Here is a 111440-nt window from a genome sequence, read left to right as displayed (position 1 = left end):
GGGGCCGTGGCACAGCCAGAGCGGGACCGCGCGGGCGCTGGCCGCCAGCTGTCCGGTTTCGGGCAGATCGAGCCCGGCCGCGCAGACCACCCGGACCGGCTGATGGGCGATCCCGAGCCCGCGCACGGTCAGCGCCGGGTCGTCGGCCCGGGCGGTGCCGCCGCCCACCATCACCGCGTCATGGCCCGCGCGCAGCGCATGGACATGGCGGCGTGCCTCGGGGCCGGTGATCCAGCGGCTTTCGCCCGAGCCGGTGGCGATCCGTCCGTCAAAGGAGGTGGCAAGCTTCAGCGTGAGCATCGGCCGCCCCTCGCGGCGGCTCAGCAGGAAACCGCGATGGGCCCGCGCCGCGGCCTCGGCCAGCACGCCCGTCTCGACCGCGATCCCGGCCGCGCGCAGCATCGCATGGCCGCGCCCCGCGACCCGAGGGTCGGGGTCCTCGAGCGCGGTCACGACCCGCCCCAGCCCGGCCCGGATCAGGGCCTCGGCACAGGGCGGGGTCCTGCCGTAATGCGAACAGGGTTCGAGCGAGACATAGGCGGTCGCCCCCCTGGCCAGCGTCCCGGCCTGGGCCAGCGCCTGCGGTTCGGCATGGGGCCGCCCGCCCGGCGCCGTCCAGCCGCGCCCGACGATCCGGCCCTCGCGCACGATCACGCAGCCCACCGCCGGGTTCGGCCAGGTCCGCCCCTTGCCGCGCGCGCCAAGGCCCAGTGCCAGCGCCATGAACCGCGCGTCCTGTCCGACGGTCACTCTTCGGCCGGGGCGGAGGGCCTCAGCTCGCTCACGAACTTGTCGAAATCGCCCGCTTCCTGGAAGTTCTTGTAGACGCTCGCGAAACGCACATAGGCCACGGTGTCGATCCGGGCCAGCGCCTCCATCACGATCTCGCCGATCACCTTCGACTGGATGTCGGTCTCGCCCATGCTTTCCAGCCGCCGCACGATCCCCGAGATCATCTGGTCGATGCGTTCCGGATCGACCGAACGTTTCTGCAGCGCGATGCGGATCGAGCGTTCCAGCTTGTCGCGGTCGAAATCCTCGCGCCGGCCGCTGGACTTGATCACCACCAGATCGCGGAGCTGCACTCGTTCATAGGTCGTAAAGCGCCCGCCGCAGGCCGGACAGAAGCGCCGCCGACGGATCGCGACATGATCCTCGGCGGGCCGGGAATCCTTCACCTGTGTGTCGATGTTTCCGCAGAACGGGCAGCGCATGGGCTCTCTCTCGGGCACGGCGTGAACTTATCCACAGGCACTATAGGGGAGCCTCTAGGATTTGGGTAGGGGCCAAATCGCGCGCTATATGTTGGGGAAGGCATGAGGGCCTGACAGGGCCACACGCGCGCCCGGGCATTCGGGCGCGGGGCCGGTCCGTAGCGCGACTGTAGCGCGACACTGAAATCCGGAGTGTGTGACAGTCAATGTCGGAGCGGACGTGTTTAATCGATGCGCTCACGACCGGCCTTTGAACGCCGCTTGAACGACCGTCCAAAAGCGTTTCGAGCGCGGATCACCCCCACGTCCGCCGGTAAGCATACCCGGCGAGCGCCGCACAGAACGGGGCGAGCGCCCGCGCCCAGCTCGAACCCGTCATCCCAGCGACGAACCCGATCATCGTCGTGCCGAAGTCGACATTCACATCGCGGCCGGATGACCCGTTCCGCACATTCAGCACCTGGACCAGGACAAAGATCGCCCAGCCGATCAGGCCAGCGCGGACATCGGCCGCACAGGCGGCCCAGATCAGATCTCCAACTGCGCCGTGCGCCACGTCGACCAAGGCGCGCCGATAGAGCGGAGACTTAATGGTTTCGGCTTTGTCCGACCCGCGGCCGATCTCGGCCGCGATCTCGCGGACGTCATCCCAGAGGCTGCTCATGACAGCACCATGGTCTGGACGCCGCCAGAAGCGGCCGGGAAGGATGCAGAGAGCCCGGAAGGCACGTTGATCGCGGTCAGGGTAGCGCCGGTCGTTGTGAGGCTGTCCACGCTGAGGAGCGTGTAGGTCCCGGCAACCATGATCGACCGGCAATCGACCTCAAGCGTCGAACCCGAGGCAAGAGTGACGGACGACACCACGTCGGGCCCGGCGGTGCCATTCGCGCCTGACCGAAACTCTCTTAGAGTGGCCACGCGACCGTCGCCGCCGGCCGTAAACCGCAGCGTCCCGCCATCTTCGACGACAAGCCCTGCGGCTGCGCCACCAAGCCCGTCGAACCCGACGCGCGGGCCGCCGCCGACGATTTCGAAGACATGACCCGCCTTGATCGTCATGACCGCCGCACCGTGGCCGCAGAGGAATTCGCAAGTCTCCTTCGGCTCGTTCCTGCCTTTCCGGTCATTCGCGCTGTTCACGACGATGTCCGCCGGGCCCGCGAAAGCATCGGTATTCGCGAACCGGCCACCCAGCACACGGACGGACAGCGGGGCGCTGCCGTTGTACCCTGCCAGCCAGACCTGACCCGTTTCGTCGACGGTGATCGCACCGCTTCCGGTGCAGGTCGGCGCGGCCGCGACGTCGAGGCGGCCGTTCACCGCATGCAGATGCCCACCCGCGCCCAGATCGAGCCCGGCCACGGTTAAGGTGTGGTCCTGGAAGAACACCTCGTGTCCGTTGATCGCCAGGGTATCGCCAGCGAAGCTGCCGGGGATCAGATCGCGGCCCCAGTTGTTGGGATTGTCCCACCGACAACCGTCCTCGGCCAGATCAGGCACGAAGGAACAGGCGGCCGCCGCTGTCCGCCACCGTCTGGCAATGCCGAACGGCGCCTGCATGAATGCCATGAAACTATCGACCGTCGACTTGATCTCATCCGGGGGCAGATCGCGGAGCCACCAGTATATGTCCAGGATGTCAGTCGTGGTGTCGGGAGCGTTCCCCCGCTGCGCGTCGTACCAGCGGAAAATCGTGGCATCGTTGACATTGCTCAGGTCGAGGGCTCCCGGGTTGTAGACTTGGTCACCCCAATAGGAGAGCAGATCCCGCTCGCGGCCTTTGAAGCCCGCGAGATAAGCCCCCGGCGCAAATTGCTCGTCCGTATAGCCGAACCCGTCGCGGCGAGCGTGGACCTCTCCATCCCAATCGCTGACAAGCCGAGCTGCCCCATTCGGATCGTTAGGGTTGAGATCGTGCAGCACCAGGACCCGGTCAAATGACACCAGAGGCGAGGATACGCGCACCCCTTGGCTCATCGAGTTGCCAGCGTTCGGACCGTCCATATAGCCAGCATGGGTAGCGACTACGTCTTGGCACAGAGACCTGTGCCCATCCGTAGTCTGCGCCTCGAACATGGCATCGTTGTAGTTATTGAAGTCGCCTTTACCGACGTTCCACATCTGGTTTCCAAACGCGAATGCGCAGTTGCGCATCACCGCGCCGCCTCGCAACTGGATCAGCGACCCGCCCGACCCGAAGACGAAGTTGTCGCGCATCAGGATATGGCGGTTGAAACTGTCGAAATAGATCGGGTGTGTCAGCAGGTTTGGGCCGGGCGGGGCGTAGCCGTTCAAACCCAGCCGGGGATCGCTGTTGTTGGGAAGATAGCCATAGGCGTCGTCTTTGCTCGGTATTCCGTCGGGACCGTAGGTGTTCAGCCACCCAGGCCCCATGCCACCCCAGGCAATGATGTTTTCCTGGATGATCGTGCCGCTCGATCCCCCGCCCGGCTTGATGCAGCTCGGGCGATGATCGCCCCGCCAAAAATCCGGATTGGCCGAGTCCAACCCGCCGTTTGTATCGAATGCCTGGACGAGCTTGCTTTTGCGAATAGTGACGCGCGCACCGCGGCCCTTCGTGTCCATCTTTCGGAAGTAGATCGCCCCCCGCACATTGCAGCGTTCGATGATGACGTTGGAAAGTCCGTCGCCGGAAATTCCTGTCGAGATCGGAAATTCGAGATCCCGGAAGGCGACCCCGTGTTTCTTGGCACCGCCCTCCATGTTGAAATTCATGTTGTGCATGATCGGGTCTGCGCCCGTGCCCCAGGCGCCAATCAGGTTCGGATGCAGGATGCTCTGCCGACAGGGGTAGACCGCCAACACCTCGCTTAGACCATCATTGTAGTTATACCCCCTCTCGTAGAAGAGGTGGACAGATCCGAAGCCGTGTGAGCTCAGCAAGGTGCTGACGATCCCTCGGACCCATTCCGGATGGATCGGCTTCGAAGGAGACCCGTAATATGTGACGTGATCGGGAGGAACCGTGTCGCCGTAGATCACTCCACCGTCGCGGACCTGCATGGCGATGAAGTCGTCGACCTTTCCGCTATGAATGTCCTCCACCACGGCCGAAGCCTCGGCGACGATGTCAGCCATGTGTAGGCAGCCTCGGAGAGAGACACATAGAGGTCGATATGTTCTTCGGCCGGCTCGAAGACGGTATCGCCGTTCGCGTCGACCGCCAGTTTCATGCCGCGTCCAACAGACCACCCGGAAAGTGCCTTGCCCGCCTTCGGCACGACAGTGATCTCGCAGAGCACCGGGTCGCCATCGGTGACACCGACCAGCACCTGGAACGCAAAAGCGTGCCCCGGTGCCCGCTGGACACGGTAATTGCACATTGTTGTCAACGCGTCCCAGCCGTCGTCGTCGAACTCCGGTCCAGCATAAAGCACGAACTCGCCACCATCCGGAGCGTCTTCGTCATCGTCTGTCGACCGCACGGCATCGCGTCGGATCTCCGGGCGGTCGACCGTGCTGACGTAGACCTCGTCTCCGCCAGGCGCGAGCGAGACATGCGCCGTATCCGGGTCCGGCCGGGTCACTACCGAAAGAATGCCGGTGGCATTGTCGCCGAACATCGCAATCGGAATACGCCCGATGACCCCGTAGTCGATGTCGACAGCCAGAGTGGCACCGACCTCGGTCGGCGGGTCGGCTTCAGTGACGCCCCAGGCGCCGCGCGCCATTTCCACGAGGACATTGCCCGTATCGGGGTGCCGGATACGGGCGTTGACGGTGGCGCCGGCGACCGGTCCCCTGATTTCGAACCGGCTCATGCCGCAAGCCCCCATTTGGTTGCGACGAAGTCGTGAGCGGCGACCTGCTCAGCGGGATCCGCGCTGATGATGCTTTCGCAGAACTGGCCGCCCAGATACTGCGATCCATACCGGAACAGCGACCAGGTCACCGCGTTGACCGCGGCTTCGTAGCTGATGGTGGTGACCTCGACATTGTCGACAAAAACCTTCGCCGTTCCGGGGTCCGGCGCGGCGCCGGTCAGATCGGCCGCGATCTGAACGACGTGCAATCCGGCATAGGGCGGGTTTGCAAACGCCCCAGCCACCCCGCCGATGTTGAATTTTCCATTGAACTGCGAAGCGTGGTTCGCGGTGATGTACAGCCCCACGTCGCCGCCGGTCCCATAGACGAGCCCGCTGTTGATATGACCCACCGCGCCGATCCCGACGACCAGCGTCCAAAGCCAGTTTCCGGCCGCCGGTAGCAGGGCACCCGATGTCTCCAAGGAGTTTGACTGGGCCCTGTCCATGACGATGGTATTCAGCCCGTTCACATTGCTGGCACCCACCCCCGTGGTCCCGCTGCCGGTGAGGGCGAGACCTCCGGAGATCTTGTTGGCAATCGCGCTTACCGCACCGCCGACGTGGGAAATCGTCGGCACGTCCGAGGCGTCGTGCCACTGCAGCGCCGCCGCAGGGTCGAACCCGGCCGTGCGGCTGACGCCATCGGCGATCCGGCGCATGGCGAACAGGTCGTGCAGCCCGGCCGGTGGCGCGATGGACGGCAGTTCGCCGGGGGTCACCCGACGCAGATACATGTCTGTCCCGGGGATCTGCACGAGCGCCCCATCGTTCGGGACGTCGGGGATTGCGCCTGCGGGCGCCGAAAGAACATAGACTTCGCCAACCATTCTCAGGCTCCTGTGAATCTAATGTGGCCGCCGCCGATGGCGCCTATGATCCAGTCGGCGGGATCAAAGATCGGTCCGGCGATAATGACCGACCCGCCAGTGGCGGTCGGCGGCGGAAAGCTGGTCACTCCGGACAGGACATTCGAGGGATCGTCGCTGATCGAGATCTGGGCCACCGCGACCTCGATAATCTCGGGGCCCTCGCTGAACGCGCTGACGGCGACGGCCACGACACCAGGCGCGGTGATCGGGGTGGATCCAACCCGAAATGCAGGCTCGCCTTCGCCTGTCAGACCCTGAGAGATTTGCCGTGCATTCGGCGACAGCAGATCGCCCGCGACGACATGCAGGGCACCGTCCCCCACATTCGTCACGTCGGCGGATATCCGAAGCTCGCTGTACCCGGTGCGGACGATAGCCAAGTCGGAAATGACCGGCTGCACCGATCCGGATGCAATTTGCCGTGTCGGCCCCCGCACAATCACAGGGCCGGACGCCCCCGCCTGGGTTCCGGTCTCGGTGCGGCCGGTGGCCAGCCCTGCCTCCGCCTCGCCTACCAAATGGGTCAGTCCGGAAGCATCGGCGATCACCTCGCCGCCTGTCTCCCATCCGTCCTCGACGACCAGATCGCCGAGGTCGGGGTTATAGACCCAGTAGAATGCGACCGATGTAAGCAGTTCGCCCACGGTCGCCGTGCCGGTCAGAGCCGGCGTTGCGATGCAGACCGGAAGGGTCTGCAGCACACCCAGGTCCAGGTCATATGTGCCCTGACAGGGGCCGTCCGGGATTTCGTAAAAGACCCGCGATTCCGCGCCCTCGGTAAACGTAATCGCGGCGGTGCCGTTGTCGTTGTCTAGGATCGAAAAAACCAGCGGCACAACGGTCCCGGACGGGGCACTGTCGCGCGTGACCGGGCTACCTGATCCAAGCGGGATCTCAACCTGTTGGGCGAAGATGGTTCCGCCTACAGACGTCGCTGTGATGGTATAGGCAGCGCTCGGCCCCTCTTGCAGCAGGGTCGCGCCGGAGTACCAGCGCCATGTGCGCGTCGACTCGCCGCCGCTGACCGTGCCCGGCGTCGCCGCGATGGTGTTCCCTTCGACCGGCGCAACGCTGGAAAGCGTCGGCGCGGTGTCGATCGAAAGGGTCGCCGCGGCAGAGACAGTGACGGGGCTCGACGACGCGCTGAACGCCCCGGTGGGGTGGCTCGCGTCGCTGGCGGTCAGCACGATATCGGTACCCGCGACGGCCGTGATCGGCAGCGACGCGGGGGAGCCGTCCACTGTGGCGCTCCATGTCAGGGCGGCCGCTGGAACGCCAGCGCCCCCTGAGAGCGTCGGTTGGACGTTCGCGCCGCTCCCCGGAGCGCCGACCGTCTGGCCCTCGACGATCGCCCCAAGGGAGACGGTATAGGTCGGCGCGGCGTAGGGAGAGATGATTGCGACTTGGAACCCCGTGTCGGCCGTGTCGATCACGTTCGTTGCGCGGAACACCAGTGTCGCCGAAGTCGCATCGCTGACCTCGCCAGGATCGAGCGTCACGTTGGGCGATGACCATGAAGCCCACGCGGGAAGCGTCCCGACCGGCGCGAGGCTGGCCGTTGGGTTCCCGAGATCGAAATCCGAACTAACGTCGATCACGACAGGATCGCCGCCGATATAGAGCGTGAGGTCAGGGAGACCATTTCCGGCGATGGGGGCCGACCACGCCGGTTCCAGGGCCACCACCGCCGACACGCCGGACAGGAATGTGCGGCTGAGCGTCAATCCGGACAAGCTGACGGTCTCCCGGATCTGCCAATCCTCGCCGGCCGACACCTCGACATCGCCGTCATAGCTGGCCCAATCGCCCGCGCCGAGCCGCATTTCCCGCGCGGTCGCGAGCGTGCCGCCGATGGTCGACAAGTAGGTTCCCCAGGTCACGGCCAGCCCGAGCGTGTCGCCGTCGGCCAGCGCGCCCAGCACAGGTCCGGTACCGACGATCAGGCGCCGACCACCGCCGGGCCCCGCCCACCGCCCGCCGCCGATGCGTGGCATCTCAGTGCTCCACGCCGGCGGGTGCTCCGGCCGTGCCGGCCAGGTGCAAGGTCTCGCCCGCGTAAAGCGTCATCGGCATTCCCGAACTCGGCAGGAGCGGGTTGGCCTAGTCGACGCCGACGGCCGGCGCGTCGGTCGAGGTCGTGACCGTCCAGACCAGGCGGAAATACGGCGACGGGTTGGACAGCAGGACGTCGGTGTCTTCCGCGACACTGAACTGGGCTGCGGGCGACCATGCGGCCGCGAGGGTGAGGGGCGTCAGCATGGGGCCTCCGAATGCGCGCTTGACCGGTCATAAACGTCGCTTCAAAGTGCCGTTACGTCGTGGGCCAGACCGCCCGCAGGCCCCTGCGGGTGTCTACCCAAGCCCCCCAATCGCCGCCCGGAATGTCGCGAGCGCCGTGGCGATCTCGCCCTCGGTCGCGGCAGTTTCGACGGTGTAGACGGCCGTCAGCCGGATCGGCTCGATCTGTGCGGCCGCGGCGAGCCAAATCGCCTGCATGTTCACCCAGAGCTGGGCCAACTCGTAAGGCGTGGACGCCGTAATACCGACCTCGGCCGCGAGAAGCGGGAAAAGCGTGAGCGTGGCCGGTTCCGGATCGAGCGCGAGATAGGCCACGGCTTCATCGCGCTTCGCCTGGTACAGCATGTCCTGTCCATCTGCGGCCGTGATGTAGCGCCGCCGCAAAGCCGAGGTCACATCGGTAATCTCGGCGATGGCTCGGCGCCGGGCCGACGCCAGTGCCGCGCCCGCCGGTTCCGGTCCCGGCGAAGGGTCTGGCGGGAAATCCTCAGGCGGCCGCGCAAGCCAGGCGTCGCCGCTCTTCCGAAAGAGATGTGCCGTGCGCGGCGCCACCTCCGGCGGCAGCGCCACCGCGCCCTCCGGCACCGCAGCTGCCTGAGGCGCGGAGCCCGCCGACAGGACGTATCCCGACGCGTCGACCAATGCCCACCGATAGGTCATGGAACTGCCACCGCCTGTGCCGAGAGGATTATGTTCCGCACATAGATGCGCGCGCGGGCGGCGTCCTCCTGCTTGGCCCACCGAAGCTGCAGCCGGACCCCCCTACAGTAGACCGGCACGAAGCCCGCGACCCCGATTGAGCGGTAGTTCAGGTTGACGCCAACGTCGTCTTCAAGGTTCCAGGACTTGACCGTTTCCCAGCGCGAACTGTTGGCCCAGCTGGACAACTGGTACCGCACATAGATGTAGTTCTGTGCGTAGTCTGTGCCGTTTGGCACGCCACCATAACTGGCTTCTAGCACAACACTGAATGCGAAGAGCTGCCCGGGCACGGCCGCAATCGCCGCCTCGGGAATGAACATCTCGGTCAGGAGGAAATCGCCGTCGTAAGACGTCGACTGGACCGCCATCGCCACGACCTCGAAACTGTCGGTGATCGCGCCGTCCTTCAGCGCATCCCTCTCGATCAGGCTCTGGATCTCGAGCGTGCCATCCTGGCCCAGGCGATACCCCGACACGCCTGGCACGTCGTTCCCGGACTGGACCGTCATGGTATCGAGCACGAAGACCGATACCGGTGGACCTTCGGTGCCGCTCGCGACGCTGACCAGCTGGGCGACGTTCGCGCCATTGAGCGTGAACACGAACCCCGCCGCGATTCCCTCGGCCGTCGCGGTGGCATAAGACGTGGCCGAGGCCAGCGCCTCGAGATCCGCGAACTGCGCCGAGATCTCGCTGGTCACCACGGCCCGCGCCCCGTCCGCATCGACCTTGGTCAGCGCCAGGGTGTCCACGCTGGCCTGCACTTCCTTGACTGCGGTCACGTCGATCAGCACGAGAGTTGGCCCAGTCGACCAGGTGGTCGACAGTGCCTTGCGGCCCGTTCGAAGCCCGGCCCCTCCACCGCAGCTTTCGACCCGCGATCGCAGGGTCGGACCGCATCGGGCCGTCGAATGTGCTGCGGTCGGTCAGCCGCAACAGCTTGGAAATCCCGATGCTCCGGGCATAGGCGCCCGCGTCCAGCACCGTGGCAGGGGCGGTCCACCGACCGATTCCGTAGACGAAGTTCCCGACGGACAACAGGCTGGGCGTCGTTTCCAGCCGTGCCTGCAGCGCGGTGGTCGCGGCCGCGAAGTTGGCATCGGTCACGTAGACCGTGTCGATATCGGCGCCGAGATTGGACATGTCGGCCAGGGTCAGGGCGTCCGCGTATTCGCCCAGCGTCCCGCTCCAGCCGTCCCTGAGCGCGGCGATGTCCGCAAGCGCGTCGGTCCCCGCCGCAATGACCAGCTGCGCCTCGTCGTCCAGATCCTCGACCGACAGGCGAACGTCCGGGGTCGTGATGCTGAGCCAGCTCGAGGCCTGGGTCGGCCGGTCAACGACGATTTCGGCCTGCACCTCGTATGCGGTCGCGCCGACGATCCCTTCCGACACGACGATGCGGCCCGCAGGCGCATCATAGCTTTCGCCCTGGGCCGGGATTGCGCCGCCGGGCGCCAGGCGCACCCGCCACCGGATGCCGTCGCCATCGGCCAGATCCGCGGGGTCCCAGGTGATTGCGATCGCCGCCCACCGGTCCCTCCCCAGCGCATCCTTCAGGGCAATGCCCGCAACCTGCAGCCCCGGGACCGTCTGGGGCGCGGGCGGCGTCGCGGATGGCGACACCGGGGTCGACGGCAGGATGGCTTCCGGCGGAACGATCCAGTCGTCCGGGTCCCGTTCAAGCAGCGACACGGCCGCGCGGCATCCGCGCAGGTCCTCGGTCAGCCCGGCGATTTCGAACACCTTGGCGGTGTAGCCGTATTCGGCCGAGGTCCAGGCGATGCAATCCATCGGGTCCAGCAGCGCGGCCGCCCCCTGCAGCGTGCCGCCGTGGCGGATGAACCGGCGATTGTCCTCGACCAGGGCGTACATCAGGCGCTGCACCTGGTCGACATAGGGCACGGCCGGGTATTGCAGATCGGCCAGCTGGCGCTGCCCGCCATCCTCGGCCTCGTATTCCGGAACGATCCGCGCGGGCGCGTCCTCGGGGCTGTAGAGGCTCGCGGGCTCCGGATACTTGGCCCGCGCGCCATTGAACGTCTCGGTCACGGACGGGAACGGCGTCTCGGTCCGCTCCCGGCTGATAAGCCAGTCGTCATCGGTGACGAACAACACCGGCAGCGCGGGTCCGCCCACCCGCACCAGCAGCTGGCCGGCCGTTTCGGTCACATCGGCGGCCGCGCCCTTGAACAGCTCCTCCATCACGTCTTTCGGCTTGCCGTCGACTGTCGCGCTGTACCCGCCGCGGTACATCGCGACGCCCGTTCCGTCATCGGCATCGCCGGCGTTCATCGCCGCAAACCAGTGGGTGAGCGGCAACGCCCAGGCGGGATAGTCGCCGCCCCAGATATCGCCTGTGCAAAGCGCGATTCCGCGCGCGATGTTGTAGGCCTGCGTGATCAGGTTATCGCTGGGTTCCCAGGTCGATCGCGGATCCCAGCGATGGGCGCCAGCGCCGCCGACCGATGCGTCCTTCCGCGGGTCGTAAAGCGGGATCCCGGACAGCTCGAACAGCATCCGGGGTTCCGGGCTCGGAAACAGCTGGCGGTCGTATTGCAGGGTGACAATCGCATAGCAGATACCTTCGCCCACCATGTCGGCCGACCAGGGATAGTCCGGATGGCCGCCGTACTTTTCCAACAGGTACGCATCCGCCGTGGCCTGGGTACCGTCGTAATACTTGACCCATGCTTTCCCCTGGTGCCTGCCCTGGACCGGATAGCCCACCAGCGGGTGCGGATGGTCGAAATCCAGGTCGACCCATTCGCCATCCAGTGCGAACCGGCGCAGCTGGCACCCGGGCACCGCCGACAGCGCGATCACGAAGGTCGCGTACTGGTTCGATCCGCCCCAGGTCATGGGCGGTGCGATGCGCGTGCCGTCCGGAACATAGGTGCCAAGCGGGATGTTCAGCGGGTTGTCCGCGCCGGCTTGCGTGACCTTCGCGGATATGCCCGGGTCCTTCAACTTCGGCTTCTGCATGGTCGCGCGCATCAGCGCGCTGACGGCGACACTGACAAGCAGGCGACCGAGGAACGTGGTCGTCAGGAACGAACCGGCGGCCGTCGCGGTGAACGCCGACCAGGCTCCGGCGATGGCAAGACCCGCCTGAGGCATCAGCCTATCCTCCAGGCGCGCAGGCCGGTCGTCAGCGGCAGGGTCCCCCACTCGATCGCCATCGGCACATAGACATAGGGGCCCTGGCAGACGGACAGCGTCGGGCCCTCGTCGCCAGCGACCAGCACCAGGTCGCCCTGGCGCGCCATGCTGTGCGGGCAAGATGGCAGATGCGCATCGAGCCAGCCCGCGGCATCCGCTAACCCGGCCCGCCGTGCCACGCGCAGCCCCCCGGAATGGGTGCGATACCCGAACCGGTCCGGCGCAAGCGCCGTGCCGGTCATCGCCTCGGCCGCCCCGTGCGCGAAGGCCGCACAATCGTGGATGCCGTATTCAAAGGGCGTTGAAGCGCGCGACTCGAGATAGCCGATCAGGCGCCGTTGCCAGTCCGGATGGCGGAAAATATCGATGCCCAGCCTCCCGTCCGCACCCGGATCCCGCCAGGTGCCCCCCGGAACTGGACTTCTGCGTTTTGTTCTCCCGGACGAAGTTCGTTTCCGCCGACACCACGGCATACCGGCAGAACCCGTCGCCGTTGGCGGCCTTGATGACCTCGTAGCTCCAGCGCGCGGGCAAAGTGCGGGTCAGCCTTTGCGAAAAAGGCACCAGCTTGGCGGGCAGCTCGCCCTCCTCCCACCGCCGCCGCGCGTCCGTCGAGTTTGTCGAGGCCGCCGGTGAAGACGACATGCGGTTCCGCGATCAGCGCGCCGGTCGCCGGGTCGCAAAGGGCACGGTGAATTTCGACCGGGGCGTGCCGGGCATCGCAGACCGAGATTGCCTGACGCAGCGCGGGCGAGGCCTTGATCAGGCTCAGCGTCAGCTGCGGCAGTCAGACCATCGTGCCGGCGCCGTAATAGGTGCGCGTCCGCCCGCCGATCGAGAGGGTTTCGGTCTGGGGCAGCGTGGAGATTCCACCTCGGCCGCCGCCCCGGTGGCGCGGTGGCGCGCCTGGATCCACACGAGGATCTCCGCATGACGGGAACCGGCTTGGCGAGATCGGCCGTCGTGGCCGAGTCGAAGGATCTCATCTCAATACTCCAGGACCTTCCGGTCACTCAGGTATTCAGAGTCTCATGACACGGACCGGTTCGTCCGGGCCTCAGTCCTTCAGAAGCGCGAGGGCCTCGGCCAGATCGATGGCGCCGTCGTAAAGCGCGCGCCCCGAAATCGCGCCCGCTATCGCGCCGGTGGCCCGAAGCGCCGTCAGATCGGCCAGCGACGACACGCCGCCCGAAGCGATCACCGGGATCGAGACGGCGCGGGCCAGCGCCTCGGTCGCGGCCACGTTCGGGCCCGCCATCGCGCCGTCGCGGTCGATATCGGTATAGATGATCGCCGAAACCCCGGCATCCTCGAAGGATTTCGCCAGATCGGTCGCCATCACGTCGGTTTCCTCGGCCCAGCCCTTGGTCGCGACCCGCCCCTTGCGGGCGTCGATGCCGACAGCGATCCGGCCCGGGAAGGCGCGGGCCGCCTCGCGCACCAGATCGGGGTTCTCGACCGCCACGGTTCCGAGGATCACCCGGGCCAATCCCTTGCCCAGCCACATCTCGATGGTCGCCATGTCGCGGATGCCGCCGCCCAGCTGGGCCGGCACCTCGGTCGCGGCCAGGATCGCCTCGACGGCCGCGGCATTGACCGGCGCGCCCGCGAAGGCGCCGTTCAGATCGACCAGGTGCAGCCAGTCGCACCCCGCCTTCTGGAAGGCGAGCGCCTGCGCCGCCGGGTCCTCGCCGAAGACGGTCGCCTTGTCCATGTCGCCCCTCAGCAACCGCACGCATTGGCCGTCCTTAAGGTCGATGGCGGGATAGAGGATCATGGGCGTTGTCCTTCCGGGTCCGAGTCGGGGTTCTGTCGCAGGAACGGCCCCGGAATGCAACGGGACCGAGCGCGCGCCAAAAGGGCGGGCTCGCCTCACGTCACCCTTGCCCGACGGAGGCTGCCACGCCAGACTTTGCCCGCATGCTTTGGGAGGAGCACGATGCGCATCACCGTTCTGATCGCGGCCCTGACGCTGGCCGCCACCGCCGCCCATGCCGACCCGGTCGAGGGGGTCTGGCAGACCCCGCTCGACGATAACGGCCATTTCGGGCATATCCGGATCGCGCCCTGCGGCGCCGCGCTGTGCGGCACGCTGATCCGGGCCTATGATCGCCAGGGCCGCCAGATCGAAACCGATACGATCGGGCGGCAGATCGTCTGGGACATGAAACCCCAGGGCGACGGCCGCTATGGCCAGGGCAAGGTCTGGGCGCCCGATCGCGACAAGACCTACAATTCCAAGATGGCGCTGGAGGGCGAGTTCCTGTCGGTCTCGGGCTGCGTCATCGGCATCTGCCGCGACGGCGGCCGCTGGAAGCGGGTACAATAGACACCAAGGCGCGCCGCGTCCGGCTCAGTGGCGGATCTCGACGGTCTGGCGCAGCGCGCCGGTCGCGGCGTCATAGATCAGGATGCGGTCGTCTTCGGTGACCACCGCCACCCAGTCGCGGCCGCGCGTCACCGCCGCGGCCGCGGCGCCGTCGGGCAGGGTCAGCGCCTCCGGCAGCGGCAGCGCGCCGCCCTGCCCCGGCATGCGGATGACAAAGAGCGCGACGATCAGTAGAAAGCCCGCAATCATCGTCACCATCAACAGGGTGACCAGCATCCGCAGCAGTTTCAGATCGGGGGGCAGCGCCTCCGGTTCGGGTTTGTCGTCCATGTCCTCGCCGCTCTCCTCGCCTCGCCGCCTTGCCGTCCTGATCGGACCGGCCCCGCCCGGCCGCCTTGATAAGGCGCTTGCCCGCGATGTGCCAGAGGAGGCCGGGCTGACCCGCTCGCGCCTGGCCAAGCTGATCGCGGCCGGCGCGGTATGGCGGAACGGCACGGCGCTGACCGATGCCCGGGCGAAGGTGGCCGAGGGTCAGACGATCGAGATCGAGCTGGCCGAGCCGGCCGAAATTCGCACCGCGCCCGAGGACATCCCGCTGAGCGTGGTCTACGAGGACGACGCCCTGATCGTGGTCGACAAGCCTGCGGGGCTTGTGGTGCATCCGGCGCCCGGAAGCCCGTCGGGCACGCTGGTCAACGCCCTGCTCGCCCATTGCGGCGACAGTCTTGCGGGCATCGGAGGCGAGCGGCGGCCGGGCATCGTGCACCGGATCGACAAGGACACAAGCGGGCTTCTGGTGGCGGCCAAGACCGACAAGGCCCATGCGGGGCTGGCAGCGCAATTCGCCGCCCATACGGTCGAACGCCAGTATACCGCGCTGGTGCATGGCGTTCCCGATGCCGCCGACCCGCGGCTGAACGGGCTGGCCGGGGCCAGCTTCGAGACGGGCGGCGTGCTGCGGATCGCGACCCGGATCGGGCGGCACCGCACCGACCGGCAGCGTCAGGCGGTGCTGGCGGCGGGCGGGCGGCACGCGGTGACGCGGGTGAAGGTGGTCGAACCCTTCGGCACGCCGCCCGCGGCGGCGCTGGTCGCCTGCTGGCTGGAAACCGGCCGCACCCATCAGATCCGGGTGCACATGGCCCATGTCGGCCACGCGCTGATCGGCGATCCGGTCTATGGCGGGCGGCGACGGCTTTCGGAAAAGGCGCTGGGGCCTCAGGCCGCCGCCGCGGCCGCCGCCTTTCCGCGTCAGGCGCTGCATGCCGCGACGCTGGGCTTCGTGCATCCCGAAACCGGCGAGACCCTGCGCTTTGCCGCGCCGCTGCCCGCCGACATGGAGGACCTTGTCCGCCGCCTCGGGGGGGTGACACAACAAAGCACGCCTTCGTGAGCGTTTGCCGCATTCACCCTTTTTCGAGGGAACACCGCACATGGTCCGTGCGATGAAGGGACAGGGCAGAGCTTGAACCGACCGGTTCGATCATTACCTGCCTAACAAGTGACGCAGGAGCAACAGGGACCCGCATGAGCAACTATGCCAACCTTCCCGCCCCGTCTCCGGAACAGGGGCTGAACCGGTACCTGCAGGAGATCCGCAAGTTTCCGCTGCTCGAGCCGGAAGAAGAATACATGCTGGCCAAAAGCTGGGTGGACCATCACGACACCGATGCCGCGCACCGGCTGGTGACGTCGCATCTGCGGCTCGCCGCCAAGATCGCCATGGGCTATCGCGGCTACGGGCTCCCGCAGGCCGAGGTGATTTCCGAGGCCAATGTCGGCCTGATGCAGGCGGTCAAGCGGTTCGACCCGGAAAAGGGCTTCCGGCTGGCGACCTATGCGATGTGGTGGATCCGCGCCGCGATCCAGGAATATATCCTGCGGTCCTGGAGCCTCGTGAAGCTCGGGACCACCTCGGCGCAGAAGAAACTTTTCTTCAACCTGCGCAAGGCGAAGGCCCGTATCGGCGCGCTGGAAGACGGCGACCTGCGCCCCGAGAACGTGCAGCGCATCGCCCATGACCTGAACGTGACCGAGGACGAGGTCATCGCCATGAACCGCCGCCTGTCGGGGGGCGATGCCTCGCTGAACGCGATGGTCGGCGGCGACGGCGACACCACCACCGAATGGCAGGAATGGCTGGAGGACGAGGACGCCAACCAGGCCGAGGCCTATGCCGAGAAGGACGAGATGGAAAGCCGCCGCGCGCTTCTGGCCGAGGCGATGGACGTGCTGAGCGACCGCGAGAAGGACATCCTGATGCAGCGCCGCCTGCAGGACCAGCCGGTGACGCTGGAGGATCTGTCATCGGTCTACAATGTCAGCCGCGAACGGATCCGGCAGATAGAGGTCCGGGCTTTCGAGAAGCTTCAGAAGCGGATGAAGGACCTCGCAACGCAGAAGGGACTCCTTGCTCAGGTCTGATTTTGGGACGAGTTGCCTAAAATTCGTCTCATCTCATCAGAAAAATCGCCCCATTCCACAACTATCCCGAGCACTGGGGGCAGACTCCCTTTGTTTTTTGGTGTGTGGAAATGGGTTTGGATCTTGACGAGTACCTCGAGCAGCTCTCCGAAGCCGCCGGGACGGCAGATATTGACAGTTTTGAGGCCATTGCGGACGAGTTGCGGTCCAGGGCCTTGGCCGACGGATGGCTGCGGCCGGAAATCGTCCGCGAGATTTCGGCGCAGCGCTCGCGGCTTGCCGGAAGCGCGGCTTTCCGCGAACGGAACGCGCGACTGAGGGCCGCCCATGCCGAGGCCGAGAGCCTGGGCGATACCCACCGCGCCCAGGACCTGTCCGAGGCGCTGCGGCGCCAGAGCGCGGTCCTGCTGGCCGCGATGCGCACTCCCGAGGCGCGGTTCGAGGTGCTGCCCGAGCCGGGACAGGCGCTGTTCGACGCCATCGCGACGGGCGATCTGGCCCGGTTGCAAGAGGCGCTGGTGGGCACCGACCCGAATGCCCGTTACGGCACCCGGTCCGAAACCCCGCTGGGCCGCGCGCTGTCGGTGGAACGCCGGTCGCCCGCGGTGCTGCGGATCCTGCTTGCGGCCGGGGCCGATCCGAATGCCGGGCTCGCGAAGGGCGTGACGCCGCTGCATGAACTCGGGGTCTATCCGCGCCCGTGGGAACCGGCCGAGACCACCGCGACGCTGGCCCGGCTGCTGGTCGAGGCGGGCGCCGATCTCGAGGCGGAGACCGACACCTATCGATGGACCCCCCTGCACCGTGCGGTGCTGGAAGGCACGCCGCCCGTTCTCGACGCGCTTCTGGACCTCGGGGCCGATGCCAATCGCCCCTTCGCGCACAGCTCGGAGCCCTGGTTCACGCCCGGGCGGCTGCCCCTTCAGATGGCCGGTGCCTGTCGCGCGCTGGCGGAAAGCCTGCTGTCGCACGGGGCCGACCCGCGCGCGCTGGACGACCGGGGGGAAGGCGTGCTGCCCTATCTCGAACGGCAACTGGCCCGGCACCTCGCCCTTGGCGCCGTCGGCGATCTGTACCGGACCGAACTGGAAGTCGTGATCGAAAGGGTCCGGTCCGCGCCGTCCCTGTGCTGACCGCCGCGCCTTGCGGGCGTCCCGTCCGTCAGGGCAGCAGCGCCAGCCAGACCCAGACGGTCAGGATCGAGCCCAGCGTGCCGACCAGCACCGCCGAGGCGGCGACCCGGCGGGCCGCGCCGTACATGTTGGCAAAGATGTAGGTGTTGACCCCCGGCGCCATCGCCGCGGTCAGCACGGCCGAGCGGAACTGCCCGGTCGACAGGCCCAGCACCGTGCCCATGCCCCAGACCACGGCCGGATGCAGCACCAGCGACAGGCCGCAGGCAAACAGCACCGTGCGCAGGTCGCCATCGGGACGGTAGCGCGACAGCACGCCGCCAAGCCCGAACAACGCCGCCGGAAGCGCGGCCCTGACCATCAGGTCCAGCGCGTCCTGCACGACCACCGGCACGCTCAGCCCGCCCAGATTGACTACCAGCCCCAGCGCGATGCCGATCACCAGCGCATTGCGGAACATCGAGCGCAGGATCGCCCCCGAGGTCCGCACCAGCCCCGCGCCGCGGTTCCGGACGATCTCCATCGCGGTCAGCCCGACACCATAGCAGATCGGCGAATGCACCGCGATGATGGCATAGTTCGCCTGCAGCGCATCGGCGCCGAAGGCCCGTTCGGTGATCGGAACGCCCAGCAGCAACGAGTTCGAGAAAAGCCCGATGAAACCGATGGCGACGCTGTCCTCCCAGGTGCGGCCGAACAGGAGCCGTGCCCCGAACGTTCCCACCGCAAAGCCGGTCAGGGCGCCGGAATAGAAGCTGACCAGAAGTCGCCAGTCGAAATTCTGCCCCAGATCCAGTGTCGAGACGGCGCGGAACAGCAGGCAGGGAATCGCGAAGTTCTGCGTGAACTTCATCAGCCCGTCGACGCCCGCATCCGAGAAAAGCCCGCGCCAGACCGCGACATAACCGAAACCGAGGACCAGAAAGACCGGAAGGATGACCTCGATCAGCGCTTCCATCAGTCGGCGAGGCTCAGCACCATCCCGTCATAGGCGGGGGTGACGGTCTCGGGGGTCTCGGCGTCGAGCCGGGCATAATCGAGGTCGATATGCATGTTGGTCAGCACCGCGCGGCGGGGCCGGGCGCGGTCGATATAGGCCAAGGCCTCCTCGACGTTCAGATGGGTCGGATGAGGGGTATAGCGCAGCGCGTCCAGCACGAGGATCTCGAGCCCCTCGAGCATCGGCCAGCTTTCCTCGTAAAGCTCGGCCACATCCGGCAGATAGGCCAGCCCCTGGATCCGGAAGCCAAGCGCGTCGATGGACCCGTGGCGAGCGCGGAACGGCACCAGCGTGACCGGGCCGCCCGCCCCCAACACCGTCACCGGCCCGTCGATCGGATGCAGATCGAGGATCGGCGGATAGGGCGAGCCCTCGGGCTGGATGAAGGCATAGCCGAAGCGTGCGATCAGCGCGTCCTGGGTCGGCCCGTCGGCCCAGACCGGCAGCCGCTTGCGCAGGTTGAAGACGATCTGCCGGAGATCGTCGATGCCATGCACGTGATCGGCATGGGAATGGGTGAAGACGACGGCATCAAGCTCGCCGACGCCGGCTTGCAGCAGTTGGTTGCGCAAATCCGGCGAGGTGTCGATCAGCACCCGTGTGGTGCCTTCGGGCGCGATGCGTTCGACCAGCATCGAACAGCGCTGGCGGCGGTTCTTGGGATTGTCCGGATCGCAGGCGCCCCAATGCCCCCCAATCCGCGGCACGCCGCCGGACGAGCCGCAGCCAAGGATGGTAAAGCGCAGCTCGGCGCTCACGCGGCGGCCCGCCAGCTGGCGGCCTTGGCGAAGAGCCGGTCGAAATTGGCCTGGGTCCGCGCCGCGAAATCGGCATAGTCGAGCCCGAAGACCTCGGCCCCGACCCGCGCGGTATGGGCGCTATAGGCCGGTTCGTTGCGCTTGCCGCGATGGGGCGGCGGGGCGAGATAGGGGGCGTCGGTCTCGACCAGCACCCGGTCGAGGGGGGCCGCCGCGAAGATCTCGCGGATCTCCTTCGATTTCGGGAAGGTCGCGATGCCCGACATCGACAGGTAGAAGCCCAGATCGAGCGCGGCGCGCGCCAGCTCGGGCGACGAGCTGAAACAATGCATCACGCAGCCATAGGCGCCGTTGCGGTATTCCTCGGCGAGGATGCGCGCCATGTCGTCATCGGCGGCGCGGGAATGGATGATCAGCGGCAGCCCGGTCTCGCGCGCGGCAGCGATATGGATGCGCAGGCTGTCCTGCTGCACGTCGGCCGAGTCGGCGGTGTAGTGATAATCAAGCCCGGTTTCGCCAATGCCCACGAATTTCGGATGCTTCGCCAGCGCCAGCAGTTCGTCGACCGTCGCCATCGGCTCTTCGGCCGCGCTCATCGGATGGGTGCCGGCGGCGTAGAACACCGGCGCATGGGTCTCGGCGATCTCGCGCACCTGCGGTTCCTGCCGGAGGCGGGTGCAGATCGTCACCATCCGCGTCACCCCGGCCGCCTCGGCCCGGGCCAGCACCTGGTCCAGTTCGTTCGCGAAGTCGGGGAAGTCGAGGTGACAGTGGCTGTCGGTGATTTCGGGGGTCTTGGTGTCGCTCATCTCGCCTCAGGCGGCCAGCCGGCCGGCGGTCTCGTCAAGTCTCAGAACCGTATCGAGGATGAGGGAAGCCGGGTCAAGGTTCACCGCCCGGCCCTGGCGCGCCCGCGCGGTCAGGTCCTGCGCCGCCTGGGCCCAAGCGCGGGCGGCATGGGCGTCGGGGGCCAGCCGGGTCAACAGCGCGGCCTCGCCCGGCGCCGCCTCGGGCGGGGGCGCGCCGGTGGCCCCGGTCCGGGCCAGCCGCGCCAGCATCAGTTCGATCAGCCGAAGCGTCAGGTCGAACCGCGCCTCGGCGCCACGCCCGGCCGTGCTTTCAGCAAGTTTCAGAAGCCGCGACCGATCCAGCCGCGGATGCCCGGCCAGAAGCCCGACCAGATCGGCGTAAAGCGCCAGACCGTCCAGCCGGGCCAGCCGGATCGCCTCGCCCACGGACCCGCCCGAAAGCTGGGCCAGCGCCGCGCTGTCGCCCGCCTCATGGCCCGCCTGCGCAAGCGCGCGGGCCATGTCGTCGGGCCCGAGCGGCCCCAACCGAAGCTCGCGGCAGCGCGACCGGATCGTCGGCAGAAGCCGCGCGGGCGAATGGCTGATCAGCAGCAGGGTGGCATTCGCGGGCGGTTCCTCCAGCAGTTTCAGCAGCGCATTGGCCGCGCTGACGTTCAGCTCGTCGGCGGAATCGACGATCACCACGCGCCGTCCGCCCTCGGCCGAGGACAGCCCGAAGAAGGATTTCAGCCGCCGCACATCGTCGACCCGGATCTCGGCCGACAGCGCATTGCCCTTGTCGTTGGGCCCGCGCCTGAGAACGAACAGCCCCGGCTCGGATTGCGCCGCCATCCGGCGCGCGACCGGATGATCGGCGGGCACGGCCAGGCTGTCGGGCGCGGCCTCGGCCCCGAAAAGCCCGGCATCGCCTCCCGCTGCGGGTCGGGTCAGCAGAAACCGCGCGACCGACCAGGCCAGCGTCGCCTTGCCGACCCCGCGCGGCCCGCTGAGAAGCCAGCCGTGATGCATCCGCCCGCCGGAAAAGGCATCGAGAAACGCGGCCTCGGCGGCCTCCTGCCCGATCAGGCAAAGGGTATCGCGCGGATGCGGCGCGCCCTCGACGCGGTCGGGTTCGGGAAGCTCCGCCTCGCTCATGCCAGCGCCGCCTCGGCCAGCCGCGCGATGTCGCGGGCGACCTCGTCCGGCGCGCGGTCGGCATCGACCACGCGGCAGCGGCCGGGAAATTCGGCGGCGAGATCGAGGAAGCCCTGGCGGCTTCGGGCCTGCAGCGCCTCGCCGAAATCCTCGAACCGTTCCTCGGACCCGTTGCGCCCCCGGGCGCGCGCCAGCCCGGTCGCGGGCGCCATGTCGAGGATGACCGTCAGGTCGGGCTCGCGACCGATCATCAGGTCGTGCAGCCGGTCGACCGTGGCCCGCAGATCGCCCCGGGTGATGCCCTGATAGACCCGGGTGGAATCGGCGAAGCGGTCGCAGATCACCACCGCACCGCGGTCGAGCGCGGGGCCGATGGTCCGTTCCAGATGGTCGCGCCGCGCGGCCGTGAACAGCAGCAATTCCGTCTCGGCCGACCACCGGTCGGGGTCGCCTTCCAGCACCAGCCGCCGGATCTCTTCGGCGCCGGGGCTGCCACCCGGCTCGCGCGTCAGCACGACCTCATGCCCGCCCGCGCGCAGCCGCTCGGCCAGGGCGCGCGCCTGGGTCGACTTGCCCGACCCGTCGATGCCCTCGAAGGTGATGAACCGCGCGCGCCCGGCCATGTCAGAGGTCGGCGGCCTTCTTCTCGGCCCAGCGCAGGAACACCTCGGTCGCGGTTCGCAAACGCGGCACGAACCCGCCCCGCGCCACCTCGCGCTCGGCCACCAGCGGCACCCGCAGCGGCTCCATGTCGGGGCGCTGGATCACCAGCTCGCCCAGCTCCTGCCCGGCCTCGATCGGCGCCAGCACCGGATCGTGGAAATGCACCTCGGCATCGACCGTGTCGCGCACCACCGCCGGCAGCAGCACCTCGAGATCGTCCTTGGCGACCAGCCCGACCTTCTCGATCTCGCCCATCCAGACATCGGTTTCGGCCAGACGTTCGCCCCGGCGCAGCACGCCGCGCTGCACGAACTGGCGGAACGCCCAGTTGATGATCCGCTCGCCTTCCTCGGCGCGCTGCTCGGTGCTTTCCAGCCCCGAGATCACGAAGGTCACCCGCCGCCCGTTCTGCAGGGCCGAGCCGACCAGCCCGTAGCCTGCCTCCTGGGTATGGCCGGTCTTCAGCCCGTCGGCGCCGATCCCGAGCTTCAGAAGCGGGTTGCGGTTGAACCGGTTCTGCGGGGCACGGCCGTCAAAGTCGTATTCGCGCTCGCCAAAGAAGCCGTAATATTCGGGGAACTCGTCGATCAGACGCATCGCGAGGATACCCAGATCGTGCATGCTCATCCGCTGGTTCGGATGCGGCCAGCCACTGGCATTGGCGAAGGTCGAATTGGTCATGCCCAGCGCATGGGCGCGCTCGGTCATCAGCCGCGCAAAGGCTTCTTCGGTGCCCGCCAGCCCCTCGGCCACCACCACACAGGCATCGTTGCCCGATTGCACGATGATGCCCTGGATCAGATCCTCGACGGTCGGCCGGTCGCGTTCATTCAGGAACATCGTCGAGCCGCCCATCGACATCGCCTTGGCCGAGACCGAGAACTGGGTCTCGAGCGTCACCCGCCCGTCGCGCAGCGCCTCGAACAGCATGTTCAGGGTCATCAGCTTCGACATCGAGGCGGGCGGCACCGGCTGGTCGGCATTCTTCGACAGGAGCACGGTCCCGGTGGTCTGGTCCACCACATAAGCCGCGCCCGCCCGGGTCTCGAAACTGGCCTCTGCGGGGATGGACAGCGCCATCAGCGCCAGGGCCCCGGCAAGCGCGGACAGGAAGGTCGGTCGCATGGTCACCTCTCGCATTGGGTTCGGCGTCGCACAGATGGGTCAGCGGGTCACGGCATAGGCATCCTTGAAGCCGAGCCCGCGCGCCGCCTCGATCAGCGCCGCCCGGTCGTCCTCGGTCTTAACGGGGCCGGAGACGACACGCCAGAGCGGCCGCCCGCCCGGATCCGGCGCGCGGATTTCGGCCGAAAGCCCGGCCTTGGTCAGACGCGCCGCCGTCTGCTTGGCGCCGTCCGCGCTGTCGACCGTGGCGACCTGCACGAAGCGCCGGGTCAGCGCCGTCGGCGCGCGCTCTGCGTCGTCGTCCTGCGCGGTCGCGGCGGGCTGCGGGTCGGGGGTCCGGCGCAGCGCCGTAACGCTCAGCTCGGTCGGCTGCCCGGCCAGAAGCCCGATCTGCGCTGCCGCATCGGACGACACCTGAAAGCGCGGCCCCGGGCTCTCGCGTTCGCGGCGGAAGAGCGCGCCGACGACCGACTGGCCGGTTGCGGTATTGCGAATGATCACCCGCTCGGGGTCGGTCACGTCGGGATGCGCGATCCAGATCCCGCCCAGCGAGGGGCGCCCGTCCCAGAGCCCGGCCTCTTCGGCCTGAAACACCTCGGGCGCCTCGACATCCTCGCCCGCCGCGCGTTGCACGATCTGCGGCCCGGGCGCATCGCCGGCGCCCTTGCTCCCGAAAAGCCCCACGCCCGCGCCACCCTGACAGCCGGCCAGAATGCCTGTCACCGCCAGCAGGACCGCCATCCGCGCGATCCGGTATCCCTGCATGCATCGCCCCTGTTTCGCGCACGTTTGCCGTGCGGCGTCGTCGTCCTCTGCGCCCGGCCGGCTCCGGCCAACTGCTGGCCGACCGCTGCAAGATCCGCGCGAATCATATCGTCAGAGGCGGTGCAAGGAAAGGCTTGCCCCGACGGGCGCCGCCGTTGCCCGCCCCCGCAGGCCTGCGCGGTCGCGCCCGGCGCACAAGCCTGTTGTCGCGCCCGGCAGTTCCGGCTAAGCCTGACACGGTTTGCCCGGCCCCTCGGTTTCCCTGGAAACCGTACGCTGGCAAGCACGGAAGGGTGGCAGAGTGGTCGATTGCAGTGGTCTTGAAAACCGCCGATGTGCAAGCATCCGTGGGTTCGAATCCCACCCCTTCCGCCATTAAACTCTTATTTTATTGTGAATTTCCAAGATTGGCCCCCACCCACACAAGGCCCCAGATCCGAAGAAGGCTTGATCTTGGTCTGATCGGAGTGCTTCGGGCTGCCTATTTTCGATCTGCGATAAGCTTCGACAGAAGCGAAGGCATGTTTTCCATCAGGACCAGGGCGCATTCCACCGTCTCGCCGATCATGGCTATCTGCAACTGCCCTGCGGGCACTGCCTGATCCCAGAAATAGTTCTGCGTGAGGAAGTCCAGAACGCCCCGCTTGTAGTCGGTGTCGGGGTTTTGCAGGTGGTCGCCCCTGGTTTCCAGAACCACGATCCGCCAAGCGCCTGCGTTACCGCCCGTGGCGAAGATGAAGTCAGGACAAATGCGCCCGCGCTTCCAGCCTTGCAGCGCCATCCTGTGACTGGCTTTGGCTACGTTCCGGTGCCACCACTTCACCGCGCCATCCCCATCCTGGTGCACGGCGACGTTCCGTTCCTCGCCGTTCAACTCGTTTCGGAATACAGGGAAAAACAGGCTGCGGGCCAGCGCGCCGCCATCGGCTCCGGTCAGGTGGGGCAACTTCGCCGGTCGCGTGGTCAGCATGTGGTCGGGCATCTGCCAGTTGTTGCCGTCCAGCCGGAGCCGGAATCGAATGTCACCGGCCTTCACCGCCGCGCGGAACAGGGATTCGGATCGGGCATCGCGTTCCTTGGTCAGGACCACCCGCAGCCGGTCGATGCTCACGCCGGATGCAGCGCCCAGCTTGGCCGCGTCGAAGCCGCGCGCTTCCAGACCCTTCACCAGATCCGCGACGATCCCCCGCGCCACGAAGGGGTTGGGCACCAGATCGGAAAACACCCGCACCGCGCAAGTGGGGTCAAATTGCAGGGATTCAGCCGCCGCCGCGACAACCTCGCCCGGGACATACTCATCGTCCCCTGCGTCGGTCAGGGCGATGCGCTGCAGCTGCGCCGCCACCTGTGCGGGATTGTCCGCTATGTCAGCCACCACATCCGCCACCCTTTGCGCGACGGTTCAGGGGCCCGGCCCGCAGTGCATCGACGGGGCGCCGGATTTTACGGCGGCCGCAGCCTTCGTTACCCCAACTGATCCGGCGGATCGTCCCGAAAAGCGTCGATCAGGTCGAACAGGAACTGCAACGCCAGCGTGCCGAACCCGAGCGGCAGGAGCGCATAAGGCAGGACCATCGGCGTGCCGAAGCTCGACGAGACCCGTTCGCCATAGTCCCAGGCCTGCTCTGCCATCAGCGCGCCGCGCCAGGTCAGGATGCCCGCGAAGGCGATGCCGGTCATCGCGACGACGGCGCGTGCCGCGCGGCGGAGTGCGGGCGCGGCATTTTCGACGAAGAAGGTGATGCGGATATGGCTGTCGGTGCGCTGGACATCGGCCGCGACCATGACCGCGACATAGATCAGCAGGAAGGTGTTGACCTCCAGCGACCAAGAGGTGGGCGCCGCGAAGGCGTAACGCTGGATCGCGTCATAGCAGATCGTCACCACGATGAAGACCAGCACCAGCTGCCCCACGATCCGGGTGCCCTGAACCATGCGGGTGAAGACCTGTCTCACGGCGCCCTCCCCGCTCAGCCGGCCTGGCCGGTGGCCAGCGCGATGGCGCGGTGGCCGGTCTCTTCGCCGACATCCGCGATCCAGGCCGCGCGCACCTCTTCGGCGGCGGCGTCGAGCGCGGCGAGATCCTCGCCGGTCGGATCGGTCACCTCGATCCCGGCCGCCTCGATGGCGGGCCAGTAATCGTCGCGGTAGATCACCTCGTTGGCCTCCTTCGCGCCATTGGCGTCGAACCAGTCGGCCGCGGTCTCGAAGGCCGCGCGCACCTCGTCACCCATCTTTTCCCAGCGCTGCGGCGTGACGAAAAGCCCGATGCCGAAGCCGGTGATCGGCAGGCGGTAGACATGGTGCAGCTGTTCCTGAAGCGAGCGGCCGATGATGGTCGAGATATTGGCCACGGCCGCATCGACGGTGCCGCGCTGCAGCCCCAGATACAGCTCGGACGAGGGCAGCCGCACCGCCGCGCCGCCGAAGCCCTCGATCACCTTGGTGCCCTCGAAGCTGACGACGCGGACCTTCTTGCCCTTCACGTCGGCGATGGACCGGATCGGGGCGCCCGCGCTTGACCAGAGGTATTCGGGCTCGAGCACATTGCCCATCATCGAGACCATGTAGAGGTCTTCCCTGGCGAGTTCTTCGTTGATCAGGTCGAACAGCGGGCTGCCCTTCCTCAGGCGGTCGGGGTTCTCGTACAGCGCCTCGATCACGCCTGGCAGGCCGGTGATGCCCAAGATCGGCACCGAGCGGGTGATGTAGCTTGTGGTGTGGAACATGAAGTCGATGGTGCCGGCCCTCAGCGCCGCCAGCTGTTCGTCGGCCTTCAGCAGCTTGCCGCTGTCGTAATAGTCGACATCGACCGCGTCGCTTGCGTTCAGCCGCTCGACGAAGCCGGCCGAGCCGAAGGACAGCGCGCGGTAGCTGGGCGGCAGGTAGCTGACGCCGGTCAGCCGGGTCGCGGCCAGCGCGGGTCCGCCGGTCGCGCCCAGAAAGGCACCGGCCCCCATCAGCGCCGTGCCGGTCTTCAGGAAAGTGCGTCTCGTCTGGGTCATCTCTGGGTTCCTCCCCTTTGGTATCCTGACATGAAACGGGTCACAGAAGTCCGGGCAGCCAGAGGCTCAGCCCCGGAAACAGCACGAAGATCATCAGCATCACGAACTGGACCGCCACGAAGGGCAGCACCGCGCGGACGATCTCTTCGACGCTGAGCATCGGGCAGACCCCGCGCAGCGCATAGAGGTTCAGCCCGACCGGCGGGGTCACCACCGCGATCTCGAGGTTCATCACGAGGATGATGCCGAACCAGAGCGGGTCATAGCCCAGCGCCAGGATCAGCGGCAGAAGGATCGGCGTCGTCACCACGATCAGCGACACCGCGTCGACCAGCATGCCCAGCAGCACGAGGGCCAGCATCAGCACCACGAGGATCGCCCAGTCGGGCAGGCTGGTCGCGGTCAGCCGCTCGGTCACGATCTCGGGGACGCGCACGAGGTTGAGGTAGTCGCCGAAGATCTTGGCGCAGCCGATGATCAGCAGGATCGTGCAGGAGACCTTGACAGAAGAGGCCAGGATCTGGGCGAAGCTGCGCAAGCTCAGCGTGCGGAACACCAAGGCCGCGATCAGGAAGGCGCCAGCGGCGCCGAAGGCGGCGGCTTCGGAGGGCGTGGCAATGCCCTTGTAGATCGCGCCCAGCACGATCACCACCAGCAGCAGCGCATGCCAGATACCGCCCAGCGCGCGCAGCATCTCGGCCGGGCGGGGCGGCGGGCCGTTTTCGCGGGGCGCCTGGTCGGGATGGCGGCGAACGCGGATGTAGATGTAAAGCGACAGCGCCCCGGCCAGCGCCAGTCCCGGAACGATGCCCCCGACGAAGAGCGCGCCGACCGAGACGCCCGAGACCGCGCCGTAGATGATGAAGGGCACCGAGGGCGGGATCAGCATCGCGAGCGCGCCCGACGAGACTACCGCACCCGCCGCGAGCCCGCGCGAATAGCCGCGTTCCAGCATCTGCGGCACCGCGATCGAGCCCACGGCGGCGACGCCCGCCACCGACACGCCCGAAACCGCTCCGAACAGCGCCGAAGCCCCCACCGTGGCGATGGCGAGCCCGCCCCGAAGCCAGTAAAGCCAGATCGCCGCGGCGCGGAAGAGGTTGGTGCCGACCGGCGTCGCGGACAGCAGGTTGCCCATCAGGATGAACAGCGGCAGCGCGATCAGCTCGAAGGAATTGAGCTGGCCGAAGATCGAGGTCGGCGCGAAGAAGAAGGCCAACGGCCCCCGCGCCATCCACAGGCCCAGAAGGCCGCTGGCGCCGAGCGCCAGGAAGATCGGCGCGCCCATGCCGATCAGGCCGATCAGCAGGACCACCACGAGGACGGGTTCGATCATCGGGCGGGCCCTTTCGGTTCGAAGTCGGTCGTCATGCGCGTCACAATCCGTAGGGGATCAGCAGGGCCAGCCCCGGCAGGGCGCACATCACCACCGCGATCAGCAGCATCAGCAGGACGAAGGGCGTGACGCCCCGGATCACGGTGCCGATCCCGGTCCGGGCAATCGCCTGGATGACAAAGAGGTTCAGTCCGACCGGCGGCGTGATCAGCGCGATCTCGATCAGCAAGACGAAATAGACGCCAAACCAGACCGGATCGATGCCGAAGCCCAACACCGTCGGCAACAGCACCGGCACCATGATCAGCAGCATCGACATGCTTTCAAGGAAGAGCCCGACGAACAGCAGGATGGCCGAGACGATCAGCAGGAAGACCCAGCGGCTGTCGCCCGCGACCGAGAACATCTCGGCGACTTCGGCCGGGATCTGGTAAAGCGTGATCGCGCGACCGAAGATCTTGGCGCCGACGACGATCAGGAAGATCACCGAAGTCGTCATCACCGAATCCCTCAGCGCGGCCAGGAAATCCTGCCAGCTCAGCGAGCGCTGCAGCACCGTGATCAGCAGCGCGGCCGTGGCCCCGATGCCCGAGGCCTCGGTCGGCGTGAAGGCGCCCGAATAGATCCCGCCCAGCATCAGCACCGCCAGAAGCGCGGTCGGCAGGGCGCGGCGGCTGGCGCTCAGGCGCTCGGACCAGCTGGCCTTCTCGGCCCGCGTGGCCCGGTTACCCAGCGTGGCCGCGACCACCGCATAGAGGCCGAAGACGAGGATCAGCGCCAGACCGGGGCCGATCCCGGCGAGGAAGAGCTTGCCGATGCTTTCCTCGGCGATGACGCCGTAGACGATCAGCGGCACCGAAGGCGGGATCAGGATGCCCAGCGTGCCGCCCGCGGCCAGCAGGCCCAGCGTGAACGAGGTGCCATAGCCGCGCCGGATCATCTCGGGGATGGCGACGGTGCCGACGGTCGCGGCGGTCGTGACCGAACTGCCCGAGATCGCCGCGAAGATCCCGCAGGACAGCAGCGCCGCGATGCCGAGGCCGCCGGGGAAATGACCGACCCAGCTTTGCAGCGCCACGAAGAGATCGCGCCCGACCCCGCCTCGCAGCAGGATGTTCGACATGAACAGGAACAGCGGCACCGCGATCAGCACGAAATCGTTGACGCCGCCAAAGAGGTTCGCGGGGATCAGCGCCAGCGGCAGCCCCTTCAGCACGATCAGCAGCGTCCCCAGCGAGGCCAGCCCGAACGCGACCGGCAGCCCGGTCAGCAACAGCGCGATCAGCCCGACGATGATCAGAACCGGGGTCATGCACTATCCCTTTCGCCGGGCAGGTCGCCCGCGTCGCCATGGCCGAAATCGGGCGCGGGCCGCAGCCAGAGCCGCGCCGCATCGGCGAAGGCCTGCAGCGACAGCAGCGCGAAGCCGATCACCACCGGCGCCTCGACGATCCATTGCGGCAGTTGCAGCATGCTGGCGGTGCGCCGCCCCATGGCGATGCTTTCCAGCATCTCGCCCCAGCAGAGCCAGACCGCCATCGCCGAGAACCCGCCGATGACCACCAGCGAGAACAGCTCGATCAGCCGGGCCGCGGTCGGGCTGCGGCCGCCGATCAGCGCGGTGATCCGGATCATCCGCCGCTGCCGCAGGCTTTGCGCCATGGCGACGAAGGTCAGCCACAGCAAAAGCGTGGTCGCCACATCCGAGGTCCAGCGCGTGGGAGCGTGCAGCACATAGCGTGCCAGCGCCTCATAGGTGACCATCGCGCAGATCGCGACGAGCGCCAGATCGGCGCCTCGTCCGGCGATGGCAGACAGCGAATCGACGGCCCGCAACAGGGCAGGTCCATCCAGGCGTTCCGGGACCCGCGAAGGGTCCCGGGGCGGCGGCGCGTGCGTGCCTTCGGTCATGGCGGAGCGCGATCAGTACAGCGCGCGGATGTCGTCGACGAGCTGCTGTCCGGTGGCGCCTGCATCCTTGATGAAGATGTCGATGGCGGGCGCGGAGGCCTTCTGCCATTGCGCGATCTCTTCCGGGGTCAGCTCGGTCACCGTCGCATTGCCGGTCTCGACCAGCCAGGCCGCGGCCTCCTCGTTCTGCTGCCGGGTCTTGGCGCGCAGGTCGGCCTCGGCCCGATGGGCGGCCTCGTCGACCCAGGCGCGTTCCTGATCGCTGAGCCCGTCATAGGTCGCCGGGTTGATCACCACGATGAACTCGGCCAGCGAATGGTTGGTCATGGTGACGTGGTCCATCACCTCGTAAAGCTTGCGCGACTTGACGGCGGTGGTGCCGCTCATGCCGATATCGACGGTGCCGCGCTGATAGGCCATGAACTGTTCCGATCCGCCCATGACGACGGGTGTGCCGCCGACGGCCTCGATGAAATCGCCCACGGGTTTGCCGAGCGCGCGCACGAGCTTGCCCTTCATGTCGGCGGGCGTGCGGATCGGGTGGTCCTTCGACAGGATCTGGACGGGCCCGTAATCCTGCCACCACAGCACCTTGGTCCCGGTCTCGCCGATCAGCCGGTCGAAGGTCTGGCGCACCGGACTTTCGGGCGCGGCGGCCTTGGCCAGCACCTCGTAGCTCGGAAACAGGAACGGCTCGCTGAAGATGCCCGCGGCAGGCACGGTGCCCGAATATTCGTCGGCCAGCACGACCCCCATGTCGATGGCGCCGCTCGCGACCGCCTTCGGCACCTCGCTGCCCTTGAAAAGCTGGGCGCTGTCGTAGATCTCGACCTTGATCTCGCCGCCCGAAAGCTCTTCGAGCGCCTCCTTGAAGGTCACGACATTGGCGCCGATCGGGTGATCGACGGACACCTGAACGGTCGCGCGCAGGGTCTTGTCGGCCAGTGCCTGCCCGGTCGAGCCCGCCAGCGCGCTTCCCGCCAGCAGGGCGGCCATAATATAGGGTTTCATGGTAATCCTCCCAGGATGTGCCGGCTCCTCGACCGGCAAATGGTGGACGGTCGGTGCCGCCCAATGTCTCCCGCGCGCCCCTCCTCCGGAGCGCGGGAGCCTGTCAGAACGTCAGATCACGCCCTCCGCGCGCAGCCGGTCCAGCCGGTCGGGCGACAGCCCCAGATCGTTCAGCAGGATGTCGTCGGTATGCTCGCCCAGTTCGGGACCGGCATGGCGGATCTCGCCCGGCGTGTCCGACAGGCGCGGCGCCACGTTCTGCATCTTGATCGAGCCGAAATCGCGATGCGGCAGCTCGACGATGGCCTCGCGCGCCTTGAAATGCGGGTCGTCCAGCATCTCGGCCGCGCTGTAGATCAGCCCGCAGGGCACGCCGTTCTCGTGCAGCGTCTCTTCCAGCGGCTTCAGATCCAGCGTGCGGGTCCAGTCGTTGATCAGGCTGTCGAGTTCGGTCATGTGGGTGCCGCGCGCCGAATGGGTGGCATAGCGCGGGTCCTCGGCCAGTTCGGGCCGGCCCATCGCCGCGGCGAGCCTGCGGAACACCGTGTCCTGATTGGCCGCGATCAGCAGCAGCTTGCCGTCGCGGGTCTCGAACACGTTCGAGGGCGAGACATTGGGCAGCGTCGCGCCGGTCCGCTCGCGGACATAGCCCGCGACATGATATTCGCTGACGGTGCTTTCCATCATCGCCAGCACCGCCTCGTAGATGGCGCTGTCGACGACCTGGCCCTGGCCGGTCCGCTCGCGGGCATGCAGCGCCATCAGCGCGCCCATGCAGGCATAGACCGCCGCCAGTTCGTCGCCGATCGAGATCCCCATCCGGCTGGGCGGGGTCGAGGGGTCGCCCACCACATAGCGCAGGCCCCCCATCGCCTCGCCGATGGCGCCATAGCCCGCGCGGCGCGAATAAGGGCCGGTCTGGCCAAAGCCGGTGACGCGGACCATGATCAGCCGCGGATTGATCTTCTTCAGATCCTCATAGCCGAGGTTCCAGCGCTCCATCGTGCCGGGGCGGAAATTCTCGATCAGGATATCGGTCGAGCGGATCAGGTCGCGCACGATCTCCTGGCCCTCTTCGGTGCGCAGGTTCAGCGTCAGCGATTTCTTGTTGCGTGCCACGATGGGCCACCAGAGCGACTTGCCATAGGGCTTTTCCTGCCCCCAGACCCGCAACGGATCGCCGAGGCCGGGCTGTTCGCACTTGATCACCTCGGCGCCGAAATCGGCCAGCAACTGCCCGCAGAACGGCCCCGCCAGAAGCTGCCCCATTTCCAGCACGCGGACATCGTTCAGCGGCCCGCGTCGCGCGGCCGTTTCTTCGCTTGGCATTGGTCTTCCCTCTCCCTTGTCGCGGCGCAGCATGCCATGCCTCGACTCTCCTTGTGAATAATGTATACAAATCTGAAAGAGGGTCTCAACGGATTTCTTGCCCGGGGAGGGGAAAATGAAGGATGTCGTTGAAATTGTGGATGTCACGTTGCGAGATGGCATTCAAAACGAGAAGACGTTTCTTGATCTGGATACAAAAAAGCGCATGCTGGCCGCGATCATCGACGCCGGAGCAACCCGGATCGAGATCACCAGCTTCGTCAATCCCGCGCGGGTGCCGCAGATGGCCGATGCCGAGGCCCTGTGCGCCGATCTGCCCCGCGAAGGGCTGCGCCATATCGGTCTGGTGCTGAACCATCGCGGCTTCGCGCGCGCGCTGGAGGCCGGGCTCGACGAGGTGAATTATGCCATCGTGCTCAGCGACACGTTCAGCCAGCGCAATCAGGGCATGACCACCGCCGAGGGCGTCGCGCTCTGGCACCGCCTCGCGGCCGAAACCCGGGGCCGGGTCGGCACCAATGTCACCCTGGCCGCCGCCTTCGGTTGCCCGTTCGAGGGGGAGGTTCCGGTGGCGCGGATGATCGAGGTGCTCGAGCAGGTGATGGAGGCCGCGCCCGACGAGCTGACGCTGGCCGACACCATCGGCGTGGCCACCCCCCGCGACATCGAGGACCGCGTGGGCGCGGTGCGTGCGCGGTTTCCCGACCTGCCGATCCGGCTGCATCTGCACAACACCCGCAATACCGGGCTCGCCAATGCCTGGGCCGGGTATTGCGCCGGGGTGCGGTCCTTCGATGCCTCGCTGGGCGGCGTCGGCGGCTGCCCCTTCGCGCCGCGCGCGACCGGCAACCTGCCGACCGAGGATCTGGTTTACATGTTCGAGCGCTCGGGTATTGCAACCGGATACGATCTCGACCGGGCAATAGCAGGGGCGAAGGCGCTCGAGGTGGCCCTGGGCCATCCGGTTCCGGGGATGCTGATGAAGGCGGGCGGCTTCCCGGCCCCCGCCGGGATCTGAGCGCGACGAAACGGGGGGAAGAATGGCACGGGCAGAGGATGGCGGCGAACGGCTCGGCGCGGCCGAACTGGCCTATCGGGCGATCCGCAAGCGGATCTTCTCGGGCCACTATGCCGAGAACGAGCGCGTCACCGAGGCCGAATTCGCGGAAAGCCTCGCCATGTCGCGCACCCCGGTGCGCGAGGCGGTCAAGCGGCTGATCCTCGAGGGTCTGCTGACCCGCGAGGCCGGGCCCGGGCTGCGCGTGGTGGGACTGGGCGCGGACGAGATCGAACAGATCTTCGCGATGCGCCTGCTGCTTGAATCCTACGCCGCGCGCCGCGCCGCGGGCTTTGCCAGCGCCGGGGAACGCGCGCAGCTGGCCGACCTCGCCCTGCAGATGCAGGCCCATGTGCCGCCGCGAAACGATGCCGATTACGAGGCCATCACCGAGGCCAACCGCGCCTTTCACCAGCTGATCCTGACCGCCGCGCGCTCGCCCCGGCTGGAGGCGATGCTGTCGCTCGTCGTCAATCTCGGGCTCGTCTCGCTGACCTTCAAAAGCTACGACGAAGCCGCGATCCGGCGCTCGGCCGCGCATCACAAGGAAATCGCCGAGGCGATCCTCGCGGGCGATGCCGACTGGGCGGGGGCTGCGATGCAGACCCATCTGCATGCGGCCACGGCCGCCGCGCGCCGGAATTTCGGGTCCTGAGCCTTCGGGATTTGGGCCTTCGGGACCGCCGCAGGGCCGCGTGTGACATCACGTCCGGCCCGCGGCCCGCGGGCGGCTTGCCCCAGATCAAGGACCGCGCCGTCGTCCGCACCGAGGATTGCCATACCAAAACTGCTGCGGCAATCCGCGCTTTGTACGAAAATTGCCCAAAGACTAGAAGCTGGGCAATTTTGTGCAATTCCGCGCGCGACACAGGACGACGCCAATGACACATGCCCTCCGGCAGGGTGCCGACGAGCCTCTTGGCGCGGGACAGTCCCGCCCGATGACCGGCAACGAAGCCATCGCCCGCGGCGTCTGGGAGGCCGGCGCCAGGGTCGCCGCAGCCTATCCCGGCACGCCCTCGACCGAGATCCTGGAAAGCCTCGCGGCCTATCCCGCCGCCGACATCCACGCCCAGTGGTCGACCAACGAGAAGACCGCGATGGACGTGGCCATCGGCGCCTCCTTCGCGGGCGCGCGCGCCTTCACCGCGATGAAGCATGTCGGCATGAACGTCGCGGCCGATGCGCTGATGTCGTTTTCCTATATCGGGGTCAATGGCGGGCTGGTGGTCGCGGTCTGCGACGATCCGGGCATCCATTCCTCGCAGAACGAGCAGGACAGCCGGATCTATGCCCGCTTCGCCCAGGTGCCGGTGCTGGAGCCCTCGGACGGGCAGGAGGCGCTCGAGTTCACCCGGACGGCCTTCGACCTGTCCGAAGAATACGACTGTCCGGTCTTCGTGCGCTCGACCACGCGGCTGTCGCATACCCGAAGCGCGGTGACCCTGGGCGCGCGCCAGACACCCGCCGCCCGCGTCTTCGAGGACAATCCCCGCAAGAACGTGATGATCCCGGCCCATGCCCGGATGCGCCACGGCCATGTGCTGGCGCGCGAGGCGCGGCTGCGCGAGGCCCTGTCGGACAGCCCCCTGAACCGGGTCGAGCCGGGCAATGCGCGGGTCGGCATCATCACCTCGGGCATCCCCTATACCTATGTGAAGGAATGCCTGCCCGACGTCTCGGTGCTGAAGCTCGGCGTCACCTGGCCCCTGCCCGACCGGCTGATCCGCGAGTTCTGCGAAGGCGTCGAGCGGGTGATCGTGGTCGAGGAACTGGAACCCCTGATCGAGGACGCGTTGAAGGCAATGGGGATCGCCTGCGACGGCAAGGCCTTCTTCCCGCGCGAGGGCGAATTCTCGCCCGAGATCGTCCATGACGGGCTGGCGAAGGCCGGGCTGATGCCCGCGCGGGTCCATGCGGCGCCTTTCGAATTCGCGCCGATGGTGCGCCCGCCGGTCCTCTGCGCGGGTTGCCCGCATGTGGCCTGCTTCATGGCGCTGGGCGCGCTCGATGCGCGGGTCGCGGGCGATATCGGCTGCTATACGCTGGCCGTGGTCGAGCCGCTGAAGTCGATGGATACCTGCGTCTCGATGGGGTCGAGCATCGCCAATGCGATCGGCATGGCCAAGGCCGGAACGGAAACCCGGCCGATCGTCGCCACCATCGGCGACTCGACCTTCCTGCATTCGGGCATCCCGCCCCTGATTGACGCGATCTACAACGATGCCGACATCACCGTCTTCATCCTCGACAACCACATCACCGCGATGACCGGCGGGCAGGACCATCCCGGCACCGGCCGCACCCTGCGCGGCGATCCCGCGCCGCGCGTCGATTTCTTCGCGCTGGTCAAGGCGCTGGGCGTGCGCTGGGTGCAGAAGGTCGACAGCTACGACACCGCCTCGATGCAGCGGCAGTTGCGCGAGGCGGTCGCGCACAAGGGCGTGTCGGTGGTGATTTCCGACCGGCCCTGCGTGCTGGACCCGGTGCGGATCAAGGGTCCGGCAATGGCGGTCGATCAGGACAGCTGCATCGCCTGCCAGGCCTGCATGAACCTCGGCTGCCCGGCCATCACCTGGGCCGAGGGCTGGCACGAGGGCCGCCACAAGGTGCGGATCGACCCCGAGGCCTGCATCGGCTGCAGCCTGTGCGCGCAGCTTTGCGCCTCGCATTCGATCAAGCCCGCCGACATCGCCGAACAGGTCTGAGCCATGGACAAGCGCAACCGGACGACAAACGTTCTGATCGTCGGCGTCGGCGGACAGGGCGTCATCATGGTCTCGAAGGTGCTGGCCCAGCTGTGCCAGGAGGCCGGCCATGACGTGAAGCAAAGCGAGGTCCACGGCATGGCCAAGCGCGGCGGCGGCGTCTTCAGCCATGTCCGCTTCGGGGCCAAGGTCTGGTCGCCGACCATCCCCGAGGGCGAGGTCGACATCCTTGTCGCGCTGGAATGGGCCGAGGGCCTGCGCTGGATCCGGCATCTCAAGCCCGAGACCGGCACCTTCATCGCCGATTGCCAGAGGATCGTGCCGCCCTTCGCCTGCCGCAGCCGCAAGCGCGGGGCCGAGCCCGCCTATGCGCCCCAGACCCCCGAAGAGATCATCGACCAGGTCCATGCGGGCTATGTGATGGACGCGACCGGCCTTGCAGCCAATCTGGGCAATGCGCGGGCCGCCAATACCGTGCTGCTGGGCGCGCTGTCGACCGCGCTCGATTTCCCCGAAGAGGCCTGGGCGCAGGTCATCGCCGCCACCGTCCCGCCCAAATCGGTTCAGATCAACGCCCGGGCCTTCGCCGAGGGCCGGGTCTGGGCGCTGGGCGGGACCAAGCGGATCGACGTCACCGCCAGCGGGCTGCAGAAATCCCGCGCCGAGGTGCATCACCCGCAGGTCGAGACCGTGGTCGAGATCACCGCCGACTGGTGCAAGGGCTGCGACATCTGCGTGAAAAGCTGCCCCGAACGCTGCCTGCGGCTGAACGACCAGCTCAAGGCCGAACTGGCGCTGCCCGATCTGTGCACCGGCTGCCAGCTGTGTTCCTGGCTGTGCCCCGACATGGCGATTTCCGTCACCAATACGCCCGTTCAGGAGGCCGCGTCATGACCGCCCCGTCCCTCGCTGCTGCGCCGCCCGCCCTGACCGGCCGCCGCAACCTGGAAGGCAACGAAGCCTGTGCCCTGGGCGCGATCCGGGCCGGATGCCGGTTCTTCGCGGGCTATCCGATCACGCCCTCGTCCGAGGTGGCCGAGACCATGGCCCGCGAGCTGCCGAAAGTCGGCGGCACCTTCATCCAGATGGAGGACGAGATCGCCTCGATGGGCGCGGTGATCGGCGCCTCGATGGGGGGCGTGACGGCGATGACCGCGACCTCGGGTCCGGGGTTTTCGCTGAAACAGGAAAACCTCGGCTATGCCTGCGGCGCCGAGATCCCCTGCGTGATCGTCAATGTGATGCGGGGCGGGCCCTCGACCGGGATGCCCACGCGCCCGGCGCAGGGCGACATCCTGCAGGCACGCTGGGGCACCCATGGCGACCATGCGGTGATCGTGCTGGCCCCGGCCTCGGTCGGCGAGGCCTATTCCGAGACGATCCGCGCGGTCGAGCTGTCGGAAACTCTGCGGGTGCCGGTCGTGGTGCTGCTGGACGAGGTGATCGGCCATCTAACCGAAACCGTCGATCTGGGTGCCGTGCCCGAGACGCCCGGGATCGCCCGGCCCTTCGCCACCGGCCCGCGCGAAGGCTTCCTGCCCTATGCCGAAACCGCCGATCTGGTGCCGCCGATGCCGCGCCCGGGCGACGGCTATCGCAGCCATTGCACCGGCCTGACCCACGGCCCGGACGGCTTTCCGACCCAGACCCCCGCCATCGCCGCCGCCGCGCTGACCCGAACGACCGACAAGCTGGTCCTGCACCGCGCCCGGATCGAAAGCTGGCGCGAGCAGGCGACCGAGGATGCCGATCTGCTGATCGTCGCCATCGGCATTTCCGCCCGCGCCGCGCGGCAGGCGGTGAAGGATTTGCGCGCCGAGGGGCTGAAGGTGGGGCTGTTCCGGCCGGTCACGCTCTGGCCCTTCCCCGAAACGCCGCTGCGCGAGGCGGTGGCGGCGGCGGGCACGCGCAAGGTTCTGGTGCCCGAGATGAACCAGGGCCAGCTGGTGCTGGAGGTCGAGAGGGTGCTGGCGGGCCGGGCCGAGGTCGCCGGGCTGTCCCGCATCGATGGCGAGACCCTGACCCCGGACGAGATCGCCGGGGCGGCGCGGGAGGCGCTGAAATGAAGGACACCAAGACCGAAAGCGCCGCGAGCTTCGATGTCAACGACTACCTGCGGCAGGACCGGATGCCGCATTTCCTCTGTCCCGGCTGCGGTCATGGCATCGCACTGCGGGCGCTGCTCTGGGCGGTGCATGAGCAAGGCATCCCGAAGGACCGACTGGCGGTCGTCTCGGGCATCGGCTGTTCGGGGCGCTTGTCCGCCTATATCGACGCCAATACCTTCCACACCACCCACGGTCGGCCGCTGACCTTCGCCACCGGGCTCAAGCTTGCGCGGCCCGACCTGCATGTCATCGTCATCACCGGCGACGGCGACTGTCTGGCCATCGGCGGCAACCATCTGATCCATGCCTGCCGCCGCAATCTCGACATCACCTGCGTGATGCTGAACAACGAGATCTACGGCATGACCGGCGGACAGGTCTCGCCGATGACGGCCGAGGGGCGGTTCACCACCACGACGCCCGAGGGCAATACCGAGCCCAATTTCGATGCCTGCGCGCTGGCCGCCGCGGCCGGGGCCAGCTTTGTCGGGCGCGAGGTGACGGCGCAGGTGCTGGCCCTGAAGACGCTGCTGGGACAGGCCATCGCGCATGAGGGCTTTTCCTTCGTCGAGGTGCTGTCGGACTGCACCGAGATCTATGGCCGCAAGAACGATCTTGGCGCCTCGCCCGAGATGATGCTGGCCAAGAAAAGCGCGATGCGACCCTATGCCTATCGCAACACGGTCGATGTGCCGTTCCGGCCGAACGCGCTGCGGACCGGCGTCCTGACCCGGACCGACCGGCCCGAATACGGCGCCGCCTGGCGCGCCATGGCCGCCCGTATCCGCGAGGAGGAGTAAGCGATGGAGATCCGTTTCAGCGGCAGCGGCGGGCAGGGGCTTTTGCTGTCGGCGCGTATCCTTGCCGCGGCGCTGACCGAGGCCGGGCTGACCGTCGCGCAGTCGAACGCCTACGAGCCCGTCTCGCGCGGGGGGCTGTCGCGGTCCGATCTGGTGATCGGCGAGGGCGAGGCGGATTATCCGCTGGCCCGGCGGCTCGACGTGCTGCTGATCCTCGACGAGGCGGCGGCCACGGTCTCGACCGGGCTTCTGACCCCGGCCTCGCTGGTCCTGTGCGACGCCGAACGGGTGACGACGCCCCCGCAGGGGCCGTTCCGCACGCTCTGCCTGCCCTTCACCGAGACCGCGCGCACCCTCGGCAACCCCCGCGTGACGAATATCGTCGCGCTCGGCGCGCTGACCGCGCAGGCGTCCATCTGCCCGCCCGAGCAACTGCTGGCCGCAATCGTCGCCCAGACCCCTGCCCGGTTCGAGCGGCTGAATCGCGAGGCCTTCGCGGCGGGGCTGGCGATGGGCGCGACCGAACCGGCCTGAGGCCGCTCAGCCCCGGCCGGTCCAGTGCATCGGCCCGCCCTTGCCGCGCGGGAACCCATAGCCGTGGATCTCGACCAGATCGATCTCGGCCGCGCTGTCGGCGATCCCTTCCCCAAGGATCGTCGCACCCTCGTCGGCCATGGCGCCGACCAGCCTCTCGGCAATCGCTTCGGGCGCGGGCACCTCGCCCCCGGCGATCCGGTCTGCCAGAAGCCGCGCAACCGCGTCCGAGGCGACCGGCCTGCGGCTGCCCTCGGGATAGTCGTACCAGCCGCCCCCGGTCTTCTGGCCCTTGCGCCCGGCGCGGACGAGGAGGTCGGCCAGCGTTTCGGGCACATCCCGGCCCTCGGCACGGGCCGCCTCGCGTTGCAGGAAGGCGATGTCGAGCCCGCCCAGATCCTGCGCCTCGAACGGCCCCATCCGGAAACCGAAGTCGCGCATCGCGGCATCGACCCCCGCCACCGGCACGCCCTCGGCCAGCAGATCCTCGGCCGCCGCGCGATAGCGTTTCAGGATGCGGTTGCCGATGAAGCCCTCGCAGATCCCGGCCCGGACCGGCATCTTGCCAAGCCGCCGCGCCAGATCGAAGGCCGTCGCCAGAACCTCGGGCGCGGTGCCGGGCAGCGGCACAATCTCCAGCAGCTTCATCACATGGGCCGGGCTGAAGAAATGCAGTCCGATCAGGCGCTCGGGCGCGGGCATCCCCTCGGCGAGACAGCGCGGGTCGAGATAGGAGGTATTGGTGGCCAGGATCGCGTCGGGGCGGCAGACCCGGGCCAGGTCGTCAAAGACCGCCCGCTTGACCGCCAGATCCTCGAAAACCGCCTCGATAGCCAGATCGACATGGCCCAGCGCCGCATAGTCGTCGGTGCAGACCAGCCCGTCCGACAACGCCCCGGCCTCGGCCCCGGTCAGCTTGCCGCGCGCGGCCGCGCCCACGAAGATACGCGAAACGGCGGCATGGGCGCGGGCGGCGGCACCGGCGTCGCGCTCGATCAGCGTCACCGGCATCCCCGCCATGCGGAAGGCCGCGGCGATGCCCGCCCCCATGGTCCCGCCACCGACCACCCCGACCGAGCCGATACCGCGCGGCGCGACACCCTTCAGCGCGGCGGGACGAAGCGCCGCGCGTTCGGCAAAGAAGACATGGCGCAGCGCCGCCGCCTCGGGACTGTCGCGCAGCGCGAGGAACGTGGCGCGCTCGAAAGCCATCGCCTCGTCGAAGGGCAGTTCGGTCGCCTTGCGCACCGCCTCGAGCGCCCGAAGCGGTGCCGTCTCGCCCGATTTTTCCAGCCGCGCGCGGCTTTCGGCCCAGTAGCCGTCGGGCCGGGTCTCGACAGGGCGGGCCGAGACCGGCTCGGGCAACGGCCCGCCGATCATCGAGGCGGTGTAAGAAACCGCCGCACCGCGCAGATCGCCCGTGACCATCGCATCGACCAGCCCCAGCCGCAGAGCCTCGGACGCGGGCACGGGCTTGCCCGAGGTGACCATCTCGACCGCAGCCTCGACGCCCGCGAGGCGGGGCGTGCGCACCGTGCCCGAGGCGCCCGGAATGACGCCCAGACCAACCTCGGGGAAACCCACCCGCGCCTCGGCATCGATCAACCGGAACCGGCAGCCAAGGGCGATTTCCAGCCCGCCCCCCAGCGCCGCGCCGTGAATGGCGGCGGTCCAGGGCTTGGCGGCGGCCTCGATCCGGGCGACCAGATCGGGCAGGTGCGGCGCGACCGGCGGCAGGCCGAATTCCTTGACATCGGCCCCGGCGATGAAGCTGCGCCCGGCGCAGACCAGCACCACGGCGCGAATCTCGGGGTCGGCATCGAGCGTCTCGACCGCCTCCCAAAGCGCGCGGCGCACCTCGGCCGAGATCGCGTTGACGGGCGGGTTGTCGAGGGTCGCGACGGCAATTTCGCCCTCGCGGTCGATGGTCAGTACGGACATGTCGGATCAGATCCCCAGATAGGCTTCGCGAATGCGCGGATCGGCGATCAGCGCCTCGGCCGGCCCCTCCATCGCGATCCGCCCGGTTTCCATCACATAGCCCCGGTCGGCGACCTTCAACGCCCCGAAGGCATTCTGTTCGACCAGCAGCACGGTCACCCCCAGCGCCTTGAGCCCGGTGACCACGTCAAAGATCTGCTGCACCAGCAGCGGCGCCAGACCCATCGAGGGCTCGTCAAGCAGCAGGCAGGCGGGGCGCCCCATCAGCGCGCGGGCGATGGCCAGCATCTGCTGTTGCCCGCCCGACAGCCCACCGGCGGCCAGGTTGCGTTTCTCGCGCAGCACCGGGAACAGGGCGAAGGCCTCGTCCATGTCGCGGGCCACGCGGTCGTCGTCGTAAAGAAAGGCGCCAAGCCGCAGGTTTTCCTCGACCGAGAGATTGGTGAAGATCTGCCGCCCCTCGGGCGAATGCGCCAGCCCGTGGCGCAGCCGCTTGTGCGGGGGCGTGGTCACATAGGTCTCGCCGCGAAAGACGACGCGGCCATCGGTGATCGGCTGGATGCCCGACAGACAGCGCAGAAGCGTGGTCTTGCCCGCGCCGTTCGCGCCGACGACGGTGACGATCTCGCCCGAATTCACGGTCAGGTCGATGCCATGCAGCACCTCGATCCGGCCATAGCGCGCGCGCAGGTTCTCAACCGTCAGCATGGGCGGCCCCCTCGACTGCGACGGGCGCGCCCAGATAGGCGGCGATCACATCGGGGTGACGGCTGACCGTAGCCGGGTCGCCCTCGGCGATCTTCTCGCCATGGTCGAGCACCACGATATGGGTCGATATCCGCATCACCAGCTTCATGTCATGCTCGACCAGCAGGATGGCGATGCCCGATTGTGCCATCCCGGCGATCAGGCGGTCGATTTCCTCGGTCTCGACCGCGTTGCAGCCCGCGGCCGGTTCGTCCAGCAGCAAAAGCCGCGGTGCGGTCGCCAGCGCCCGGGCGATTTCCAGCCGCTTGAGCGCGCCGTAGGACAGCTCGCCCGCCTCGCGGTCGGCCGCGCGGTCAAGCCCGACCCGGGCCAGCAGATCGCGCGCGCCGTCAAGCGCCCCGGCCGACCGGCGGCGCGCGCCCGGCAGCGCCAGCAGGTCGGCCAGCAAGGCCCCGCGTTCGCGCAGATGAAACCCGGTCGCGGCGTTTTCCAGCACGCTCATCGCCGGAAAGATCTGCAGGTTCTGGAAGGTGCGCGAAAGACCACGGCGTGCCAGAAGATGCGGCGCCATGCCGGTCACGTCCTCGCCGTCAAGCCGCACCCTTCCCGCGCCGGGCAGATAGACGCCCGAGATCATGTTGAACAGCGTGGTCTTGCCCGCCCCGTTCGGCCCGATGATCGACACGATCTCGCCCGGCGCGACAGTCAGGCCCACATCATGGACGGCGCGCACGCCGCCGAACGCGATGCCCAGCCCCTCGACCGACAGAAGGCTCATTCGCCCCTCCCCCTCAGCTTGCGCGCCAGCGACGGGATCAGCCCCTCGGGCAGGAAGATCATGACAAGGATCATCACCGCGCCCAGCACCATCTGTTCGTAGTCGGCAAAGACCGTCAGCACCTGCGGCAGCAGCGTCAGGATCACCGCGCCGAAGATCGCGCCGATGACCGAGCCGACGCCGCCCAGCACCGCCATGGTGACCATCTCGATCGAATGCATGAAGCCCGCCACATCGGGCGTGATGAACCGGTTCTGCATCGCCAGCAGAGAGCCCGCGACCGAGGCATAGACCGCCGAAATGGTGAAGGCCTGCAGCTTCAGTCGCGCGACGTCGATGCCGACGGTCCGCGCCGCCACCTCGGACCCGTGCAGCGCGCGGAGCGCCCGGCCGGTCGGGCTGGCCTGCAGGTTCAGCGCGGCCCAGGCGCCGATCAACAGGCAGAGCCCGCAGCACCAGTACCAGAATTCGCCCCCGGTCAGCTTGAGACCCAGATCCTTCAGGAGATCGCGCAGCCCCGGATCGGGCACCGGCATGCCGTCGGGCCCGCCCGTCAAGGCGCGTTCGTTGCTGAGCACCATGGCGACGAGGATGCCGAAGCCGAGGCTTGCCACGGCCAGGTAATAGCCCTTGAGCCTGAGGATCGGGCGGCCGACGAGCCAGGCCACCGCGGCCGAGACGAGGGCGCCGAGGACCACCGCCAGCAGCGGATGCAGCCCCAGATGCCCGGGCGCCAGTGCCGAGGCATAGGCGCCGATCCCGGCGAACCCGGCATGGCCGAGGCTGATCTGCCCGGCATAGCCCGTCAGGATCACGATGCCGATCACCGCCAGCCCGTTGACGAAGATCAGCGCGCCCACCCGGAAGTAGTAGCCCGAAGGAAAGAACAGCGGCAAAAGCGCGATCAGCAGGAAGAGGATCAGAAGCTGGGTCCATTTCGCGGAAAGGCGCATGCCGGTCACACCCTCTCGGTCCCGGCGCGGCCGAAAAGGCCCTGCGGCATGGCGAACAGGACGCCGAGGATGACCACGAAAGCCACCGCCTCCTTGTATTGCGAACTGACATAGCCCGCCGTCAGCGCCTCGAAGAGCCCCAGCAGCAGCCCGCCCGCCAGCGCCCCCTTGGGATTGCCCATGCCGCCCAGCATCGCAGCGGCGAAGCCCTTCAGCGCAAGGCCGACGCCCACATCGTAGCTGACCAGCGTGATCGGGGTGACCAGCACGCCCGCCAGCGCGCCGATCGCGGCCGACAACCCGAAGGCCAGCGTCATCACCCAGCCGGTATTGATGCCCACAAGCTGCGCCGCCGTCCGGTTGTTCGAGGTCGCCAGCACCGCCTTGCCGGTCAGAGTGCGGGTGAAGAAGGCCCAGAGCCCGACGAAGACCGCCAGCGCCCCGCCGATCACCCAGAGGCTTTGCGGCAGGATTGTCGCGCCCATGACCCGGATCGGATCGTCGCCCGAAAAGGCCGGCAGCCCGTGCAACTGCTTGTCGAAGATCAGCTGGGCCGCGCCCCGGATCAGGATCGAGGCGCCGATGGTGATGATGATGACCGACACCACCGGCGCGCCGCGCGCGGGCTCGATGGCCAGCCGGTTCAGCGCGACCCCCAGCGCCGCGGTTGCCAGGATCGCCCCCAGCGCCGCCAGCGGCAGCGGCAGGCCGGCCAGATGCGCGAAGACGGTGATCATGCCCCCCAGCATGACGAATTCGCCCTGGGCGAAGTTCACCACGTCGGAGGCGTTGTAGATGATGGTGAAGCCGAGAGCGACCAGCGCATAGACCGCGCCGACCGTCACCCCGGAAAAGACAAACTGCATCAGCGCGTCCATGGACGTCTCCGTGCCTCGGGCGTTCGGGGAAGGGGGCGGCGCGATCCCGGCGCCGCCCGGGGGGGCCTCGGTCGAAAGGATCTCGACCGACCGGATCTCAGTCGACGGGATCTCAGTCCACGGGCACCCAGCCGCCGTCCCGAATCTCGAGCAGGCGGAAGGCCGACAGGTCCAGCCCCAGATGGTCGTCGGCGCTGAAGCTGTAGGTGCCGGTGGTGCCAACCAGCCCCGAGGTCGCCTCGAGCGCGTCTCGGATCGCGGCCGGATCGGTGCCGCCCGCCCGCGAGATGGCATCGATTACCAGCGCGAAGGCGTCATGGGCATAGCCGCCGAAGGTCGAGACCTCCATGCCATGGGCGGCCTCGAACTCGGCCTTGTAGGCCTGCACCACGGCGCGCTGCGGATCGTCCTCGGCCAGCTGGCCCGCGATCAGCAGCGCGGTGCCCGGCAGCCGCAGCCCCTCGGCCGCGTCGGCGCCCGCAAGCTCGATGAAGGCGTCCGAGGCCACCCCGTGCGACTGGTAGAAGGGCAGGTCGATGCCAAGCTGATGGTAGTTGCGGGTGACGATGGCCGGGCCCTGGCCGAAGCCCGGGTTCAGCACCGCCTGCACGCCCTCGGTGCCCCGGATCTTGGTCAGCTGGGGCGTCATGTCGGCGTCTTTCGGCCCGTAGGTCTCGTCGGCGACGATCTCGAGGCCGAACTGGCCCACCACGTCCTTGCACTGGGCCTGCATCGAGGCGCCGAACCCGTCCGTGCCCGAGATCATGCCGATCTTCTCGATGCCCCGCGCCGCCATGTCGGTAAAGATCTTCTCGCAGGCCATGCGGTCGGTATGGGGGGTCTTGAAGACGAAGGGCCGCACCGGATCGATGATGTTGACCGCACCCGCCAGCGACACGAAGGGGATCTCGTTATCCTCGGCCACCGACAGGATCGACATGGTGGTGCCGGTGGTCGAGCCGCCGATGATCGCCACCACCTCGTTATCCTCGACCAACCGGGTGGCGAAGGTCAGCGCCTTGTTCGGATCGCCGCCATCGTCATACAGCACCAGCTCGACCGGCTCGCCATCAATGCCGCCCGCGGCATTCAGCGCCTCGACCATCATTTCCAGCGTCTTGGCCTCGGGATCGCCCAGAAACGAGGCGGGGCCGGTGGCCGACAGGCTTGCGCCCAGCCGGATCTCGGCAAGGCCCGGACCGGCCGCGCCAAGCGCGGCGATCAGCGCCAGGGCTGTCGTCGTGAGGGTCTTCAAGGTCCTGTCCTCCCAGATCAGATCTTTTTGGTCTTGCGCTCCCGGCGGAACGAAATCGCGTCGCACCAAGGGCCGATGCGCGCGGGCCATGCCACGGCCATCGCCATCCTCCCCACACGGCCGTGCCGATCTTTCCCCCGATCCTCCTGACGGATATTATTGACCGACCGGACGGTTTATGCAAGAAGATTTTGAGGAAGACGGGAGGAGAGAGATGGCAGACTCGCACAGCGTTCTGGCGACGCTGGACCGGGGTGTGCTTTGGCTGGTGCTGAACCGGCCAGAGAAGCTTAACGCCTTCAACGAGGACATGCATAGGGCGCTCCGGTCGCAGCTGGACCGCGCGCATGAGAACGCTGCGGTCCGGGCGGTGCTGCTGACCGGGGCCGGGCGCGGCTTTTCGGCGGGGCAGGATCTGGGCGACCGCGATCCGCGCCGGGGTGGGCCGCCGCCCGATCTGGGCCATACGCTCGAGACCTTCTACAACCCCACGCTCCGCCGTCTGCGCAGCCTCGAAAAGCCGGTGATCTGCGCGGTGAACGGGGTCGCGGCCGGGGCCGGGGCGAATATCGCGCTGGCCTGCGACATCGTGCTGGCCGCGCGCTCGGCGAGATTCATCCAGGCCTTCTCGAAAATCGGACTGGTGCCCGATGCGGGGGGCAGCTGGTCGCTGACCCGGATTTTGGGCGAACCGCGCGCCAAGGCGCTGGCGATGACCGCCGAACCCTTGCCCGCCGACACCGCCGCCGAATGGGGGCTGATCTGGAAGGCGGTCGAGGACGAGGCGCTGATGGACGAGGCGACCGCGCTGGCCGAACGGCTGGCCGCGGGCGCGACGCTGGGGCTCGGGCTGACCAAGCGGCTGATCCAGGCCGCCTCGGGCGGCAGCTTCGATGCGCAGCTCGATCTGGAACGCGACGCCCAGCGCCGCGCCGGGCAAAGCGCCGATTATGCCGAAGGCGTCGCCGCCTTCCTGGAGAAACGCGCGCCTGTCTTCCGGGGCCAGTAGGTTGGAGGCCCCCGAAATGAACCCTGAAAGGACCCCGCAGGAATTGGCCGAGGCCTGCGCCGCCGCGATGTGGAACGACGACAGCGCGGCCCGGCGGCTCGACATGCGGCTTGAGCACATCGCGCCCGGGCAGGCGACGCTGTCGATGACCCTGACCGAGGCGATGACCAACGGCCATGGCATCGCCCATGGCGGTTACATCTTCACCCTGGCCGACACCGCCTTCGCCTATGCCTGCAACAGCTACGACGCGGTGACCGTGGCCCAGCATTGCGCCGTCACCTATCTGGCGCCCGGCCATGTCGGCGACCGGCTGACCGCCGCCGCACGCGAGCTGTCGCGCAGCGGGCGGTCGGGCCTCTACGATGTGCGCATCACCAATCAGGACGGCATCGCCATTGCCGAATTCCGCGGAAACTCGCGCACGATCCGGGGCCATCTGCTGCCCCGGTCAGATGCCTAGACCTGGGCCGAAAGGGAGGACCCAATGACCGATCTGACCCCGACGAAGGACATCCTCGATCCGATCGAGACCGCCTCGCGCGACGAGATCGCGGCGCTTCAGTTCCACCGCATGAAGCGGACGCTGAAGCATGCCTATGAAAATTCCGCCTTCTACCGCAAACGCTTCGACGATCATGGCGTGCATCCCGAAGAGCTGCACTGCCTTGCCGATCTGGCCCGCTTCCCGTTCACGACAAAGACCGACCTGCGCGACAGCTATCCGTTCGGCATGTTCGCCACCCCGCGCGACGCCCTCGTGCGCATCCATGCCTCGTCGGGCACCACCGGCAAGCCCACGGTCGTCGGCTATACCCAGCACGACATCGACGTCTGGGCCGACCTGATGGCCCGCTCGATCCGCGCCTCGGGCGGGCGCAAGGGCGACATCGCCCATGTGGCCTATGGCTACGGGCTTTTCACCGGCGGGCTCGGCGCGCATTACGGCGCCGAGCGGCTGGGGTGCACCGTGGTGCCGATGTCGGGCGGCATGACCGAACGCCAGGTCACGCTGATCCAGGACTTCCGCCCCTCGATCATCCTGGTCACGCCCTCCTACATGCTGTCGATCCTCGACGAGTTCCGCCGTCAGGGGATCGACCCGCGCGCCAGTTCGCTCAAGGTCGGCATCTTCGGTGCCGAGCCCTGGACCAACGCCATGCGCCGCGAGATCGAAGAGGCCTTCGACATGCATGCGGTCGACATCTATGGCCTGTCCGAGGTGATGGGGCCGGGCGTCGCCTGCGAATGCGTGGAATCGAAGGATGGGCTGCATATCTGGGAGGATCACTTCTACCCCGAGATCATCGACCCCGAGACCGGCGCCGTGCTGCCCGATGGCGAAATGGGCGAGCTGGTCTTCACCACGCTGACCAAGGAAGGCCTGCCGATGGTGCGCTACCGCACCCGCGACCTGACCCGGCTGCTGCCGGGCTCGGTGCGCTCGATGCGGCGGATGGAAAAGATCACCGGGCGCACCGACGACATGATCATCCTGCGGGGCGTCAACGTCTTCCCGACCCAGATCGAGGAACAGATCCTGAAATGCCCCGGGCTCGCGCCCCATTTCCAGATCGAGCTGACCCGGCAGGGCCGGATGGACGCAATGACGGTGCATGTCGAATGCCATGCCAGCCACGGCGCCGCCGAGGCCCGGCGCGCCTCGGCGGGCGAACTGGCCCATCACATCAAGTCGGTGATAGGGGTCAGCACCCGGATCGAGGTGCACGACCCCGAAGACGTCGAGCGCTCGTCAGGCAAGGCCCGGCGCGTCGTCGACCGCCGGCCGAAGGATTGAACAGGACGGGCGGGGCCGGACCCCGCCCCCGAACTTGAGAAAGCAGGACCGGATGGCACGGACACGGGCCGAGGATTTCGAACGGAAACAGCGCAACCTTCTTCTGGATGCGGCGCGCGTCTTTGCCGAACAGGGTATGGAAAAGGCCTCGATGGCCCAGATCGCGGCCGAGGCCGGCGTCTCGAAGTCCTTGCTATATCATTATTATCCCAGCAAGGACGCGCTGATCTTCTCGATCATCGAAACCCACCTGACCGAGCTTGACGATGCGCTCGCCGAAGCCGACAGGCCGGACGCGGCCCCCGAGGACCGACTGCGCCTGCTGGTGCGCACGGTGCTGGAAAAATACCGGGGCGCGGACGATCAGCACAAGGTGCAGCTGAACGCCGCCGCCGCGCTGTCGCCCGACCAGCGCGCGTGTCTGACCGAGATCGAACGTCGGATCGTCCGCCGTTTCTCGTCGGTGCTGACCGAGATCCGGCCCGAGTTGAAAGGCCCGGGCACGATGCTGATGCCGGTGACCATGTCGCTGTTCGGGATGATGAACTGGGTCTACATGTGGTTCAAGGAAGGCGGCCCGATCAGCCGCGACGACTATGCCGATCTGGCCACCAAACTGATGCTGGGCGGCCTCGGGAACCTCGACTGATCCGATCGCGGGCCGGAGCCGGGCCTAAGACGGGGCGCGGCGCGGCCTGACGCTCCGGCGGCCCCGAGGCGCGCCGGATCTTTCGGGTCGACATCTTTCGGGTCGACCCTCTCCGGACCTGCGGGAAAGACGCGCATGGCTGCGGACCGCGCCTGAAGGCGGTCCCTTTTCCCCGCGGGTTTTCAGGCAGGACGCAATCCTGAAGCGGGTGCGGGACCGTGCTGACGGTCCACGCCGCCCGATCCACGCTGCGGGCGCGAGATGTCGCGACAGCCGGGCGGCGTCCGGCGGTCCGTCGCCGGCCCGGCATCGCGGCCGGGGCAGATGGCCGCCTCCCGATCGTCAGCACGCCGCGCGTCCACGCTCTAGCCGCGCCCGGCGCCATGATCGGACCTCGGGAAAGGGGGGCCGAATCTCATCTCGCGAATGCGCCCGGGATTGGGACTGGGAGCGGGACTGAAACCGGCGCGTGAAAAGCGCATCGCAGGCGCAGATGGTCGATACGCCAATCGTTAACCATGGTGTTTTGCACGGATTGGAGTGCTGGCGCGTAGATTCACACCTCCTTTCGGAGAGAAGTCATGAGATCACCTCTTGCATTGCCTCCGGCCCTCGTGGCGCTGCTTTGCAGCGGCACCGCGCAGGCTTACACCACATACCAGATGCTTGTCGCATCCCGCGTCAACGAGAGCGCGGGCCGGGAATTCTTCCTGTTCGATCCGCCAGCGAGGCCGACCCGATCGCAGGGATCGTCGATTACAGGGCGACGCAGATCAACCTGAACTCGACCTACAAGGCGGTCGGGTTCCTGTCCCATGAGACCGGGTGAGACCGGGTCCGGACGCCGCACGCCCTCGCCCGTGCCCCTTCCGGCGTCGGGCTGGCTGCTGGCGGGCGCGGTCGGCCTTCTCGCCCGGCGGGCGCGCCTGACCGGCGCCCCTGGCGAACCACGAGACCGGACGCGAAACTTGCGTCAGACAGGTCGTTTCGGCCGACCGGCGGAAAGCGCCGTGCGCCCGGCCGTGCCAGGGGACCCGACAGAGCCCCTGGCCGCAGGCGGCGGCCCCCCCAGTGGCCCCGTGCCTCATTCCCCCGTGAGGGGCCAGGTCTTCGCGACCAGCGTCAGGACATCGTAAAGCGCGACTGTCTCGTCCTTCTGGTTCGTCACCCGGCAGTCCCAGCGAACCTCGCCATACTCGGCCGTCTCGCGTGGATTGATCTCCTTGCAGGTCAGGCGGACGCTCAGGCTGTCGCCGAAATAGACCGGCGTCAGGAAGCGCAGGGTGTCGACCCCGTAATTGGCCAGCACCGGCCCCGGCGCGGGATCGACGAAAAGCCCGGCGGCGAAAGAGGCGATCAGATAGCCATGGGCGACGCGATCCTCGAAGAACGGGTTCGCGCGGGCGGCCTCGCTGTCCATATGGGCGTAGAAGCTGTCGCCGGTGAACTCGGCGAAATGCTCGACATCGGCCCTGGTCACCTCGCGGGACGCGGTCACGACCTGATCGCCGATCCTGAGCTCGCCCAGCGATTTGCGGAACGGATGCGTCCCCGTTTGCGCCTCGGCGCCCTCGATCCAGCGGCCGGTGACGGCCGACAGAAGCCGGGGCGCGCCCTGCACCGCCGTCCGCTGCATGTAATGCCGGACCGCGCGCATGCCGCCCAGCTCCTCGCCGCCGCCAGCCCGGCCCGGCCCGCCATGGACCAGCGGCGCCAGCGGCGAGCCATGCCCGGTCGAGCTTCTGGCCGAGGCGCGGTTGCCGATCATCACCCGGCCGTGGAACGGCGCCATGCCGATCACCATCTCGGCGGCAAGATCCGGGTCGTCGGTGAAGACCGAGGCGACCAGCGATCCCTTGCCGCGCCGTGCCAGCGCCACCGCCTCGGCGGCATCGCGATAGGGCATCAGGGTGGCCACCGGCCCGAACGCCTCGACATCGTGGACGGCCTTTGCCGCGAACGGGTCGGCGCAATGCAGCAGCACCGGGTTGAGGAAGGCCCCGACCCCGGCATCGCCCGAAACGACCGACACCGCCTCGGGGTCGCCGCAGACGATTCTGGCCTCGGCGGCCAGTTCGGCGATGCGCGCGCGCACCTCGGCGCGCTGATCGAGGCTGGCCAGCGGACCCATCCGCACCTCGGCATCGCCCGGCAGCCCGACCGGCGTCTTGGCAAAGCGCGCGGCCAGCCCTTCGATCACGGCGTCTTCCAGCCCGGCTGGCACCAGAACGCGGCGGATGGCGGTGCATTTCTGTCCGGCCTTGGCGGTCATCTCGCGCGCCACCTCTCGGACAAAAAGGTCGAATTCCGGCGTGCCCGGCACCGCATCGGCGCCCAGCACCGAGGCGTTGAGGCTGTCGGCCTCCATCGTGAAGCGGGTCGCCTGCGCGACCAGCGCGGGGTGGCGTTTCAGCATCTGCCCGGTCGCAGCCGAGCCGGTGAAGGTCACCGCATCCTGACCGGTCACATGGTCCAGAAGATCCCCGGCCGAGCCCGAGACCAGCTGCAGCGCGCCCGCGGGCAGGATCCCGGTCTCGAGGATGCGGCGCACCACCAGTTCGGTCAGGTAGGCGGTCTGGCTGGCGGGTTTCACGAGGCAGGGCACGCCCGCGATCAGCGAGGGCGCGATCTTTTCCAGCATCCCCCAGACCGGGAAATTGTAGGCATTGATATGGATCGAGATGCCGGTCAGCGGCGTCAGGATGTGCTGGCCCGCAAAGCTGCCGTCGCGCGACAGCGGCTCGACCGGGCCTTCGGTCAGCACCCGGGTATTGGGCAGTTCGCGCCGCGCCTTCGAGGCCAGCGTCAGCAGCGTGCCGATGCCGCCCTCGATGTCGATCCAGCCATCGGCGCGGGTGGCGCCGGTATGCAGGCTTTCGGCGTAGAACTCTTCCTTCAGCTCCATCAGCCGAAGGCCCAGCGCCTTCAGCATCAGCGCCCGTTCATGGATCGTCATCGCCCGCAGCGCGGCACCGCCCGTCCGCCGCCCCCAGTCTAGCGCCGCGCCGAAATCGAGCCCCTCGGACCCGATCCGCGCCACCGGACGGCCGGTTGCGGCGTCGAGAAGAGTCGCGCCCTCGCCCGCCCCCGCCTGCCAATGGCCCGAGAGATAGCTTTCGAGGCGGCGGGGAATGGTCGCCGATCCGTCCATGAGGTGCTCCTTCGTCAGTTCAGGTTCAGGCGGGTCAGTTCCGCCTCGGCCAGCGCCCGCCACTCGGCCAGCAGTGCCTCGTTCGTCCGGTGTCTCAGCCCCATGCGCCGCAAGGTTTCGAAGCGGGGCGAGTCCGCCTGCCCGAAGGTGGCGGCGACGCGCGGCATCCAGTAGGCGATGGTGCGGCGCGCCTCGGTCCGGCCTGCCTCGCCCGCCGTCAGTCTGGCCAGCCCCTCGAGGCCAAGCTCGGCATGGCGGGCCTCGCGCGGGGCGATCTCGCGGATCGCCTCGGCGAAGGGCGTGTACGAGGCGCGGGCCAGTTCCCCCAGCTGCACCCCGGTCGCAAGCCCCATCAGCACGTTCATCGTGACCGCGTCGACCCAGCCTTGCAGCGGGTAATGAAAGACCGAAAGCCGCATGTCGGCGCCCTGCCGCCGCGCGCCGATCTCGGCCTCACGGGGGCCGCGCGCGGCCCAGTCATGGGCTTGCTCATAGCGGGTCTTGTCGGTGCCGAAGGCCGACATCAGGTCCAGCACCCGTTCGGCGTGATCGGCCTTTTCCAGCACGATCCGGCTAGCGGCGATCCGTTCCTTGATGCCGGGCGCCCGGTTGATCGCATCGGCAAAGCCCGCCGAGCCCGCCAGCTCGCTGTCGACGAAGGACGACATCAGCCGCAACAACTCGCCCCGATAGCGCGCGGGCACGTTGGTCGGCGCGGTCAGCTTGCCACCCCTGGCGAGGTAGTCGTCGAGGCTGATCTCGGTCATGGCGTCCTCACTCGTCATAGCTGACCACCAGACGGTCGCTCAGCGGGTAGCACTGGCAGGTCAGCACATAGCCCGCGCGGACCTCGTAATCTTCCAGCGCATGGTTGGTCAGCATCTCGACCTCGCCCTCCAGAACCTTGGCCCGGCAGGTCGAACAGACCCCGGCCTTGCAGGAAAAGGGCGCGTCGAGATCGGCCGCGATGGCGGCTTCCAGCAGGCTTTGCCCGGTCTTCGGCATGCGGAAACTGCGGGTGGTGCCGTCCAGCGTGACGCTGGCTTGGGTCGCATTGGCGGTGTCGGTCTGCGCGACCGAAACCGCCGGGCGCCTGGCGCGGCCGGGCTGGGTCGACAGGAACAGTTCGAACTTGATCCGGTCGTCGGTCAGGCCGTGGCGACGCAGCCCGTCGGCCACCGTCAGCATCATTGCCTGCGGGCCGCAGATGAAGGCCAGATCGACCGAGGCCGCGTCGATCCAGCCGGCGAACAGCCGATCGATCTTGTGTGCGTCGATCCGGCCGGTGAACAGGTCGATCTCCTGGGTTTCGGAGCCCAGCACATGGATCACCGCGAGCCGCCCGAGATGGGTGTTCTTCAGATCCTCCAGCTCTTCGCGGAACATGATCGAGCTGACCTGCCGGTTGGCATAGACCAGCGTGACCCGCGCGCCGGGCTCGCGGCTCAGCACGGTGCGGATGATCGACAGAACCGGCGTGATGCCAGATCCGGCGGCGAAGGCCAGGTAATGGCGCGCGGCAGTCGGGTCGAGCGGGGCGTGAAACTTGCCCATCGGCGGCATCGCCTCAAGCACGTCGCCGGGCCTCAGCGCCTCGTTGGCCCAGGTCGAGAAGGCGCCGCCCGCGACCCGCTTGATCCCGACCCGAAGGCAGCCGTCGTCAAGCCCCGAACAGATCGAATAGCAGCGGCGCAGCTCTTCCCCGTCGAAGGCGCGGCGGAAGGTCAGGTACTGGCCCTGGGTGAAGGCAAAGGCGGCGCGGTCGGCCTCGGCCGGGTCCAGCGTCAGGACCACGGCATCGCGGGTGTCGCGGCGGATATCGGTAACGGTCAGCGGGTGAAAACGGGCCATGGCCGCCCCTCTCAGATACATTTGAAATAGTCGAAGGGTTCAAGGCAGTCGCGGCAGCGCCAGGCGGCCTTGCAAGGGGTCGAGCCGAACTGGCTCAGCCGTTCGGTCCGGTCCGAGCCGCAGCGCGGGCAGATCACCGAAGGCCCGTCCGCGAGGCTGCGCGCGCGGGCCGCCCCCGGCATCGCGGCACTGCCCGGCACCGGGGGGGCGATGCCGAACGCCCTCAGCTTTTCGCGCGCCTCGGGGCCCAGCCAGTCCGACGTCCAGGGCGGCGACAGCTGCCGGTCGATCCGCAGCTTGCCGATGCCATGCGCGTGTAGGGCACGTTCGATGTCCAGATTGATGATCCCGGTCGCGGGGCAACCCGAATAGGTCGGCGTGACCGTCACCACCAGCGTGTCGCCCTGCCAGGCGACATCGCGGATGATGCCCAGATCGGTCAGGCTGATGACCGGGATCTCGGGGTCGGGCAGCTCGGCCAGCCACGCCCAGACCTGGTCCGTCGCGGGTCGGTCCACGGTGTCACCATGTGGCATCGGGATAGGCCCGTTGCAGGAACTGCATCTCGGCCAGCAGAAGGCCCAGCGCCTCGCCATGCACGCCGCTGCGCCCGCCGCTGCGAAAGCGCGCCGTGTCGGGCAGGGTCAGCGTCGCCTCGGCCAACACCGCCTCGACCCGCGCGCGCCAGCCCGGTTCCAGCGCCGCCGGATCGGGCGCGATCCCGGCCTCCGCGGCGGCGGCATCGGTCGCGTCGCCCCGGAACGGCTCGCCGGTGAAGGGCCAGAGCCGGGTCAGCGCGGCCTGCATCCGGGCATGGCTTTCGGGCGTGCCGTCGCCAAGCCCGATCACCAGCGTTTCGGACCGGTCGAGGTGATAGGCCACCTCTTTCCGGGCCTTGGCGGCGATCTCGGCCACGCGCGGGTCGGTCGAGGCCGCAAGCCCCGCCAGCAGCTCGGCATGCCAGGCATCGAACAGGAACTGGCGCATCACGGTGACGGCGAAGTCGCGGTTCGGCTGTTCGGCCAGCAGCAGGTTGCGAAACCCGCCCGCGTCGCGGCGGAAGGCCAGCGCGTCGGCGTCGCGCCCCGCGCCCTCGACCTCGGCGGCAAGCCCCAGCCACAGGGTCGCCTGCCCGATCAGGTCGAGCGCGACATTGGCCAGCGCGATATCCTCTTCCAGCGTCGGCGCATGGCCGCACCATTCCGACACCCGGTGCCCGAGGATCAGCGCGCTGTCCCCGACCCGCAGCAGCGTCTCGAACAGCACGGCATCGGCCGACAGAGTCGTTTCTGGCATTGGCGTTTCTGTCAGAGCGGACATCACATGTGCCCCACGTCGTCGGGAATGTCGAAAAAAGTCGGGTGCCGGTAGAGCTTGGCGTTCGAGGGCTCGAACAGCGGCCCCTTGTCCGAAGGCGCCGAGGCGGTGATGTCGTTCGAGCGCACTACCCAGATCGAGACGCCCTCGTTGCGCCGCGTATAGACGTCGCGGGCGTTCTGGATCGCCATTTCGGCACTCGGCGCGTGCAGGCTGCCGACGTGGCGGTGGTTCAACCCGTGCTGACCGCGGATGAAGACCTCCCAGAGGGGCCATTCGCTGGACATGTTCTCCTCCCTTGAAACCCTTGAAACGGTTATTCGGCCGCGTGCGCGGCGGCGCGCTTTTCGGCATGGGCCATCAGGCCCTCGCGGACCCAGGCGCCGTCCTCCCAGGCCTCGATCCGCGCCTCCATCCGTTCGGCATTGCAGGGCCCGTTGCCCTTCAGCACCTCGTAGAATTCCGACCAGTCGGGCTGCGAGAAGTCGTAGCCGCCCTTTTCCTCGTTCCAGACAAGGTCCGGGTCGGGGATCTCGAGCCCGAGGAACCGGGCCTGCGGCACGGTCTGGTCGACGAATTTCTGGCGCAGCTCGTCATTGGTGTTGATCTTGATCTTCCAGGCCATCGACTGGGCGGAATGGACCGAGTCCTTGTCGGAAGGTCCGAACATCATCAGCGACGGGTACCAGAACCGGTTCAGCGCATCCTGCGCCATCGCCTTCTGGTCGGCCGTGCCCCGCGCCATGGTCATCATGATCGAATAGCCCTGGCGCTGATGAAAGCTCTCCTCCTTGCAGATCCGCACCATGGCCCGGGCATAGGGCCCGTAGGAGGTCCGCTGCAGCGGCACCTGGTTCATGATCGCGGCGCCGTCGACCAGCCAGCCGACCGCGCCGATATCGGCCCAGGTCAGCGTCGGATAGTTGAAGATCGAGGAATATTTCATCTTCCCGGCCAGCAGCATTTCCGTCAGCTCGTCGCGGCTGACCCCCAGCGTCTCGGCGGCGGAATAAAGGTAAAGCCCGTGCCCGGCCTCGTCCTGCACCTTGGCCAGCAGGATCTGCTTGCGTTCCAGCGTCGGCGCGCGGGTGATCCAGTTGCCCTCGGGCAACTGACCCACAACCTCGGAATGGGCATGCTGGCCGATCTGGCGGATCAGCGTCTTGCGATAGCCCTCGGGCATCCAGTCCTTGGGCTCGATCCGCTCGCCCCGGTCGATCCGGTCCTGAAAGGCGCATTCCTCGGGGGTCATCTCGTCCCGGGCCTTGCCGCCCTCGGATGTCACCATCTGCGCATACATCTTAGCGATCCTCCCTGATCAGACGCGTTCGAGGATAAGGGCAATGCCCTGGCCCACGCCAACGCACATCGTGCAAAGCGCATAACGTCCGCCGCTGCGCGCCAGCTGGTTGGCCGCGGTCGCGACCAGCCGCGCGCCGCTCATGCCCAACGGGTGGCCGATGGCGATCGCGCCGCCATTGGGGTTCACATGGGGCGCGTCGTCCGGCAGGCCCAGCGCCCGCAGCACCGCCAGCGCCTGCGCGGCGAAGGCTTCGTTCAGTTCGATCACATCCATCTGCGCCAGATCGAGCCCGGCCTTTTCCAGAACGCGCCGGGTCGCGGGCACCGGCCCCATGCCCATGATCCGGGGCGGCACGCCCGCCGCGGCCATGGCGACGATACGGGCCCGGGGGGTAAGGCCCTGCGCCACGGCCGCGGCCGCTGACGCGACGATCAGCGCGGCGGCGCCGTCATTGACGCCGGAGGCGTTGCCCGCGGTGACCGTCAGCCCGGGACCGTTGACCCCTTTCAGCCCCGCCAGCTTTTCGGCGCTGGTGCCCGGGCGCGGATGTTCGTCGGTCTCGACCCGCAGCGGCGGGCCCTTGCGTTGCGGCAGCTCGACCGGCACGATTTCCCCGGCGAAGACGCCCGCCGCCTGCGCCGCCGCCCAGCGCGCCTGGCTTTCGGCGGCGAAGCGGTCCTGATCCTCGCGCGAGATGGCGAAGTCCGCGGCCACGTTGTCGGCGGTCTCGGGCATCGAATGGGTGCCATGGGCCTCTGCCATGCGCGGATTGACGAAGCGCCAGCCGATGGTGGTGTCGTGGATCTCGGCCCGGCGCGAGAAGGCGGTGTCGGCCTTGGCCATCACGAAGGGCGCGCGGCTCATGCTTTCGACCCCACCGGCGATCATCAGATCGGCATCGCCCGCACGGATCGTCCGCGCCGCAAGCCCGACCGCATCCATCCCCGACCCGCACAGCCGGTTGACGGTGGTGCCCGGCACCTCGACCGGCAGCCCGGCCAGAAGTGCCGCCATCCGCGCGACGTTGCGATTGTCTTCGCCCGCCTGATTGGCACAACCGAGGATCACATCCTCGACCGAAGCCCAGTCGACCCCGGGATGCCGGGCCATCAGCGCCGCGATCGGTACTGCCGCCAGATCGTCGGCGCGCAGTCCCGACAGCGCCCCGCCATAGCGCCCGACGGGCGTGCGCAGCGCATCGCAGATGAAGGCTTCGGCCATTCGGTCCTCCCAGACGTCAGTCCCCCGGCCGACTCGCTTCCGCAAATTGATCGACCGTTCGGTCACACTATAGGCAGGAGCGGACCGCATGGGAAGAGCCTTGCCGGAAAATTCGCCGTCCCGTCCGTTGCGTCACCGAACGAACCGCTTCCGCAAAAACCCGATTTCACCTATCGTATTTTGAATAAATAGATGCGCCCATCGGAAGGTTCCTCCGGATGTCGCTTGACCAGATCTTGGTTCTCGCCCTGCTCGCCATCGTCTTTCTCAGCTTCATCAAGGAGATATACCCGCCCGAGGTGACCGCTCTGGCGGCCTCGGCGGCACTTCTGGCCACCGGAATCATCCAGACCGGCGACTTTCTGACGGTGTTCGGGTCCAGTGCGCCGATCACCATCGCGATGATGTTCATCATCTCGGCCGCGTTGGAACGCACCGGCGTGCTGGCCGCGCTGGGCGAATTCATGACCGCGCGGGCCGGGGGGTCCTACCTGCGCGCGCTACTGATCATGATGACCGTGACGGTGCTGGCCTCGGCCTTCATGAACAACACGCCGGTGGTGATCCTGCTGGCCCCGGTGATGATCTCGGTCGCCTCCAGCGTCGGCGTCTCGCCGTCGCGGCTGTTGATGCCGCTGTCCTTCGCGGCGATCTTCGGCGGCACGCTGACCCTTGTGGGCACTTCGACCAACATCCTGATGAGTGGGGTCGCCCGCGACACCGGCCAGCCGCCGATCTCGATGTTCGAGATGACCCTTCCGGGGCTTGTCTTCGCGCTGGTCGGCATGGCCTACATGACCTTTGCCGGGCGCTTCCTGCTGCCCGACCGGCAGTCGCTGGCACATCTGGTCGGGCGCGAGACCCGGCGCCGGTTCCTCGCGCGGCTGCTGATCCCGGCCGAGTCGCGCTATGTCGGCAAGCGGCTCGACGAGCTGCCCTTCAACACCGCCGAGACCCGCATCCTCGACGTGATCCGGGGCGAGGTCTCGATGCGGCGCAGCCTCGACGGGCTGGTGCTGGAACCCGGCGACCGGCTGGTCCTGAAGACCGGCACCGGCGAGATCCTCGGGCTGAAGGAGAACGGTCAGGTGACGTTCCGCGACCTGTCGGACCGGGGGGTCGAGCCGGTGACCGCCGACCAGACGGTGACGCTCGAGGCCAGCATAGGCCCGAATTCGACCCTGCGCGGGCGTTCCCTGGCCGAAGTGCGACTGCGGCGGCGCTATGGCGTCTACGTGATGGCGGTGCATCGCGCCGACCGGAACCTGTCGGACCGGATCGACGACATCCGCCTGCAATTCGCCGACACACTGCTGCTGGAGGGACCGGCCGAAGGGCTGCGCCGGCTGGTCGAGGATGGCGGGGTGATCAACCTCTCGGCACCCTCCGAACGGCCGATGCGGCGCGCCAGGGCGCCCATCGCCATCGCCACGATGGTGGCCGTCGTCGGGCTTGCCGCCTTCGAGGTGATGCCCATCGCCGGGCTTGCGGTGATCGGCGCGGTCGTCGTGATGCTGACCCGTTGCGTCGATCCCGAAGAGGCGTTCAGCGCCATCGACTGGCGCATCCTTTTTCTGATCTTCGGCATGCTGGGGCTGAGCCAGGGGATGGAAGAGACCGGCACCGCCAAGCTGATCGTCGATTGGGTCGTCGGGTTGATGGGCGGGTTCGGGCCGCTTGCGATCCTGGCGGCGGTCTATGTGCTGACCAGCGCCCTGACCGAGATGATCAGCAACAACGCCGTTGCCGTGCTGGTCGGGCCCATCGTGATCGGGCTGGCGACCCAGCTGGGCGTCGATCCGCGGCCCTTCATCATGGCGGTGATGTTCGCCGCCTCGGCGAGCTTCGCCACCCCCATCGGCTATCAGACCAACACCTTCGTCTATGGCGCGGGCGGCTACCGGTTCCGCGACTTCCTGAAGGTGGGGCTGCCGCTGAACATCCTCTTTGCGGTGGTGGCGGTCGGGGTGATCCCGCTGTTCTTCCCGTTCTGAACGCGGCCGGGAGGGGGCGGCTCAGGCCGTCTCGACCTCGATTGTGACATGCGACAGCCGCGGGAGGTGCATGAGCCGCTTGCGGTAATCCGCAACCGGTCGCGGATCGTCATCGGCAATCGCCACGATGGCGGCGCGGTGGCCCGGGCCAAGCTGCCAGACATGCAGGTCGACTACGCGGGCGCCGTCGGTCTCGATGGCGGCACGGATCTTCTGGGGCAGGGTCTCGGAGCCGGGGACGAAATCGACCAGCACCCCGCCCGCGTCGCGCATCAGTCCGTAGGACCAGCGCGCGATCAGCAATGCCCCCAGCATGCCGATGATCGGGTCGAGCCATACCCAGCCGAAGGCCCGCCCCGCGACCAGCGCCGCAATGGCCAGCACCGAGGTCAGCGCATCGGCCAGCACATGCAGATAGGCCGCGCGCAGGTTGTGATCGACCTCGTGGGCGTGATCATGTCCATGGCTGTGCCCATGATCGTGCCCGTGACTGTGCCCATGATCGTGCGGCCCCTGATGCAGCAGGACCGCACTGCCGACATTGACCGCCAGCCCGATCACGGCAACGGCGATGGCCTCGCCGAAATGAATGCCGACCGGGTTCACCAGCCGCATCAGGCTTTCCCAGCCGATCAACAGCGCGACGACGCCCAGCACCACAGCGCTGCCGAACGCCGCCAGATCGCCCAGCTTGCCGGTGCCGAAGGTGAAGCGCGGGTCATGGGCGTGACGGCGCGCGACCATGTAGGACACCGCGGCAATCGACAGCGCCGCAGCATGGGTCGCCATGTGCCAGCCATCGGCCAGCAGCGCCATCGACCCGAAGACCGTGCCCGCCGCGATCTCGATCACCATCATCGTCGCGGTGATGCCGATCACCAGCCAGGTGCGCCGGGCATTCCGGTCGTGATCTGCGCCGAGGAACACATGATCCGGCCCGCCCGGACCGCGCGGATGGCAAAGACCGGCGGCCGAGCCGTGAGCGTGGCCATGGCCGTGATCGTGATCGTGATCGTGATCGTGATCGTGAAGATGGTCGTGTGGAGAGCCGGAGGTGTGCGGGTGATCGTGCATGATCTGGCCTATTTCAGATAGGTGCGCAGGACCGAGGCAAGCTCTGCGCCGCCCTTTTCGCGGCCGGTCTCGTCCTCGATCAGGATGACATGGTGGCGAAGATGGTCCTCGATCAGTTCCTGGGTCAGCCCCGTCGTGGCGCCCCGGACCGAGGCCACCAGCTGCAGGATCGCGCCGCAGTCCTTCTCGGCCTCGATGGCCCGTTCGATGGCCTCGATCTGCCCCTTCAACCGGCGCACGCGCGCCAGCAATTTGGGCTTGTCCTTGGTAAGATGCGACATCGGATCGTCCGTATAGGTATAGGGGGTATCCCTATCATGCGGCCCTTGCCGGATCAATCCCCGCCAGCGGGACCCGATTTCACATTCTATTTCTTGAATTCGTTTGTGGGCGACCTTATCCTTCGCCTGTCCGGGGCGATACGGCCCCGGTCCAGTCAGGGAGACCGGCCAATGACACTCGACCGCGCCGTGATGATGTTCGCGGGCCTCATGATCCTTCTGTCGCTTGCCCTCGGCACCTGGGCCTCGCCCTGGTGGTACCTGCTGACCGCCTTTGTCGGGCTGAACATGATGCAGGCCTCGGTCACCGGCTTCTGCCCGGCCGCGATGCTGTTCAAGCGGATCGGCATCCGGCCCGGCACCGTCTTCGACTAGGCCCCCGGGCCTCGACCGTGCCTCGACCAGGCTTCGACCCGGCCCAGGGCTTCGACCGGGCTCCGGGGTGCGGCACCCCGCCGGCCCCGACGGGGGTGTGCCCGGCCGCCGGTCGCGCTAGATAGGCGCAGCAGACGGGAGGCGGCCCATGATCTTGTCACTTACCGGCGTCGGCAAGGCCTACGAGACCGGCGGCACCCGGGTCGAGGTGCTGCGCGGCGTCGATCTTTCGGTCGGCCCCGGCGAGACGGTCGCGCTGACCGGCGAATCCGGGTCCGGCAAAAGCACGCTTCTGCACCTGTGCGCCGGGCTCGACCGCGCCGACAGCGGCCGGATCGAGGTCGCGGGGCAGGACCTGACCGACGCCCCCGACCCGCGTCTTGCCGCGCTGAGGCGCCAGACCGTGGGGCTGGTCTTCCAGCAGTTCAACCTGATCCCCTCGCTTGACGTGGCCGCGAACCTCGCCTTCCAGGCCCGGCTTGCCGGACGCCACGACCCGGACTGGATCGCGGCTTTGGCCAGCCGCCTCGGGCTGTCGGCCCTGATGTCGCGCTATCCCGAACAGCTGTCGGGCGGCCAGCAGCAGCGTGTGGCCATCGGCCGGGCGCTGGCGATCCGGCCCGCGCTTTTGCTGGCCGACGAGCCCACCGGCAATCTTGACGAGGCCACCGGCGACGCGGTCATGGACCTGATGCTGGAGCTGGGGACCGAGGCGGGTGCGGGACTTCTGATGGTGACCCATTCGCCCCGGCTCGCGGCAAGGCTCGGCCGCCGGGTGCATCTTGCGGGCGGGCGGCTCGCGGCATGATCCGCACGGCCTTCACCGCGCTTCTGTCGCATTGGCGGCGCCACCCGCTGCAACTGGCGGGCCTGTTCCTGGGGCTGGCGCTTGCCACCGCGCTCTGGTCGGGGGTGCAGGCGATCAATGCCGAGGCGCGGCAAAGCTACGACCGGGCGGCGGCGGTGCTGTCGCAGGACCGACTGGATAGTCTCTCCAAGCGCGACGGGCAGAATTTCGACCAGCAGGTCTTTCTGGACCTGCGCCGCGCCGGCTGGCTGGTCTCGCCGGTGCTGGAGGGCCGCTGGTCCCATCGCGGCGTGCCGGTGCGCATCCTCGGGGTCGATCCCTTCACCCTGCCTGCCGGAAGCCTGCCCGACGCGGTCACCGGACAGGACCGCACGGCCGAGTTCTTCTCGGACCAAGGGCTGGCCTTCGCCGCCCCCCAGACGGTCGAGGAACTGTCCCGCATCGGCGCCGAGGGCCTGCCGCCGCTGGCTGCAGCCGAGGGCATGGCGCCCGGCATCCTCTTCGTCGATATCGGCGTGGCCCAGCGCCTCTTGCGCGCCGAGGGGCAGATCACCCGCCTGCTGGTCGCGCCCGATCAGCCGCTGCGCCAGCGGCCGCTGGCAGAGGTCGCGCCGACCCTTGCCCGCCAGACCCCGGTCGAGCAGGCCGACATGGGCGCGCTGACCGGCAGCTTTCATCTGAACCTGACCGCCTTCGGCTTCCTGTCCTTCGCGGTGGGGCTGTTCATCGTGCATTCAGCCATCGGGCTCGCCTTCGAACAGCGCCGCCCGATCTTCCGCACACTGCGCGCCCTTGGCCTGCCGCTGCGTACGCTGGTGGGCCTTCTGGCAGCCGAGATCATGGGCTTTGCCCTTGTGGCCGGGATCGTCGGCATCGCGCTTGGTTATGTCATCGCGGCGGGGCTGTTGCCCAATGTGGCGGCGACCCTGCGCGGGCTTTACGGCGCGACCGTCTCGGGCAGCCTGTCGCTGCGCCCCGAATGGGCGCTGGCGGGACTGGGCATGGCTCTGGCGGGCGCAGCCGCCGCGGCAGCGCAAAGCCTGTGGCGTCTGGCGCGCATGCCGGTGCTGGCCCCCGCCCAGCCCCGCGCCTGGACCCGCGCCTCGGCCCGCAGCCTTGGGTGGCAGACCGGGCTTGCGGGTCTTCTGGCGCTGATCGCCCTGGCCGCCGCGCTCTGGGGCGAGGGGCTGGTGGGCGGTTTCGTGCTGCTGGGAGCGCTTCTGCTGGCCGCGGCGCTGGCCTTGCCGGGCGCGCTGGCCGTGGCGCTGGCCGCGGGCGAGCGGCTGTCCAAGGGCGTCATCGCGCAGTGGTTCTGGGCCGACACCCGCCAGCAACTGCCGGGCCTGTCGCTGGCGCTGATGGCGCTGCTGCTGGCACTGTCGGCCAATATCGGGGTCGGCACCATGGTGTCGAGCTTCCGGCTGGCCTTCACCGCCTGGCTCGACCAGCGCCTGCCGTCCGAGCTTTACGTGACTGCCCGCACCGAGGACGAGGCCCGGCGCCTCGCCGACTGGCTGGCCCCCCGCACCGACGCGCTGCTGCCGATCTGGAAGATCGACGGCACGATCCTCGGCCGCCCGGGCGAGGTCTATGGCGTCGCCGATCACCGCACCTATCCCGATCACTGGCCGATGCTTCTGGGCGACAAGACCGTCTGGCAGGTGCTGGCCCGGGGCGAGGGCGCCATCGTCAACGAACAGCTCTGGCGCCGGGCGGGCCTGCATCTGGGCGATCCGGTGCCGCTGCCGGGCGGCGCGTCCCGGCCGCTGGTGGGGGTCTATGCCGATTACGGCAACACCAGGGGGCAGGTCATTATCGGCGTTGCCGATCTGGTCGCGCTTTATCCCGACATCGACCGGCTGCGCTATGCGATCCGCACCGATCCGGCCAAGGTGCCCGCGCTGCGCGATGCCATCGAGGACGCATTCCGCCTGCCGCAGGACAACATGATCTCGCAGCAGGAGGTCAAGACGATCTCGCTGATGGTGTTCGAACGCACCTTCGCCGTCACCGCCGCGCTGAACGTGCTGACCATGGGCGTCGCGGGTTTTGCCATGTTCATGAGCCTGCTGACGCTGTCGACCATGCGGCTGCCGCAGCTGGCCCCCGTCTGGGCGCTGGGGCTGACCCGGGGGCGGCTCGCGCGGCTGGAACTGCTGCGCGCGCTCTTGCTGGCCGCGCTGACCATGGTGCTGGCGGTGCCGGTGGGACTGTTGCTGGCCTGGGTGCTGCTGGCGGTCATCAATGTAGAGGCCTTCGGCTGGCGGCTGCCGATGCATCTTTTCCCGCGCGACTGGTTGTGGCTGGGGGCGCTGGCGCTGGCCGCCGCCGCGCTGGCCGCCGCCTGGCCCGCCTGGCGTCTGTCGCGCCTCGCGCCGGTCCACCTGCTGAAGGTCTTTGCCGATGAACGTTAGGGCCCTTCTGATCGCGCTGCTGCTGCCGCTGCCCGCCCTCGCCCAGGGCTTTGCCGGGCTCGGCACCACCGAGGACGGCTTTGCCCTGCCCAGCCCCGACACACGGCTGCAGTTCCCCGCCGATCACGGCGCCCACCCGGATTTCCGGATCGAGTGGTGGTATGTCACCGCCAACCTCAGGGGCGCGGACGGGCGGGACTACGGCATCCAGTGGACGCTGTTCCGTAACGCGCTGGCGCCGGGCGATCCGGGCGAGGGCTGGCAGACCCGGACTGCCTGGATGGCCCATGCCGCCCTGACCTCGGCCGAGGACCACCGCACCGCCGAGCGGCTGGCGCGCGGCGGGATCGGGCAGGCAGGCGTCACGCTCGATCCGTTCCGGGCCGAGATCGACGACTGGGTGATGGCCAGCACCGCCGCCCCCGGCGCCGATCCGCTTTCGGCGCTCAGCCTCACCGCAAACGGCACCGGCTTTGCCTACGATCTGGCGCTTGCGGCCTCCGGCCCGCTGGTTCTGCAGGGCACGCAGGGCTATTCGGTCAAGTCCGAGGACGAGCAGGCCAGCCATTACTATTCGCAGCCCTTCTACCGGGTCACGGGCCGTCTGGACTTCCCCGACCGCAGCGTGACGGTCGAGGGCACGGCCTGGCTCGACCGGGAATGGTCCAGCCAGCCGCTGGCCGCGGACCAGACCGGCTGGGACTGGCTGTCGCTGCATCTCGACGACGGGGCCAGGCTGATGGTCTACCGGCTGAGAGGCGCCCGGGGCGACTATACCACCGGCACCTGGATCGCGCCGGACGGCACGCCCACGCCGCTGGCCCCCGGCGAGGTCGAGATGATCCCGGGTACGACCACCCGCGTCGCGGGCCGCGATATCCCGACCGCGTGGCGGGTCCGCCTTCCGGCCCGCGATCTCGACATCGCCATCGCGGCGATGCAACCGCAGGCTTGGAACGACACCCGCGTGCCCTACTGGGAAGGGCCCGTCACCGCGACCGGCAGCCATCCGGGCGAGGGCTATCTGGAAATGACAGGCTACTAGCCCATGGCCCCGCATCTTGTCTTGATCGGCGGTGGCCACACCCATGCGCTGGTCCTGCGCGCGCTGATCGGGCGCCCGGCGACGGGCCTGCGGCTGACGCTGATCGACCCCGAGCCGCGGGCCGCCTATTCCGGCATGTTGCCGGGCTTCGTCGCGGGACATTACCGGCTCGACCAGTTGCAGATCGACCTTGCGCGGCTGGCGCGCGCGGCGGGCGCCCGGCTGATCCTCGGCCGGGCCGACGGGCTCGACACCGGCAACCGGCGCGTCCATGTCGCAGGGCAGACGCCCGTGCCCTACGACATCGCCTCGCTCGATATCGGCATCTCCTCGGACCTGCCCGGCCTGCCGGGATTTGCCGCCCATGCCGTGCCCGCCAAGCCGCTCGGTCCCTTCGCCGCGCGCTGGCAAGGCTTTGCGGCCGATGCCGCCGCGGGCCTTGCAGCGCCTCGGGTAACGGTGATCGGCGCGGGCGTGGCGGGGGTCGAGCTGGCGCTGGCCGCGCAGTACCGTCTGGCCGGTGCCGGGCGGGTGCCCGAGATCACGCTGCTGGATGCGGCCCCCGAGATCCTGCGCGACGTGCGGCCGCCCGCCCGCGCCGCGATGACCGACCGGCTCGCGCGGCAGGGGATCGTGCTGCGCACCGGCGTCCGGGTCGCCCGGATCGAGGCGGCGGGCGCGGTGCTGGACAGCGGCGAACAGATCCCGGCCGGGCTGGTGATCGGCGCGGCGGGCACGCGCCCGCAGGGCTGGCTGGCGGGCACCGGGCTGCACCTGACCGACGGCTTCGTGACGGTCGACGAGACCCTGCGCGCGGTCTCGGACCCCGGCGTTTTCGCGGCGGGCGACTGCGCGCATCTCTCGCACGCGCCCCGGCCCAAGGCGGGCGTCTTCGCGGTGCGCGAGGCGCCGGTGCTGCGCGAAAACCTGATCGCCGCGCTGACCGGGCGGCCGCTGACCGCCTACCGCCCGCAGAAGGAGTATCTGAAGCTGATCTCGATGGGCGAGAAGCGCGCGGCCGCCGACCGCTGGCCGGTGCGCATCGAGGGCCGCTGGGTCTGGCGCTGGAAGGACCGCATCGACCGCAGGTTCATGGCGCAGTTCCACGACCGGCCCGGAGCCTGACGCCTAAAGCTGCGCCAGCGCGTCGATTTCGGCCATCAGTCCGGGCAGCGCCGCCGCCAGCGCGGCGGGGTCGAGCCCGTCCAGCGTCACGCGGCGCGTCGGCCGGTCCTCGAACCGCGCGCGCTGGCGCCCGTAGCGCGGGTCGTAATGGTCGGCCATCAGCCCTGCAGCCAGGGTCTCGAACGCGCCCTCGGCGGCCAGCGCGCGCCAGGCCTCGATCCGGCCGCGCGGATGCTGCGGCGCCAGCCCGTCGATGGTGGCCAGAAGCCGCGCCGGGTCATCCGTCACATCGCGATAGCGCCGCGCCAGATAGGCCGCGCGCGCCGCCAGCGGCACCGACAGCTCCAGCCGGGGCGCGGCCTTCATCGCCTCCCACAGCCCCCGGGGTAGGTTGAGATGGCCGATCTTGCTCGATTCCGCCTCGATCACCACGGGGCGCAGCGGATCGAGCCCGGCGCGGGCCATCGCCAGCGCCGTCTCGAACCCCTTCTGCGCGGGCTGGCCGCCCGGCATCGCACCGAAAAGCGACCCGCGATGGTTGGCAAGGCCCTCCAGATCCAGCACCTGCACCCCGGCCGCGCGCAGCAGGCCCAGGATCTCGGTCTTGGCGGTGCCGGTATTGCCGTCAAGCAGCACCGCCGGCGCCGGCCAGGGCTGGCCGTAAAGCGCCTCCTGCACCAGCCGGCGATAGCTGCGCCAGCCGCCTTCGATCGTCTCGGCGCGCCAGCCGATCTGGCCGAGGATCAGCGCGAAAGACCCCGAGCGCTGGCCCCCGCGCCAGCAATAGACCAGCGGCCGATAGCTCTTGGGCTTGTCGGCCAGCGCGGTCTCGATATGCCTCGCGGCGTTCCGCGCGACGAGGGCGGCGCCGATCTTGCGGGCCAGAAACGGGCTTTGCCTGGTGTAGATCGTGCCGACCCGCGCGCGCTCTTCGTTCGACAGGATGGGCAGGGAAATCGCGCCGGGAATGTGATCCTCGGCGTATTCCGCCGGCGAGCGCACGTCGAGGATCTCGTCGAAAGCGAGCGCCGCAAGATCGGTGAGGGAAGCAAGCGAAACCGGCATGGACCTGTTCTAGGACCGGCCGGGCCTTCCGGGAAGCGGTATTCGCGGCACTCCATTGGCCAGAGCAGGACGGCGCGGGGACCGTGCCCGGCCCTATTTCCGCAATATCTTGTGGAAAACCCCGGCATCGCACCGATATGAAGGGCGGCGCGCTTGACAGGCCCGGGCCTTGCCCGAAGGATCGCAAGACCACGCGGAATCAGGAGACCCCGTTTGCGTTTCACCCGGCTCAGGCTGAACGGCTTCAAGAGCTTCGTCGATCCCACCGATCTGGTGATCGCCGACGGCCTGACCGGCGTCGTCGGGCCGAACGGCTGCGGCAAGTCGAACCTGCTTGAGGCGCTGCGCTGGGTGATGGGCGAGAACCGTCCGACCGCGATGCGCGGCGGCGGCATGGAAGACGTGATCTTCGCGGGCACCTCGACCCGTTCGGCGCGCAATTTCGCCGAGGTCAGCCTGCAGATCGACAATGCCGACCGGCTGGCGCCCGCGGGCTTCAACGACAGCGACATGCTGGACGTCATCCGCCGCATCACCCGCGACGCGGGTTCGGCCTACAAGCTGAACGGCAAGGACGTGCGCGCCCGCGACGTGCAGATGCTGTTTGCCGATGCCTCGACCGGCGCGACCTCGCCCGCGCTGGTCCGGCAGGGCCAGATTTCCGAACTGATCAACGCCAAGCCGCGCGCCCGGCGCCGCATCCTCGAGGACGCGGCCGGGATCGCGGGGCTTTACCAGCGCCGCCACGAGGCGGAACTGCGGCTGAACGCGGCCGAACAGAACCTTGCCCGGGTCGATGACGTGCTGGAACAGCTGGCCCAGCAACTGGCGCAACTGGCGCGGCAGGCGAAACAGGCCGCGCGCTACCGCGCCATCGCCGAAGAGCTGCGCCGCGCCGAGGGGACGCTGCTGTTCCGCCGCTGGCAGGAGGCCGATACCGCCCGCGCCGCCGCCGAAGCCGCGCTGACCGAACGCACCCGCGAGGCCGGCCGCGCCGAGACCGCCGCGCGCGAGGCCGACCGGCTGCGGACCGAGGCCGAGACCGCGCTGCCCGCACTCCGCGAGGAAGAGGCCATCGCCGCCGCCGTGCTGCAACGCCTGAGCGTCCAGCGCGACGCGCTGGTGCAGGAGGACGAGCGCGCGCGCCAGGCGATCCAGACCCTGACCGGCCGGATAGACCAGATGACCCGCGACATCGAGCGCGAGGCGGCGCTGAACCGCGACGCGGGCGAAACGCTGGAGCGGCTCGAGACCGAGGCCGCCGAGCTGTCGGCCGAGCATGAGGGCCATGACGCCGCGCTCGACGAGGCCGCCGAGGCCGCCCATGCCGCCGCCGAGGTCCTGCGCGACCGCGAAGAGGCGCAAAGCCAGATGACCGAGGACATGGCCCGGCTGGTCGCGCGCCATCAGTCGGCCCAGCGCCTGCGCGAGGACGCGGCCCGCACGCTGCAGCGCAACGAGGACGAGGCCGCCAAGGCGCGCGCGACGGTGACCGCGGCCGAAGCGAACCTGTCCGCGGCGCGCACCGCGATGGACGAGGCCGCCGCCCGGCAGGACGCGGCCCAGGACAGCGCCGAAGAGGCCGAGGCGCGGCTGATCGCGACCGACGAGGCCCGGGCCGAGATCCAGTCCCGCGAGGCCGAGGCGCGGGCGCAGAAATCCTCGGCCGAGGGCGAGGCCGGGGCGCTGAGGGCAGAGGTCGGGGCGCTCGCCCGGCTGGTCGAGCGCGACACCGCCGAGGGCGGGCAGATCCTTGATCTTCTGGGTGTCGACAAGGGCTATGAAAAGGCGCTGGGTGCGGCGCTGGCCGACGATTTGCGCTCGCCGGTGGTGCGGGACGGCGCGGCGTCGGGCTGGCTCGCGCTGCCGCCCTACCCGTCCGAGCCGCCCCTGCCCGAGGGGGCCGCGCCGCTGTCGGCCCATGTCGCGGTGCCCGAGGCGCTGATCCGCCGGATCGGCCAGATCGGGCTGGTACCCGATGCCGAAACCGGGGCGCGGCTGCAACCCGCTCTTGGCCCCGGCCAGCGGCTGGTCAGCCCGGCGGGCGATCTCTGGCGCTGGGACGGGTTCCGCGCCGCCGCCGCCGATGCGCCCAGCGCCGCGGCGCTCCGGCTGCAACAGCTGAACCGTCTGGCCGAGCTTCGGCGCGATCTGGACGAGGCCGAGATACGGGCAGAGACCGCGTCCGAGGCGCATGAGGCGCTGTCGCGCGAGCTGCAGGCCGCGACCGAGGCCGACCGCGCCGCCCGCGAGGCCCGCCGCGAGGCCGACCGCGCGCTGGCCGATCTGGGCCGCGCCCTGTCGCGGGCCGAGGCCGACCGCCAGATGGCCGAGAGCCGGCTTGAAACCGCGCGGATGGCGGTGCTGCGCCACGAGGACGAGGCGACCGGCGCGCGTCTTCGGCTGAGCGAGGCCGAGGGGCAACTGGCCTCGCTGGGCGATCTCGATGCGGCGCGGGCGCGGCTGGAAGACGTGCGCACCACGGTCGAGGCCGCGCGGATGACGATGATCGCCCGCCGCGCCGCCCATGACGAGCTGAAACGCGACGGCGAGGCGCGCACCAAGCGGCTGGCGCAGATCGCGCGCGAGGCCCAGACCTGGCGCCAGCGGCTCGACACCGCCGGAACCCGCGTCGCCGAGCTTGAAAGCCGCAGGGCCGCGTCCGAAGAAGAGCTCGACCGCGCCGCCGCCCTGCCCGAGGAAATCGCCGAACGCCGCGAGGATCTGGCCGGTCAGATCGAGACCGCCGAGACCCGGCGCGCCGCCGCCGCCGAAGCGCTGGCCGCGGCCGAGACCCGGGCCCGCGAGGCCGATCATGCCGCCCGCGAGGCCGAGCGCCGGGCGGGCGAGGCCCGCGAGGCCCGCGCCGCGACCGAGGCCCGCGCCGAGGCCGCCCGCGAGACGGTGGCCCAGGCCACCGCCCGGATCGCCGAAGAGCTGGAAACAACGCCCGCCGACCTGCTGGAAAAGCTGGGCGACGACCCCGACCGGATGGCGTCGGCCGAGACGATCGAGCATGAGGTGACCCGGCTCAAGCGTCAGCGCGAGGCGCTGGGCGCGGTCAACCTGCGCGCCGAGGAGGATGCGCGCGCGGTGCAGGAAGAACATGACACCCTCACCGCCGAAAAGCATGACCTCGACGAGGCGATCCGCACGCTGCGCGCAGGCATCGCCAGTCTCAACCGCGAGGGCCGCGAGCGGCTTCTGACCGCGTTCGAGCAGGTGAACGCGAATTTCGCGCTGCTGTTCACCAACCTGTTCCGAGGCGGCGAGGCCCGGCTGGTGCTGGTCGAATCCGACGATCCGCTGGAGGCCGGGCTGGAAATCATGTGCCAGCCGCCGGGCAAGAAGCTGTCGACCCTGTCGCTTCTGTCGGGGGGCGAACAGACGCTGACCGCACTGGCGCTGATCTTCGGCGTCTTCCTGGCCAATCCGGCGCCGATCTGCGTGCTCGACGAGGTCGACGCGCCGCTTGACGACGCCAACGTCACCCGGATGTGCGACATGCTGGACGAGATGACCCGGCGCACCGACACGCGCTTCCTGATCATCACCCACCACGCGGTGACCATGAGCCGGATGGACCGGCTGTTCGGCGTCACCATGGCCGAACAGGGCGTGAGCCAGCTCGTGTCGGTCGATCTGAAGAAGGCCGAGGCCCTCGTCGCCTGACCTCGGCCGCGGGGTTGACAGCCGCACCGCGCGGCGTCCTGATGCGCGCCGACCCCGCGCCCCGCAGGAGGTGTTGATGCGTCCGTCCCGTCGTCTTGTCGCGGCCTGTCTTTTGGGCGCCCAGATCCTTCTGGCCGGACCGCTGCAGGCCTCGGAACCGGTGCGCGCCGCCGATCCCGACCAGGTGCTGGGCGTGCTGCGCGATGCAGGCTTCACCGCCAGCATGGGCGTCGACACCCAGGGCGACCCCAAGATCGAGGCCCGGGTTCGCGGCACCAATTTCACCGTGCTCTTCTACAAGTGCAGCTCGAACGGCAATTGCGGCGCGGTGCAGTTCATCGCCCGCTATGCGCTGCAACAGCCACTGGACCCGGACGCCATGAACCGCTGGAACAACGCCCAGATGTTCGCCAAGGCCGTGGTCAACGACGCGGGCGAACCGGCCCTGATCGTCGACGTCAACCTCGACCATGACGGGATGGGCTACCGCAACTTCCTGAATATCTGCGAGATCTGGTCCGAAGCCCTGCAGGTCTTCGAGGAATTCATCGGCTTCTGAAGTGCAGGGCCGGAACTGTCGCCCGGTTGACAGTTCCGGCCGCGACCGGCACTGCCTCGGCACAGACTGCTCAAGACCAAGGAGACCTTTCGATGACACGCCCGTTTTCCGCCCGCCGGACCCTTTCCCGCTGTGCGCCGAGCCTGTTGGCCCTGTCGTGTTGGGCCGGAGCGGCATCGGCCGATGTCATCGCCTCGGACCCCGATACGGTGCTGAAGGCGCTCCGCGCCGAAGGCCTGGCGGCGACGATGGAAACCGACGATCTCGGCGACCCCAAGATCGTGACCCATCTGACGGGAAAGTCGAACACCGAATTTTCGGTGCTGTTCTACGGCTGCACCGACAATACCGACTGCAGCTCGATCCAGTTCTACGTCGCTTATGACATGCCCGACCCGGTCACCGCGCTGAAGATGAACCAGTGGAACCGCGAATGGCTGTTCACCAAGGCCACGCTTGACGACGAGGGCGATCCGGGCCTTGAGATGGACGTGATCCTGGCCGATCCGGGGGTCGACGACAAGCTGTTCGCGACGACCATCGACCTGTGGCGCCAGTCGATCGACGCCTTCGAGGATTTCATCGACTGGTAAGGCGCGGGCCAGGCGCCCAAGGGCTGGCCGCTGCCTGAGGCGGCGGTCAGAGCCGGTCCAGAAGCGCGCGCGTCGGCCAGGAATCGGCCGGAAGGCCCAGCCGGATCTGTTCGGTCTGCACCGCCTCGCGGGTCTTTTCGCCAAGAATGCCGTCGATCCCGCCGACATCGTGGCCGCGCTGCGCCAGCTTCTGCTGCAGTGACTTCATCTCGGGACCCGAAAGGCCCGGCTCGGGCGCGCGCGGATCGAAGATCGGCGCGCCCTCGAAACGGGTCGCCAGATAGGCCGCGGTCGTCACGTAGACGAGGCTCTGGTTCCACTCGAAATAGACGCGGAAGTTGGGATAGGCGAGAAAGGCCGGGCCGTTCCGCCCCATCGGCAGCAGTACCGAGGCCGACAGGTTGCCGGGGCCGAGGCTGCCATTGCGCGCCCGCACCCCCAGCCGCGCCCAGTCCGACACGCGCTTGCCGTGGTCGAGCCCGGTCTCGGCCCAGTCGAGATTGGCCGGAATGACGATTTCCTGCAGCCAGGGCTCGTTCGCGCGCCAACCCAGCCCCTTCAGCATCTTCGCGGCCGACATCAGCGCATCGGGCGCCGAGGTCTTCAGCAGCACATGCCCGTCGCCATCGCCATCGACGCCGTTTTCAAGGATGTCGGCGGGTAGCATCTGCACCTGACCGATCTCGCCCGCCCAGGCCCCGGTGGTGCGGGCCGGGTCGAAATCGCCGCGTTCGTAAAGCGTCAGCGCCGAGAAGACCTGCGGCCGGAACAGCTCGGGCCGCCGGCAGTCATGGGCCAGCGTGACCAGCGCGTTCAGCGTGTTGAAGTCGCCCTGGACCGCCCCGAAATCGGTTTCGAGGGCCCAGAACGCCAACAACACGCCGCGCGAGACGCCGTAGGTCCGTTCGATTTTATCGAACACGGCGTCGTAGCGGGCGGCGTTCTGCCGCCCGTTGTCCAGCCGCGATTGGCTGATCAATCGTCGCGAGAAGTCGATGAAATCCCGCTGAAACACCCCCTGCGCCCGGTCTGCCCGGATCACCGCAGGGTCCTGCCGCACGCCGGCAAGGAAGGTCCGCGCCGCCCCGGCATCGTGGCCCCGGCGCACCGCCTCGTCGCGAAGCCCCGCCACGAAGCCGCCGAAATCGCCGCCGCAGGCCGCCCAGGCCCCGCCGGGCGCTCCGGGAGCGAAGCCCAGCGACAGCAGGCAGAGAACGGGCAAGGACGGCGACAGGCGCATGAAAAGGCTCCGGACCATTTTAGACAAAATCGTTTTACGGCCGTCACCTTACCAAGCTGTTACCGGCAGACAAGCCGGGTCAGGCCGCTTTCAGCCGGTCGCGCCCATGCGGTTCAGTCCAGTCGATCCGCGGATTGATCGGGATGATCCGGTTCGGATTGATGGTGTCGTGGCTGTAGTGGTAGTGCCGCACGATATGGTCGAAATGCACCGTCGCGGCCACGCCCGGCCATTGGTACAGCTCGCGCGCATAGGCCCAGAGATTGGGCATGTCGATCAGCCGGTTGCGGTTGCACTTGAAGTGCAGGTGATAGACCGGATCGAAACGCAGGAGCGTGGTGAACAGCCGCCAGTCGGCCTCGGTGACCCGCTCGCCCATCAGGTAGCGGCGGGTCGCAAGCCGCTTCTCCAGCCAGTCGAGACTGTCGAACAGGGCCCGAACCGCCTCGTCATAGGCTTCCTGCGAGGTGGCGAACCCGGCCTTGTAGACGCCGTTGTTGACGCTGTCGTAGACCCGCGCGTTGATCTCGTCGATGCCGTCGCGCAGGTCTTCGGGCCAATAGTCGTCGCGATTGCCGGTCAGGCCGTCGAAGGCCGAATTGAACATGCGGATGATCTCGGACGATTCGTTCGACACGATGGTCTGGCGCTGCGTGTCCCAGAGCACCGGCACCGTCACCCGGCCCGAAACATCCGGTTTCGCCCTGGTGTAGATGTCGCGCAGGAAGGGCAGGCCATAAAGCCTGTCGCCGGTCGCGCCGGGAAAGCCGGTGTCGAAGGTCCAGCCATCGTCCAGCATGTCGGGATGCACCACCGAGACGCCGATATGCGGCTCCAGCCCCTTCAGCGCGCGGAAGATCAGCGTCCGGTGCGCCCAGGGGCAGGCATAGGAGACGTAAAGATGATAACGCCCGCTTTCGGCGGCAAACCCGCCCGAGCCGCTGGGTCCCGGGGCGCCCTCGGGGGTAATCCAGTTGCGAAAACCGGCGGTCGAGCGGACGAAGCGCCCGCCATGGCTTTCGGTGTCGTACCAGCCGCTCTCCCAGCGGCCATCCATGAGATATCCCATATCTCCTCCTTCTGTTTCGGGAAGAGATAGCGGCCCGCGCGGCCCCGGCATCGCCTCTGGCCGCGCATGGCCCCTGCGTCACCGCACGGGGCTTTGGGGCTATTGCAGGTCGGCGAAGGCCTTCTGCAACCGCTCGACCGCCTCGGCGACGCGGGCCCTCGGGGTCGCGATGTTGAAGCGCAGGAAGGCCTCGCCGCCGGTGCCGAAGCTGGCCCCGTGATTCACCGCGATCTTCGCGTCCGCCTCGACCCGGCGGGTGAATTCCTCGGACGACATACCGGTGCCCGAGGCATCGACCCAGGACAGGTAGGTCGCCTCGAGCGGCATCGACGACAGCCCCGGGATCGCGTTGATCCCCTCGTCGAACAGCACCCGGTTGCCGTCGAGATAGGTCATCAGCGCGTCGATCCAGCCCGCGCCCTCGGGCGAATAGGCGGCGGTTGCCATGATCATGCCGAAGGAGTTCGCCGACAGGCCCAGCGCCGCCATCCGGGCCGCGAAGCGCGCGCGCAGCGCCGGGTCGGGCACGATCACGTTGCCGGTATGGGTGCCCGCGATGTTGAAGCTCTTGGTCGTGGCGGTCAGCATGACCAGCCGGTCGCGCACGGTGTCATCGACCAGATCCATGACCGTGTGGCGCGGCGCGCCCGGATAGACCAGGTCGTGATGGATCTCGTCCGAGACCAGCACCAGATCGTGGCGTTTCGCGAAATCGGCGACGCCCTGCAATTCGTCGCGGGTCCAGACCCGGCCGCCGGGATTGTGCGGCGAACACAGGATCACCATGGTCTCGGCCCCGGTCATCTGCGCGTCATAGGCCGCGAAGTCCATTTCATAGCGGCCGTCCCGGTTGACCAGCGGGCATTCGACGACCACGCGCCCCGCCGCCCGGATCACCCGGGCAAAGGCGTGATAGACCGGCGTGAACAGCACCACCCCGTCGCCCGGCGCGGTGAAGGCGTCGACGCAGATCGCGGTGCCGTTCACAAGCCCGTGGGTGGTGAAGATCGCGGCCGGATCGACCTTCCAGCCATGGCGGGTCTGCATCCACCAGCCGATCGCCTCCTTGTAGGCGCGGTCGTCGCCGAAATAGCCGAAGATCCCGTGATCGAGCATGCCACGCAGCGCCTCGGCCACGCAGGCCGGCGGGCGGAAGTCCATGTCGGCGACCCACATCGCCAGCCCGTCCGCCGCCGGAACGCTATAGATCGGCTCCATCATGTCCCATTTCGAGGAATGGGTGCCGCGGCGGTCGATGATCTCGTCGAAATTCATGGGGCGCTCCTGTCTTGCGCGCGTCAAGCTAGCGACTTGGCGCCCCAGCGCAAGGTCTCTGCCCGGTCCGGGCCGATGCTTGAGCCTGACACGCCGCATTGCGCGGCGGCGCGGCTTCGCCTAAATCCGACGATCATGAGCATTCGACCGATCCTGATCCATCCCGACCCGCGCCTCAAGACGGTGGCCGACCCGGTGTCGGACATCACCGCCGAGCTGCAGAAGCTTGCCGAGGACATGCTGGAAACCATGTATGACGCGCCGGGCATCGGGCTCGCCGCGCCGCAGATCGGCGTGCTGTCGCGGCTGATCGTCATGGACTGCGCCAAGGACGAGGGCGCCCGGCCCCAGCCCTTCGCGATGTTCAACCCCGAGGTCGTCTGGGCCTCGGACGACAAGAACATCCACGAAGAGGGCTGCCTGTCGATCCCCGAGACCTATGCCGAGGTCACCCGCCCGGCCGAGGTGATCGTGCGCTGGACCGACCCGTCGGGCGATCCGAAGGAAGACAAGTTCACCGGGCTCTGGGCGACCTGCGTCCAGCACGAGATCGACCATCTCGAGGGCAAGCTCTTCATCGACTATCTCAAGCCGCTGAAGCGTCAGCTCATCACCCGCAAGATGGTCAAGCTTAAACGCGAACGGGGCCGGGCGTGAGCGTCCTGCCGATCCTGCACTGGCCGGACCCGCGTCTTGCGACGCCCTGCGAGCCGGTCGGGCAGGTGACGCCGGAAATCGCGCGTCTGGCGCAGGAAATGCTCGACACCATGTACGCGGCGCCCGGGCGCGGGCTGGCCGCGCCGCAGGTCGGCGTGCTGAAACGACTGTTCGTGATGGACGTCAACGGTGCCGCCGGGCCGCGCAGCCCGCGGATCTTCGTCGACCCGGTGATCGAGGAGCGCGCCGCCGACACCATGACCGGCCCCGAGGGCTGCCTGTCGCTGCCCGGGATCGTGGCCGAGGTCGAGCGGGCGATCGAGATCACCCTGCGGTGGACCGATCTCGACGGCACCCGTCGGCGCGAGGTGCTGTCGGGCATCTCGGCGGTCTGCGCCCAGCACGAGATCGACCATCTCGACGGCATAGTCACCCTGAACCGGGTCGATGCCGGCCAGCGGTCCGAACTGGAAGCGGCCTACGGCGCATGATCCGCCCGATCCTGCACTGGCCCGACCCGTGCCTGGCCACCCCGGCCGCGCCGGTCGAGGCCGTGACCGACGAGATCCGCGCGATCTGGGCCGACATGATCGACACCATGGAGGCGATGCCCGGCCATGGCGTCGGGCTGGCCGCGAACCAGATCGGTGTGCTGCTGCGCCTTGCGGTCCTCGACTGCAACGAGACACGCGGCGCGGCCGTCCGGCTGGCCAATCCCGAGATCGTGGCCGCCTCGGACGATCTGTCGGCCTATGACGAGGCGAGCCCCTGCCTGCCCGGGGTCGATGCCACGATCACCCGGCCCGCCCGGGTCACGGTGCGCTTCCTCAATGAGCAGGGCGAACCCGAGACGCGCGAATTTTCCGGTCTCTGGGCGACATCGGTGCAGCATCAGATCGACCATCTTGCGGGGCGGATGTATTTCGACACCCTCTCAAGGCTGAAACGCGACCGCCTTCTGAAGAAGGCCCGGAAACTGGGGAAACGCTGATGCGGGTGACGTTCATGGGAACGCCGGACTTCTCGGTGCCGGTGCTCGACGCGCTGGTCGCGGCAGGCCACGAGATCGCCTGCGTCTACACCCAGCCGCCCCGCCCCGCAGGCCGCGGCAAGAAGGACCGCCCGACGCCGGTGCACGCCCGCGCCGAAGAATTGGGGCTGATGGTCCGTCACCCGAAGACGCTGAGGACCGAGGAACAGGACATCGCCTTCGCCGCGCTCGACCCCGATGTGGCGGTCGTGGTGGCCTACGGGCTGATCCTGCCGCGCCAGATCCTCGAGGCGCCCTGCCGGGGTTGCCTGAACATCCATGCCTCGCTCTTGCCGCGCTGGCGGGGCGCCGCGCCCATTCACCGCGCAGTCATGGCGGGCGATACCGAAACCGGCGTCTGCATCATGCAGATGGAGGAAGGGCTCGATACCGGGCCGGTGCTGTTGCGCGAAACGACGCCCATCGGCCCCGAGGAGACCACGGGCGAGCTGCATGACCGGCTGTCGGCCATGGGCGCCCGGCTGATTGTCGAGACGCTCGAAAAGTTGCGCGATCTGCCGCCCGAGGATCAGCCCGAGGACGGCGTGACCTATGCCGCCAAGATCGACAAGACCGAGGCGAAGGTCGACTGGACCCGCCCTGCCCCCGAGGTCGCACGCCATATCAACGGGCTCTCGCCCTTCCCCGGCGCCTGGTGCAATGTCGCGGGCGAACGGCTGAAGCTGTTGCGCGCCCGCGCGGTAGAGCGGTCTGCGAACCCCGGCACGGTCCTGGGCGGGCTCACCATCGCCTGCGGCGAGGGCGCGGTCGAGATCCTGGAGGCCCAGCGCCAGGGCAAGCGCCCGATGAGTGCCGCCGAGATCCTGCGCGGCTTTCCGCTGCCCGAACGTCTGGACTGAGACAGGCCCGCGCGGCGCAAGGCGCCCCGCGGACAAGGGATCGGGCACAGGCCCCGCAGCCCGAAGTCGCGGCGTGCAAGACCTGTGCCATCCCCGGCTCAGGCGCGGATATGCTCCTGCCAATGCAGGTGGAGCTTCTCGACATCGCCGCTTGTCAGCATCGGCATCGCGTCCCTCAGCTGGTCCTCGGACCAGTCCCACCATCGCATCTCCAGCAGCAGGGCGACGATCCTGTCCTCGAACCTCTTGCGGATCGTCCGGGCCGGGTTGCCCGCCACGACCGCATAGGGCGCGACATCGCGGGTCACCACCGCGCGGGTGCCGATCACGGCGCCGTCGCCGATCGTCAGCCCCGGCAGCACGACCGCCTCGGCCCCGATCCAGACATCATTGCCGATGACCGTGTCCCCGGACGGACGATAGCCGTTCCGGGCACCGCCGAAGGCTTCGACCTCCGGCATCCAGTAGAACGGAAAGGTGCTGATCCAGTCGCTGCGATGGCCCTGATTGCCTGCCATGATGAAGGCCGCGCCGGTTCCGATCGAACAGAAGCTGCCGATGAGAAGGCGGTCGACGCCCTCGTCGGGCAGCAGGTAGCGGGCACAGTCATCGAAGCTGTGGCCATGGTAGTAGCCTGAATAGTAGCTGTGTTTTCCGACCTTGATGTTCGGGTTGGTCACCTGACGATCGAGCGTGATGCCCCGGAAGGGGCTTTCAAATACATTGTCCATTTGCCGTTCCCTGAATGAGCGGGTCTTGCGCGCATGCGCGAAAACGGCGCCGTCGCCAGAAGCAACGCGCCGAAGCCCCGCGTCGAAGCGCAGGGCGCCATTCAGATGGTTCGGTCGGCCGACTTCACGGCATGCCCCCGGAACGCTGAAACAAGGTCCGCGTCAAGCATAGATGATCCGCGACTGCGCGCAAGCCGATGGGGGCGTGTGCCATTCCGCCCCCAAACCCCGGACCCGACCGGTCTGCTCTGGCAAAGACTCTCGTCGCGCCCCATATTGCGGCGCATGGGCATGGTCTTTCTTCTCATCGTCGGCGCTGCGGCCGGTTTTCTGGCCACCCGTATCATGCGGGTCGAGGCCGATGTGCTGACCACGGTCGCGCTGGGCGTGCTGGGCGCGCTGATCGGCGGGGTGCTGATCCGCATCCTGCTGACCATCACCGGCGCGATGGCGGGACTGGTCGGCGCGGTGCTGGGTGCGATGGCGCTGATCTGGGTCTACCAGACCTATATCGGGCGGCGCTGAGGCTAGAGGCTCGCCTCGACCCGGAACCCTTCGGGGATGTCGTCCCTGCCCTCCAGCACCAGCGCGGCCATCAGTTCGCCGACCTTCGGCGCAAGCCCGATGCCGATCTTGAAGCCGCCATTGGCCACGAACTGCCCCGGCCGTCCGGGCCAGCGCCCCAGCATCGGCGCGATAGTCTTCGCGCGGGGGCGCACGCCCGCCCAGCGCTCGACCACCTCGGCCCCCGCCAGCGCCGGACAGACCGCCCGCGCCCGGGCGATCACCGCATCGAGCCGCGCATCGGTGCTGTAGGGATCGTCGAACTCGCGTTCCGAGGTCGAGCCGACGGCGACCGTGCCATCGGCATGGGGCACGATCAGCACGCCATCGGCATAGACCTGCGGTACCGCGCCTGCCCCATGGGCAAGGATCGCCGCCTGTCCCTTGACGCCGCTGCCGACCTGATGCCCCAGATCGGCCGACAGTTCGGCCAGTCCCGGATAGCCCGTGGCCCAGATCACCAGCCCCTCAAGCGGCCCCTCGGCCCCGCAGGACACCTCGCCGCCCAGCGCACGGATCGCCTCGGCCAGCGCCGCACAGGCGGCGCGTGGCGCGATCCGCGCCGACAACGTGTCATGGACCAGCCAGCCCGAGGGCGCCTCGGGCACAAGGCCCGTCGCCTCGGCCGCCCGGATCACCCGCCAGGCCGCGCGCCCCCGCCAGAGCGTTTCGGCCTCGGCGGCGCGGGCCCTGGCGCGGGCCAGAGCCTTGTCGTCGGCAATCGGCTGATAGCGCCCGACCCGGCCATAGCCCGTGCTCCGGCCGCTTGTCGCCTCGACCTCTGCCCAGAAGGGTTCTGCCGCGATCAGGCTTTCGAACTGGAACTGTTTCTTGGGGTTCCACTGCTCGGGCACATGCGGACTGAGCGCGCCGACCGGCGTGCCGCTCGCCCCCGCCCCGGGATGCGACCATTCGACCACGCGGACCCTTGCGCCCCGGCGCGCGCAGGCATAGGCCGAGGACAACCCGAATACCCCTGCCCCCATCACGGTCACGTCCACCGGTGCCATCGCGTCCGCCCTTCTGCCCTGACGAGTCCGCTCGCGGTCTAGGCGATCCGCTGCCCCAAGGCCAGCGGGCAGAGATCGACTGGCGCGAAGGCGGCGTGCCGGTCTCGGTGCGCTTCGACGATCCGTATTTCTCGATTGCCGACGGCCTTGCCGAAACCCGGCATGTGTTTCTGACCGGCAACGGTCTGCCCGGCCGGTTCGTGCCCGGCTTTCACATCGCCGAGCTGGGCTTCGGCACCGGGCTGAACCTGTTGGCGGCGCTGATCGCCTGGCGGGCGGCCGGGGTGCCCGGGCCGCTGCGCTTTACCAGCTTCGAGGCCTTCCCGATGGCCCCCGAGGCGATGGACCGCGCGCTGTCGGCCTTCCCCGAGGCCCGCGCCGTGGCCGACCCGCTGATCGCCGCCTGGGCCGAGGGCGCCCGGAAGATCGAGACCGAGGACCTGATCGCCGAGATCGTCGAGGGCGATGCGCGCGAGACGCTGCCGCGCTGGCCGGGCCGGGCCGATGCCTGGTTTCTCGACGGCTTCTCGCCCGCGAAGAACCCCGAGCTCTGGTCGCCCGAGCTGATGGCCGAGGTCGCGCGCCACACCGCCCCGCGAGGAACGGCCGCCACCTATACCGCGGCCGGATTCGTCCGGCGCGGCCTGGCCGAGGCCGGCTTCGAGGTGACCCGCCAGCCCGGCTTCGGCCGCAAACGTCACATGACGACGGCCCGCCTGACATGACGGCACGGAAATGACCCAGCAGAACACCCGGCTTGGCATCACGCTGATGATCGCCACGACCTTCGTCTTTTCGGCGCAGGACGTGCTGTCGCGGCATCTGGCCGATCTTTACAACATCCCGATGGTGGTGATGATCCGCTACTGGTTCTTCGCCGCCTTCGTGCTGGTGCTGGCGCGGCGCAACGCGGGCAGCCTGGCGGCGGCGGCCCGCACCCGGATGCCGGTGCTGCAGACCCTGCGCGGGCTGGTGCTGGTGGCCGAGATCTGGGTGATGATCGCGGCCTTCACCCATCTGGGCCTGATCGAAAGCCATTCGGTCTTTGCCTCCTACCCGCTGATGGTGGCCGCGCTTTCGGGGCCGGTGCTGGGCGAGAAGGTCGGCTGGCGACGCTGGACCGCGATCGGCGTGGGCTTCGTCGGCGTTCTGGTGATCCTCGCACCCGGAGTGCGGGTCTTTTCGCCGCTGGCACTGATCCCGCTGACCGCGGCCATCCTTTTCGCGGTGTACGGGCTGCTGACCCGCTATGTCGCCCGCGAGGACAGCGCCGCGACCAGCTTCTTCTGGACCGGCACGGCCGGGGCGGTCGCGGCCACGCTGGGCGGCGCCTGGAGCTGGGAGCCGATGACCGCCGTAGACTGGGGCTTCATGGCCGGGCTGTGCGTCTCGGGCGCGCTCGGGCATTTCCTGCTGATCAAGACCTACGAGGTGGCCGAGGCCAGCGCGGTCCAGCCCTTCGCCTATCTGCAACTCGTCTTCGCGTCGGTCTTCGGGCTGACCGTGTTCCACGAGACGCTGCGCGCCAATGTCGTGGCGGGCGCGGCCATCGTTGTGGGCGCGGGGCTCTTTACCGCCTGGCGCGAACGGGTGCGTGCCCGGCGCGGCTGAGGCAGCCCGTCTTTCAGACCATGGTCTGGCTTGGCCGTCCCGGCCGTGGCCCCTACCCTGCCGCCCAGGTCGATGAGGGAGGAGCCATGCGCGACATCGACCCCGATGCCGGACCCGACCCGCCGCAGCGGCCCTTGGCCGCTGTTCCTTTCCCTTTGCCATGCGGCGGCATGCGGCCTCCGGCCGAACGGCTCCTCCGAAGATCCGGAGAAACCGGAAGCAAGGGAGGAAACCAATGCTCGATACCACCAATGCCGACCGCGTCTCGGCGGTTCTTGCCGCATTCGGAGACGCGCTGGACCAGGGCGACATCGACCGCGCGGTCGGGATGTTCACCGAGGATTGCTACTGGCGCGATCTCGTCAGCTTCACCTGGAACATCCGCACCGTCGAGGGCCCGCAGGAGGTCGCCGCGATGCTGCGCGACCGGCTGGCCGCGACCGGGCCCAAGGGCTGGACGCTGGCCGAGGGCGAGATCCCGACCGAAGAGGACGGCATCACCACCGCCTGGATCCGGTTCGAAACCGGGCTTGCGCGCGGCTACGGGCTGATCCGGCTGAAAGACGACCGGATCTGGACGCTTCTGACCACCATGGTCGAGCTGAAGGGCCATGAAGAGCCCAAAGGCATCCACCGGCCGCTGGGGGCGAAGCACGGCGCGGGCAAGGACCGCCTCAGCTGGAAGGAAGAACGCGAGGCCGAAGACCGGGCGCTGGGGCGCACGGTGCAGCCCTATGTGCTGATCGTCGGCGGCGGACAGGGCGGTATCGCGCTGGGCGCGCGCCTCAGGATGCTGGGCGTGCCGACGATCATCGTCGAAAAGAACGACCGGCCCGGCGACAGCTGGCGCAAGCGCTACAAGTCGCTCTGCCTGCACGACCCGGTCTGGTACGACCACCTGCCCTATATCAAGTTCCCCGACACCTGGCCGGTGTTCAGCCCCAAGGACAAGATCGGCGACTGGCTGGAAATGTACACGAAGGTGATGGAGCTGACCTACTGGACCCGCTCGACCTGCACCTCTGCCAGCTATGACGAGACCGCGAAGGAATGGACGATCACCGTCGACCGCGACGGCGAAGAGGTCGTGCTGCGCCCGCGCCAGCTGGTGCTGGCGACCGGCATGTCGGGCAAGCCCAACATCCCCGACTTCCCCGGGCACGACACCTTCCGGGGCGATCAGCACCACTCCTCGCAGCATCCCGGCCCCGATGCCTATCGCGGCAAGTCCTGCGTGGTGATCGGGTCGAACAACTCGGCCCACGACATCGCCGCGGCCCTTTGGGAACATGACGCCAAGGTGACCATGGTGCAGCGATCCTCGACCCATATCGTGCGCTCGGACACGCTGATGGAAATCGGGCTTGGCGGGCTTTATTCCGAACAGGCGGTGCAGGCGGGCATCACCACCGAAAAGGCCGACCTGATCTTCGCCTCGATCCCCTATGCCATCCTGCACGAATTCCAGATCCCGCTGTACGAACAGATGCACGAGCGCGACCGGGGCTTCTACGAGGCGCTGGAAAAGGCCGGGTTCTGGCTCGACTGGGGCGAGGACGGATCGGGGCTCTTCATGAAATACCTGCGCCGCGGGTCGGGCTATTACATCGACATCGGCGCGAGCCAGCTGATCATCGACGGCGAGATCGCGCTGAAACGCGGACAGGTGACCGAGATCGTCGAGGATGGCGTCATGCTGGAGGACGGCACGCATCTGAAGGCCGATCTTATCGTCTATGCCACCGGCTACGGGTCGATGAACGGCTGGGCCGCCGACCTGATCGGGCAGGATGTGGCCGACAAGGTCGGCAAGTGCTGGGGGCTCGGGTCCGACACCCCCAAGGACCCCGGCCCCTGGGAGGGCGAACAGCGCAACATGTGGAAACCCACCCGGCAGGAGGGGCTGTGGTTCCATGGCGGGAACCTGCACCAGTCGCGCCATTATTCGCAGTTCCTGGCGCTGCAGCTGAAGGCACGGATGGAGGGTCTGCCGGTCGAGCCCTGGGGCGTGCCCGAGGTCCATCATCTGGGCTGAGACCCCGGGGGTCCTGAAGGCGGGCGCTCAGTTCGCCTTCAGCTCCTTCGACAGGGTGACGGCACCTGTCCGGCCCGCCAGCCGCGCGCGGTAGATCGGCAGGGCCTCGGTGACCCGCATCACGTAGTTGCGGGTCTCGGTGAACGGGATCAGCTCGATCCAGTCGATCACGTCGACCCCGGCCGCGCGCGGATCTCCCTGTTCGGACACCCAGCGATGCGCCCGGCTGGGCCCGGCATTGTAGGCCGCGGCGACCAGAACCGGGTTGGGGCCGAATTCCTCGACCAGATGCGCCAGATAGGCCGCACCGAGACGGGCGTTGTAGGACGGATCGGCGGTCAGGGCGGAACTGGAATAGCGCACCGACAGCTCGTCGGCCATCGCCTTGGCGGTGGTCGGCATCAGCTGCATCAGCCCCAGCGCCCCGGCGCCGCTGGCGACGGAGGGGTCGAACTCGCTTTCGCGGCGCACGATCGACAGCACCAGCTCGGTCGGCACCGGGTGCCGGGTGCGGGCGATCTCGGTCACCGGGAAATAGGCCTCGACCATGACATTGCCGGTCTCGGCGGCGGTCTTGGCGATGCGCAGCGCGACATGGTGGTCGTTCAGTTCCAGCGCCAGCCCCGCCAGCGCGCGCTGCCCGGCCGGATCGGCGCTTTCGGCCAGATGGGTCAGGAACATCTCGACCAGATTCTGTTCGCCCGCCTCGTGCAGAAGAAAGGCGGCCGAAACCACCGAGCTGCGCGCGAAAGGCTGGGCGCGCCAGTCGGGGTAATAGTCACGCCCGGCGAGCGAGGGGTCCATGGCGATGCCGCCGCGCTCGGCCGCGAGAAGCCCGTAAAAGCTGGTCTGGAACTGGGCGCCCATCGCATAGGCCGCGCGGGCCTCCTGCGGATGGCGCATCGCCTCGAGCGCGCGGCCCTCCCAGTACCCCGCCCGGCCGAGGCTGATCGGGGTCCGGACCGCCGCCTCGAAGGCGCGGAAATGGGTCAAGGCGGTCTCGGGCTTGTCGAGGAAGCGCAGCGCGATGAAGCCCGACAGCCATTCCAGTTCGGCATAGCTTGCGCCCGCGCTCAGATGGTGGCGCGAGGCGAGGCGATAGGCAAGCTTCGGGTTGCCCTCGCGCAGCACCTGATGGGCATAGTAGCGCCGCCACCCGGCCCAGAGCGCCGGGCGCCCGAGGCTTTCGGCCGAGGCGCTGCGCTCGTCCAGGAGCGCGATGGCATCCTCGCCCCGGCCCTTGCGGGTGCGCCACATGAAGCGCTCGTAAGCGAGGCCCGGATCGTTGCGCAGCGAGGTCGGCACCGCCGCGATCCGGGCGTCGACGCCCGGGTCCTGATTGCGGAGCGCGATCCGCGCCGCGGCAAGCTTCTGCCAGCCTTCGGGCACGAGGCTCAGCATCCGCCCGGCCGAAATGTCGTGCCCCTCCCACAGAAGCGTGTCGAGCCGGGCCACATGCTGCCCGGCCAGCGTGCGGCCGAACCGCGCCAGAAGCGCCGACTGCGCGGCTTCGGAAAGCGGCAGGCTTTGCCAGGCCGCCACCGCCGCCGCCTGGGCCTCGCCGGTCCGGCCCAGCGCCGCCTCGGCCTCGACCAGCCGCAGCGCGCCCTCGCCCGTGACCGGGGCCCGCCCGCCGAAGAAGGCCACCACCGCCGCCGGATCGTCTCCGGCCCCAATCGCGCCCTCGCCCGAGGTCCGCACCTTGTCGAGCCCGGGCCAGTCGGGATTGCGGGCCAGAAAGGCACGGTAGTCGTCGAGGCTGCCCTCGCCCGCGCGCAGCCGCCGCCACTCGACGATGTCGAGCGCGACCTGACCGGCGGGACGGGCCAACTGGCGGGCCTCGCTCCAGCGGTCGGCACGCACGGCGACCATGGCCTTGGCAAGGGCGGTGCGCTCGGCCGCGAGGACCGGAGCGGCCAGTGAAATCAGGAAAAGCAGGATCAGGGCACGCATGTCGGGGCAGGGTCGGCAAAGGGCGATTGGCAAGGTCTCACGCAGCGGTCTATGCGGGCAATTCACAAACTTGGCAACGGGCAGCCGGCGCTATAGGGTCCGGCGCGCTGCGCGGGCGCACGACTCGCGCCAAGGCTATCAGAACAGGCCATCGAACACAGATGAAAAGGAGCGTGTCATGATAAAAGGGTCCCTTCCAGCCCTGGTGACGCCGTTCAAGGACGGCGCCGTGGATTTCGACACGCTCAAGCGTCTGGTCGACTGGCAGCTGGCCGAAGGCAGCCATGGCTTCGTCCCGGTGGGCACCACCGGCGAAAGCCCCACGCTCAGCCATGCCGAGCATGAGGCGGTGATCGAGGCGGTGGTCAAGACCGTCGACGGCCGGGTGCCGGTGGTGGCGGGCGCGGGCTCGAACAACACCTCCGAGGCGGTGCGCTTCATGCAATATGCCGAAAAGGTCGGGGCCGATGCCGCGCTGGTGGTCACGCCCTATTACAACAAGCCGACCCAGGCGGGCATGATCGCGCATTTCACGGCGCTGCACGACTGCTGCGAGTTGCCGATCATCATCTACAACATCCCCGGCCGGTCGGTCGTCGACATGACCCCCGAGACCATGGGCGAGCTGGCGAAGCTGCCCCGGATCATCGGCGTCAAGGACGCGACCGGCGATCTGTCCCGCGTGCCGAAGCAGCGGATCACCTGCGGCCCCGACTTCCTGCAGCTGTCGGGCGAGGACGGCACCGCGCTGGGCTTCAACGCCCATGGCGGACGCGGCTGCATCTCGGTCACCGCGAACGTGGCGCCACGGCTTTGCGCCGAGTTCCAGGAGGCGACGCTTGCGGGCGACTATGTCAAGGCGCTGGAGCTGCAGGACCGGCTGATGCCGCTGCATATCGCGATCTTCCTCGAACCGGGCGTCGCCGGGGCGAAATACGCGCTGTCGCGGCTGGGCAAATGCAGCGAAGAGGTCCGCTCGCCGCTGGTCGGGCTGACCGAGGGCACCAAGGACCGGATCGACGCCGCCATGCGGCATGCCGGGCTCTTGAACTGAGCGGGCCGGACGGGCTGCGTCCCGGCGAGGTGGCGGCCGGGGATCTCGGCCCCGCCGACGGTCCGGCGCTGCGCGTCATCGGCCGGGCACGGACGCCCTGGGGCCCCGAAGACTGCCCCAAGAATATCCACCGGGCGCGCGAACGGGGCGCGCCCGCCATCCTTGAGATCGATCCGGTCTTCGCACCGGCGCTGTCAGGGCTTGCGGTCGGTCAGCCGGTGATCGTGCTGTACTGGATGGACCGGGCGCGCCGCGACCTGCTGGTGCAGGCGCCGCGCCATGTGGACGGCCCGCGCGGAACCTTCGCGCTGCGCTCGCCAAACCGGCCCAACACCATCAGCCAGTCGACGGTGACCATCACCGCGCTCGATCTGGGCGCCGGGCGGGTAACCGTCGATGCGCTCGACTGCTTCGACGGCACGCCGCTGCTTGACATCAAGCCCTGGCTTGCGTCGGTCGACCTGCCGCCGGGAACGGCTGATTAGGGCCTACTCGACCATCACCTCGATCGGCTCTGACATGACCGGCGGATCGTGGGGCACGTGGTTCGCGTCGCCCAGCAGCAGCCAGAGCGTATGCGGACCAGGTTCAAGCTCGATCGTGGTTTCGGTCTGGCCGCCGCCGAAATGGATGTGATGGTCGTCTGCCGGAACAGCCTGCGAGAAATCGAAGCCCTCTTGCGGCGCGTCGACGATCAGGTGGTGATGGCCGCTGGCGGGCGCGTCGGTGCCGGCCGGCACCACCTCCATGCCCTCGATGCCGAAGACGACCGACAGCGGCGAGGACACCGTGGCGCCATCTTCAGGACTGACGATGAACACCCGCGCGCCGTCGGGCGAGGGCGTCCGGTGGTCATCGGCCAAAGCCGGAACCGCCAGCGCCGTCAGCGCGGCAAATGCCAGGGACGGAACCAGACAAGAGACCGCGAACGGCTTGGCTGGGGACAGAGTGGCGGGGCGAGCGTACATGGGGTCCTCCCTTCCTGTGCAGGCCTGCGGGGCGCGGTCCGGTCGCCCGGACCGGGCCCGGTCAGGAGCTAGCCCGGACCGGCACCGGATCAATCCGGCGTGCAATCGGCGAGGCTGGAGGAAACCCCTGGGGCGCACCGGTCACACCAACCGAAGTCACCATTCACGTGGTGCGCCCCAAGTAACATTGCACTTGCTACAGGCCAGATACGCGACCCTTCACACAGGATCGGTAACAACACGTCGATCCATAACTCCGATATGGCGCTTCGATTCGGACCGCAGTCGGGAAGAATTATGATCAAATTTGATATGTCTTCGACGGACCGACAAACATGACCCTGGGTCACTTTGGACAACCGTTTCCGCCAGAGCCCGCAGCCGCGGGCCGAGGCGCCGTTTCGGGCGCTGAGGCCCCGAGTCCGTTTCGGGGGCGGAAACTGTGACGCTGCCCGGATGTTGCCACAATCGCACCGCGCAATTCCGAAACGCTGCGTTTCGCGAAATGCAACATAAGCTGCGGCCGAGGGCGGGCGCCCTTTCATGGCGGCCCGCGATAGCCTATATCGCCTCCACCATGGCCAATGCGAAGTCCGACCCGAACTACAAGGTGATCGCCGAGAACCGGCGGGCCCGTTACGATTACGCGATCGAGGACGACCTCGAATGCGGGATCATGCTGCAGGGCTCCGAGGTCAAGTCGCTGCGCGAGAACGGCGCCAACATCGCCGAAAGCTATGCCTCGGTCGAGGACGGCGAGCTGTGGCTGGTCAACGGCTATGTCCCGCCCTTCGAACAGGCCCGCACCTGGGGCCATGAGGAACGCCGCAAGCGCAAGCTTCTGGTCAGCCGCAAGGAAATGGCTCGGCTCTGGTCCGACACCCAGCGCAAGGGCTACACGCTGGTGCCGCTGGTGCTGTACTTCAACCACAAGGGGCTGGTGAAGCTGAAGATCGGCATCGCCAAGGGCAAGAAGACCCAGGACAAGCGGGAAACCGAAGCCAAGCGCGACTGGCAGCGCCAGAAGGCCCGGCTTTTGAAGGACCACGGCTGACACCCGCCTTGCCTCGGCACGGGCGCCGTTCTAAGGGAAACGGTGTCTGCGCAGCCGGAGGGGGAGGTCATGAGCTACGACGATCCGAAAACGCTGGTCTCGACGGACTGGCTTGCGGCGCATCTGAACGATCCCGATCTGAGGATCCTCGATGCCTCCTGTCGACCGGTCTTTGCCACCGACACCCCGCGCGATCCCCGCGCCGAGTATCAGGCGGCCCATATTCCCGGCGCGCGCTTCTTCGATATCGACGAGATTTCCGACCAGCGGTCGACCCTGCCGCACATGGCCCCGCCGCCCGAGAAGTTTATCAGCCGCCTGCGCGCCATGGGCGTGGGCGACGGCCATCAGGTGGTGGTCTATGACAGCGCGGGCCTGTTCTCGGCCGCCCGGGTCTGGTGGACCTTCCGGCTGATGGGCAAGACCGATATCGCGGTGCTGGATGGCGGCTTTCCGAAATGGCGGGCCGAAGAGCGCCCGGTCGAGGACCTGCCGCCGATGGTGCGCGACCGCCACATGACGGTTCAGCGCCAGGCCGGGCTGGTCAAGGACGTGACCCAGGTCGCGGCCGCCTCGAAGCTTGGCGATTACGAGATCGTCGATGCCCGCGGGGCCGCGCGCTTCGAGGGCAAGGACCCGGAACCGCGGCCGGGGCTGCGCTCTGGCCATATTCCCGGCTCGAAGAACGTGCCCTTCGCGACCCTGCTGAACCCCGATGCCACGATGAAAAGCCCCGAGGCGCTGAAAGCCGTGTTCGAGGCCGCCGGGGTCGACCTGAAAAAGCCGGTCATCACCTCCTGCGGCTCGGGCGTGACGGCCGCCATCCTCAGCCTCGCGCTCGAGGTGATCGGGCATCGCACCCATTCGCTCTATGACGGCTCGTGGTCGGAATGGGGCATGTACGGAGACCTTCCGGTCGAGACGGGACCTGCACGATGCTGAACCGCCTTTCCCCGCAAAGCCCCGACAAGATCATCGGGCTGATGCAGCAATTCCGCGCCGATCCGCGCACGGACAAGATCGACCTCGGCGTCGGCGTCTATCGCGACGCCGAGGGCCGGACCCCGGTGATGCGGGCGGTCAAGGCGGCCGAAGAGACCCTGTGGCGCACTCAGGACAGCAAGGGCTATGTGGGCATCGAGGGCGATCCGGCCTTTCTCGACGCGATCCGGACGCTGGTCCTGGGCGAGGCCGTGCCCGCGGGCCGCGTCGCCGCGGTGGCGACCCCCGGCGGCACCGGCGCGGTGCGGCAGGCGCTGGAGCTGGTGCGCCTCGCCGATCGCAAGGCGCGGGTCTTCATCCCGGCGCCCTCCTGGCCCAACCATGCCGCCATCGTCAATTTCCTGGGGCTCGGCGAGGCGGCCTACCGCTATTACGACGCCGGGGCGCATGCGCTCGACATCTCGGGCCTTCTGGCCGATCTCGAGACCACCGGCCCGGGCGATGTGGTGATCCTGCATGGCTGCTGCCACAACCCCACGGGCGCCGAGCTGACGCCGGCGGACTGGGCCGCGATTGCCGAGATCCTGGGCCGCACCGGCGCGCTGCCGCTGGTCGATCTGGCCTATCTGGGCTTCGGCGCCGGGCTTGAGGCCGATGCCGCCGGGGTGCGGCTGCTGGCCGGGGCGCTGCCCGAGATGCTGGTCTCGGTCAGCTGTTCGAAGAATTTCGGGCTGTACCGCGAACGCGTGGGAGCGGTGCTGGCGCTGACCCCGGACGAGACCGCGCGCGAGCTGGTGCGAGGGAACCTCTCGAACCTCAACCGCCAAAACTTCGCCTTCCCGCCCGATCACGGCGCGCGCGTGGTGACCGCGATCCTTGGCAATGCCGAGCTTCGGGCCGACTGGGCCGCCGAGCTGGAAACCATGCGCAGCCGGATCGAAACCCTGCGCCGAACGCTGGCCGACCGGCTGCGCGAAACCAGCGGGTCGGACCGCTTCGCCTTCCTCGCCGGGCAGAAGGGGCTTTTCTCGCTGATCGGCGCGACCCCGGATCAGGTCGCCGCGATGCGCGAGACCCATGGCGTCTATGTGGTCGGCGACGGGCGGATCAACCTGGCCGGCCTGTCGGAGACCAATATCCCGAAAGTGGCCGAGGCGATGCTGGCGGCCGGGCTCTAGCCCGCCCCGTCCAGCGCGGCACAGGCACAAAAGGAAACGGCGGGGAACTTCCCCGCCGTTCGCATTCTTGAGGACCCGGGTCGCGGCTCAGCTGTGATAGGCCGACTCGCCGTGGCTGGTGAGGTCGAGGCCCTGACGTTCGCTGTCGGTATCGACCCGCAGGCCGACGATCATGTCGACGATCTTGTAGGCGATCACCGAAACCACACCGCACCACACGATGGTGACCAGCACGGCCTCGGCCTGAACGATCGTCTGACCGATGGTCGAGTAGTCCTCGCCGCCCTGACCGCCGAACATCGAACCGCCGAAGAGGCCGGTGCCCAGCGCGCCGACGATGCCGCCGATGCCGTGCACGCCGAACACGTCCAGCGCGTCGTCATAGCCGAACTTGGCTTTCACGGTCGCCACGAAGAAGTAGCAGATCGGCGACACGATCAGGCCCAGCAGGATGGCACCGATCGGACCCAGCTGGCCGCAGGCCGGGGTGATCGCGACGAGGCCCGCAACCATGCCCGAAGCGGCCCCCAGCATCGAGGCCTTGCCACGGGTCAGCGCCTCGACGGCCGACCAGGACAGGATCGCGGCGGCGGTGGCAACGAAGGTGTTGATGAAGGGCAGGCCGGTGAAGCCGTTGGCTTCGAGGTTGGACCCGGCGTTGAAGCCGAACCAGCCGATCCACAGCATCGAGGCCCCGACCATGGTCAGCGTCATCGAGTGGGGCGCCATGTTCTCTTTGCCAAGCCCGATGCGGGGACCGACCATGATGGCACCGACCAGCGCCGCGATCCCGGCGTTGATGTGGACCACGGTCCCGCCGGCGAAGTCCAGCGCGCCAAGGTTGAACAGCAGGCCCGCTCCGTCCCAGACCATGTGGGCCACCGGGAAGTAGCAGAAGGTCGTCCAGATCGCGATGAAAAGCAGCACGGCCGAAAATTTCATCCGCTCGGCGAAGGCGCCGACGATCAGCGCGGGCGTGATGACGGCAAAGGTCATCTGGAAGGCGATGAACACGTATTCGGGAATCACCACGCCGTCGGTGAAGGTCGCGGCGGTCGAATCGACGGTGACGCCCGACAGGAACAGCTTGCCGAAGCCGCCCCAGAACGGAGAGGTGCCGCCGCCGAAGGCGAAGGAGTAGCCCCAGAACACCCAGATCACCATCATCATCGCGGTGATCAGCGTGCACTGCATCAGGACGGACAGCATGTTCTTCTGACGCACGAGGCCGCCGTAGAACAGCGCCAGGCCCGGCATGGTCATGAACAGAACCAGGATCGTCGCGGTCATCATCCAGGCGGTGTCGCCCTTGTCCATGATCGGCGCGGCTTCGGCGGCGGCCTCGACGGCCGCGGCGGCATCCTGTGCCAGCGCCGGAAGCGCCGCGGCCGTCGCGGTCAGCGCCGCCAGGCCGAGAATATGTTTGATATTCGCCATTTTCGTTGTCTCTCTATCCCTGATACGTCCGCGTCACACCGCGTCTTCGTTGGTTTCGCCGGTCCGGACACGCACCGCCTGGTTCACGTCCAGCACGAAAATCTTGCCGTCGCCGATCTTGTCGGTCTTGGCGGTCTTGGCGATCGTCTCGACGACCTGATCGGCCATGGCCGAGGTCACGACGATTTCGAGTTTCACTTTCGGAACGAAGTTCACGGCATATTCCGCACCGCGGTAGATCTCGGTGTGACCGGACTGCGAGCCGAAGCCCTTGATCTCGGTCACCATCATGCCGCGCACGCCGATTGCGGTGAGGGCTTCCCTCACTTCCTCCAGCTTGAACGGCTTGATTGCAGCAATGATGAGTTTCACGTTGTGCCCCTCCGTTGAGCAGGTGGCCCCTGCGGGTTTTCACAGCGGCAAGGAAGGGCCGCGAAGCCCACCGGACACAAGCGGATCGAGGTCAGGAACCGGGCGTGAGGCGGGCGATAATGCACAATTTTTGCACAGATATGCATCTACGCTGTAATTTCGGGCATTTTGAAAACCCGCCGCGCGACGCCTTCGACCTCCACAATCCGGCGCGCGCGCGATATGGTGCGGGCAAAAGGCAGACGAGGCAGTCGACGGAAATGGGCAGCACGGGACGCAGGCCGCCGCCCCTGGTGGCGGATCGGCGCTATCCGAAGAAAACCGCGCGCAAGGCGCAGCCGAGCGGCCGCAAGCCCCGGACCCGCAGCGGCGGGGGCAGTGGCGGCGGACGGCGGGGCGGGCGCACAAGGCGCGGAAATCCGCTTTTCCGCGCGATCTCGGGCCTCTTTCGCGGCCTCTTCCGGTCGCTTCTGGGCACGGCGGTGCGGCTGGCGCTGCTGGGCGTTTTCATCATCGGCTGCGGGGTCTTCTACTTCCAGCAGCAACTGCCCGAGATGACGGCGCTTCTTGACGGGCGGAATCGCGGCTCGGTCACCCTGCTCGACCGCGACGGCAAGGTCTTTGCCTGGCGCGGCGAACAGTTCGGCGGCCAGATCACCGCCACGACCGTCGCCCCTGCGCTGAAGAACGCGGTCGTCGCGACCGAGGACCGCCGCTTCTACCGCCATTTCGGGATCAGCCCGCGCGGCATCGCCGGGGCGATTCGGATCAACCTCGCCGAGGGACGCGGCCCGCTGTCCGGCAACGGCGGGTCCACCATCACCCAGCAGACCGCCAAGCTTCTGTGCCTGGGCGTGCCCTACGATTCGAAGACCTGGAAGACCGAGGCCGCCTACGAGGCCGACTGCCGCCGCACCACGCTGGGCCGGAAGATCAAGGAAGCCCTCTACGCCATGGCGATGGAGGTGAAGTACACCAAGGACGAGATCCTGACGATCTACCTCAACCGCGCCTATCTGGGCGCGGGCACGCGCGGCTTCGAGGCCGCCGCCCAGCGCTATTTCGGCAAGTCCGCGAACCAGGTCAACGTCTCGGAGGCGGCGATGCTGGCGGGGCTCCTGAAGGCCCCCACGACCTATGCGCCTACCAACAACCTGCAACGCTCGCGCGACCGGGCGAACCTGATCATCGGGCTGATGCAGGACCAAGGTTACATCACGCCGAAACAGGCCGCCATCGCCAAGGCCAACCCGGCGAAGCTGTCCGAAGCCGCCGAGTCGCGCGCGGGCGGGTATTTCGCCGACTGGGTGATGGGCGCGGGCCCCGATTTCCTGACCCGCGACACCACCGAGGACGTCATCATCCGCACCACCTTCGATGCGCGCATCCAGAAGGCGGCCGAAGACGCGCTGAAGGAGGTGTTCGAGACCAAGGTCAAGGACGGCTCGAAGGCCGAGGCCGCGATCATCGTGATGTCGGCCGACGGCGCGGTCCGGGCCATGGTGGGCGGGCGCCAGACCGCGGTCGGCGGGTTCAACCGCGCGACCATGGCGCTTCGGCAGACCGGGTCGTCCTTCAAGCCCTTCGTCTATGCCGCGGCGCTCGATCTGGGCTACACCCCCAACGCGACCGTGGTGGACGAGCCCTATACCATCAACGTGCCCGGCTCGGGCCCCTATTCGCCCGACAATTACGACCACAAGTTCCGCGGCCGCGTGACCCTGACCGAAGCGCTGCAGCATTCGCTGAACATTCCGGCGGTCAAGGTGTCCGAGGCGGTGGGCCGCGAGAACGTGCGCCGCATCGCCCATGACTTCGGGCTTCAGGCCGATCTGGCCGCGGGCCCCGCGCTGGCGCTGGGGGCCTCTGAATCGACCCTGATCAACATGACCGGCGCCTATGCAGGCATCCTCAACGGCGGGTCGAGCGTGACCCCCTATGGCCTGACCGAGCTGAGGCTGAAGGGCGATTCCACGCCGCTGATGGGTCAGGAGGGCGGCATGGGCGAACGGGTGATCTCCGAACGCGCGGCCCAAAGCCTCGTCTACATGATGTGGCGCGCGGTCGAGGCGGGGACCGGGCACCGGGCCAAGCTGGCCGACCGTCAGGTCGCGGGCAAGACCGGCACCACCTCGGCGGCGCGCGATGCCTGGTTCATCGGCTTTTCGGCCGATTACGTGGCCGGGGTCTGGATGGGCTATGACGACAACACGCCGTTGAAGGGCGTGACCGGCGGCGGCCTGCCCGCCGAGATCTGGCATGAGGCCATGGTCCGGGTCCACGAGGGCGTGCCGCCCCGGCCGCTGCCGATGCTGCTGCCCGAAGAGGCGCCGCCGCCCGTCGCCGGCGAGCCCGGCTATCCGGGCCAGTCGGCCGGGCCCGGGACCGGCGGATGGGGCCAGCAACAGCCTGCGCAGGACAACCGCGACGACGGCGGCAATCTGGCCGAGAACATCCTGCGCAGCGTCCTCGGGGCGTTCGGCGCCCGAAACTGACCTGTCGCGGCCGACCCGACCTGGCCGCCGAGCCGGTCCGCTCGGCCGCGCGGCCTGTCACGGAATGCAGAGCCGTGGCGGCATTCCTCGTCGCGGCCGGGGAGGAAGAGACTTTGCCCAGCACATGTCATGAGGCCGCAGAGCGGGAAGCCGCTACCTTCGACGAGGGCTGACGGTCTGGAAACGACCCGCACGGCGGCGAGGCAGAGCCGTTCCATCGCCTTTCCCATCGTCAGATGCATCGCGCTGACGGCGATGGTCTTGCATGGTCACCCGACCGGACTTTTCCTCGTCAAACGGGTCAATCCAGGGACCGTCGCCGCCCAGCGAGACGCGTTGCAGGCGGTCTTCAGGCGGAGTCCGGGACCGGCTGGCCTGCCCATCGCCGAGAGCCCGGACCAGCCCGACATATAGTCAGCCCGACGCAAGCAGAGCCCCGCGTGCGCCTCGGCTTGGGGTCGAAACCGTGTCGCAGTCTGCTGCGGCCGACGGGGAGCCTGCGCGTCCCGAAAGAAACTTTCGGGGAAGGGAGGCCCCTCAGCGCGCGGACATGCGCCCGGCCCCGGGGCAGTGCCAAGGGCTTGCGGAAACCGTCGCCAAGCCGGACGGCCGGTGTCAGCCCAGCGATCGAAGGTCGCGGGTCAGCGCGCCAATATCGCCGCGGCGCTTGTCCAGCAGGGCACCGATCTCGGTTCGCTCGCTGGCCAGCATGTTCACACCTTCGATGAAGATGTTGAAGAACTTGTTGCTGCCCGAGCGGTCGGAGACCAGGAACACCACCTCGACCGGGGACTGGCCGCGCAGCAGCGCGGTCGACTTGACCTCGTAGAAGTTCTTCACCTGGCGCGCCTGGTTCACCTTGATATCACCGCCGACAAATTCGCGAAAACGGCGGCCATACTTGCGGGCGATATAGCCCTGGAAGGCATCAGTGAAGGCGCTCAGCTGCGCCGAACTGGCCTGCCGCGCGGCAACGCCCAGAACGGACCGTGCAATCACCGACACATCGGCATAGCGCGCGAAGATCCGCTCGAATTTCGAGAACATCTGGGCTTCGGAGCCGCCCGAATTGATCGCGCTATTGATGTCGCCGACCACGCTGTCGATCAGGCGCGAGGCCTCTTCGGTGGTCAGGGCAAGGGCGCGTCCGGGCGTCAGGCCGGACACGGCCAGGGCGGCACCCGCCGCCAGACCGGTCAGCAACAGGTTGCGGCGGGTCGGGGCGAGGACGGGCTTACTGAGCATTGGGGTCTTCATAGGGATCCTCGTAGGGGTCGAAGTAATCGGTCTCTTGGTTGCGGCTCAGCTTGTGGCGCCGGCTGTCCAGATAGATCTGGCGCGACTGCGCATAGCTGTCTGCGCTTTCATATAGGACCGAATCTACGAGATCCGAATTTTCATATCGTGCATCCGCGCCCCGAAGGACGCCGGTGCCGGTCATCACATTGCGCTCTTCGGAGTTGGCCAGGGGGCGCAGCGGGTTCATCGCGAAATCGACGGCGCGGCCAACCATGGCGCGTTCGGTCATCGGACCCAGCACCGGGAATTCGACATAGGCGCCCTCGCGCATGCCCCAGACATAGAGCGTTTCGCCGAAATCGGTATCGACCTTCGTCGCGCCCATCCGGGTGGCCGGGTCGAAGATCCCGCCCAGCCCAACCGTGGTGTTGATCAGGAACCGCGTGCCGTTCTGCACCGCATCGCCGGGGCGGAACTGCAGCAGGCTGTTGATCATCGCACCGGGCAGCGACAGGTTCGAGGCGAAATTGCTGACGCCGGTCCGGACCGGACGCGGCACCGACTTGCCATAGGCGGTCGAGACAGGGCGGAACACCCCGCGGTCGAGCGACTTGTTGGCCTCGTGAATCTGCCGGTTCCGCGATTCGTAAGGGTCGCGGATCGTGCCGGGCGCCTCGGGGCGCGCGCAGGCGGACAGAAGAAGGACAGTGGAAAGAACCGCAAGACGGCCCGACCACAGGGTGGCTTTCCGCAAAGACGACACGAGCTGGATCCAGTCTGATATCGAGACCCAGTCAAGGAACCACGCTCTGGCGCGGATCACAAGAGCCGACGCGCACCGGACGGCCCCGGCGTTGCAGGAATTTTACGGGTTCCGCCCGGCACGGCGCGGGGGTAGCTTCGGCCCGAACCGACGATCCACCCCTTTCGGAGAGACCACATGAGCGGCAAATACGAGGCCAGACTGGCCGAGCTTGGCGTCACCCTTCCCGATGCCCCCGCCCCCGCAGCGAATTACGTACCCTACGTGACCTCGGGCGCGCTGGTCTTCGTCTCGGGCCAGGTTTCGGCCCGGGATGGCGCGATGATCCAGGGCAAGCTGGGCGCCGACATGGACGTGGCCGCCGGCGCCGAGGCCGCCAAGGCCTGCGCGATCTCGCTTCTGGCCCAGCTCAAGGCGGCCTGCGGCGGCGATCTCGACCGGCTGGTCCGGGTGGTCAAGCTGACCGGCTTCGTCAACTCGACCCCGGACTTCGGCGAGCAGCCCAAGGTGATCAACGGCGCCTCGGACTTTCTGGTCGAGGCGCTGGGCGATGCCGGGCGGCATTCGCGCTCGGCGGTCAGCGCGGCCTCGCTGCCCTTCGGCGTCGCGGTCGAGATCGAAGGCATCTTCGAAATCGCATGAGCGCCCTGCCTCCGGCCTTCCTGACGGCCCCCATCGCCCACCGCGCGTTCCATGACCGCGCGGCCGGGCGGCCCGAGAACTCGATCGAGGCGGTGCGCGCCGCCATCGCCGGGGGCTACGGCATCGAAATCGACATCCAGCCCTCGGCCGACGGCGTGCCGATGGTGTTTCACGACTACGACCTCGCCCGGCTGACGGGCGAGACCGGCCCGGTGACGGGCCGGACCGCGGCCGAGCTGGGGTCTATTCCGCTGACCGGCGGCAGGCACGGCATCCCGACGCTGACGCAAGTGCTGGACGAGGTCGCCGGGCGCGTACCGCTGCTGATCGAGATCAAGGATCAGGACGGGGCGATGGGTGCCGATGTCGGTCCGCTGGAACGGGCGGTGGCCGGGGTACTCAAGGGCTATGACGGCCCGGTCGCGCTGATGTCCTTCAACCCGCACAGCGTGGCCGCGCTGGCCGAGGCCGCGCCCGACCGGCCGCGCGGGCTGACAACCTGCGCCTACGAGGCGAAGGACTGGCCGACGCTGCATGCCCCGGTGCGGGACACGCTGCGCGAGATCCCCGATTACGACCGGGTCGGCGCCTCGTTCATCTCGCATCTGTGGCGCGATCTGGCGCGGCCGCGGGTGGCCGAGCTCAAGGCCCGGGGCGCTGCGATCCTGTGCTGGACGATCCGCAGCCCCGCCGACGAGGCCATTGCCCGCACGGTCGCCGCGAACGTCACCTTCGAGGGCTATGCCGCGGCGCGGCACGCTTGACCCGGCCCCCGGCGGCCCCACCTCAAGGGGAAAGCCGGGGCAGGACAGATGCGCGCGCGTGAACTCGAGGCAGACCAGGTCGAGATCGAGGTACTGACCTCGATCGACCAGATCGACGAAAACCAGTGGCAGGCCTGCGCCTGCCCCGAAGCGGCAGATGGCGGCCGTCCCGAAGATCCGTTCACCACCTACCGCTTCCTCGCGGCACTGGAGGACAGCGGCTCGGTCGGGCCCGGCACCGGCTGGCAGCCACATCACCTGCTGGCCCGCGACGCCAGCGGCGTCTTCGCCGTCGCGCCGCTTTACGCCAAATCCCACAGCCAGGGCGAATACATCTTCGATCATGGCTGGGCCGACGGCTATGAACGGGCGGGCGGGCAGTATTACCCCAAGCTGCAGATCGCGGTGCCCTTCACGCCCGCGACCGGCCGCCGCTTTCTGACCCGCCCGGGGCAAGAGACGCGCGGCCGGGCGGCGCTGGTCGAGGGCGCGGTACGACTGGCAGCCCAGAACGCGCTGTCGTCGGTTCACATCACTTTCTGCACCGAGGCCGAGGCCGAGGCGGGCCGCGAGATGGGGCTGTTGCACCGCGTGACCCAGCAATTCCACTGGGAAAACCGCGCCTATCCCGATTTCGACGCCTTCCTCGCCACGCTGTCCTCGCGCAAGCGCAAGAACATCCGCAAGGAACGCGCCACGGCGCAGGACTTCGGCGGCTCGATCCGGGCGCTGACCGGCGACGAGATCCGGCCCGAGCACTGGGACGCTTTCTGGCGGTTCTACCAGGATACCGGGGCGCGGAAATGGGGCACGCCCTACCTGACGCGCGCCTGCTTCGACCGGCTGCACGAGACCATGCGCGACGACATGCTGCTGGTGCTGGCCGAACGCGACGGCCGACCGGTCGCGGGCGCGCTGAACTTCATCGGCCGCTCGCGGCTTTACGGGCGCTACTGGGGCTGCATCGAGGATCACCCCTGCCTGCATTTCGAGTTGTGCTATTATCGCGCCATCGACTTCGCCATCGCCCAGGGCCTCGATACCGTCGAGGCGGGGGCGCAGGGGATGCACAAGCTGTCGCGCGGCTACCTGCCGACGCCCACCCATTCGCTGCACTGGATCGCAGATCCGGGGCTGCGCGCCGCGGTCGATCATTTCCTGCGGGCCGAACGCGAGGCCGTCGCCGAAGAGATCGAGGTAATCACCGCCTACGGGCCGTTCCGCAAGACCGCGAAAGACCAGGAGGAGGAACAGGAATGACCGGAAAACTGACCGAGGACGAACGCAAGCTGGAACTGTCGCCGCTGTTTGCCCAGGGCTGGGCGGCGGTCGAGGGGCGCGATGCCATCGCCAAGACCTATGAATTCGGCGATTTCGTCTCGGCCTTCGGCTTCATGACCCGCGCCGCGCTCTGGGCCGAGAAGATGAACCACCACCCCGAATGGAGCAATGTCTACAAGACCGTCGAGGTCACGCTGTCGACCCATGACGCGGACGGGCTGACCATGAAGGACGTGGACCTCGCGCGAAAGATGGACACGCTAGCCTGAGCGCGGACGCCCGCCCCCGAAGGGACGGGCGCTGGTCCTAGATCTGTTCCAGCAGGGTCTCGCCCGCCGAGATCGAGCATTCGCCCGGGCTGGCCTCGACATTGAGTTTCTTCACCACGCCGTCCTCGACCAGCATCGCATAGCGCTTGGACCGCGAAATCAGCCCGACCGGCGACGCGTCGAAATCCATGCCGATGGCCTTGGTGAAGCTGGCATCGGCATCGGCCAGCATGGTGATCCCCGCCGCATGCGCGCCGGTCGCCTCGCCCCAGGCCTTCATCACGAAGGGGTCGTTGACGGCAACGCACATGATCTCGTCGACACCCTTGGCAGCCAGCTTGTCCTTCGCCTTGATGAAGCTTGGCATATGCGCCGAATGACAGGTGGGCGTGAACGCCCCCGGCACCGCGAACAAGACCACCTTGCGGCCCTTCAGCTTGTCGGCCAGCGAGACGGCGCCCGGCCCGTCCGCCCCCATTTCGGTAAAGCTCGCCTCCGGCAGTCGGTCGCCTTCGGAAATCGCCATGACATCTTCCTCCTGATGCATTGCATTGCGTTTCGCGGCTCAGATAGTGTGCAGGCCGGATCGTGCCAGAGCGGAACCCCAGAGCGAACCCCAATGCCCCACATCGTCATCATCGGCGCCGGCCAGGCAGGCGCGGCGCTGGCCGCGAAACTCCGGGCGCTTGGCCATGCGGGCCGGCTGACCCTGATCGGCGACGAGGCTGCGCCGCCCTATCAACGCCCGCCGCTGTCGAAGAAATACCTGCTGGGCGAGATGCCGCTGGACCGGCTTTATCTGCGCCCGCCCGCCTTCTACGCCGAGGCCGGGATCGACCTGCGCCTGGGCCAGGCGGTGACAGGCATCGACCGCGCCCGCGCCCGGGTGACGATCGAGGGCGAGGAAATCGCCTATGACAGGCTGGCGCTCGCCACCGGCGCCGCCCCCCGACGGCTGCCCGCCGAAATCGGCGGCACGCTCGAGGGCGTCCATGTGGTCCGCAGCCTCGCCGATGTCGATGCGATGGCGCCCGCCTTCCGCCCCGGCGCCCGGGTGCTGATCGTCGGCGGCGGCTATATCGGGCTCGAGGCGGCGGCCGTCGCGTCCCGTCTGGGGCTGAAAGTCACCCTGATCGAGGCCGCGCCGCGCATCCTGCAGCGCGTGGCCGCGCCCGAGACCGCCGACTGGTTCCGCGCGCTGCATGCGGCCCATGGCGTCGAGATCCGCGAGGCGACCGGCCTGACCCGCCTTCTGGGCGAGACCCGCGTCACCGGCGCCGAGCTGGCCGATGGCAGCATCATCGAGGCCGATTTCGTCATTCTCGGGATCGGCGTCGCCCCCGCGACCGCGCTGGCCGAGGCGGCCGGGCTGACGGTCGAGGCAGGCATCGCGGTCGATGCGATGGGCCGGACCTCGGACCCCGCGATCTGGGCCGCGGGCGATTGCACCAGCCTGCCCTATCGGGGCGGCCGGATCCGGCTGGAAAGCGTGCAGAACGCCATCGATCAGGCCGAGGCGGTCGCGGCCAACATGCTGGGCGCAGACACCCCCTATGTGCCCAAGCCGTGGTTCTGGTCCGACCAGTACGACGTCAAGCTGCAGATCGCGGGGCTGAACCTCGGCTACGACCGAGTGGTGGTGCGCCCCGGCGACCGCGCGGGCAGCCTGAGCCACTGGTATTATCGCGGCGCCGAGCTGCTGGCGGTCGACGCGATGAACGACCCGCGCGCCTACATGACCGCCAAGCGTCTGATCGAGACGGGCCGCTCGCCCGATCCCGAAAGCGTCGCCACGGGCGATCTCAAGGCGCTGATGGCGGCATGAGGATCGTGGCGGGCCGGTTCCGGGGCCGGGCGCTGGCCTCGGTCGGCAAGGGCGATCCGGCGGCGCATCTGCGCCCCACGACCGACCGGGTGCGCGAAAGCCTCTTCAATCTGCTGCTGAACGGCGGCTATGGCGATCCGGTCGACGGTGCGCGCGTGCTCGACCTCTTCGCGGGGACCGGTGCGCTGGGGCTCGAGGCGCTTTCGCGCGGCGCCGCCCATGTGACCTTTGTCGATGACGGCACCAAGGCACTGGCGCTGATCCGCGAGAATGTGGCGCTGTGCCGGGCCGAGGCAGACTGCACGATCCTGCGCCGGAACGCCGCCCGTCCCGGCCCCGCCCCCGAGTCGCCCGCGACGCTGGTGTTTTTGGACCCGCCCTATGGCAAGGGCCTTGGCGAACGCGCCCTGGCCGCCGCGCTTGCGGGCGGCTGGATCGCGCCGGGGGCGCTGATCGTCTGGGAAGAGGGCGCGGCGGTGACCCCGCCCGAGGGGGTCGCGCTTCTGGACAGCCGCCGCTACGGCGAAACCGGAATATCCATCTTCGAAGCCCTCTGACCGGCTTGCCGAGCGGCCCTCGCCCCCCCATCTGATCGGCCATGACCGAGCCTCTGAGCCACGACACCGATGCCGCCCTGATCGCCGCCGCGCGCAGCTATTTCGCCGCGCGCCGCGCCCGTGTGCCGGCCTTTGCCCGGCGCCGGTTCGGGATCGTCGGCGCGCTGCGGCTGCACCGCCACGCGCTGGGCTGGGACGTGCTCAAGGCGCCGGTCAACGTGATGCTGTCGCCTGTGCTGATCCTGACCCGGCTCGGCGCCTGGGGGGCCGGGCGACTGGGCGCGCGCCGCGTTGCGGCCTGGCTTGGCGCGCGGCGGATCCTGCTGCCCACCGCCGTCGCCACGGCCGCCGAACGCGCGGTGGTGGTCGACCTTCTGGAACTGCCCTGGGACGGCCCCGGCGGCGCCAGCGGCAAGGATGCGCTGGCCCGCGCGATCCTCGCCCGGCCCGACCTCGCGGCCCTGGTCGAGGCGCGGGCCGAGGCCCCCGCCCTGGGCGCCCGGGCGCTGGGCGATTATGGCGGCACCCGCTCGGCGGTGGCCGAGATGACCACGGCGCTGGGCACGATGGGGGCGGGCGCGCTGGCCTTCCAGTCGCTGACGCCCGGCATGGTGTCCTTCGCGCCCGGGATCGCCGCCATCGTCGCGCATCAGGCCGCCATCGCCGCCTTCCCGCTGGGCGGGCTTCTCGGCACCGCCTGGTACGGGATCTTTCCCACGGCCGCGCCCGCCTGGATGACCGTCGCGATCACCGTGCCTCTGATCGGCCTCGGCGCGCTGGTCGCCGCCTTCGCGGGCGTGATCGCCGACCCGGTGCAGGTGGCGCTCGGGATGCATCAGCGCCGCCTCAACCGGCTGATCGACGCCCTCGAGGATGCCTTCACCGGCACCGGGCGGCGCGGCTTCGCCGCACGCGAACATTATTTCGCGCGGCTTCTCGACCTTTCCGACGCGGGACTGGCCGCGATCCGACTGATGCGTGGTTGAGCCAGCCCGGAGCCAGGCCCCGTGGCACCTGTTGCGTCATGGGTATTTGAACCAAGCAGAAGGACGAACCGTAAGCGGTTCAACTGACCCGCGCTGATGAGCCCGTTCTCCGATACCGCAAGGGTCTGTCTTGGCGCGACGCGCTGACCTGCAACGGGATTTTGCCTCCACCATCGATGACCGTCGGGCCTGACCTGAAGACGGAAAATGAAACGGACGAGATTAACGGACGAGCAGATCATCGGCATCCTGGCCGAGTCTGAGGCGGGTGCGACGTGCGCGGACCTGTGCCGCAGATCACGCGTCAGGCAAACGGCATGTCGGACGGGACCTTCTGCAATTGGACGGCCCGGTTCAGAGGCCTGACGGTGCGGGACTTGGCCAATAAGCGCCGGAGGCTCGGCGATCCGCCCACACCTGAGCTATCCTTTGCGTTTATGGGCTTAGAGGAGCCTGCAGACCGTGTCGAAGGTCTGGCATGACGGCACGCAGCAATGCACGGAACGGCGGCGGGCGACTGAGCACGACACCCCCGGCGGGCAAAACTCCGGAAGTCCCGGGGTCAGAGACCGGCGGCTTCGCCAGTCGGGAGTTTTTTCCGATGACAGACGATTTTCCCCCGAGCCCGGGGCGGTGGATCTTTTCGGCAAACCGAGGGAGCCGCCCCGCGACTGGCAGCGGCGGCCCTGCTTCCGGAAAGACAAGGCAAACCGGGACCTTGTGGCCGCGCGCCGTGCGGCGGGCTGGTCGCATGAGAGGATCGCGGCCGAGCTCGTGACCTTTCCCCCTGCCGTCCCTCGATCATAGCGAGACACCTTTGGTTTGATATTGGTCGGTTTCGGGTTGGGCTAGCGCGCCGGGCGCGGGGCCCTCCGAGCGCCCAGGCGCCCGGCGCGCGTCGGACGGGATCTGAGTCCCGCCCCCCTCCCGTTCCTCCGAGATGCCGGTGTCGGCGATCAGCGCGAGGATTTCGTGGCGGCAATCGCCGTTCACGGCCAGGATGCGGAACCGGCCTTTCCCCATGTCGTCTGATCCTTCAGGTTGGGCTGACTTCACATCGCGACGAGGGAACTTCCGGCCTGCACCTGCCCGATTGGCCAGGCGGTGACGCAAGATCGAAGGCGCGAAATTGGCTGCCCCCCAGACCTTGCGAGTGGATCTGCAGTTTCGGGTCTTCGGGGCTGGACAATTCCGTCGTCGAACCGATCACCCGCGACCAGGACCGGGCGTTCAATTGCCGATGATCGCCACGCCGAGAAATTCGCGGGCCGTCGCGGCCCGTTCAGAACCATGCAGGATCAGCCTGGCGCGGATCTCGGTCCGGCCGTCCGGAAGGGTTCCCGCAGGGACCGGAACGAGATGGACCTGCTCGGCGGGGGACGTGGCAGCGGTCGCGCCGAAGGGAGACACCGAGCCGATGCGGAGCCCCTCCGGCGTCTCAAGCACCAGCTCGGCGCCCGCCGGCAGCGGCCCCGTGCGCACGGCAAGGACCAAAGGGTCCGACCCCGAGGCCACATCGATCACCGGCGGGTCCGTGCCGGTTCCGCCGCCCGCCGCCTGAGAAGCTGCGGCGGCGGCCCAGACAAGGGCCGCGGCCGCCGGTCCGGCCGGCGCGCAGAGGATGCGGGTCAGAAGCTTTCCAAGACGACCGATTTGAAGACCCCCTCCAATGGCGCGGATTCGAGTGTCCGGTCTTCCCTCCCCGTTCCCGAAGCCGCCAGCGTCACATCGATCGCACCACTTTCCGGCAGCGTTCCGGCTTCACGCAGGCGCTCCACGGCATCGGTCACGTCGATGACCGCCGTGAAATCGTGGCCATGGCCGTGCAACATGCCAAAGAACTCGAACGAGCCGGCGAAACCGGGGCTGTCCTCGGACAGCTCGGGCGTCTCCCCGGCGGGAGACACGAAGACATCGAAGCGCAGCCCCTTCACCATCCTCGGGGGCGTGAAGGTGACCTGGGCAACCTGCCGGGTGTTTTCCGCCCCGGCGGCCGCTGCGCTTTCGGGCAGCGAAAGACTGGCCGTGGCCCCCTCGTTCAGGCCGAAGCCTTCATTTGCCTGGGCGGTTGCATTGGGAGCGATGCCGCGCCGGGACTGCAGCCCCGCGGCGGAAGCGGACCCCGAGCCCGGCGTGTAGGCATAGCCCCAGGGCGCGATGTCCATCGAGGCGCCGGCGGTGCTGGGGGCAGGTTGCCCGGCATCGCCGATATAGAAGAGGAAGGGCTCGGGGTCGAAGCGCGGGGCCTCCTCTGCCGTGGGCAAGGCGGTCCGGCCCGCAGTCCGTTCTTTCGTCGTCCAGACGTCCCAGAGCCGGTCGACATTGCAGTGATGCATGAAGAAGATCGGATCGACCGAGGACAGAAGCGAGGGCATCCAGCCGCCCGCGGCGTTGCCCAGATCGTTGTGCACCTTGTTGTGCGGCTGACCCTCGAGGATGGCGGCGCCCACACCCTGGTGGTGGTTCTGGCTTTCGGGACTGTTGAACCCGGTGCGGGCCTGCCCGCTTCCGACCACGGTCGTGAAGATCTCGGGCCGGAGCCCGGCCTCGATGACCGGCAGCATGACCGCATCCGAGGCGGGCGGGGTCAGATCCGGGGCGGCGGCCGTCTTCGAGCGCCCGTCGGCGGGATTGGCGTTGAAATTGGGGTGCACGCCCGTGGTCCAGAAGCTGTCGAAATCGGGGAAGCCCCGCAGGTTTTCCTGTTGCTTCTGCGCATCGCTGAGGCCGTTCCAGAAGGCCTCGATCGGGTCGTGATAGGCGCTCTCGAAGCTGTCCCAGTCCGGGTAATGGCTGCTCGAGGGATCGAGGGCGTTGTCGGGATAGGTGCTGCTGGCGAAGAACGTGTCCGCGACGAAGGGATCGGCGGTCCAGTCCCAGTAGGGCATGGCAAAGCTTTCGTCCTCGCCGTAGATCCGGACGATCCGTTCCAGATGGGCGACATAGGGGCGGTGCCAGACGAAGAACCACCAGTTGCCATGCGGGCAGTCCATCAGGTGGATCATCGCGTAGCGGAACCAGTTATGGGGGTCCGAGGGATCGAGCGCCCACATCGCGGCAACGGCCTTGCGATAGGTCTGCAGGTGGGCGATGCCCTCTTCGCTGGTCATGCTGACGCGCAGGTGGCCGGCCTGCCCGGCGGCGCTGCGGGCAAGGAAAGGCACGGCAAGAAGAGCCGCCCCGCCTTTCAGGACAGTGCGGCGGTTCGTGGGAATCGCTCCGGTCATCTGACATGCTCCCGATGGCAATCAATGGTCGCTGTCCGGCCGCGCCTGCGGGATGTCGCCGGGAAAACTTGTCAAGATTGGCCGAAAACCGTCACGGTCCGGAGCATCCTGCCGTCTGGCGCGGCAGGTCTGAAAATGTATCCGCAGTAATACCACGCCGAAGGGCTTTTTTGAATGAACTTTTAGGCTGCCCGCGCACCTGCCGCGAAAGACAGGAGGTTGCCGAGCTGTTGAAAACGTCGGCCGGACGAGGCGGTTCGCCCCCACCCTTGGTCGCGGGCGAAGCCGTGCCACTGGGGCAAACGCCCGTCTTTCCGCCTCAAGGCGGATATCTGGCCGCCCGGATGACGCCGGGGCCTCCAACCTGGCGCAGTGAGGCCCCAGCTTTGCGCGTTTCCGAAGTTCTGTGCAATGGCGGCGGGCAGGAAGTCTGGTCCTGCGCGCCGTTGGGGCCGCGAAAGCGTGACCGCGCCAGACCAGGCACCCGCAGCAATGGCTTGGTGCGGGCGGTCGCGGCCGAAGATGCCGCGGACGCCTGCTTACCCGCTGGCCGTGACGCCGCTGATCGCAGACATGCCGTCGCTGTCGCGGCCCGGCATCATGATGATCCCGTCTCCCGGCTCGATGCCGTCGGGAAGGGACACGCCGTCCATCAACCGCACGTCCATCGTCAAGGTCGACCAGCCGATCTCGGCAATGGGCCCGTGGCTGACGTTGATCGAGCCATCGCCGATCGCATTCAGTGTGGCTTCGGCGTGAACCATCTGTTCGGCCGCCTGTGTGGGCGACTGGTCCATATGGGAATGGTCCATCTGCGCCAGGGCGGCAAGTACCAGGGAAAGCGAGAGTAGCGTGGAGACAAGGACTTTACGCATGAGAAGCTCCGTTTTGCGGCGTGAAAGAACAGTTGGCCGGGGCGGTTGCCGCTTCGGACGAGTATAGGGGTCGGGACAGGGGCCGGTTGGTGCGGGCCAGCGTGACCCGTTTCCAGATCACGAAGAGCGCCGGGATCACGAACAGGGTCAGCAAGGTTGCCGTGGTCATTCCGCCGATCATCGGCGCGGCAATGCGGCTCATGATCTCCGCCCCGGTCGCACTGCCGTACATGATGGGGATCCGCCCGGCGAAGATCGTGGCCACCGTCATCACCTTGGGCCGGACGCGCAGCAGATCTCCCTCGAAGGCCGCGACCGACAGATCGAAGCCCAGATACCAGATCAGCCAGACCCCGCCCGACAGCGCAACCGGAAGGGTCGCAAGGATGATCGCGACCTCCGTTATCTTCCGGAACGCCATGAACAGCATCAGCGTGATCGTCAGCAGCGTCGCCAAAGCCAAGAGCATCAGACGGTCGCGGACCCGTTCGATAATTCGTGCTGCCCGGACCAGGCGATGGAATGGCCCGGCGGAAGGGTCAGTTCGCGGTCGACGGCCGCGCGGGTCTCGGCGACGAAACGGCCCAGGTCACGCCCGGCGATGTCGATGAAGACAAGCCCCGTGCGGCGGGCGTTTTCCGACCGGATCAAGCGCCACGGCGCGCGCTGCGGTGAATCCGGTGCGCATCGCGGGCCAGTCCAGATCCGCAACCTGGTCATGTGCAATCACGATGACACGCGCGTCGGGATGACGGCCCCTCGGGAAAAGACAAGTGCCCCGGTGCCTTGTGAGGTCTTCTGCGGATGACATTTGCGAGATGCGGGGCGCAGGCGATGGACATTTCCGCGAACGGGCACGGTTCCGAAGCGATCATGACACGACTTGCAGGCGGGACCGGACGCCTTCCTTGATCTTGCGATGGCCATCGAGAAGGCTTCCAGATCGCGCTCGTTGCCCTCGGGACCTTTCAGGTCGGCCAGCAAGTCGGCCATCGCCCCGCGACCGGTGGGCATGAACCCGATCGCCAGCTTGTCACCGGCCACTGCCATGCAGGTGCCCCCCGTCGGGGCCGAGCGGCAGTCCGGGCGCGCCGGGGGCTGCACGGCCGAATAGGCGCAGACGGCGGCGGCCTTGAAGGCATCCGCAGGGCGGTGCCGCTCACCCGCGTCCGGGTCACCCGAAGACAATCAGGGGCGATCAAGGCCCCGAGTCCATCTCCCGCGATCCGGGTCTCTGGACCTATCAGCGCGGCGTGACCCTCGATTCTTCCCGCCCCGGAAGGCCCACGGACAGTTCTTTCATCGAGACCTTCAACGGCAAGCTCCGCCAGGAATGCCTGAACACACATAATTCCTGACGCTTGCGGATGCCCGCGAAAAGATGGGGCCTGGGCAAGGGTCCCACCATCAGGACCGCCCCCCCAAAGCGCCATCTGGCACAAGGTGCTGGCAGCGATTGCTGGTCCCCTCGGCGCAGTCGGCCCCCTGGCGCGGAAAGTCCCGCGTTTCCAGTTCCGGGTAAACCAGGGTTGAGGCATCTGGATGGTCGAGCAGGCTTCGCATCAGACTGGAGGCACACACGGGGCGCGGGTCGGCGTCTTCCCGCACGGCTTCTGTCCCGGGCGCATTGACCCTTTGGGCGCGCAATTCCT

At 68.3% G+C, this 111440-nt stretch carries 111 protein-coding genes, 1 tRNA gene and 2 pseudogenes (1 of these 114 running past the window's edge); 49 read left to right on the top strand and 65 right to left on the bottom strand.

Annotation, left to right across the window (positions count from 1 at the left end):
• The 12 genes from ribD to hisA form a co-directional block, all read right to left on the bottom strand.
• Positions 1-750: the 5' portion of a bifunctional diaminohydroxyphosphoribosylaminopyrimidine deaminase/5-amino-6-(5-phosphoribosylamino)uracil reductase RibD gene (ribD, locus tag BYZ73_RS07915; protein WP_281269463.1), read on the bottom strand. 351 nt of this gene lie to the left of the window's left edge; the window shows 750 of its 1101 coding nt (coding positions 1-750); the start codon lies at positions 748-750; its stop codon lies beyond the left edge, outside the window.
• Positions 747-1214 (bottom strand): transcriptional regulator NrdR, encoded by a 468-nt coding sequence (nrdR, locus tag BYZ73_RS07910; protein WP_108027397.1) that lies wholly within the window; start codon positions 1212-1214, stop codon positions 747-749. Before nrdR ends, ribD begins: the two co-directional genes overlap by 4 nt.
• Before the next feature lie 295 nt (positions 1215-1509).
• Positions 1510-1878, bottom strand: a complete 369-nt coding sequence (locus tag BYZ73_RS07905) for a hypothetical protein (RefSeq protein ID WP_112315545.1) — start codon at positions 1876-1878, stop codon at positions 1510-1512.
• Complete coding sequence (locus tag BYZ73_RS07900) at positions 1875-4313, bottom strand: hypothetical protein (protein ID WP_146746269.1); 2439 nt, start codon at positions 4311-4313, stop codon at positions 1875-1877. The genes BYZ73_RS07905 and BYZ73_RS07900 overlap by 4 nt, the downstream gene beginning before the upstream one ends.
• A complete protein-coding gene (locus BYZ73_RS07895) occupies positions 4214-4996 on the bottom strand; it encodes a hypothetical protein (RefSeq protein ID WP_112315543.1) in 783 nt (260 codons plus the stop codon). Before BYZ73_RS07895 ends, BYZ73_RS07900 begins: the two co-directional genes overlap by 100 nt.
• Positions 4993-5868, bottom strand: a complete 876-nt coding sequence (locus BYZ73_RS07890) for a hypothetical protein (RefSeq protein WP_112315542.1) — start codon at positions 5866-5868, stop codon at positions 4993-4995. Before BYZ73_RS07890 ends, BYZ73_RS07895 begins: the two co-directional genes overlap by 4 nt.
• Positions 5869-5870: 2 nt before the next feature.
• Complete coding sequence (locus BYZ73_RS07885) at positions 5871-7904, bottom strand: hypothetical protein (protein ID WP_146746268.1); 2034 nt, start codon at positions 7902-7904, stop codon at positions 5871-5873.
• A gap of 106 nt (positions 7905-8010) precedes the next feature.
• Positions 8011-8169, bottom strand: coding sequence for a hypothetical protein (locus BYZ73_RS22710; protein WP_181497995.1), 159 nt, complete (start codon positions 8167-8169; stop codon positions 8011-8013).
• Positions 8170-8262: 93 nt separating this feature from the next.
• Positions 8263-8868: a hypothetical protein gene (locus tag BYZ73_RS07880; protein ID WP_146746267.1), complete on the bottom strand. Its 606-nt coding sequence runs from the start codon at positions 8866-8868 to the stop codon at positions 8263-8265.
• 171 nt (positions 8869-9039) lie between these two features.
• The gene (locus tag BYZ73_RS07875; RefSeq protein ID WP_112315539.1) at positions 9040-12027 is read right to left on the bottom strand and encodes a phage tail protein; all 2988 of its coding nucleotides are present in this window, start codon (positions 12025-12027) and stop codon (positions 9040-9042) included.
• Positions 12027-12542: a DUF6950 family protein gene (locus BYZ73_RS24130; protein ID WP_425451070.1), complete on the bottom strand. Its 516-nt coding sequence runs from the start codon at positions 12540-12542 to the stop codon at positions 12027-12029. The genes BYZ73_RS07875 and BYZ73_RS24130 overlap by 1 nt, the downstream gene beginning before the upstream one ends.
• A 584-nt stretch (positions 12543-13126) precedes the next feature.
• Positions 13127-13846, bottom strand: coding sequence for a 1-(5-phosphoribosyl)-5-[(5-phosphoribosylamino)methylideneamino]imidazole-4-carboxamide isomerase (hisA, locus tag BYZ73_RS07865; RefSeq protein ID WP_108027406.1), 720 nt, complete (start codon positions 13844-13846; stop codon positions 13127-13129).
• A 162-nt stretch (positions 13847-14008) separates the two neighbouring features.
• Between hisA and BYZ73_RS07860 the strand changes: the two genes are divergently transcribed.
• Positions 14009-14398, top strand: a complete 390-nt coding sequence (locus BYZ73_RS07860) for a DUF2147 domain-containing protein (RefSeq protein WP_112315537.1) — start codon at positions 14009-14011, stop codon at positions 14396-14398.
• Between the two features lie 24 nt (positions 14399-14422).
• On the opposite strand, the gene BYZ73_RS07855 is transcribed toward BYZ73_RS07860, so the two are convergent.
• Entirely contained in the window at positions 14423-14728 is a 306-nt protein-coding gene (locus BYZ73_RS07855; RefSeq protein ID WP_112315536.1) for a DUF6476 family protein, read from the bottom strand.
• On the opposite strand from BYZ73_RS07855, the gene BYZ73_RS07850 reads away from it, so the two are divergent.
• From BYZ73_RS07850 to BYZ73_RS07840, 3 genes are all read left to right on the top strand, one after another.
• Entirely contained in the window at positions 14727-15791 is a 1065-nt protein-coding gene (locus BYZ73_RS07850; protein WP_112315535.1) for an RluA family pseudouridine synthase, read from the top strand. The two genes, BYZ73_RS07855 and BYZ73_RS07850, sit on opposite strands and share 2 nt — an antisense overlap.
• 134 nt (positions 15792-15925) lie before the next feature.
• Positions 15926-16822 (top strand): RNA polymerase sigma factor RpoH, encoded by an 897-nt coding sequence (gene rpoH, locus BYZ73_RS07845; protein WP_112315534.1) that lies wholly within the window; start codon positions 15926-15928, stop codon positions 16820-16822.
• Between the two features lie 116 nt (positions 16823-16938).
• On the top strand, positions 16939-17955 hold the full coding sequence (locus tag BYZ73_RS07840) for an ankyrin repeat domain-containing protein (RefSeq protein ID WP_181497994.1): 1017 nt from the start codon (positions 16939-16941) through the stop codon (positions 17953-17955).
• Between the two features lie 28 nt (positions 17956-17983).
• Here BYZ73_RS07840 and BYZ73_RS07835 read toward each other — a convergent pair whose 3' ends face one another.
• Genes BYZ73_RS07835 through BYZ73_RS07805 form a run of 7 tightly spaced genes read right to left on the bottom strand, consistent with a single transcriptional unit; the run spans position 17984 to position 24209 of the window.
• The gene (locus BYZ73_RS07835; protein WP_108027412.1) at positions 17984-18913 is read right to left on the bottom strand and encodes an AEC family transporter; all 930 of its coding nucleotides are present in this window, start codon (positions 18911-18913) and stop codon (positions 17984-17986) included.
• Entirely contained in the window at positions 18913-19713 is an 801-nt protein-coding gene (locus tag BYZ73_RS07830; RefSeq protein WP_112315533.1) for an MBL fold metallo-hydrolase, read from the bottom strand. The genes BYZ73_RS07835 and BYZ73_RS07830 overlap by 1 nt, the downstream gene beginning before the upstream one ends.
• Positions 19710-20522, bottom strand: a complete 813-nt coding sequence (locus tag BYZ73_RS07825) for a TatD family hydrolase (protein WP_112315532.1) — start codon at positions 20520-20522, stop codon at positions 19710-19712. Before BYZ73_RS07825 ends, BYZ73_RS07830 begins: the two co-directional genes overlap by 4 nt.
• Positions 20523-20528: 6 nt before the next feature.
• Positions 20529-21656, bottom strand: coding sequence for a DNA polymerase III subunit delta' (locus BYZ73_RS07820; protein ID WP_112315531.1), 1128 nt, complete (start codon positions 21654-21656; stop codon positions 20529-20531).
• Positions 21653-22279: a dTMP kinase gene (gene tmk, locus BYZ73_RS07815; protein WP_112315530.1), complete on the bottom strand. Its 627-nt coding sequence runs from the start codon at positions 22277-22279 to the stop codon at positions 21653-21655. The genes BYZ73_RS07820 and tmk overlap by 4 nt, the downstream gene beginning before the upstream one ends.
• Before the next feature lies 1 nt (position 22280).
• The gene (locus BYZ73_RS07810; protein ID WP_112315529.1) at positions 22281-23444 is read right to left on the bottom strand and encodes a D-alanyl-D-alanine carboxypeptidase family protein; all 1164 of its coding nucleotides are present in this window, start codon (positions 23442-23444) and stop codon (positions 22281-22283) included.
• 39 nt (positions 23445-23483) lie between these two features.
• Positions 23484-24209 (bottom strand): SPOR domain-containing protein, encoded by a 726-nt coding sequence (locus BYZ73_RS07805; protein ID WP_112315528.1) that lies wholly within the window; start codon positions 24207-24209, stop codon positions 23484-23486.
• 287 nt (positions 24210-24496) lie between these two features.
• On the opposite strand from BYZ73_RS07805, the gene BYZ73_RS07800 reads away from it, so the two are divergent.
• Positions 24497-24584: transfer RNA gene (locus tag BYZ73_RS07800), tRNA-Ser, on the top strand.
• 106 nt (positions 24585-24690) lie between these two features.
• Here BYZ73_RS07800 and BYZ73_RS07795 read toward each other — a convergent pair.
• From BYZ73_RS07795 to BYZ73_RS07760, 8 genes are all read right to left on the bottom strand, one after another.
• A complete protein-coding gene (locus tag BYZ73_RS07795; RefSeq protein ID WP_181497993.1) occupies positions 24691-25596 on the bottom strand; it encodes a hypothetical protein in 906 nt (301 codons plus the stop codon).
• 77 nt (positions 25597-25673) lie between these two features.
• Positions 25674-26165: a TRAP transporter small permease gene (locus BYZ73_RS07790; RefSeq protein ID WP_220086806.1), complete on the bottom strand. Its 492-nt coding sequence runs from the start codon at positions 26163-26165 to the stop codon at positions 25674-25676.
• Between the two features lie 14 nt (positions 26166-26179).
• Complete coding sequence (locus BYZ73_RS07785; RefSeq protein ID WP_112315526.1) at positions 26180-27214, bottom strand: TRAP transporter substrate-binding protein; 1035 nt, start codon at positions 27212-27214, stop codon at positions 26180-26182.
• Positions 27215-27254: 40 nt separating this feature from the next.
• Positions 27255-28550, bottom strand: coding sequence for a TRAP transporter large permease (locus BYZ73_RS07780; protein ID WP_112315525.1), 1296 nt, complete (start codon positions 28548-28550; stop codon positions 27255-27257).
• A gap of 40 nt (positions 28551-28590) precedes the next feature.
• The gene (locus tag BYZ73_RS07775; protein ID WP_112315524.1) at positions 28591-29862 is read right to left on the bottom strand and encodes a TRAP transporter large permease; all 1272 of its coding nucleotides are present in this window, start codon (positions 29860-29862) and stop codon (positions 28591-28593) included.
• Positions 29859-30386, bottom strand: a complete 528-nt coding sequence (locus BYZ73_RS07770; RefSeq protein WP_245943084.1) for a TRAP transporter small permease — start codon at positions 30384-30386, stop codon at positions 29859-29861. The genes BYZ73_RS07775 and BYZ73_RS07770 overlap by 4 nt, the downstream gene beginning before the upstream one ends.
• An 87-nt stretch (positions 30387-30473) precedes the next feature.
• Positions 30474-31472 carry a TRAP transporter substrate-binding protein gene (locus tag BYZ73_RS07765; RefSeq protein WP_112315522.1) on the bottom strand — a complete coding sequence of 333 codons (999 nt, stop codon included), beginning with the start codon at positions 31470-31472 and terminating at the stop codon, positions 30474-30476.
• Positions 31473-31583: 111 nt separating this feature from the next.
• Entirely contained in the window at positions 31584-32801 is a 1218-nt protein-coding gene (locus BYZ73_RS07760) for a CaiB/BaiF CoA transferase family protein (protein ID WP_112315521.1), read from the bottom strand.
• A 115-nt stretch (positions 32802-32916) separates the two neighbouring features.
• Here BYZ73_RS07760 and BYZ73_RS07755 point away from each other — a divergent pair, with 115 nt between their 5' ends.
• From BYZ73_RS07755 to BYZ73_RS07725, 7 genes are all read left to right on the top strand, one after another.
• Positions 32917-33819, top strand: coding sequence for a hydroxymethylglutaryl-CoA lyase (locus BYZ73_RS07755; protein ID WP_112315520.1), 903 nt, complete (start codon positions 32917-32919; stop codon positions 33817-33819).
• A 22-nt stretch (positions 33820-33841) separates the two neighbouring features.
• Positions 33842-34513 (top strand): GntR family transcriptional regulator, encoded by a 672-nt coding sequence (locus BYZ73_RS07750; RefSeq protein ID WP_108027426.1) that lies wholly within the window; start codon positions 33842-33844, stop codon positions 34511-34513.
• 226 nt (positions 34514-34739) lie between these two features.
• A complete protein-coding gene (gene iorA / locus BYZ73_RS07745; protein WP_112315519.1) occupies positions 34740-36566 on the top strand; it encodes an indolepyruvate ferredoxin oxidoreductase subunit alpha in 1827 nt (608 codons plus the stop codon).
• Positions 36567-36569: 3 nt separating this feature from the next.
• On the top strand, positions 36570-37460 hold the full coding sequence (locus BYZ73_RS07740; protein ID WP_112315518.1) for a 2-oxoacid:acceptor oxidoreductase family protein: 891 nt from the start codon (positions 36570-36572) through the stop codon (positions 37458-37460).
• On the top strand, positions 37457-38632 hold the full coding sequence (locus BYZ73_RS07735; RefSeq protein WP_112315517.1) for a 2-oxoacid:acceptor oxidoreductase subunit alpha: 1176 nt from the start codon (positions 37457-37459) through the stop codon (positions 38630-38632). Before BYZ73_RS07740 ends, BYZ73_RS07735 begins: the two co-directional genes overlap by 4 nt.
• Positions 38629-39474 carry a thiamine pyrophosphate-dependent enzyme gene (locus BYZ73_RS07730; RefSeq protein WP_112315516.1) on the top strand — a complete coding sequence of 282 codons (846 nt, stop codon included), beginning with the start codon at positions 38629-38631 and terminating at the stop codon, positions 39472-39474. Before BYZ73_RS07735 ends, BYZ73_RS07730 begins: the two co-directional genes overlap by 4 nt.
• Before the next feature lie 3 nt (positions 39475-39477).
• Entirely contained in the window at positions 39478-40008 is a 531-nt protein-coding gene (locus BYZ73_RS07725) for a 2-oxoacid:acceptor oxidoreductase family protein (protein ID WP_112315515.1), read from the top strand.
• Between the two features lie 6 nt (positions 40009-40014).
• Here BYZ73_RS07725 and BYZ73_RS07720 read toward each other — a convergent pair whose 3' ends face one another.
• The 6 genes from BYZ73_RS07720 to BYZ73_RS07695 all read right to left on the bottom strand — a co-directional run bounded on the left by BYZ73_RS07720 (position 40015) and on the right by BYZ73_RS07695 (position 46521).
• Positions 40015-41949: a 3-hydroxyacyl-CoA dehydrogenase NAD-binding domain-containing protein gene (locus BYZ73_RS07720; protein WP_112315514.1), complete on the bottom strand. Its 1935-nt coding sequence runs from the start codon at positions 41947-41949 to the stop codon at positions 40015-40017.
• 6 nt (positions 41950-41955) lie between these two features.
• The gene (locus tag BYZ73_RS07715; protein ID WP_108027433.1) at positions 41956-42657 is read right to left on the bottom strand and encodes an ABC transporter ATP-binding protein; all 702 of its coding nucleotides are present in this window, start codon (positions 42655-42657) and stop codon (positions 41956-41958) included.
• Entirely contained in the window at positions 42644-43435 is a 792-nt protein-coding gene (locus tag BYZ73_RS07710) for an ABC transporter ATP-binding protein (protein WP_112315513.1), read from the bottom strand. The genes BYZ73_RS07715 and BYZ73_RS07710 overlap by 14 nt, the downstream gene beginning before the upstream one ends.
• Positions 43432-44388, bottom strand: coding sequence for a branched-chain amino acid ABC transporter permease (locus tag BYZ73_RS07705; RefSeq protein WP_108027435.1), 957 nt, complete (start codon positions 44386-44388; stop codon positions 43432-43434). Before BYZ73_RS07705 ends, BYZ73_RS07710 begins: the two co-directional genes overlap by 4 nt.
• 5 nt (positions 44389-44393) lie before the next feature.
• The gene (locus tag BYZ73_RS07700; protein WP_108027436.1) at positions 44394-45266 is read right to left on the bottom strand and encodes a branched-chain amino acid ABC transporter permease; all 873 of its coding nucleotides are present in this window, start codon (positions 45264-45266) and stop codon (positions 44394-44396) included.
• A 112-nt stretch (positions 45267-45378) separates the two neighbouring features.
• Entirely contained in the window at positions 45379-46521 is a 1143-nt protein-coding gene (locus BYZ73_RS07695; protein WP_112315617.1) for an ABC transporter substrate-binding protein, read from the bottom strand.
• Positions 46522-46735: 214 nt separating this feature from the next.
• On the opposite strand from BYZ73_RS07695, the gene paaG reads away from it, so the two are divergent.
• From paaG to BYZ73_RS07675, 4 genes are read left to right on the top strand one after another with little or no spacing between them, the layout of a single operon-like run.
• Positions 46736-47530 (top strand): 2-(1,2-epoxy-1,2-dihydrophenyl)acetyl-CoA isomerase PaaG, encoded by a 795-nt coding sequence (gene paaG, locus BYZ73_RS07690; protein ID WP_112315512.1) that lies wholly within the window; start codon positions 46736-46738, stop codon positions 47528-47530.
• A 16-nt stretch (positions 47531-47546) separates the two neighbouring features.
• Complete coding sequence (gene paaI / locus BYZ73_RS07685) at positions 47547-47993, top strand: hydroxyphenylacetyl-CoA thioesterase PaaI (protein WP_112315616.1); 447 nt, start codon at positions 47547-47549, stop codon at positions 47991-47993.
• A gap of 24 nt (positions 47994-48017) precedes the next feature.
• Positions 48018-49328 carry a phenylacetate--CoA ligase PaaK gene (gene paaK, locus BYZ73_RS07680; RefSeq protein WP_112315511.1) on the top strand — a complete coding sequence of 437 codons (1311 nt, stop codon included), beginning with the start codon at positions 48018-48020 and terminating at the stop codon, positions 49326-49328.
• A gap of 52 nt (positions 49329-49380) precedes the next feature.
• The gene (locus tag BYZ73_RS07675) at positions 49381-49977 is read left to right on the top strand and encodes a TetR/AcrR family transcriptional regulator (protein ID WP_112315510.1); all 597 of its coding nucleotides are present in this window, start codon (positions 49381-49383) and stop codon (positions 49975-49977) included.
• A gap of 1084 nt (positions 49978-51061) precedes the next feature.
• Here BYZ73_RS07675 and paaZ read toward each other — a convergent pair.
• Genes paaZ through pcaF form a run of 8 tightly spaced genes read right to left on the bottom strand, consistent with a single transcriptional unit; the run spans position 51062 to position 58820 of the window.
• Positions 51062-53128: a phenylacetic acid degradation bifunctional protein PaaZ gene (paaZ, locus tag BYZ73_RS07670; protein WP_112315509.1), complete on the bottom strand. Its 2067-nt coding sequence runs from the start codon at positions 53126-53128 to the stop codon at positions 51062-51064.
• A gap of 14 nt (positions 53129-53142) precedes the next feature.
• Entirely contained in the window at positions 53143-53895 is a 753-nt protein-coding gene (locus BYZ73_RS07665) for a Phenylacetic acid catabolic protein (RefSeq protein WP_112315508.1), read from the bottom strand.
• Between the two features lie 7 nt (positions 53896-53902).
• Positions 53903-54979, bottom strand: coding sequence for a 1,2-phenylacetyl-CoA epoxidase subunit PaaE (gene paaE / locus BYZ73_RS07660; RefSeq protein WP_112315507.1), 1077 nt, complete (start codon positions 54977-54979; stop codon positions 53903-53905).
• An 11-nt stretch (positions 54980-54990) separates the two neighbouring features.
• The gene (paaD, locus tag BYZ73_RS07655; RefSeq protein ID WP_112315506.1) at positions 54991-55515 is read right to left on the bottom strand and encodes a 1,2-phenylacetyl-CoA epoxidase subunit PaaD; all 525 of its coding nucleotides are present in this window, start codon (positions 55513-55515) and stop codon (positions 54991-54993) included.
• Positions 55502-56275, bottom strand: a complete 774-nt coding sequence (gene paaC, locus BYZ73_RS07650; RefSeq protein WP_245943083.1) for a 1,2-phenylacetyl-CoA epoxidase subunit PaaC — start codon at positions 56273-56275, stop codon at positions 55502-55504. Before paaC ends, paaD begins: the two co-directional genes overlap by 14 nt.
• A gap of 23 nt (positions 56276-56298) precedes the next feature.
• On the bottom strand, positions 56299-56583 hold the full coding sequence (gene paaB / locus BYZ73_RS07645) for a 1,2-phenylacetyl-CoA epoxidase subunit PaaB (protein WP_112315504.1): 285 nt from the start codon (positions 56581-56583) through the stop codon (positions 56299-56301).
• A 29-nt stretch (positions 56584-56612) separates the two neighbouring features.
• Entirely contained in the window at positions 56613-57596 is a 984-nt protein-coding gene (gene paaA, locus BYZ73_RS07640; protein ID WP_108027448.1) for a 1,2-phenylacetyl-CoA epoxidase subunit PaaA, read from the bottom strand.
• Positions 57597-57614: 18 nt separating this feature from the next.
• Positions 57615-58820: a 3-oxoadipyl-CoA thiolase gene (pcaF, locus tag BYZ73_RS07635; protein WP_112315503.1), complete on the bottom strand. Its 1206-nt coding sequence runs from the start codon at positions 58818-58820 to the stop codon at positions 57615-57617.
• A 218-nt stretch (positions 58821-59038) separates the two neighbouring features.
• Here pcaF and BYZ73_RS07630 point away from each other — a divergent pair, with 218 nt between their 5' ends.
• Positions 59039-60814 carry an SLC13 family permease gene (locus BYZ73_RS07630; RefSeq protein ID WP_112315502.1) on the top strand — a complete coding sequence of 592 codons (1776 nt, stop codon included), beginning with the start codon at positions 59039-59041 and terminating at the stop codon, positions 60812-60814.
• A 21-nt stretch (positions 60815-60835) separates the two neighbouring features.
• Here BYZ73_RS07630 and dmeF read toward each other — a convergent pair whose 3' ends face one another.
• Positions 60836-61741 (bottom strand): CDF family Co(II)/Ni(II) efflux transporter DmeF, encoded by a 906-nt coding sequence (gene dmeF, locus BYZ73_RS07625; protein WP_245895716.1) that lies wholly within the window; start codon positions 61739-61741, stop codon positions 60836-60838.
• On the opposite strand from dmeF, the gene BYZ73_RS23750 reads away from it, so the two are divergent.
• Positions 61742-61909, top strand: coding sequence for a hypothetical protein (locus BYZ73_RS23750; RefSeq protein WP_245943082.1), 168 nt, complete (start codon positions 61742-61744; stop codon positions 61907-61909).
• Here BYZ73_RS23750 and BYZ73_RS07620 read toward each other — a convergent pair.
• Positions 61897-62169 carry a metal/formaldehyde-sensitive transcriptional repressor gene (locus tag BYZ73_RS07620; protein ID WP_108027505.1) on the bottom strand — a complete coding sequence of 91 codons (273 nt, stop codon included), beginning with the start codon at positions 62167-62169 and terminating at the stop codon, positions 61897-61899. The genes BYZ73_RS23750 and BYZ73_RS07620 overlap by 13 nt on opposite strands.
• Positions 62170-62340: 171 nt before the next feature.
• Between BYZ73_RS07620 and BYZ73_RS07615 the strand changes: the two genes are divergently transcribed.
• From BYZ73_RS07615 to BYZ73_RS07595, 5 genes are all read left to right on the top strand, one after another.
• A complete protein-coding gene (locus tag BYZ73_RS07615; RefSeq protein WP_112315500.1) occupies positions 62341-62544 on the top strand; it encodes a YgaP family membrane protein in 204 nt (67 codons plus the stop codon).
• 148 nt (positions 62545-62692) lie between these two features.
• The gene (locus tag BYZ73_RS07610; RefSeq protein WP_112315499.1) at positions 62693-63352 is read left to right on the top strand and encodes an ABC transporter ATP-binding protein; all 660 of its coding nucleotides are present in this window, start codon (positions 62693-62695) and stop codon (positions 63350-63352) included.
• On the top strand, positions 63349-65766 hold the full coding sequence (locus BYZ73_RS07605) for an ABC transporter permease (RefSeq protein WP_112315498.1): 2418 nt from the start codon (positions 63349-63351) through the stop codon (positions 65764-65766). The genes BYZ73_RS07610 and BYZ73_RS07605 overlap by 4 nt, the downstream gene beginning before the upstream one ends.
• On the top strand, positions 65756-66811 hold the full coding sequence (locus BYZ73_RS07600) for a lipocalin-like domain-containing protein (RefSeq protein ID WP_112315497.1): 1056 nt from the start codon (positions 65756-65758) through the stop codon (positions 66809-66811). The genes BYZ73_RS07605 and BYZ73_RS07600 overlap by 11 nt, the downstream gene beginning before the upstream one ends.
• A 3-nt stretch (positions 66812-66814) precedes the next feature.
• Positions 66815-67936 (top strand): FAD-dependent oxidoreductase, encoded by a 1122-nt coding sequence (locus tag BYZ73_RS07595; protein WP_112315496.1) that lies wholly within the window; start codon positions 66815-66817, stop codon positions 67934-67936.
• A gap of 3 nt (positions 67937-67939) precedes the next feature.
• On the opposite strand, the gene mnmH is transcribed toward BYZ73_RS07595, so the two are convergent.
• Positions 67940-69001: a tRNA 2-selenouridine(34) synthase MnmH gene (gene mnmH, locus BYZ73_RS07590; protein WP_112315495.1), complete on the bottom strand. Its 1062-nt coding sequence runs from the start codon at positions 68999-69001 to the stop codon at positions 67940-67942.
• 213 nt (positions 69002-69214) lie between these two features.
• Here mnmH and BYZ73_RS07585 point away from each other — a divergent pair, with 213 nt between their 5' ends.
• The 3 genes from BYZ73_RS07585 to BYZ73_RS07575 all read left to right on the top strand — a co-directional run bounded on the left by BYZ73_RS07585 (position 69215) and on the right by BYZ73_RS07575 (position 73825).
• Positions 69215-72673, top strand: a complete 3459-nt coding sequence (locus BYZ73_RS07585) for an AAA family ATPase (protein ID WP_112315494.1) — start codon at positions 69215-69217, stop codon at positions 72671-72673.
• Between the two features lie 76 nt (positions 72674-72749).
• On the top strand, positions 72750-73232 hold the full coding sequence (locus BYZ73_RS07580) for a YbjN domain-containing protein (RefSeq protein ID WP_108027459.1): 483 nt from the start codon (positions 72750-72752) through the stop codon (positions 73230-73232).
• Between the two features lie 92 nt (positions 73233-73324).
• Positions 73325-73825: a YbjN domain-containing protein gene (locus BYZ73_RS07575; protein WP_112315493.1), complete on the top strand. Its 501-nt coding sequence runs from the start codon at positions 73325-73327 to the stop codon at positions 73823-73825.
• Between the two features lie 46 nt (positions 73826-73871).
• On the opposite strand, the gene BYZ73_RS07570 is transcribed toward BYZ73_RS07575, so the two are convergent.
• The 3 genes from BYZ73_RS07570 to BYZ73_RS07560 form a co-directional block, all read right to left on the bottom strand.
• On the bottom strand, positions 73872-75065 hold the full coding sequence (locus BYZ73_RS07570) for a lytic murein transglycosylase (protein ID WP_112315615.1): 1194 nt from the start codon (positions 75063-75065) through the stop codon (positions 73872-73874).
• A gap of 79 nt (positions 75066-75144) precedes the next feature.
• Complete coding sequence (locus BYZ73_RS07565; protein WP_112315492.1) at positions 75145-76134, bottom strand: glutathione S-transferase family protein; 990 nt, start codon at positions 76132-76134, stop codon at positions 75145-75147.
• A 99-nt stretch (positions 76135-76233) separates the two neighbouring features.
• Positions 76234-77409: a MalY/PatB family protein gene (locus BYZ73_RS07560; protein ID WP_112315491.1), complete on the bottom strand. Its 1176-nt coding sequence runs from the start codon at positions 77407-77409 to the stop codon at positions 76234-76236.
• Between the two features lie 135 nt (positions 77410-77544).
• Between BYZ73_RS07560 and def (BYZ73_RS07555) the strand changes: the two genes are divergently transcribed.
• Genes def (BYZ73_RS07555) through fmt form a run of 4 tightly spaced genes read left to right on the top strand, consistent with a single transcriptional unit; the run spans position 77545 to position 79956 of the window.
• Positions 77545-78066, top strand: coding sequence for a peptide deformylase (def, locus tag BYZ73_RS07555; protein WP_112315490.1), 522 nt, complete (start codon positions 77545-77547; stop codon positions 78064-78066).
• Entirely contained in the window at positions 78063-78557 is a 495-nt protein-coding gene (def, locus tag BYZ73_RS07550) for a peptide deformylase (RefSeq protein WP_108027464.1), read from the top strand. The genes def (BYZ73_RS07555) and def (BYZ73_RS07550) overlap by 4 nt, the downstream gene beginning before the upstream one ends.
• On the top strand, positions 78554-79057 hold the full coding sequence (def, locus tag BYZ73_RS07545) for a peptide deformylase (RefSeq protein ID WP_108027465.1): 504 nt from the start codon (positions 78554-78556) through the stop codon (positions 79055-79057). The genes def (BYZ73_RS07550) and def (BYZ73_RS07545) overlap by 4 nt, the downstream gene beginning before the upstream one ends.
• Positions 79057-79956 (top strand): methionyl-tRNA formyltransferase, encoded by a 900-nt coding sequence (gene fmt / locus BYZ73_RS07540; RefSeq protein WP_112315489.1) that lies wholly within the window; start codon positions 79057-79059, stop codon positions 79954-79956. Before def (BYZ73_RS07545) ends, fmt begins: the two co-directional genes overlap by 1 nt.
• 98 nt (positions 79957-80054) lie before the next feature.
• On the opposite strand, the gene catB is transcribed toward fmt, so the two are convergent.
• A complete protein-coding gene (gene catB, locus BYZ73_RS07535; protein WP_112315488.1) occupies positions 80055-80687 on the bottom strand; it encodes a type B chloramphenicol O-acetyltransferase in 633 nt (210 codons plus the stop codon).
• 285 nt (positions 80688-80972) lie between these two features.
• On the opposite strand from catB, the gene BYZ73_RS07530 reads away from it, so the two are divergent.
• The gene (locus tag BYZ73_RS07530; protein ID WP_108027468.1) at positions 80973-81212 is read left to right on the top strand and encodes a GlsB/YeaQ/YmgE family stress response membrane protein; all 240 of its coding nucleotides are present in this window, start codon (positions 80973-80975) and stop codon (positions 81210-81212) included.
• A gap of 2 nt (positions 81213-81214) precedes the next feature.
• Here BYZ73_RS07530 and BYZ73_RS07525 read toward each other — a convergent pair whose 3' ends face one another.
• Positions 81215-82261: an NAD(P)/FAD-dependent oxidoreductase gene (locus BYZ73_RS07525; protein WP_112315487.1), complete on the bottom strand. Its 1047-nt coding sequence runs from the start codon at positions 82259-82261 to the stop codon at positions 81215-81217.
• Here BYZ73_RS07525 and mnmC2 point away from each other — a divergent pair.
• The 3 genes from mnmC2 (at position 82255) to BYZ73_RS07510 (ending at position 85907) form a co-directional block, all read left to right on the top strand.
• Positions 82255-82986 carry a tRNA (5-methylaminomethyl-2-thiouridine)(34)-methyltransferase MnmC2 gene (gene mnmC2 / locus BYZ73_RS07520; protein WP_425451069.1) on the top strand — a complete coding sequence of 244 codons (732 nt, stop codon included), beginning with the start codon at positions 82255-82257 and terminating at the stop codon, positions 82984-82986. The genes BYZ73_RS07525 and mnmC2 overlap by 7 nt on opposite strands.
• A 10-nt stretch (positions 82987-82996) precedes the next feature.
• Positions 82997-83872 carry a DMT family transporter gene (locus BYZ73_RS07515; RefSeq protein WP_112315486.1) on the top strand — a complete coding sequence of 292 codons (876 nt, stop codon included), beginning with the start codon at positions 82997-82999 and terminating at the stop codon, positions 83870-83872.
• Between the two features lie 235 nt (positions 83873-84107).
• Positions 84108-85907 carry an NAD(P)/FAD-dependent oxidoreductase gene (locus BYZ73_RS07510; protein WP_112315485.1) on the top strand — a complete coding sequence of 600 codons (1800 nt, stop codon included), beginning with the start codon at positions 84108-84110 and terminating at the stop codon, positions 85905-85907.
• A gap of 27 nt (positions 85908-85934) precedes the next feature.
• On the opposite strand, the gene BYZ73_RS07505 is transcribed toward BYZ73_RS07510, so the two are convergent.
• The gene (locus tag BYZ73_RS07505; protein WP_112315484.1) at positions 85935-87860 is read right to left on the bottom strand and encodes a lytic transglycosylase domain-containing protein; all 1926 of its coding nucleotides are present in this window, start codon (positions 87858-87860) and stop codon (positions 85935-85937) included.
• 178 nt (positions 87861-88038) lie between these two features.
• Between BYZ73_RS07505 and dapA the strand changes: the two genes are divergently transcribed.
• Together dapA and BYZ73_RS07495 are read left to right on the top strand one after the other, a co-directional pair.
• Positions 88039-88914, top strand: coding sequence for a 4-hydroxy-tetrahydrodipicolinate synthase (gene dapA, locus BYZ73_RS07500; protein ID WP_112315483.1), 876 nt, complete (start codon positions 88039-88041; stop codon positions 88912-88914).
• Positions 88915-88943: 29 nt separating this feature from the next.
• Positions 88944-89399, top strand: a complete 456-nt coding sequence (locus tag BYZ73_RS07495; protein ID WP_245943081.1) for a TrmO family methyltransferase domain-containing protein — start codon at positions 88944-88946, stop codon at positions 89397-89399.
• A 3-nt stretch (positions 89400-89402) separates the two neighbouring features.
• Here the strand turns inward: BYZ73_RS07495 and BYZ73_RS07490 are convergent, their stop codons facing one another.
• On the bottom strand, positions 89403-89882 hold the full coding sequence (locus tag BYZ73_RS07490; protein WP_108027474.1) for a DUF4399 domain-containing protein: 480 nt from the start codon (positions 89880-89882) through the stop codon (positions 89403-89405).
• Between the two features lie 577 nt (positions 89883-90459).
• Between BYZ73_RS07490 and smpB the strand changes: the two genes are divergently transcribed.
• The 3 genes from smpB (at position 90460) to BYZ73_RS07475 (ending at position 93056) form a co-directional block, all read left to right on the top strand.
• Complete coding sequence (gene smpB, locus BYZ73_RS07485; RefSeq protein ID WP_108027475.1) at positions 90460-90936, top strand: SsrA-binding protein SmpB; 477 nt, start codon at positions 90460-90462, stop codon at positions 90934-90936.
• A 69-nt stretch (positions 90937-91005) separates the two neighbouring features.
• A complete protein-coding gene (sseA, locus tag BYZ73_RS07480) occupies positions 91006-91878 on the top strand; it encodes a 3-mercaptopyruvate sulfurtransferase (RefSeq protein WP_108027476.1) in 873 nt (290 codons plus the stop codon).
• Positions 91872-93056: an amino acid aminotransferase gene (locus tag BYZ73_RS07475; protein WP_112315482.1), complete on the top strand. Its 1185-nt coding sequence runs from the start codon at positions 91872-91874 to the stop codon at positions 93054-93056. The genes sseA and BYZ73_RS07475 overlap by 7 nt, the downstream gene beginning before the upstream one ends.
• Before the next feature lie 87 nt (positions 93057-93143).
• Here the strand turns inward: BYZ73_RS07475 and BYZ73_RS07470 are convergent, their stop codons facing one another.
• The gene (locus BYZ73_RS07470) at positions 93144-94493 is read right to left on the bottom strand and encodes an ammonium transporter (protein ID WP_108027478.1); all 1350 of its coding nucleotides are present in this window, start codon (positions 94491-94493) and stop codon (positions 93144-93146) included.
• Between the two features lie 33 nt (positions 94494-94526).
• Positions 94527-94865 carry a P-II family nitrogen regulator gene (locus BYZ73_RS07465; RefSeq protein ID WP_075784302.1) on the bottom strand — a complete coding sequence of 113 codons (339 nt, stop codon included), beginning with the start codon at positions 94863-94865 and terminating at the stop codon, positions 94527-94529.
• 260 nt (positions 94866-95125) lie between these two features.
• On the opposite strand from BYZ73_RS07465, the gene BYZ73_RS07460 reads away from it, so the two are divergent.
• A complete protein-coding gene (locus BYZ73_RS07460; protein ID WP_112315481.1) occupies positions 95126-97360 on the top strand; it encodes a transglycosylase domain-containing protein in 2235 nt (744 codons plus the stop codon).
• 615 nt (positions 97361-97975) lie between these two features.
• On the opposite strand, the gene BYZ73_RS07450 is transcribed toward BYZ73_RS07460, so the two are convergent.
• Positions 97976-98605, bottom strand: a complete 630-nt coding sequence (locus tag BYZ73_RS07450; RefSeq protein WP_112315479.1) for an MlaC/ttg2D family ABC transporter substrate-binding protein — start codon at positions 98603-98605, stop codon at positions 97976-97978.
• Positions 98595-99362 carry an MlaA family lipoprotein gene (locus BYZ73_RS07445; RefSeq protein WP_245943090.1) on the bottom strand — a complete coding sequence of 256 codons (768 nt, stop codon included), beginning with the start codon at positions 99360-99362 and terminating at the stop codon, positions 98595-98597. The genes BYZ73_RS07450 and BYZ73_RS07445 overlap by 11 nt, the downstream gene beginning before the upstream one ends.
• A gap of 177 nt (positions 99363-99539) precedes the next feature.
• Between BYZ73_RS07445 and BYZ73_RS07440 the strand changes: the two genes are divergently transcribed.
• From BYZ73_RS07440 to BYZ73_RS07425, 4 genes are read left to right on the top strand one after another with little or no spacing between them, the layout of a single operon-like run.
• Entirely contained in the window at positions 99540-100004 is a 465-nt protein-coding gene (locus tag BYZ73_RS07440) for a RidA family protein (protein WP_112315478.1), read from the top strand.
• Entirely contained in the window at positions 100001-100768 is a 768-nt protein-coding gene (locus tag BYZ73_RS07435; RefSeq protein WP_112315477.1) for a glycerophosphodiester phosphodiesterase family protein, read from the top strand. The genes BYZ73_RS07440 and BYZ73_RS07435 overlap by 4 nt, the downstream gene beginning before the upstream one ends.
• A 48-nt stretch (positions 100769-100816) precedes the next feature.
• Entirely contained in the window at positions 100817-102028 is a 1212-nt protein-coding gene (locus tag BYZ73_RS07430; RefSeq protein WP_112315476.1) for a GNAT family N-acetyltransferase, read from the top strand.
• Positions 102025-102318, top strand: a complete 294-nt coding sequence (locus BYZ73_RS07425; RefSeq protein WP_112315475.1) for a 4a-hydroxytetrahydrobiopterin dehydratase — start codon at positions 102025-102027, stop codon at positions 102316-102318. The genes BYZ73_RS07430 and BYZ73_RS07425 overlap by 4 nt, the downstream gene beginning before the upstream one ends.
• A gap of 37 nt (positions 102319-102355) precedes the next feature.
• Here BYZ73_RS07425 and BYZ73_RS07420 read toward each other — a convergent pair whose 3' ends face one another.
• Positions 102356-102844, bottom strand: a complete 489-nt coding sequence (locus BYZ73_RS07420; RefSeq protein ID WP_112315474.1) for a peroxiredoxin — start codon at positions 102842-102844, stop codon at positions 102356-102358.
• Between the two features lie 93 nt (positions 102845-102937).
• Here BYZ73_RS07420 and BYZ73_RS07415 point away from each other — a divergent pair, with 93 nt between their 5' ends.
• The 4 genes and pseudogenes from BYZ73_RS07415 to BYZ73_RS07400 form a co-directional block, all read left to right on the top strand.
• Entirely contained in the window at positions 102938-104143 is a 1206-nt protein-coding gene (locus BYZ73_RS07415; protein WP_112315473.1) for an NAD(P)/FAD-dependent oxidoreductase, read from the top strand.
• Complete coding sequence (gene rsmD / locus BYZ73_RS07410) at positions 104140-104700, top strand: 16S rRNA (guanine(966)-N(2))-methyltransferase RsmD (RefSeq protein ID WP_112315472.1); 561 nt, start codon at positions 104140-104142, stop codon at positions 104698-104700. Before BYZ73_RS07415 ends, rsmD begins: the two co-directional genes overlap by 4 nt.
• A 41-nt stretch (positions 104701-104741) precedes the next feature.
• Positions 104742-105686 carry a DUF6635 family protein gene (locus BYZ73_RS07405; RefSeq protein WP_245943080.1) on the top strand — a complete coding sequence of 315 codons (945 nt, stop codon included), beginning with the start codon at positions 104742-104744 and terminating at the stop codon, positions 105684-105686.
• Between the two features lie 207 nt (positions 105687-105893).
• Positions 105894-106093, top strand: a pseudogene (locus BYZ73_RS07400) (transposase); the annotation flags it as partial.
• A 394-nt stretch (positions 106094-106487) separates the two neighbouring features.
• Here the strand turns inward: BYZ73_RS07400 and BYZ73_RS22705 are convergent.
• From BYZ73_RS22705 to BYZ73_RS22700, 8 genes are all read right to left on the bottom strand, one after another.
• Positions 106488-106709, bottom strand: coding sequence for a hypothetical protein (locus BYZ73_RS22705; protein WP_108027490.1), 222 nt, complete (start codon positions 106707-106709; stop codon positions 106488-106490).
• A 207-nt stretch (positions 106710-106916) separates the two neighbouring features.
• Complete coding sequence (locus BYZ73_RS07390; RefSeq protein ID WP_112315470.1) at positions 106917-107210, bottom strand: hypothetical protein; 294 nt, start codon at positions 107208-107210, stop codon at positions 106917-106919.
• Between the two features lie 104 nt (positions 107211-107314).
• Positions 107315-108913, bottom strand: coding sequence for a tyrosinase family protein (locus tag BYZ73_RS07385; protein ID WP_112315469.1), 1599 nt, complete (start codon positions 108911-108913; stop codon positions 107315-107317).
• A 539-nt stretch (positions 108914-109452) separates the two neighbouring features.
• Complete coding sequence (locus BYZ73_RS07380) at positions 109453-109788, bottom strand: copper-binding protein (RefSeq protein WP_112315468.1); 336 nt, start codon at positions 109786-109788, stop codon at positions 109453-109455.
• A complete protein-coding gene (locus BYZ73_RS23745; protein WP_245943079.1) occupies positions 109781-110245 on the bottom strand; it encodes an efflux RND transporter permease subunit in 465 nt (154 codons plus the stop codon). The genes BYZ73_RS07380 and BYZ73_RS23745 overlap by 8 nt, the downstream gene beginning before the upstream one ends.
• Before the next feature lie 11 nt (positions 110246-110256).
• On the bottom strand, positions 110257-110439 hold the full coding sequence (locus BYZ73_RS23740) for a hypothetical protein (protein WP_245943078.1): 183 nt from the start codon (positions 110437-110439) through the stop codon (positions 110257-110259).
• Entirely contained in the window at positions 110378-110599 is a 222-nt protein-coding gene (locus tag BYZ73_RS24125; protein ID WP_425451068.1) for a copper-binding protein, read from the bottom strand. Before BYZ73_RS24125 ends, BYZ73_RS23740 begins: the two co-directional genes overlap by 62 nt.
• Positions 110515-110832, bottom strand: a complete 318-nt coding sequence (locus BYZ73_RS22700; RefSeq protein WP_181497991.1) for a hypothetical protein — start codon at positions 110830-110832, stop codon at positions 110515-110517. Before BYZ73_RS22700 ends, BYZ73_RS24125 begins: the two co-directional genes overlap by 85 nt.
• A gap of 122 nt (positions 110833-110954) precedes the next feature.
• Between BYZ73_RS22700 and BYZ73_RS23735 the strand changes: the two are divergent.
• Positions 110955-111208 (top strand): annotated as a pseudogene (locus tag BYZ73_RS23735) (integrase core domain-containing protein); the annotation flags it as partial.
• Positions 111209-111440 lie beyond the last annotated feature (232 nt).

Origin of the sequence: Rhodovulum viride (assembly GCF_003265965.1) — a bacterium.
GTDB lineage: Bacteria > Pseudomonadota > Alphaproteobacteria > Rhodobacterales > Rhodobacteraceae > Rhodovulum > Rhodovulum kholense.
Note: the sequence above shows the minus strand (reverse complement) of the source record. Positions and strands in the feature narration are given on the sequence as shown.

Excerpts from the sequence above, each read along its gene's own strand:
- nrdR (WP_108027397.1), bottom strand. The coding sequence starts at position 1,214 with ATGCGCTGCCCGTTCTGCGGAAACATCGACACACAGGTGAAGGATTCC.
- BYZ73_RS07905 (WP_112315545.1), bottom strand. The coding sequence starts at position 1,878 with ATGAGCAGCCTCTGGGATGACGTCCGCGAGATCGCGGCCGAGATCGGC.
- BYZ73_RS07900 (WP_146746269.1), bottom strand. The coding sequence starts at position 4,313 with ATGGCTGACATCGTCGCCGAGGCTTCGGCCGTGGTGGAGGACATTCAT.
- BYZ73_RS07895 (WP_112315543.1), bottom strand. The coding sequence starts at position 4,996 with ATGAGCCGGTTCGAAATCAGGGGACCGGTCGCCGGCGCCACCGTCAAC.
- BYZ73_RS07890 (WP_112315542.1), bottom strand. The coding sequence starts at position 5,868 with ATGGTTGGCGAAGTCTATGTTCTTTCGGCGCCCGCAGGCGCAATCCCC.
- BYZ73_RS07885 (WP_146746268.1), bottom strand. The coding sequence starts at position 7,904 with ATGCCACGCATCGGCGGCGGGCGGTGGGCGGGGCCCGGCGGTGGTCGG.
- BYZ73_RS22710 (WP_181497995.1), bottom strand. The coding sequence starts at position 8,169 with ATGCTGACGCCCCTCACCCTCGCGGCCGCATGGTCGCCCGCAGCCCAG.
- BYZ73_RS07880 (WP_146746267.1), bottom strand. The coding sequence starts at position 8,868 with ATGACCTATCGGTGGGCATTGGTCGACGCGTCGGGATACGTCCTGTCG.
- BYZ73_RS07875 (WP_112315539.1), bottom strand. The coding sequence starts at position 12,027 with ATGCCTCAGGCGGGTCTTGCCATCGCCGGAGCCTGGTCGGCGTTCACC.
- BYZ73_RS24130 (WP_425451070.1), bottom strand. The coding sequence starts at position 12,542 with ATGCCGTGGTGTCGGCGGAAACGAACTTCGTCCGGGAGAACAAAACGC.
- hisA (WP_108027406.1), bottom strand. The coding sequence starts at position 13,846 with ATGATCCTCTATCCCGCCATCGACCTTAAGGACGGCCAATGCGTGCGG.
- BYZ73_RS07860 (WP_112315537.1), top strand. The coding sequence starts at position 14,009 with ATGCGCATCACCGTTCTGATCGCGGCCCTGACGCTGGCCGCCACCGCC.
- BYZ73_RS07850 (WP_112315535.1), top strand. The coding sequence starts at position 14,727 with ATGTCCTCGCCGCTCTCCTCGCCTCGCCGCCTTGCCGTCCTGATCGGA.
- BYZ73_RS07855 (WP_112315536.1), bottom strand. The coding sequence starts at position 14,728 with ATGGACGACAAACCCGAACCGGAGGCGCTGCCCCCCGATCTGAAACTG.
- rpoH (WP_112315534.1), top strand. The coding sequence starts at position 15,926 with ATGAGCAACTATGCCAACCTTCCCGCCCCGTCTCCGGAACAGGGGCTG.
- BYZ73_RS07835 (WP_108027412.1), bottom strand. The coding sequence starts at position 18,913 with ATGGAAGCGCTGATCGAGGTCATCCTTCCGGTCTTTCTGGTCCTCGGT.
- BYZ73_RS07825 (WP_112315532.1), bottom strand. The coding sequence starts at position 20,522 with ATGAGCGACACCAAGACCCCCGAAATCACCGACAGCCACTGTCACCTC.
- BYZ73_RS07820 (WP_112315531.1), bottom strand. The coding sequence starts at position 21,656 with ATGAGCGAGGCGGAGCTTCCCGAACCCGACCGCGTCGAGGGCGCGCCG.
- tmk (WP_112315530.1), bottom strand. The coding sequence starts at position 22,279 with ATGGCCGGGCGCGCGCGGTTCATCACCTTCGAGGGCATCGACGGGTCG.
- BYZ73_RS07810 (WP_112315529.1), bottom strand. The coding sequence starts at position 23,444 with ATGCGACCGACCTTCCTGTCCGCGCTTGCCGGGGCCCTGGCGCTGATG.
- BYZ73_RS07805 (WP_112315528.1), bottom strand. The coding sequence starts at position 24,209 with ATGCAGGGATACCGGATCGCGCGGATGGCGGTCCTGCTGGCGGTGACA.
- BYZ73_RS07785 (WP_112315526.1), bottom strand. The coding sequence starts at position 27,214 with ATGACCCAGACGAGACGCACTTTCCTGAAGACCGGCACGGCGCTGATG.
- BYZ73_RS07780 (WP_112315525.1), bottom strand. The coding sequence starts at position 28,550 with ATGATCGAACCCGTCCTCGTGGTGGTCCTGCTGATCGGCCTGATCGGC.
- BYZ73_RS07775 (WP_112315524.1), bottom strand. The coding sequence starts at position 29,862 with ATGACCCCGGTTCTGATCATCGTCGGGCTGATCGCGCTGTTGCTGACC.
- BYZ73_RS07765 (WP_112315522.1), bottom strand. The coding sequence starts at position 31,472 with ATGAAACCCTATATTATGGCCGCCCTGCTGGCGGGAAGCGCGCTGGCG.
- BYZ73_RS07760 (WP_112315521.1), bottom strand. The coding sequence starts at position 32,801 with ATGCCAAGCGAAGAAACGGCCGCGCGACGCGGGCCGCTGAACGATGTC.
- BYZ73_RS07755 (WP_112315520.1), top strand. The coding sequence starts at position 32,917 with ATGAAGGATGTCGTTGAAATTGTGGATGTCACGTTGCGAGATGGCATT.
- BYZ73_RS07750 (WP_108027426.1), top strand. The coding sequence starts at position 33,842 with ATGGCACGGGCAGAGGATGGCGGCGAACGGCTCGGCGCGGCCGAACTG.
- iorA (WP_112315519.1), top strand. The coding sequence starts at position 34,740 with ATGACACATGCCCTCCGGCAGGGTGCCGACGAGCCTCTTGGCGCGGGA.
- BYZ73_RS07740 (WP_112315518.1), top strand. The coding sequence starts at position 36,570 with ATGGACAAGCGCAACCGGACGACAAACGTTCTGATCGTCGGCGTCGGC.
- BYZ73_RS07735 (WP_112315517.1), top strand. The coding sequence starts at position 37,457 with ATGACCGCCCCGTCCCTCGCTGCTGCGCCGCCCGCCCTGACCGGCCGC.
- BYZ73_RS07730 (WP_112315516.1), top strand. The coding sequence starts at position 38,629 with ATGAAGGACACCAAGACCGAAAGCGCCGCGAGCTTCGATGTCAACGAC.
- BYZ73_RS07725 (WP_112315515.1), top strand. The coding sequence starts at position 39,478 with ATGGAGATCCGTTTCAGCGGCAGCGGCGGGCAGGGGCTTTTGCTGTCG.
- BYZ73_RS07720 (WP_112315514.1), bottom strand. The coding sequence starts at position 41,949 with ATGTCCGTACTGACCATCGACCGCGAGGGCGAAATTGCCGTCGCGACC.
- BYZ73_RS07715 (WP_108027433.1), bottom strand. The coding sequence starts at position 42,657 with ATGCTGACGGTTGAGAACCTGCGCGCGCGCTATGGCCGGATCGAGGTG.
- BYZ73_RS07710 (WP_112315513.1), bottom strand. The coding sequence starts at position 43,435 with ATGAGCCTTCTGTCGGTCGAGGGGCTGGGCATCGCGTTCGGCGGCGTG.
- BYZ73_RS07705 (WP_108027435.1), bottom strand. The coding sequence starts at position 44,388 with ATGCGCCTTTCCGCGAAATGGACCCAGCTTCTGATCCTCTTCCTGCTG.
- BYZ73_RS07700 (WP_108027436.1), bottom strand. The coding sequence starts at position 45,266 with ATGGACGCGCTGATGCAGTTTGTCTTTTCCGGGGTGACGGTCGGCGCG.
- paaG (WP_112315512.1), top strand. The coding sequence starts at position 46,736 with ATGGCAGACTCGCACAGCGTTCTGGCGACGCTGGACCGGGGTGTGCTT.
- paaI (WP_112315616.1), top strand. The coding sequence starts at position 47,547 with ATGAACCCTGAAAGGACCCCGCAGGAATTGGCCGAGGCCTGCGCCGCC.
- paaK (WP_112315511.1), top strand. The coding sequence starts at position 48,018 with ATGACCGATCTGACCCCGACGAAGGACATCCTCGATCCGATCGAGACC.
- BYZ73_RS07675 (WP_112315510.1), top strand. The coding sequence starts at position 49,381 with ATGGCACGGACACGGGCCGAGGATTTCGAACGGAAACAGCGCAACCTT.
- paaZ (WP_112315509.1), bottom strand. The coding sequence starts at position 53,128 with ATGGACGGATCGGCGACCATTCCCCGCCGCCTCGAAAGCTATCTCTCG.
- BYZ73_RS07665 (WP_112315508.1), bottom strand. The coding sequence starts at position 53,895 with ATGACCGAGATCAGCCTCGACGACTACCTCGCCAGGGGTGGCAAGCTG.
- paaE (WP_112315507.1), bottom strand. The coding sequence starts at position 54,979 with ATGGCCCGTTTTCACCCGCTGACCGTTACCGATATCCGCCGCGACACC.
- paaD (WP_112315506.1), bottom strand. The coding sequence starts at position 55,515 with ATGCCACATGGTGACACCGTGGACCGACCCGCGACGGACCAGGTCTGG.
- paaC (WP_245943083.1), bottom strand. The coding sequence starts at position 56,275 with ATGCCAGAAACGACTCTGTCGGCCGATGCCGTGCTGTTCGAGACGCTG.
- paaB (WP_112315504.1), bottom strand. The coding sequence starts at position 56,583 with ATGTCCAGCGAATGGCCCCTCTGGGAGGTCTTCATCCGCGGTCAGCAC.
- paaA (WP_108027448.1), bottom strand. The coding sequence starts at position 57,596 with ATGTATGCGCAGATGGTGACATCCGAGGGCGGCAAGGCCCGGGACGAG.
- pcaF (WP_112315503.1), bottom strand. The coding sequence starts at position 58,820 with ATGGCCGAAGCCTTCATCTGCGATGCGCTGCGCACGCCCGTCGGGCGC.
- BYZ73_RS07630 (WP_112315502.1), top strand. The coding sequence starts at position 59,039 with ATGTCGCTTGACCAGATCTTGGTTCTCGCCCTGCTCGCCATCGTCTTT.
- BYZ73_RS23750 (WP_245943082.1), top strand. The coding sequence starts at position 61,742 with ATGATCCGGCCCGCCCGGACCGCGCGGATGGCAAAGACCGGCGGCCGA.
- BYZ73_RS07620 (WP_108027505.1), bottom strand. The coding sequence starts at position 62,169 with ATGTCGCATCTTACCAAGGACAAGCCCAAATTGCTGGCGCGCGTGCGC.
- BYZ73_RS07615 (WP_112315500.1), top strand. The coding sequence starts at position 62,341 with ATGACACTCGACCGCGCCGTGATGATGTTCGCGGGCCTCATGATCCTT.
- BYZ73_RS07610 (WP_112315499.1), top strand. The coding sequence starts at position 62,693 with ATGATCTTGTCACTTACCGGCGTCGGCAAGGCCTACGAGACCGGCGGC.
- BYZ73_RS07605 (WP_112315498.1), top strand. The coding sequence starts at position 63,349 with ATGATCCGCACGGCCTTCACCGCGCTTCTGTCGCATTGGCGGCGCCAC.
- BYZ73_RS07600 (WP_112315497.1), top strand. The coding sequence starts at position 65,756 with ATGAACGTTAGGGCCCTTCTGATCGCGCTGCTGCTGCCGCTGCCCGCC.
- BYZ73_RS07595 (WP_112315496.1), top strand. The coding sequence starts at position 66,815 with ATGGCCCCGCATCTTGTCTTGATCGGCGGTGGCCACACCCATGCGCTG.
- mnmH (WP_112315495.1), bottom strand. The coding sequence starts at position 69,001 with ATGCCGGTTTCGCTTGCTTCCCTCACCGATCTTGCGGCGCTCGCTTTC.
- BYZ73_RS07580 (WP_108027459.1), top strand. The coding sequence starts at position 72,750 with ATGCGTCCGTCCCGTCGTCTTGTCGCGGCCTGTCTTTTGGGCGCCCAG.
- BYZ73_RS07575 (WP_112315493.1), top strand. The coding sequence starts at position 73,325 with ATGACACGCCCGTTTTCCGCCCGCCGGACCCTTTCCCGCTGTGCGCCG.
- BYZ73_RS07570 (WP_112315615.1), bottom strand. The coding sequence starts at position 75,065 with ATGCGCCTGTCGCCGTCCTTGCCCGTTCTCTGCCTGCTGTCGCTGGGC.
- BYZ73_RS07565 (WP_112315492.1), bottom strand. The coding sequence starts at position 76,134 with ATGGGATATCTCATGGATGGCCGCTGGGAGAGCGGCTGGTACGACACC.
- BYZ73_RS07560 (WP_112315491.1), bottom strand. The coding sequence starts at position 77,409 with ATGAATTTCGACGAGATCATCGACCGCCGCGGCACCCATTCCTCGAAA.
- def (WP_112315490.1), top strand. The coding sequence starts at position 77,545 with ATGAGCATTCGACCGATCCTGATCCATCCCGACCCGCGCCTCAAGACG.
- def (WP_108027465.1), top strand. The coding sequence starts at position 78,554 with ATGATCCGCCCGATCCTGCACTGGCCCGACCCGTGCCTGGCCACCCCG.
- fmt (WP_112315489.1), top strand. The coding sequence starts at position 79,057 with ATGCGGGTGACGTTCATGGGAACGCCGGACTTCTCGGTGCCGGTGCTC.
- catB (WP_112315488.1), bottom strand. The coding sequence starts at position 80,687 with ATGGACAATGTATTTGAAAGCCCCTTCCGGGGCATCACGCTCGATCGT.
- BYZ73_RS07530 (WP_108027468.1), top strand. The coding sequence starts at position 80,973 with ATGGGCATGGTCTTTCTTCTCATCGTCGGCGCTGCGGCCGGTTTTCTG.
- BYZ73_RS07525 (WP_112315487.1), bottom strand. The coding sequence starts at position 82,261 with ATGGCACCGGTGGACGTGACCGTGATGGGGGCAGGGGTATTCGGGTTG.
- BYZ73_RS07515 (WP_112315486.1), top strand. The coding sequence starts at position 82,997 with ATGACCCAGCAGAACACCCGGCTTGGCATCACGCTGATGATCGCCACG.
- BYZ73_RS07510 (WP_112315485.1), top strand. The coding sequence starts at position 84,108 with ATGCTCGATACCACCAATGCCGACCGCGTCTCGGCGGTTCTTGCCGCA.
- BYZ73_RS07505 (WP_112315484.1), bottom strand. The coding sequence starts at position 87,860 with ATGCGTGCCCTGATCCTGCTTTTCCTGATTTCACTGGCCGCTCCGGTC.
- dapA (WP_112315483.1), top strand. The coding sequence starts at position 88,039 with ATGATAAAAGGGTCCCTTCCAGCCCTGGTGACGCCGTTCAAGGACGGC.
- BYZ73_RS07490 (WP_108027474.1), bottom strand. The coding sequence starts at position 89,882 with ATGTACGCTCGCCCCGCCACTCTGTCCCCAGCCAAGCCGTTCGCGGTC.
- smpB (WP_108027475.1), top strand. The coding sequence starts at position 90,460 with ATGGCCAATGCGAAGTCCGACCCGAACTACAAGGTGATCGCCGAGAAC.
- sseA (WP_108027476.1), top strand. The coding sequence starts at position 91,006 with ATGAGCTACGACGATCCGAAAACGCTGGTCTCGACGGACTGGCTTGCG.
- BYZ73_RS07475 (WP_112315482.1), top strand. The coding sequence starts at position 91,872 with ATGCTGAACCGCCTTTCCCCGCAAAGCCCCGACAAGATCATCGGGCTG.
- BYZ73_RS07470 (WP_108027478.1), bottom strand. The coding sequence starts at position 94,493 with ATGGCGAATATCAAACATATTCTCGGCCTGGCGGCGCTGACCGCGACG.
- BYZ73_RS07460 (WP_112315481.1), top strand. The coding sequence starts at position 95,126 with ATGGGCAGCACGGGACGCAGGCCGCCGCCCCTGGTGGCGGATCGGCGC.
- BYZ73_RS07450 (WP_112315479.1), bottom strand. The coding sequence starts at position 98,605 with ATGCTCAGTAAGCCCGTCCTCGCCCCGACCCGCCGCAACCTGTTGCTG.
- BYZ73_RS07440 (WP_112315478.1), top strand. The coding sequence starts at position 99,540 with ATGAGCGGCAAATACGAGGCCAGACTGGCCGAGCTTGGCGTCACCCTT.
- BYZ73_RS07435 (WP_112315477.1), top strand. The coding sequence starts at position 100,001 with ATGAGCGCCCTGCCTCCGGCCTTCCTGACGGCCCCCATCGCCCACCGC.
- BYZ73_RS07430 (WP_112315476.1), top strand. The coding sequence starts at position 100,817 with ATGCGCGCGCGTGAACTCGAGGCAGACCAGGTCGAGATCGAGGTACTG.
- BYZ73_RS07425 (WP_112315475.1), top strand. The coding sequence starts at position 102,025 with ATGACCGGAAAACTGACCGAGGACGAACGCAAGCTGGAACTGTCGCCG.
- BYZ73_RS07420 (WP_112315474.1), bottom strand. The coding sequence starts at position 102,844 with ATGGCGATTTCCGAAGGCGACCGACTGCCGGAGGCGAGCTTTACCGAA.
- BYZ73_RS07415 (WP_112315473.1), top strand. The coding sequence starts at position 102,938 with ATGCCCCACATCGTCATCATCGGCGCCGGCCAGGCAGGCGCGGCGCTG.
- rsmD (WP_112315472.1), top strand. The coding sequence starts at position 104,140 with ATGAGGATCGTGGCGGGCCGGTTCCGGGGCCGGGCGCTGGCCTCGGTC.
- BYZ73_RS07405 (WP_245943080.1), top strand. The coding sequence starts at position 104,742 with ATGACCGAGCCTCTGAGCCACGACACCGATGCCGCCCTGATCGCCGCC.
- BYZ73_RS22705 (WP_108027490.1), bottom strand. The coding sequence starts at position 106,709 with ATGGGGAAAGGCCGGTTCCGCATCCTGGCCGTGAACGGCGATTGCCGC.
- BYZ73_RS07385 (WP_112315469.1), bottom strand. The coding sequence starts at position 108,913 with ATGACCGGAGCGATTCCCACGAACCGCCGCACTGTCCTGAAAGGCGGG.
- BYZ73_RS07380 (WP_112315468.1), bottom strand. The coding sequence starts at position 109,788 with ATGCGTAAAGTCCTTGTCTCCACGCTACTCTCGCTTTCCCTGGTACTT.
- BYZ73_RS24125 (WP_425451068.1), bottom strand. The coding sequence starts at position 110,599 with ATGTCATCCGCAGAAGACCTCACAAGGCACCGGGGCACTTGTCTTTTC.